This is a genomic window from Marivibrio sp. (assembly GCF_040218065.1).
GTDB lineage: Bacteria > Pseudomonadota > Alphaproteobacteria > UBA8366 > Aestuariispiraceae > Marivibrio.
In genome coordinates this window covers 55,922-167,290 of sequence record NZ_JAVJQE010000013.1, presented here as the reverse complement: position 1 = coordinate 167,290, position 111,369 = coordinate 55,922, and the positions used below count along the sequence as shown (strand labels likewise).

The window sequence follows — 111,369 nt, the reverse complement described above, 5'->3', positions numbered from 1 at the left end:
GGCGATTTTCGGCGCCCGCTTCGGACCTTCGGCCGCGGCGGGCTTTTCGTCCGCCCGCGGTTGCGGGCGCGACGGGATTTCCTTCAACAAGCCGCCGTCGCCCATCCGCATGACGTCCTCGCGGCAGACGCGGACGTCGGCGCACAGCCGCGTCAGCACCCAGTCGAAGCCGTTCGGCTTCGGGCTGCGCACGCAGCCCGGCGCGCCGATCACCGGCGTGTCATGGAGGCGACCCAGCAGCAGCAGATTGCCCGGATCGACCGGCATGCCGAAATGTTCGACCGAGCCGCCCGCCGCCTCGATCGCAGCCGGGATCACGTCACCGCGGTCGACGATGGCGGAGGCGCCGACGGCGATCACGATGTCGGCGCGCCGGGCGGCGGCGTCCAGTTCGCCGGCCAGCGCCTGAATGTCATGCGCGCAGCGCGTCTCGCTCTCCAACAGGCTGCCGAGCGAGTGCAGCCGTTGCGTCATGATGGGGACGGTCTTGTCCAGGACGCTCGCCTTGGTCTCGGGCAGGTGCGTCTGGATCAGGGCGGCGCGCTTCTCGACCAGCGGGGCCACGCGCATCAGCGGACCGCCGTCGGCGGCCAAGCGCTCCGCCTCCTCGACAGCCCAATCCGGGGCGGCGAAGGGGATGATCTTGACGGTGGCGGCCATCTGTTTCGCCTGCACCCGTTCGAAAGCGGGAAGCGCCGCGACCGTCACCGCCTCGTGGATCAGATTGACGGCGTCTAGGCGCGCCCGGTCGAAGACCAGCACGCCGCTCGACTTCACGATCAGATTGGCGCGGCCGGTGAAGGGTTCCGCCGCGCTCAGATTGGCGCCGCAGCCGGCGCGCGCGATACGCCCGGCGGCCTCGTCCTCGTGGACGTCGTCGGCGTCCAGTCGCGCGGCCGTCACCTCCGTGCGGCCGTCGGCCTGCAGCGCGGCCACATCGTCTGCCGAGAGGCGACGACCTTTCTTGAAGCGCTTCCCGCCGACTGTCTGGCTGTGCGCCAGGATCGCGCCTTCAGCCTGGTCGAGGGGGGTGGGACCGAACCGCATCGCCGTCTCAACGCCCTTTTGCGCCGCGCAGCGCCAACGTGATCTGCGCCATTACGGAGATCGCGATCTCGGCGGGGGAGACCGCCCCGATGTCGAGGCCTATCGGCGCGGCGATCCGCGCGATCTCGGCCTCGGTCAAGCCGGCTTCGGTCAACCGGTCGACCCGCTTGGCGTGGGTCTTCTTGCTGCCTAGCGCCCCGACGTAGAAGGCGTCCGAGCGCAGCGCGCGCACCAGCGCCGGATCGTCCAGCTTGGGGTCGTGCGTGAGCGCGCAGATCGCCGTCCGTCGGTCTGGGGCGAGCGCCTCCAGCGCCTCGTCCGGCCACCGGTCGTCGACGGCGACGCCGGGAAAACGCTCTTCGCTGCCCCAGGCGCCGCGCGGGTCGACGATCGTCACGTCATAGCCTGCGGCGTCGGCGATCGGGGCCAGCGCCTGGGCGATGTGCACCGCGCCGACGCACAAGAGCCGAAGCGGCGGGTTGAAGATTTGGACGAAGTAGGAGCGGCCGTCGCCGGCGTCGACCGTGCGGCCCTTGTCAACGCGGAGCGCGGCCTCGGCGGCGTCCAGCACGTCGGCGGGCGCGATCAGGCCGCCGTCGGCGATCTCGCCGTCGACCAGCAACGCCTGATCGCCGTCGTCCAGGCGGGTAATCAGGGCGGTGCTGCGCTTTTCGTCGCGCGCGCGGTTGAGGGCGTCCAGCAGCTGGCGCTTCATGGCTCAAGTCTCTCCACATAGACCTTCACCTCGCCGCCGCAGGCGAGGCCCACCTCCCACGCCATCGCGTCGGAGACGCCGAACTCCATCAACTTCGGGTCGCCCGTCTCCATGACGTCCAGCGCTTCGGTCACGACCGCGCCTTCGATGCAGCCGCCGGAGACGGAGCCTTCGAAGGCGGCGTCCTCGTTCACCACAAGCTGGCTGCCCACGGGCCGGGGCGAGGAGCCCCAGGTCTGCACCACGGTGGCGAGCGCCACTTTCTTGCCCGCATCGGCCCAGCGGGCGGCTTGGCGGAGAATGTCATCGTCGGTGATCATCGCCTCGCGTCCTCGTCTGAAGATGGCCCCGGTCTCTTCTGAAGGAGAGAGAAAACAGGGCTCACGCCGCTAGTTCCCGCCACCGCGCCATCTCGGCCTTGGCGGCCATGTCGCTGGCGCTCAGAGTCTCCGCCAGCTTGGCCAGACTGTCCAGATTGTGCACCGGGCGGAACTCGTCGACATGCGGAATCATCGCGCGGGCGCCGGCGGTCTTGGGCGCGTATCCGTCGTAGCGCAGCAGCGGATTGAGCCAGATAAGGCGGCGGCAGCTTTTGTGCAGCCGCTCAATCTCCTTCTCGAGGCCCACCGCCCCGTCACGGTCGAGCCCGTCGGTGATCAGCAGCACCACCGGCCCCTGGCTCAGCACCCGGCGCGACCAGTCGGCGTTGAAACGGTGCAGCGTCTCGCCGATGCGCGTGCCGCCGGCCCAATCTTCAACTGTGGCCGCGACCTTGTCGATCGCCTGATCCGGGTCGCGCGCGCGCAGATGGCGCGTGATGTTGGTGAGCCGCGTGCCGAACAGAAAGCTGTGAACCCGGTCGCGATCGTTCGTCAGCGCGTGCAGGAAATGCAGGATCATCCGCGCGTAGCGATCCATCGAGCCGGAGATGTCGCATAAGACCACCAGGGGCGGGTTCTCACGCTTTCGGCTGCGGCGCTTCAGGTGGATCATGTCGCCGCCCTGCCGGGCGGACGCGCGCAAGGTGGCGCGCAAATCGGCGCGCCGCCCGTTCGGGTCGGCGCGGAAGCGGCGGGTCTTCACCGGCTTGATCGGCAGGCGCATGCGCTTGATCGCTTGGCGGGCCTGATCGAGCTCCGCCGTCGTCATCTTTTCAAAATCCTTCTCCGCCAAGACCTCCTGAGCGGAGACGGAGAGCGCGGCGTCGAACTCGACCTCCTCCTCGTCCTCGTCCTGCGCCTGCGCGCCGTCCTGATCGTTCTGACCGGCAAGGGCCTCCGCAAGCCGCGCGGCCATTTCAGGCTTGTCCTCTTCCGCCTCCTCGCCGCGCATGGCGGGCAGCATCATGCCCATCATGCGCTCCAGAAGGTTGGGGTTGCGCCAGAAGAAGTGGAAGGCCTGGTCGAAGATCAGACGCTGGTCGCGCTTGTTCACGAAGACCGCATGAAGCGTCCAATAGAAATCCTTGCGGCTGTCGACGCCCACGGTCGCGACCGCGTCGATCGCATCCAACACCTTGCCCGGGCCGACCGGTAGGCCGGCGGCGCGCAGCACGCGGCCGAAATGCATGATGTTCTCGGCCAGCCGGCCGCCGTCGGCTTCGGCCAGGATCAGGTTGGGCGCGGGGGCCTCGGCTTTCTCGGCCATTGGAACAGGCTCTCGCTCGCTCAGGCGGCGCCGGCCAGGTCGCGCTTCACCTCGTCCAGGATTTTGGCGGCCTCCGAGCCTTGGAGTTTCTGAATGTCGTCCTGATACTTCAGCAACGCGCCCAACGTGTCGTTGATCGTGTCCGGGTCGAGCGCCAGACGGTCCAATTGCGTCAGCGCCTGCGCCCAATCGATGGTCTCCGCGACGCCCGGCAGCTTGAACAGGTCGAGCGTGCGGATCTTCTGCACGAAGGCGACGATTTGGCGGGAAAGCTCCTCCGGCGCGTTGGGCGCCTTCACCCGCAGGATTTCCAGCTCCCGTTCGGCGTTGGGATAGTCGACCCAATAGTAGAAGCAGCGCCGCTTGATGGCGTCGTGGATCTCACGCGTGCGGTTGGAGGTCAGGATGACGATCGGCGGCTCCTGCGCCTTGATCGTCCCCAATTCCGGCACCGTTACCTGGAAGTCGGAGAGCACCTCCAGCAAGAAGGCCTCGAACGGCTCGTCCGTGCGATCCAACTCGTCGATCAGCAGGATCGGCGCCGCGCCGCCGGTCGACTCCAGCGCCGTCAGGATCGGGCGCTTGATCAGGAAGCGCTCGGAGAAGAGGTCGCTTTCCAACTGCTCCCGGCCCCGGTCGCCAGCGGCTTCGGCCAGCCGGATCTCCACCATTTGGCGGGGATAGTTCCACTCATAGACGGCGGAGGAGACGTCGAGGCCCTCATAACACTGCAGACGGATCAGCGGGCGCTCCAGGGTAATCGAGAGGACCTTGGCGATTTCCGTTTTGCCGACGCCGGCCTCGCCTTCCAAAAACAAGGGCCGGCCCATGGCGAGCGCAAGGTGCAGCGCGGTCGCGAGCGATCGGTCGGCGACGTAGCGTCCGTCGCGCAACAGGGCTTCCGTCGCGTCGACGTCTTTCGGGATGGGGGGCATGGGGTTTCCTCGTGCGCGGTTTCTTGGATCTCGAGGGGGCGAACCGTCCGGCACGATATAGCCTACGGGGGCCGGCGCTCAACCAGGGCGACGCGCGGCGGACGAGGGCCTATTTTTGAACCCAGCGCCCGTCCTGGCGCAGAAACCACCAACCGGACGGCGCCTTTTCGAAGATCGTCTCGGCGTAGATCGCGGCGATCGCCGGGACGGGCGCGTTCTGGGCCGCCGCCTGTTCTTCGTAATAGGCGCGGCGCTGGCGGTTGATGTCGGCGACGAGGCCGCGGACCTGCGCGTCGGCCCGGCCTTCGTCGCGAACCACGGCCAGGCCGTCATAGCGTTCGCCCACGACGCCGGCGTCGCGCGGGCCGTCGAGGGGCGAGGCGGCCGCCGGCGCCGCCCCGATCAACGCCAGTACGGGCAGGGCGAGGACGGGCGCGGCGAGCAGCGCGGCGAGAAGGCCGCGTCGGGCGTTAAAGACCCGTCGGCTAGAAAATCGGCTTGGTTTCGACATCGTCCTCAGCCTGCTCCTCGACGCGCAGCCGCACGTCGGCGTCGAGCTTCACGTTGAGATTGATGGTGATCGGCTCCTTCGGCGCCTCCACGGCCACGGTGGGCGTGCAGGCGGCGGCGAGGGCCGCGAGCGCCCCGACGACGGCGAACCGCGCGAGCTGGAACGGAAAAAGGGCGTCGAGCGTCATGGCGTCAGACTATCCCCTGGACCGACCGCGTCAACGGGCGCGTTGCGCGAGCCGCTCCAAAAGCGTGTCCGTGGTCGAAAAAGCGTCCGCCAGCGTTTCGAAGAGTTTGGCGAAATCCGTCTCGACCGCGATGTTCAGGTCGAAAGGCTGGCCCTGCAATACGGCCGGATTGCGGCCGAAGATCGACAGTTTCAGTTCGCCCGCGCCGTCGGGCCGGATGTCGAGGTCGGCCGAGAGCCTGTCGTAGCGGAAGTCCTTCAGGGCCTCCACCATCATGTCGACCGCCTGGTTTCGCCCGCCGAGATAGTCGTTGACGGCTGCGTTGTCGATCCGCAACACGCCGGGGCCTTCGGCCGCCACGCGACCGCTTGCAACGGTGACGCGCGGCGGACCGCCGTCCTTGGCCGCCTCGACGGTCAACGGGAATGTCCCGGAGAGCGCGCCGTCCCCGTCGAGGCCTTCGACGTCCAAGGAGGCCAGCGCCTGATCCAGCGACAGGCCGCTCAGATCCACCCATCCGAAGAAGCTGTCGTCGAGCGGGTCGAAGCTGGCTTCGCGCACGACGATCTCGCCGCCCAACGTCTCCACCGCGAGCCGGTCGATCAGAAGCCGGGCCTGACTGTCGAGGGCGAAGGTGAGCGCGAAGCGGGCCGCCGGCAGCCCGGCGACCGCGATGCGCGCGGACAGGCGCTGGCCGTCTTCTGTCGCCGGCGCACGGGCGAGATCGAAGGCGACGACCCCGCTCAAGGCCTGCACGCGCGCGAGGCCTGAGCGAAAGCCGAGGGCGTCGAGACGCACCTCGGCGCGGCCGGCGAGGCCGTCTGGCGTCAGCCGCGCGTCGCCTGTCAGGGACAGCGCGCCCTCAGCCTCCTGGAACAGGCCTTCCACCAGCGGCGATAGCGCGCCGGGCTGCAGGCCGTCCGGCCGGTAGCGGATCGGCGCGGTCTCGAAGGCGAGGCGCGGCGCGCCGTCAGACAGCAAGGCGGCGGAAAGCGTCGTCTCGATCTGTCCGTCAGCCTTGGAAAGCGTCCCCTCGACGCGCCACCCGCCGGCGCCGTCGGGGCTGAGCGCGCCGTCGAACGCGCTCGCGCCTGAGAGGAGCGGCGCGCCCGCCTGAACGATTTCCGGCGCGTTAAGCGAAAGGGTGTAGGGTCCGCCCGCGCGTCCTTCGATCCACCCCTCCATCTGCGTGGCCGTCAGGTCGGCGTCGGCCCAGTGAAGCGCCGCCCCGGTGAAGGCGAGGGAGACGCCCGCGCCCGCGATCCGCGGGCGCAGGTCCGGCAGGAAGAGGTCGACCATCTCACCGTCCGGCAAGGTCAATGCGAGGTCGCGCAGAGCGAGCGCGAGATCGGCGGTGACCGCGCCGTCCGCCGGAAGCGTGATGCGCCCGTCGTCGCGCACCGTAAAGGCCGCCGGCCGGCGCAGGCGCGCGCCTTGCGCGAGGGCGGTCGGGTCGATCTCAAGCCGCGTCCCCGCGGCGATCGGCAGCGTCATCCCGCCGTCCGCGTCGATGACGGCGTGTGGTCGGATTGTCGCGGAAATCGGACCGTTCACGAGGTGAACATACTCGGTCGCCGCGATTTCCCATCCCCCGTCATGCGGGTGGAGGTTCAGTGTGAGGTCCGTGGGGGTCGCCGGCCTAAGGCGCAGCGGCGCGCGCGCCGCGGCGGGCGCGCCGGCGCGCAACGCCGCGTGAAGGGCGGGCGGCGGCGCGGCCAGCGCGGCCTCGAACGCGCCGGGCAGCGCCAGCGACAGGCCGCCGTCGCCGGCCCGGACGGTCACCGGCGCGTCGGAGAGGGTGACGGCGCCGATCGACGGCAGCGTCAGTCTGACCGCTTGCGGGGTCAGCTCGACCAAGCCCGCGACGCGGGCCAGCGCCTCCCGCAACGTGGCCGGGACCGCGTCCGCCGGCGGTCCGTTGAGGTCGAGCGTCGCGCTCAGACGGCCGGTCGCGTCCTGCAGTCCGGGGATCAGCGGCGCCCACGCGGCGAGCGCCAGGTCCGCGGCGCCGGTCGCCGCGATTCCGTCCGCGTCGACAGCGAGGGCGAGATCGACGCGCCCCCCGCCGGCGGCGTCCTGCAGGGCGATCTCCAGCGCCAGGGGGAAGAGGCCTTGGCCCTCGTCAGGGCGGGGGCCGCGCAAACTCGCACTCCCCTCGAGCCGGTGCGGACCGGCGGGCGTCTCCACCGTCACGATGAGGTCGGCGAGGGTGAGATCTGTGACGGGCAGGGACGGCGGGGTCTCGACATCCGCAGGCCCGGTCCCGCCCGCCTGGGGCAGGGTGAGGCCGCGCACGATCGGCGTCCCGTCGGATCCTTGGACGACGGCGGCCTGCAGGCCCTCGATCGTCAGCGTCTGGATCCGTTGCGCCAGCAGGTCGAAGGTCGCTTCGACCCGACGGGCGCGCGGGCCGTCGTCGCCGATCTCAAGGCCCTCCAGGACGGCGCCGTCGAGGCTGAGCGCGGCGACCTCGAACCGCAACTCCTGGCCGAGCGCGCGGGACGCGAGATCGGGGCCGTAGGCGTTGGCGAGCGGCAGGCGGGCCTGCCACGCCGCCAGCGCGACCGCGCCGATCCCGAGCAGCGGGACGACGGCCCCCCAAACGAGAACGGCGCCGATGCGGGATCGGCGCCGTCCTGTCTGCGGCGGTGCGTCGCTATCGCGCCGGTCGTCGATCGTCAGCCTCCCGCGGGCGTCGCCGGCGTCAGCCGTTGATCGCCGCGACTGCGCGGCGCGCCATCACCCCGATCAGGTGCTGGCGGTACTCCGCGCTGGCGTGGATGTCGCCGTTGAGGCTGTCGACCGGGATTGAGGAACTGTCGACCGCGTCCGGCGAGAAGTTGGAGGAGAGCGCCTGCTCGATGTCGTTCGCCCGGAAGACGCCGTCCTGGCCGGCGCCGGTGACAGCCACGCGCACGCCCTCCTTGGTCTTGGCCACGAAAACGCCGACCAGCGCGTAGCGCGAGGCCGGGTTCTCGAACTTCTGATAGTTCCCCGCCTCCGGCTTGGGGAACTTGACGGCGGTGATGATCTCGCCCTCCTCCAGCGCGGTCTCGAACATGCCGGTGAAGAAGTCGTCGGCCGGGATCTCGCGCTGGGTGGTGACGATCGTCGCCCCCAGCGCCAGGCAAGCGGACGGATAGCAGGCGGTCGGGTCGTTGTTCGCGACCGAGCCGCCGATCGTCCCGCGATTGCGCACCTGCGCGTCGCCGATATTCCCGGCCAGCGCGGCCAGCGACGGGGGGACGTCCGACGAAGCGGCGACGGCGGCGTGCGTCGTCATGGCCCCGATCTTCACGTGGTCGCCCTCGTCGGAAACGCCGACCAGCTCCGCCACGCCCGAGAGATCGACCAGATCGCTCGGCGCGGCCAGGCGCTGTTTCATGGTCGGGATCAGCGTCATGCCGCCCGCGACCAGGGTGGGGTCCTCGCCCGCGCCGAGGGCCTTCACGGCCTCATCGACGGAGGAGGGCTTGTGGTATTCGAAATTGTGCATGGGATCGTCCTCTCCTCGGATCGGGCTTATTCGGCTGCGGCGGGCATTTCGGCCGCGCGCAGGGCCTGCCAGACCTTCTGCGGGGTGGCCGGCATCGAGATGTCGGTGACGCCGCGATCGCGCAGCGCGTCCAGCACCGCGTTGATCACGGACGGCGGGCTGCCGATCGCCCCGACCTCGCCGCAGCCTTTGACGCCGAGCGAATTGTGCGCGCACAGCGTCTCGGTCGTGGCCGCCTTGAAGTCGGGCAGATTGTCGGCCCGCGGCATGCAGTAGTCCATGTAGGAGCCGGTGACGAGCTGGCCGTCCTCGTCGTAGACGCAGGTTTCAAGCAGCGCTTGCCCGATGCCCTGAGCGAGGCCGCCGTGAATCTGCCCCTCGACGATCATCGGGTTGATGACCCGGCCCACATCGTCGACCGCGGTCATGCCGACGACCTCGACGACCCCGGTGTCCGGGTCGATCTCGACCTCGCAAATGTGGCAGCCGCCCGGATAGGTGAAGTTCATCGGGTCGTAGAAGGCTTGCTCCTCCAGCCCGGGCTCCAGCTGATCGTGCGGGAAGTTGTGGGGCACGTAGGCGGCCAGCGCGATCTCGCCGAACGCCATCTCCTTGTCGGTGCCGGCGACGGTGAACTTGCCGTCCTTGAACTCGATGTCGGCCTCGGACGCCTCCAGGATGTGGGCGGCGATCTTCTTCGCCTTGTCGGTCACCTTGCCGAGCGCCTTCATGATCGCCTCGCCGCCGACGGCGAGCGAGCGCGAGCCGTAGGTGCCCATGCCGAACGCCACCTTGTTGGTGTCGCCGTGCACGATGTCCACGTTGTCGATCGGGATGCCCAACGTCTCGGAGACGAGCTGCGCGAAGGTGGTCTCGTGCCCCTGACCGTGGCTGTGGGAGCCGGTGAAGATCGAGACCGAGCCGGTCGGGTGCACCCGCACGTTGGCGCTTTCGAACAGCCCGGCGCGCGCGCCGAGCGAGCCGACGACCGCCGACGGCGCGATGCCGCAGGCCTCCACATAGGTGGAGAAGCCGATGCCGCGCAGCTTGCCCCGCTTGGCCGCCTCCTCCTTGCGGGCGGGGAAGCCGTCATAGTCGGCGAGCTTCAGCGCGGCGTCGAGCGAGGCTTCGTAGTCGCCCGAATCGTACTGCAGCGCGACCGGCGTCTGATAGGGGAAGGCGTCCTTGGGGATGAAGTTCTTGCGCCGGATTTCGACCTGATCGATGCCCAGCTCCCAAGCGGCCTTGCTGACGAGACGCTCCAGCAGATAGGTCGCCTCGGGACGGCCGGCCCCGCGATAGGCGTCGACCGGGACCGTGTTGGTGAAGATCGCCTTCACCTCCGAATAGATCTTCGGCGTGGTGTAGACGCCCGCCAGCAGGGTGGCGTGCAGATAGGTCGGCACGCAGGTGGAGAAGGTCGAGAGATAGGCGCCCATATTCGCCTTGGTGTAGACCTTGAGGCCGAGGAACTTGCCCTCCGCGTCGAGGGCGAGGTCCGCGTGGGTGATGTGGTCGCGTCCGTGGGCGTCGGACATGAAGGCTTCCGAGCGCTCCGCGACCCACTTGATCGGCCGGCCGACGCGCGGCGCCGCCCAGGTGACGATCGCCTCTTCGGCGTAATGGTAGATCTTTGAGCCGAAGCCGCCGCCCACGTCCGGCGCCACCACGCGCAGCTTGTGCTCCGGCAGGCTGAGCACGAAGGCGCCCATAAGAAGGCGGATGACGTGCGGGTTCTGGCTGGTGGTGTAGAGCGTGTATTCGCCGGTCGCCTTGTCGAATTCGCCGATCGCCGCGCGCGGCTCCATCGCGTTCGGGATCAGACGGTTGTTGGTGACGTCGATCGAGACGACGTGCGCGGCGTTCTTGAACTCCGCGTCGACTTCTGCCTCGTCGCCCAATTCCCAGTCGTAGCAGAGGTTGTCGGGCGCGTCGTCATGCACCAGCGCGCCGGATCCGGAGATCGCCTTCTCCATGTCGATCACGGCCGGCAATTCCTCAAGGTCGAGCTCGATCATCTCGGCCGCGTCCTTCGCCTGCTCGTAGGTCTCGGCGATGACGACGGCGATCGGGTCGCCGACGTGGCGAACCTTGCCCTCGGCCAGGACGGGATGCTTCGGCTCGTTCATCGGCGAGCCGTCCTTGTTGTTGACGCCCCACCCGCAGGGGATGCCGCCGATCTCCGCCATGTCGGCGCCGGTGAAGACCGCGACGACGCCCGGCGCGCCCTTGGCGGCGTCGACGCCGACCGATTTGATGGTCGCATGCGCCATCGGGCTGCGCAGAATGTAGGCGTAGGTCTGGTTCGGACGGTCGATGTCGTGGGTGTAATTGCCTTGGCCCGTCAGGAAGCGCTTGTCTTCCTTGCGCTTTACGGACGCCCCGATCCCGGTTGCACTCATGGCCTCATGCCTCCCTAGAAGTCCCGGTTCCACGATAGGAAATCCACGATTGGAATCGTGCGGGACGATCGTTTCTATCCCGGGCGGCGCGCACGGCCTCTTGGACGAGGCTCGCTGTGTTCTTGGACGGGGGCGCGGCGCCCGGCTCGGCGGCGGTTCGACGCGCGCGGATCACTCCGCCGCGGCCGCCTGACCCTTCATCGCGCCGGCGGCCTGCTTCACCGCCTTGACGATGTTGTGATAGCCGGTGCAGCGGCAGATGTTGCCCTCCAGCCATTCGCGGATCTCGTGATCAGTCGGGTCCGGATTGTGCTGCAACAGGTCCACCGCGCTCATCACCATGCCGGGCGTGCAGAAACCGCACTGCAGACCGTGGCAGTCGCGAAAGGCCTCCTGCATCGGATGCATCTGATCGCCGGCCGCGAGGCCTTCGATGGTGGTGACGTCGGCGCCGTCCGCTTGGAGCGCCAGCATGGAGCAGCTTTTGACCGACTGTCCGTTCACGTGGATCACGCAGGCGCCGCACTGGCTGGTGTCGCAGCCGATATGGGTGCCGGTAAGGTCCAGCGTCTCGCGGATGAAGGTGGAGAGCAGCGTGCGGCCCTCCACCTCTCCCGAGACCTGTTTGCCGTTCACCGTCATGGAGACGTTGGGCATCGCGGATGGTCCTCCCTGTCGCTCTGTGGGGCCGTCGTCCGCAGCGTCGGCGAACGGCGGTCTCTTTCCGTCGGCGGGCTCTCACGGCCGCCTTTCGCTGTGCAGTTTGAGACCGGGCTGAATGGCGGTCAACCCTAACCGGGAAAGGGGTGGGGCAGGCGCGCCCGCGATCTTCTAGCCCGCGTCGGCGACCGGGCTGCGATAGCCCGGCGGCTTCACGGTCAGAACCGCGCAGCGCACGCTGTTCAGAATGTCTTCGGCGGTGTTGCCGATGATGAATCCGGGCACGCCGGTGCGCGCGATCGTGCCCATCACCAGCAGGTCCGCGCCGATTTCCAGGGCGTGGGCCGGCACCACCCGCCGCGCGGGGCCGCGCAACAGGTCGTTGGTGATGCGGGCCAAGCCTTGATGGGCCTCCGCCGTGCGGCGCAGGGCGGTCAGGCTGCGCCGATGCTGGCGCTCCACGCCGTCGGAATAGGCGATCACGTCGACGTCCTTCGGCGCGAACCGGCGCACCAGCCCTTCCGCCGGGGCCTCCCAAGCGTGGATCAGATGCAACGTCGCGCCGTCGGCGGCGGCGACGGCGGCGGCGGTCTCCACGATGCGGCGGTTCAGGCCGTCCATCCGCTCGGCCGCGTCCTTGTCGCCGGCGGCCTCGACGTCGACCGCGGCGGCGACCACGCGCAGCGGCTCGCCCGCGCCGGCGGCGCCTTGCCCCGGGCCGGTCAGCCAAACGGGGCAGGGGCACTTGCGCAACAGATGCTGATCGGTGCTGGCGAACAGGCCGCCGATAAGCCCTGGCGAGCGTTCGGCCGCCTTGACGACCAGATCGGCGTCCCAGTCGATCGCCTCGCGGATGACCTCCAAGAAGATCTTGCCGGCGCGCACGGCGACGTCGTCGGCGCTCGGACCCTCGGCGCGCGCGGAAAGCGTCTTACGACGCGTGTCGATCAGCCGCGCCTCGGCTTCGGTCTCGCTGACGCCGGCCAATTGGGCCAAGGCGGCCAAATCGCGCGGCGGTTCCACGACGCTCAAAAGCCGGAGCGCGGCGCCCGTGCGCTGCGCCAGGCGGCGCGCGGCCGCGACGGTCGCGCGATCCTGCGCTTCCGCGCCCTCCTCGCCGTCCAAGACCGCAAGGATCCTGCGAAAGACATGCGGGGCGGCGGTCATGATGACAGCTCCTTCTGTCCGCTGGGATCGTCGACGAGGTCGACTGAGACGCTCTCCGACGGCTCTTGCGCGTCGCCGTGGGCCAGCACGCGCTCGGCGGCGCGTTCGGCGGCGTCATGGAAAGGGCGGAAGACGAGGTCCGCGCCGGCCGCCAGCAGCTCCTCGCTCGAGACGTCGGCGTGGGCGGCGACGCCGATCCGGCCGGCGAAACCTTGTCCGCGCAAAGAGCGTACGAAGGCGCGGCGCGGATCGTCATGCATCAGGCCGGTCGCGTGCTCCGGCAGGGCGGCGACGGCCCACTGCACGCCGTCTAACGGCAGATGGGCGAGGAATTCAGGGTCGGTGGCGTCGCCGAACAGCACCTCCAGTCCCCGCTCGCGCGCGGCGCGCGCGGCCATCGGGTTGAAGTCGACGCCCAGCACCGTGAAGCCCCGTTCGCGCAGCGCCTGCGCGATGGCGAAGCCGTACCGCCCGAGACCGAGCACCACCGCGTCGTGCCGACCGCTGCGTCCCGCTCCTTCACGCTCTTCGGCGCGAAGCGCCTCCTGGCCCCGTTCGAACGGGCGCAAGGCGGGCTCCATCAGGCGGTAGAGCGCGTGCGAATAGGTGATCATGTAGGTCGAGGCCGCGATCGTGATGAGGCCGACAAGCGTGATGAGCCCCAGGATTTCGTCGTCGAGATGGCCGAGCGAGACGCCCATCGCGGTGAAGATCAAGGAGAACTCGCTGATCTGCGCCACCGTCAGCCCGGCCAGAAAGCCGGTGCGTTTGCGATAGCCCATCCAGCCCATGATGGCGACCACGATCAGCGGGTTGCCGATCAGCACGAACAGCGCGAAGACCAATGCGGCCCCGACGCTCGCGCCCAGGATCGAGAGGTCGAGCGCGGAGCCGAGGGCGATGAAGAAGAACAGCAGCAAGAAGTCCCGCAGGCTGGCGAGCCGGGCCGCGATCGCCTCGCGGAAGGGAGTGGAGGCGAGCGAGACGCCGGCCAGCAATCCGCCCAATTCCTTGCCGAAACCGAGATAATGGCCGGCCGCCGCCAGCAGCGCCGCCCAGCCGATGGCGAAGGAGACGAGGAGTTCCGGCGCCTTGGCCAGCCGCTCCACCAGCGGCGTGGCGGCGTATCGGATGAACAGCAGCACGCCCGCCAGCATCAGCGCGCCGTAGCCGAAAACGGCCAATGCGTCGAACAGGCCGCCGCCGCCCTCTCCGCCGCCGCCTGCGCCCACGGCGGAGAGCACGATCATCGCGAAGACGACGACCAGATCCTGGACGATCAGGAAGCCCAGCGCGACGCGCCCGTGGAGACTGTCGATCTCCCGTTTGTCGGAGAGCAGCTTCACGATGATGATGGTGGAGGAGAAGGTCAGCGCAACCGCGACATAGAGGCTCTCGATCGGGCTGAATCCCAGGCCGAGGCCGATCAGGAAGCCGAAGAACGTGGTGAAGACCACCTGGCCCAGGCCGGTCAAAAGCGCGACTTTACCGAGCGATCGGACCAGATTGAGGTCGAGCTTAAGGCCGACCAGGAACAGCAGCACGGCGACGCCCAGCTCCGCCAGCAGGTCGATCTGCTCGTCCGAATGGGCGATGTCGAGGACGGAGGGACCCGCGATGACGCCGACGGCGATGAAGCTGACGATCAGCGGCTGGCGCAGCAGCAGGCCGACGAAGCCGATTCCGGCCGACAGCACCAGCAGCGCCGCGATCTCGTAGAAGATGTAGCCCTGGATGGTCTCGGCCATCACGCCCCCGACAAGTCCCCGAACCTCGGGCCGAACACTATGTTACATCGGGGCCGGGGGCGGCGTTTCAAGCGCCGGTGCGATTCTTTCGCAACGTTTTCGCCGTCCGCCTCACCCGCCTTCACCGCCCGACAGGCCGGAAAACAGCGCCAGCAGAATCAGCACCGCCACGATCACCAACATGACCCAACTCATGCCGCTGAGACCGCCCTTGCGGGATTGTTTCGCCCTCTCGACCGCATCGATCGCCGCGCGGGTCGGATCCCGCTCGGCCTCCTTCATGCCGTCGTCCACCTCCGCCGACGTCTTTTCGCTCGCAGCGGCGGGTTCAGACTGCTCGGGTTCTCGCTCCCGCGGGGTCGGCGCAGGTTCCGCACCGGGAGAGGGGGGCGGGGCGCCGGCCGCGGCCGACGGGGCGGCCGCCTCCGCGGCGTCTTGAATCTCCTCCGGGGCCGGCTTATCCGGCTGGGCGCTCTCTTCCTGCTGGGAGGGCGGCGTCTTTCCGGCGCGCTCGGCGGCGATTTCGGCGAAGTTGGAAAAGAAGTCGTTGGCGTATTTCTTGGCCGTCGAGTCGATCAGCCGCGCCCCCAATTGGGCCAATTTGCCGCCGACCTGCGCCTTGACCTGATAGCTCAGGATCGTCTCGTCGCCGTCTTCCGCAAGCTGCACGTCGGCCGAGCCTTTTGCGAACCCGGCTGCGCCGCCTTTGCCTTCGCCGGCGATGGTGTAGCTTTCGGGCGGGTTCACGTTTTCAAGCTTTACCGAGCCCGAGAAGGTCGCCTTAACCGGGCCGACTTTGGCCTTTACCTTCGCGTCGAAGCCGTCGCCCGCCTCGTTCTTGTCCAGGGATTCGCAGCCCGGGATGCAGGCCTTCAGGACGTCCGGCTCGTTCAGCGCCTCCCACACCGTCTGGCGCGGGGCGGGAATGCGGTGTTCACCGTGCATGTCCATGGGGCGGCTCTCCCTGCTGTCGCTCGCTGCGATCCGGCGGACCCGAGCGGGCGCTTCCACGCGGCGCGCGAGTCTGGCATTGATGCTGCATCCGGCCGACCGTGCGGTAGGATGGTCTTTCGGACTCAGACTAACCGCGCGCCGCGCGCCCCACAAGCGGGCGCCGGCGACGCCGACGAACGGATGCGATGACGACGCCTGCGATTCCTTCGACGCTCGACGTGGCGCTTTGGCTTTTCGATCAGAGCAGGCGCGACGACGTCTATTTGCCGGCTCAGAAGCTGCAGCGGCTGCTTTGGTTGCAGCAGGGCGGCTATGCGGCGATGAACCACGGCCGCATGTTGATGCCCGCCGTCTTCGTCGCGGACGAGACCGGTCCGATCGAGCCGACGGTCTTCCACCTGTTCGAGGATTCCCGCCCCCCGATTCCCGCCAGACCGATCGATCAGGTGGCGGAGAACCATCTGGTCCGCATGTGGCGGCGCTACAGTCATCATTCGCCGGACTATCTGACGAAGAAGATCACCCAACAGCGGTGCTATCGCGACGCTTGGCGGAAAGGGGCCGGAACGGTGATCCCATTCGAGGCGATCGTGCGAGATTTCACCGATCTGCCGACAGGGGATCAGATGGTGCGGGCCGGCGACGGGCGAGCGCTGAAGAAATGGACGCCGAGCGCCAAACCTGCGATGCGGCGCATCCGTTAAGCCTCAACGCGCGCCTCTCGGCGCCATGGCGCCGAGCCGTGCGCCCAGCCAATGCGGATCGATATCGAGCCATCGCGCCGCCTCGTCGAGGTCGAGGAAGGCGGCGGCCGCCGTCCCGACGGCGCCGTAGTCGCGCAACTCAAGCCAAAACTTCAGCAGCGGCGCATTGTGCGGCTCGTTCGAGACAAAGCAGATATGCGAGCGGACGAGCCGTCGGTCGACGCCGATCTCGTCGATTTGATCGAGGATAACCCTGATCGTCGGCGGATCGACCTCCGCAAACGAGGCGTCGAAGAAGACGATCTCCTTGTAGATCCGCTGCGGATCGGCGGCGTAGGCGGTCTGGCGGATGGAGTCCACCGCTTCGCTCGCCGTCAAGCGTTGACGCCAATAGCGCAGGATAAGGCCGCGCTCGTTGTCGATCTCCGTGCGGTGCATCGCGGCCGTCGTGCGTGAGGGGTGGGGCGATAGTCGTAGCCGGTACGCGAGGATGGGGCGGACCGGATCACCCGTTAGGGTTTCCGCCGCCGCACCGCGGCCAATGCGGGCGCCTCATCCTCGGGATCGACAGGCGGGGCGTCGAAGGTGGCCCAGCCGTGCTCGCCGCCCGGCGCGGGCAGGCGTTCGCGCTCCTCCGCCGACATGCGGCGATGCAGGAAACTCTTGGCGATGAAATTGGCGGTGATCGGCGCGGTCAGGAATAGGAAAAGCGTGATCAACAGCTCATGCCAGGAGAACTCGCCGCGCTCGCCGATGAAGTAGAGCATGGAGGCGATCAGCACGCCGCCGATCCCCAACGTGGTGGCCTTCGTCGGGCCGTGCAGCCGGGTCATAAGATCCGGCAGCTTGGCCAGGCCGAATGAGCCGACGATGCCGAAGAAGCCGGCGGCGATGATGAGAAAGGCGATGATCGCCTCGATCAAGAAATCCATGGCCGCGCCTTCATTCGATGATGTCGCCGCGCAAGATGAACTTGCAGTAGGCGACGGTTGAGAGGAAGCCGACCATGGCGAACAGCAGCGAGGCCTCGAAATAAACCGCCGTGCCCTCATACATGCCGTAGAGGATCAGGATGGCGATGCCGTTGATCACCATCGTGTCGAGCGCCAATACGCGGTCGGCGATGCTGGGGCCCTTCGCCAAGCGATAGAGGTTCAGGATCAGCGCGATCGCAAAGCAGAAGAAGCCGATAAGGAGCGCGATCTCGATCATTCGAAAATCTCCTTCAGCCGCGCTTCGTAGCGCTGTTTGATCTCGTCGACGACGGCTTGGTCGTCGGGCGCGTCCAGGCAATGGACAAGCAGCGCTCGACCGTCCGCCGAAACGTCCGCCGAGACCGTGCCGGGCGTCATGGTGATGGTTCCGGCGAGCACGGTGATGGCCTCCGGCGTGGTCAGCGAGAGCGGCACGGTCACGAAGCGCGAGCGCAGCTTCCCCGCCGGCACGAACAGCACCAACCACGCCACGTGAACGTTCGCTTTGACGATGTCGTAGAGCACGATCGACACGTAGGCGACGATGGTCGGAAACCGGCGGATTTTCGGCCGGGCGGGCCAGAAGGGCGCGGTCAGGAGCGGAATGACGGCCCCCAGAATAAGCCCGAGCACAAGGTGGCCCGCCGAAACCGTATTGACGAGCATCAGCCAGACGACGACGAGAGTGAGCGTCAGGAACGGGTGGGGGAAGAGGCGGTGGAACAGGCGCATCGGATGATCTTCCTCTCCCTCAGCGTCCGGCGAGAGCGTCCGGGCCCAGCACGGCCCGGATGTAGCCCGCGGGCTCGTAAAGCTGCGCCGCCGTCGCATCGAGATAGCCCGTGATCGGCCCAGCGAACAGCGTGAGAGCGGCCATGCCGACCACCATCGCCGAGACCGCGCCCACAGCCAGGCTCGGGGCGGGCTGCGATGGCGCGGCCGCGCGCTGATCCTGGTCGCTGGGCGGCGCCAGAGAATCCGCCTTCCAGAAGATCGTGCTGCCGGCGCGCGCGAAGCCGACGATGCAGATCAGCGACGTGATGAGAACCACCGCCCAGATCAGCCCCATCTGCGGGACCGCGGCGGCGGCGTCCAGGACCAGCAGCTTGCCGACGAAGCCGCTCAAGGGCGGCATGCCGGCCATGCCGATCGCGCCGGCGAAGAACAAGGCCGCGAACAGGCCGAGATGCAGGAAGCGCGGCGCCGTCTCGATGCGGTCGCCGGCCGCCCGTCGCCGGGCCACCACCTGATCGACCAACAGAAACAACGCCGCCGCCGCGAACGTCGAATGGAGCAGGTAGTAGAGGGCGGCCGTCGTCGCCTGCGGCGTGAACAGCGCAATCGCGATCATCAAGGTGCCCATCGACCCGATCACCGCAAAACAGACCAGCCGCACCAGCCCCTTCGCGCCCAGCACGCCCACCATTCCGACGGCGAGCGTGATCAGGGCCGCCGGCAGAAGCCAGTCGGCCGCCAGCCACGCCGCGTCGCCCGCCGCCGCTCCGAACACCAAGGTGTAGACGCGCAAAATCGCGTAGGCGCCGACCTTGGTCATGATCGCGAACAGCGCGGCGACGGGGCCCGGCGCGTTGGCGTACGCGCCCGGCAGCCAGAATTGCACCGGGACGGTCGCCGCCTTGATGGCGAAGACGATCAGCAGCAGCACGCCGGCGGTCTGAAAGATCGCCTGATCGGCCGCCGGAACCTGCGCGGCGCGCACCGCCATGTCCGCCATGTTCAAGGTGCCGGTTACGCCGTAAAGCGCGCCGACCGCGATCAGAAACAGCGTGGACCCTACGAGATTGACCGCCACGTACTGTACGCCCGCACGCGTACGCTTGGCGCCGCCGCCGTGCAGCATCAGCCCGTAGGAAGCGATCAGCAGCACTTCGAAGAAGACGAACAGGTTGAACAGGTCGCCGGTCAGAAACGCGCCGCAGACGCCCATCAGCTGGAACTGGAACAGCGCATGGAAATGGCGGCCGCGTCGATCCCACCCGCTGGCCGTCGCATAGGAGACCACGACCAAGGCCAACACGCCTGTGAGCAGCACCATCAGCGCCGACAACCGGTCGAGCACCATGACGATGCCGAAGGGCGCGTCCCAGTTGCCGAGCTCGTAGCTCTGCGGCGGGCCGCCGGCGGCCTGCACGGTCAAACCGATCGCGATCGCGAGCAGCGCGAGCGTTCCGGCGATCGAGAACACCCGTTGCAGAAACAGATCGTGACGCATCGCCAAAACGATGATCGGGGCCAGCAGCGCCGGCAGAATGATCGGCGCGACGATCCAATGATTGAGGGTGAGGTCGGTCATCGGCCCGCCCCTTCCTTCTCGCCGGGCGGATCGCCCGGGTCGTCAGGCGGCGGGTCGGCGCTTTCGCTGTCGGTCGCGCCGATGTCGACGGCGTCGTCGCCGCTTTCCAGATAGGCGCGAAGCGCCAGCACGACGATCACCGCCGTCATCCCGAACGAGATCACGATGGCGGTCAGCACCAAGGCCTGGGGCAGGGGATCGGTGTAGGCCTCGGCCGATTTGGAGATCACTGGCGGCAGGTCGAGCGCAAGCCGTCCGGTCGCGAACAGAAAGACGTTGACCGCGTAGGACAGCATGGCCAGCCCCACGATGACGGGGAAACTGCGCGCGCGCAGGATCAGGTAGACCCCGGCCGCCGTCATCGCGCCCACGCCGCTCGCCACGAGAGCCTCCATGATTCAGCCCTCCTCTTCGGCCGGGCGGCCGCGGCGCGTCGGGTCGACGTCCATCGGCGCATCGCTGACAGGCGCTTCGGTGGTCCGCGCAAGGCGTGAGAGATTGGCGAGCGCAACCATCACCGATCCCACCACCGTCAGGAAGACGCCGACGTCGAAGGCCAGCGCGGTCGCGATCTCGAACGTGCCGACGACCGGCAAGGTCACGTAGGTGAAGTCGCTGGTCAGGAACGGACGACCGGCGATCCAGGCTCCGACCCCGGTGAAGCCGGCGGCGAGCACGCCCCAGCCGATCATCAGGTGGTAATCGATCTTCACCCGACGTTCGGCCCAACCGTAGCCGGAAGCCATGTATTGCATCAGGAAGGCGATCGCCACCACCAGGCCGGCGATGAAGCCGCCGCCCGGGTCGTTATGGCCGCGCAGGAAGATGTAAACGCCGACCAGCAGCGACAGCGGCAGCATCACCCGCGTCGCCACGACCAGCATCATCGGATGGCGGTCGCGCGCGCGTTCCTGATCGGGCACCCAGCTTTGCAGGCGCTTGACGGCCGGGCCCTTAAGCGCGCCGTCCAGCAGCGCATAGATCGCCAACGCCGCGATGCCCAGCACAATGATCTCGCCGAAGGTGTCGAAGCCGCGGAAATCGACCAGAATGACGTTCACCACATTCGTGCCGCCCCCGCCGGGCTTCGAGTTCGCGAGGTGGAAGTCCGAGATCGTAGGGATCGCGAAGTCGCGGTTTAATATCGCGAAAATAAGGCCGCCCACTCCGAGTCCGGCCAGCGCGGCGATCGCCCCGTCCCGCGCGCGGCGCGGCGAGCTGCTTTCGCGCGGCGTCTCCTTCGGCAGGAAATTGAGTGCGAGCAGGAGGAGGATGACCGTCACCACTTCGACCGAAATCTGGGTCAGCGCGAGGTCCGGCGCCGACAGATAGACGAAGCCGAGCGAGACGATGACGCCCACCACGCCGACGATCACCAACGTCAACAACCGGTTGCGGTGGAAGGCGACCAGGGCGATGCAGGCGCCGATCAACACGGCCCAGGTGAGCACCGCGATCGGCGCCGCCGGCACGCCCTCGCGCGCGCCGGCCCCATGCTCGGCCCCCATGAAGGCGAGCGCGCCGCCGATCACCGCGGTCGACACGGTGACGGCCATGATCCGGCGCAGCGACCCGTCGTGCAGCGCGTCGGTCACGCGGTTGGCGAGCGTCGCGCAGCTCTCGACGACCGATTCAAAAATGCGTTTCGCTTCGGGGCGGGGAAATTTCTCGCGGAACGCCTTCGCCTGCGCATGGCGGTAGAGCAGGAAGGCGCCGCCCGCCAAGGCGACGAGGCTTGCGACCAGCGTCAGATTGAAGCCGTGCCAGATCGCCAGATAGTAGTCCGGCAGAGGCCCGCCCACCACCGCGCCGGAGGCGACGGCCACCATCGGGCCGGCGACTGCGGCGGGGAACAGGCCGATCAGCACGACCGGCACGATCAGCAGCGCCGGCGGCAGATACATGCCGGCGGGCGGGTCGTGCGGCGGATGGTCGAACTTCTCCGGGCGCTTGCCGAAGAAGACGTGGGCGATGTAGCGAAAACTGTAGCTGACCGAGAACAGCGCCCCGACCGCGGCCGCGAGCCCGACGACGCCGGGAATCCCCGCCCAATCGGTCGCCAGCGCCTCGTGCAGCATCATCTCCTTCGTCAGGAAGCCGTTAAGCAGCGGCACGCCGGCCATCGAGAGCGCGGCGAGACTGGCGATCGTCCCCGTGATCGGCATCAGCCCCATCAGTCCGCCCAACTTCTTGATGTCGCGGGTGCCGGTCTCGTGATCGACGATGCCGGCGGTCATGAAGAGCGCCGCCTTGAAACTGGCGTGGTTGATGATGTGAAAGATTCCGGCGATCGCGCCCATCGGCGTGCCGAGGCCGAAGAGGAACGTGACCAACGCCAGGTGGCTGACGGTCGAGAACGCCAGAAGCCCCTTCAGATCGTCCTTAAAAAGCGCGATCCACGCCGCCATGACCATGGTGAACAGGCCGGTCGTCGCCACCAGGTAGAACCAAAGGTCGGTCCCCGCCAGCGCCGGCCACAACCGCGCCAGGAGGAAGATGCCCGCCTTCACCATCGTCGCGGAGTGGAGATAGGCGCTGACCGGCGTCGGCGCGGCCATGGCGTGCGGCAGCCAGAAGTGGAACGGGAACTGCGCCGATTTGGTGAAGCAGCCCAGCAGGATCAGGATCAGGGCCGGGGCGTAGAGCGGCGAGTCCTGAATCTCCGGACCGTGCTTGATGATCTCGCTGATGTCGTAGGACCCGACGATCTGGCCCAAAAGCAGCATGCCCGCGATCATCGCAAGTCCGCCCAGGCCGGTGACCGCGAGCGCCATGCGCGCGCCCTGGCGCCCCTCCGGCAGATGCTTCCAATAGCCGATCAACAGGAAGGAGCTGAGGCTGGTCAGCTCCCAGAATATCAGCAGAAGCAGGACGTTGTCGGATAAGACCACGCCCACCATCGCTCCCTGGAAGAGCAATAGAAAGACGTAGAAACGCCCCATCGGATCCTTGCGCGACAGGTAGTAGCGCGCATAGCAGATGATCAGCAGTCCAATGCCCAGGATCAGCCCGGCGAACAGAAATCCCAGCCCGTCGAGGAAGAAAGTGACGTTGAGACCGAGCGCCGGCAGCCACTCCCACCGCGCCTGGATCACCTCTCCTGCGAAGACGGCCGGGGCGTGCGCCAACAGCAGGATCAGCGCCAGCAGCGTGACCGACCCGGTGGCGAGCGCGCACGCGTCCCGCCCGGCGCGGATCATAAGCCCCGGCAGCAAGGCGCCGAGGAAGGGCAACATCACGATCAGGGCGAGATCCATGCCCCACCTTTCTTTTTGACGCGCATCGGGCTAGGTGATTGGAGGCATCCAGAACGGGTATGTGGGTTGACCGTGAGCCTATTGACCTGCCCGTCAGGGTCAAGACAAACCGGCCCGGCTTCGGGCCCATATAGGGTGGTTGCGTGACCCGTTCCAGGCGAAATCGACCATGACCCCGCCGCTCGGCTCCGCCGGCGCGGCCGAGGAGGGCGCAGGCGCTGAAAATCGCCGCCGTCAGTGGCGCACCCTGCTGACGCTGTTGCCCTATCTGTGGCCGGCGGGGCGCGGCGACATCAAAACTCGGGTGGTGCTGGCGCTGATCGCGCTGGCGCTGGCCAAGGTCGCCACGGTCTACGTCCCGATTCTCTACAAGCAAGCGGTCGACGCGCTCGAGGTTTCGGGCGAGCAGGCGGCGCTCGCGGTCCCGATCGGGCTGATCGTGGCCTATGGCGCGGTGCGTCTAGGCTCCGTGCTGTTCCAGGAACTGCGCGAGGCGCTGTTCGCGAAGGTCGCCCAGAACGCGATCCGGAACGCGGCCCTCAACACCTTCCAGCATCTGCACACGCTCTCGCTGCGCTATCACCTGGAGCGCCAGACCGGCGGCCTCAGCCGGGTCATCGAGCGCGGGGTGAAGGGCATAGAGTTCCTGCTCGCCTTCACGCTTTTCAACATCCTGCCGACGCTGCTTGAGATCGCGATGGTCTGCGGCGTCTTGTGGGCGATGCTGGATTGGCGGTTCGCGGCCGCAACCTTCGTCACCATCGCCGGCTACATCGCCTACACGCTGGTCGTCACCGAATGGCGGCTCAAGTTCCGCCGAGCCATGAACACGAAGGACTCTGAGGCCAACACAAAGGCGATCGACAGCCTGCTCAATTACGAGACGGTGAAGTACTTCGGCGCCGAAGGACATGAGGCCCGTCGCTTCGACGTCTCAATGCGCGGCTATGAGGAGGCGGCCGTCCGCTCGATCACCAGCCTGGCCGTGGTCAATGTCGGGCAGGGGGGCATCATCGCTCTGGGCCTCGTGGTGATTATGCTGATGGCGGCGGACGGGGTCGTCAGCGGCGCCATGTCGATCGGCGATTTCGTGCTGGTGAACACCTATCTGATCCAGCTCTACCTGCCGCTTAATTTTCTCGGTTTCGTCTATCGGCAGATCCGCCAATCGCTCACGGATATGGAGGACATGTTCTCAATCCTCCGGATCGAGCGCGACGTCGAAGACAAGCCCGCCGCGCCGGCGTTGAAACTGAATGGCGCGTGCGTGCGCTTCGAGACCGTGCAGTTCGGCTACGATCCGCGGCGGCCGATCCTGAAGGGCGTTGATTTCGAGGCGCCTAGCGGGCGCACGCTGGCCATCGTGGGGCCGTCGGGCGCCGGCAAGTCGACGATCAGCCGGCTGCTGTTCCGGTTTTACGACGTGCAGGGCGGTCGGGTGACGATCGACGGTCAGGATCTGCGCGACGTGACCCAGGCCAGCCTGCGCGCCGCGATCGGGATCGTCCCGCAGGACACCGTGCTGTTCAACGACACGATCCGCTACAACATCGCCTACGGCCGTCCGGAGGCGACGCAGGCCGAGATCGAGGAGGCCGCCCGGCTGGCCCAGATCGAGCGCTTCATCGACGGTCTGCCGGACGGGTACGATACGATGGTCGGGGAGCGAGGCTTGAAGCTCTCGGGCGGCGAGAAACAGCGCGTCGCGATCGCCCGCACGATTTTGAAGAATCCGGCGGTTCTGCTGTTCGACGAGGCGACCTCGGCCCTCGATACGGCGACCGAACGCGAGATTCAGAAGAGCTTCCGGACGGTCAGCAAAGGCCGGACGACCTTGGTCATCGCGCATCGTCTGTCGACGGTCGTCGACGCCGACGAGATCATCGTGCTGGTCGACGGACAGGTGGTCGAGCGCGGCCGGCACGAGGCGCTGCTGGCGCGGGAGGGGGCCTACGCCCGGATGTGGCGCCGCCAGCAGGAGGGGGAGGGGGCGGACGGCGCGGCGCACGGCGCCGAGCGTCCCCAACGAGGGCCTGAGGGTCGAGACTGACCGCATCGATCGGTCGCGCGCCTTCGAAACAAATAGAATCCGAATGCATTGGGATGTGTTCGCGTCTAGGTAGCAAAACAACGAAAAGTAATGCTATCCAGACGATAGTCTGCTATCTATGCACGATACGGCAACTTAAGCGCGCCAAGCGCCCCAACGTATCGGAAAAATAGATGCAGCAGACACTTGCACTACCAGAGTACGAGCTGACCCTTTCGATCGTCGAGGATGCGTCCGTGCTTTTTCAGCAGCCGGACAGGCCGGCGACGTCGCTCGTTTTCGATCCCGCCCGCGGCGTGTTCGAAGACAGTTTCGCCGTTCTCGGCTACGACGCCGACGGGATTCTGATGCACACCCAGGCCGTCGGCTATTGCGACCCGAACACGTCGCTCAGGCGTTATCTGCGCGGGTCGTTTCTGGATTATCGGCCTGCCGATTATCCGCTGCACGCGCTGAATTGCGAAATGGCCCTGCCGGAAGCGTTCGCCTTTCTGCGCGGGCGGTTCGCCTATCAGGGCGAGTTGTGGATGCGCCCGGGACGCGGCGGTCGCCAAGGGCTGGGCCTTGCGAAGAAACTCACCAACTTCGCGATGATGCATGCGCTGAAGCGCTGGGACTACGACCTGATCTGGGCGGTCGTCTCGGAGAAGAAGATCCGCGCGCGCTTCCCGCAACGCTCCGGCTACCCGCATCACAACGGGCCGGCCTTCACATGGAAGGCTGGAGAACGCTCGCTCGAGGAGTTCGTCGTCTGGGCGTTGGCCGAGGAAGTGCCCGACTACTCGAACGATATCCGCTGCGAGGGCGTGGGGTCGGTGAATACCGCGAGCTTTCCAAGAGAGAGCAGCGGCACGGTGATGCGCTTGTAATGCAGCCATCGCCGTTCGCGCCCGCCGAGCCGGACCGGCGCGGTGACCAGATCGACGATCGGTTGATTGTACTCGATGGCGTCGCGGTAGGCCCGGGTGACCGCGTCGCCGAAGCCGTTGTCGGCGGGATCGATTAGATCGTCCTTGCCCACGGTCTCGCGCACTTCTTCGGGCGTGCAGACGTTTGCGAAAAGCGTGCGCCCGCCGATATGGGCGTAGCGCAACCGATTGGGTTCGACCACGTCGTAAAGGATGATGTCGTCGAGCACGTTGTCGCGCACGCGCATCTCGATCTCACGGGCTGTGCGCTCGACCTCCTCGGAGGGCTCCAACGGTCGGATGCGCGGCGTCATGTTCACCGGGCGCCGCGCGATCTCCTCAATGTAGTCGAGGCGCTCGAACAGTTCGGCCGTCTCAAGCGTCTCCTCGGCCCAGCCGGAAACGTAATAGCGAAGATGGACCCGTTGGCTCGCCAGCGCGCCGCGCACGGCGTTGGCGGCCGCGTTTAGCGCCGGCCAGGCCGTCGCGTCGGGGACCCATGTCATCAGCGGCGCGCGGTCCGACACCACGATGCACCCGCCCGCATAGCGCAGACAGGCCCCCAGCGCCGGATCCTCAATCAACCGGGGCGGCGGGCGCTCATGCGCGCGGCCCTCGTTGTCGTACCAGGCGCACCAGTCTCGCTCGGTCATCACCCCTCTCCTCGACGCCCAGCCGGTCTGAGGCTCCGCGCCGTGCGTCCTGGCCCGACGGCCGCAGGGCCGGTCGGGGCGCCCGTTATAGCGGCCGACGGAGGCGTCCCGCAGACCGTGCGCAGGCTCAAGCCTCCTTCCGGTTCCGACGCGCGTCGGCGTTGCGCGCCGCCGGGGCGGGGGCCGGCGTTCCAGCCCGCGGTTCAAGCGTCAGCCCGTCGAAGATCCGCTCAAGCGTAACATTCAACGCGTCCGCCAGCCGAAGTAAAGTGGTATGATCCGGCATCTGTTCGCCTTTTTCGATCGCTCTAAGCTTGTCTTCGCATCGGGTCGAGCGCGCCGCCACCTCGGCCAGTGAAAGCGCGCGCGTGCGGCGGAGGCGTGAAACGTTACGGCCGACGACGGCGACCACCTGCTTGTCGGGACGGGACATCTGCAAAGGTCCAGGCGGTTGATCATGCGCGCAATGAGTGTGACCACCCCCGCGCGAAAGCGCAAGAGGCGACGCCGCGGATTCGGATACCCTTATGGTTTAAGAGGGTTTAAACGCATACGGCCGCCGACCTTCGAGAGGGAGGTCGGCGGCCGTACGGTCGCGAGTGCGCCTATTTAAGCGCGCATCTTCAGGCGCTCGGATCCGGGACGTACCGCAGATAGGGCTTCTCCGCGCGCCAACCGTCCGGAAATTTGGCCTTGGCGTCTTCATCCTTCAGCGCCGGCACGATGATCACCTCGCCGCCGCGCGTCCAGTTGGCGGGAGTCGCGACCTGATGCCGGGCGGTCAGCTGCAAGCTGTCGACGACGCGCAGGATCTCGTCGAAATTTCGGCCGGTGCTCATCGGGTAGGTCAGGATCAGCTTGATCTTCTTGTCCGGCCCGATGACGAAGACGCTGCGCACCGTCATGTTGTCGGCGGCGGTGCGGCCTTCCGCGCTGTCGCCGGCAGCGGCCGGCAGCATATTGTACAGTTTGGAGACCGTCAGGTCCGTGTCGCCGATCATCGGATAGTTCGGCGCGACGCCTTGGGTCTCCTGAATGTCGTCGGACCAACTCTTATGATTTTCCACTGGGTCGACGCTGAGCCCGATGACCTTCACGTCGCGCTTGTCGAATTCCGGCTTCAGCTTCGCCATCGTCCCCAATTCGGTGGTGCAGACCGGCGTGAAGTCTTTCGGGTGCGAGAACAAGATGGCCCAGCTGTCGCCGATCCAGTCGTGAAAATCGATCGTTCCCTCTGTCGTCTCGGCGGTGAAGTTCGGGGCGTCCGATCCGATTTGCAGGCTCATGAGGTCGTCCTTTCGGTTGGAACTCGGTCTTGGCGGCGGGGTCTTGGATGCCGTCTTTGATCTAAGGGGCTGCGTGAATTTTACAATGCGAAAGTGGGTAAAACAATAAAAACATATAAGCAGTGTTAATTGTCGCGCGAAAGGACGCCAGACGCGGCTTGGCGGCTCGGGCGGACCGCGCTACCTCATCCGACATGCAGACCCTCGCCGCAGCGTCCAGGCCGCAGCTGATCGGCTCGGAGATCTATCGCAAGTCGCGCTACGGCGCGAAGCACCCGCTCTCAATTCCGCGGGTGTCGCTGGCGCTCGACATCATCCGGGCGCTCGGCTGGCTGGACGAGGCGGACTACCGCGACGGCCCCGTCGCGGCCCCCGACCAGCTTTACCGGTTCCATCTGCCGGCCTATGTCGACGCGCTGCAACGCGCCGAGCGCGACCAGGATCTAAGCGAGGCGGAGCGGCGGCGATGGAACATCGGGGCGGGCGGCAATCCGATCTACGCGGAAGTTTTTCGCCGCCCGGCGACGGCCGCCGGCTCGTCGCTGCTGGCGGCGGAGCTGTTGGCGGGCGGGGCGAATGTGGTGCATCACCCGGCTGGCGGCACCCACCATGGCCGGCCGGATCGGGCGAGCGGCTTCTGCTATCTGAACGATCCCGTGCTGGCGATCCTGCGGCTTTTGGAGCTTGGCGTGACGCCGATCGCCTATGTCGATCTCGACGCCCATCACGGCGACGGGGTGGAGGACGCCTTCGCCGACGACCCAAGGGTGCTGACCATCTCGGTGCATGAGGAAGGGCGGTGGCCGCGCACCGGCACGATCGAGCGGGCGGCGCGCCTCAGCGCCGCCGTGAATTTGCCCGTGCCCAAAGGCTTTCACGACGACGAATTCGCCTATGTGATGGAGACCGCGGTGCTGCCCCTCGTCGTCGATCATGCGCCGTCGGCGGTCGTCATGCAGTGCGGCGTCGACGGGCTGGCCGAAGACCCGATGAGCGGTCTCGCCCTGTCCAATGGGGCCTACTGGCGAGCGGCGGACTCGCTGCGCGCGCTGGCGCCGCGGCTGCTCGCGCTCGGCGGCGGGGGCTACAATCCTTACGCGGTGGCGCGCGCCTGGGCCGGGATCTGGGGCCGGCTTAACGAGCGCGCGCCGCCCGAGCGCCTCCCGCCCGAGGGGGAAGCGGTGCTGCGCGCGATCGACTGGCGCCACAGTCTCGGCCGCAACCCGCCCGAGGCTTGGATGACCACTCTGGCCGACCCGCCGCGCGGCGGTGCGATCCGCGAAGAAGTCCGCGAGACGGTGCGCCGCGCGCTCGCCGCGCGCTCCGCCGCCGGGTGAGCCCTCAGACCGTCGGCTGCAGCATTGACAGGCCGCCCGGCGCGGCCAAGGCTGCTGTGATGACGTCGATCTTCCGCCGCCTGCCGCTCATCGCCGCCGCCGCCGCGCTGGCGTTCGCCTCCGTCGCCTCCGTCCGGGCGCAGGACCCCGACGCGCGGCCCGATTTCGGGGTAAGCCCGCTGTCGATCGAGACGCAGGACGGACGGAGTCACGATTTCACGGTCGAAATCGCCGACGACGCGTCGAAGCGCGCCTACGGCTTGATGTTCGTCCGCGAACTGGCGGACGACCGCGGCATGCTGTTCGATTACGGACGCGAGCAACGCGTCTCGATGTGGATGAAGAACACGTACATACCCCTCGACATGCTATTCATCGAGGCGAACGGCGAGATCGAATCGATCATCGAACGCGCGACGCCCCACAGCCTGCAGCCGCGCGCCTCAAAGGGCCGCGTGCGCGGCGTGCTCGAGCTCAAGGGCGGCGCCGCGGCGCGGCTGGGAATTGAACCGGGCGATCGGGTGCGCCACCCGAGGTTCCAGTAAGGCGCGTTGCGGCGTCAACGCTTTCGACAGAGTGTCAGACCGTCCGCGATCGGAACGAGGGAAAGAGTGATTCGCGCGTCCGCGCGCAACTTCTCGTTCAGGGCGCGAATCGCCTCCGTCTCGGAATCGTCGACGGCCGGGTCCGCGACCTTGCCGTCCCACAGCACGTTGTCGATCAGGATCAGCCCGCCCGGGCGCATCAGTTGCAGGCAGGCCTCATAATAGTCCTCGTACCGCTCCTTGTCGGCGTCGATGAAGGCCAGGTCGAAGCGATCCGCCTCGCCGTCGGCCAGCAGGGCCTGGAGGGTCTGCAGCGCCGGCGCGAGACGCAGGTCGATCTTGTCGGCGACGCCGGCCTCGGCCCAGTAGGGTTTGCCGATCGCCGTCCACTGCTCGCTGACGTCGCAGGCGATCAGGCGGCCGGTCGCCGGCATCGCCTGGGCGACGGCGAGCGCGCTGTAGCCGGTGAAGACGCCGATCTCGATCGCGCGCTGGGCGCCGATCAGTTCCGTGAGCAGCGCCATGAATTGGCCCTGCTCGGGCGCGATCTGCATGTTGCGTTCGGCGAGGCGCCCGGTCTCCTCGCGCAGCCTGCGCTGCACGTCGTTTTCGCGCAGGCTGACCGAGAGCAGATAGTCATGCAGCGCCGGCGGCAAGCCTAGGCTGGTGGTCGACATCGGTGCGGGCCTCCAGGATCGATGAAGCGGACCCGGCAGAGTAGGGGGTGCGGGACGGACCCGAAAAGGCCCCATATCTGGCGCTCTCTTATGGCGGTCGCCCGCCATATGTGGTAATTCCTGCGCTGCTCCGGGGCGATCGCCCGGATCGGCGCGAAAGGGAGGATCATGCGCAGGCGGGGTGAAGCGAAGAGCGCGGCGCGACGGCTGGCTGCGGCGGCGGCGGGGGCCGCGATCGGTGCGGTTGCGCTTACGGGCTGCGTGCGCACCACCTTCGAGGACACGCTCGCGGTGCGCGAGACGCCGATGATCGCCGGCAACACCTACGATCGCCAGAACGCGTTGGCGATCATCTATCCCGCGGCCGAGCGCATCAACATCTCCTATGAGTTCTCGTTCGACCGTCAGACGCAGATCGATGCGGGCGGCCTTTATGAAGGACCCGCCTGGATTTTCGCGGAACGCCAGCCGGCGGCGCCGGAACGCTTTGTGGTGCTGCATCTGCGCCGCGCCGTGGGCGACTACGCGCCGCCGCCGGGCGAGACCCTTCGGCTTGGACAGCGGCGCTTCACCACGTTGGACTATTGCCTGACCGATTGGCGCGCCGGCGCCGATCCCGCGCTGCCCGACGCGGCCGAGCGCGACGCGCTCGCCGCCTATCTCGAGGCGCTGGCGCGCCGCGGCTACGCGCTGTCGCGCGACGTCTACGTACGCCGCTACGTGCCCCGCGATGCGGACAGCAGCGGGCGGCGCACCGATATCGTCACGATCCGCGACGTCATGCGCGCTGGCTACGACTGCGAGCGGTTGGGCGATCTCCGAAACCCCGGCACGGATTCGCAGGCCGAGACGATCGACAATCTGAAGTCGGACTCCTCGGGCAGCTTCGAGGTTATGGGCTGACCGCCGTGCGAAGAGCGCGGTCGTCCCGCAGGCGCGGCGGCGGGTGATTGTTTCATCTGAAATGATCTTGTGGTAGGCTCTCCCCCATGATGCGGAGAGGCTTTTCCCGACCTCACAAGGCTGAGCGCGCGCGTTCGCTCGCGGTCGGCGCCGGCGCGAGCGCGGCGGCGATCGGCTCGCCGTCGGTCCTGTTGACCGTAGGCCGCTGTCTTGCGAAGAGCGGGCGCGGGCGCTCCCGCGGGTCCCCGGTCGGTCCCGCGTAAGGCTTTGCGCCGCGCGATCGCGGCCCCCACATCCTTCTCACATAGCTTTAGCGGAAACCGCAATCCGACCGCGCGACGGCGCGCGGCGGACGGCGATCCGACGCTCGTCCAAGGAGGCGCCTATCATGAGTGCGACCGAAACCGACTTTTCCGCCGGCTTTCAGCCCGGCGTCATCTCTGACGCCAACCCCATGGGAACCGAGGGCTTCGAGTTCGTGGAGTACACGGCCCGCGACACCGAAGCGCTCGCCGGGCTGTTCGAGACCATGGGCTTCAAGAAGGTGGCGCAGCATCGCTCGAAGAACGCGGCGCTCTACCGTCAGGGCGGGATCAATTTCATCCTGAATGCGGACGAGAAGAGCTTCGCCCAGTCCTTCGCCAACGTGCACGGCCCCAGCGCCTGCGCAATCGCCTTTCGGGTGACGGACGCGAAGGCGGCCTACGAGCGCGCGCTGCAGCTGGGCGCCAAGCCGTTTCACGGTCAGGTCGGCCCGATGGAGCTCAACATCCCGGCCATCCACGGCATCGGCGACAGCCTGATCTATCTGGTCGACCGCTACGAGACGCCGACGATTTACGACATCGACTTCCAGTGGCTGGACGACGCCCCCAGCTTCCCGCAAGGGGCGGGCCTCACCTATATCGACCACTTGACGCACAACGTCTTCCGCGGCCGCATGGACGTGTGGGCGCACTTTTACGAGAAGCTCTTCAACTTCAAAGAGATTCGCTATTTCGACATCGAGGGCAAGCTGACCGGGCTGCACTCGAAGGCGATGACGAGTCCGTGCGGCAAGATTCGCATCCCGATTAACGAATCCGCCGACGACAAATCGCAGATCGAAGAGTATCTCCAGGCCTATAACGGCGAAGGCATTCAGCACATCGCGTTGGGAACGGACGACATCTACAAGACGGTCGATCGCCTGCGCGAGGCCGGCGTCAGCTTCATGACCCCGCCGCCGGAGACCTATTACGAAATGCTCGACGAGCGCGTGCCGAACCACGGCGAGCCGATCGAGGCTCTGAAGGCGCGCGGCCTGCTGCTGGACGGGGCGCCGACGGAAGACGGCGGCATCCTGTTGCAGATCTTCACCGAAACCGTGATCGGCCCGATCTTCTTCGAGATCATCCAGCGCAAGGGTGACGAGGGCTTCGGCGAGGGCAACTTCAAGGCGCTGTTCGAGAGCATGGAGCGCGATCAGGTGCGCCGCGGCGTGCTGCAGGACGCGGACGGCGAATGACCGGGGCTCGGGGGCGGCGCGAGGCTCGACCGCCCCCAAGACCTCGGTCACGCAGGTTTTCGGCGCCCGCCGCGAATCTCCAGCAGAGCCGCGCCTAAGACCAGCACGCCGCCGCCCCATTCCAGCGCGCTGAGCGCCTCGCCGGCGATGAACGCGCCGGACAGCGCCCCGACCACCACTTCGGACATTAGCAGGATCCCGACCTTCGCCGGCTCGAGCCGTGCGGTCGCCCAAAGCAGCATCGCCGTGTTCGCCCCCCACCAGCCCAAGCCGGCGACAAGGCTCCACGCGATCGCGGGCAGGGGCGCGAGGGCCGGCGCCGCCGTCGCCGCGTGCGTGGCGAGCGACGGCGCGGCGAGCGACGCCAGGCCTATCGCCACGATCAGCGCGCCTGCGCAACCGCCGAGCGCGAAGACGAAACTGGTGACGACGACGTCGAGATCGGATTTGAGCCGGATGCCGGTGGAGGCGATCGACCAGAGCAGGCCCGCCGCCAGCGCCAGCCATTCCCCGACGTTCCTCGGCAGAGGGGTCTGTCCGTCCGCCCCCAGCATGACGACGAGCCCGACCAGGCCTAGGCCGATCGCCGCCGTGCGCGCCGCCGTACTGCGCCAGCCCAGGACATAGCGGCCGATCAGCACGCTCCATACCGGCGTCAGATAGAACAGAAGGATGATGATCGCGACCCGTCCATAGATGAACCCGACGGAATAGAGCACGAAGGACGCCCCGCCTAGCGCGACGTAGAAAAGCCCCCATCGGTTCGTGCGCGCCAGCGCCCGCCGCCGCAGGATCGCGAAGGGGGCGAGCGCCGCCGCAGCAGCCGCCACGGCGGCGAGCGTCCCCCAGGCGCCAGGGAGCCCCGCCGCTTCGATCTCGCGGATCGGCAGCCAGTAGATCCCCCAAAGCACGCCGCTCGCGACCACGATCGCGCTGGCGATCGCCGTTGTCCGGTCTTCATCCTGCATGGATAGGGTCGTACGGCCTCCCGGCCCCCGCCGCAATTCGGATTCTCAGCGGCCGCCCCCGGCTGGGCGCCTTGCACCAAGGCGGCCAGGAAAAAAGGCGCGGGCGCGAGCGGTTTACGCGGCCTTCGGCTTGAGGCCGGCGAACAGGCGCCGACGGGTGCTGTCGGCGGCCTTGGGGCCGGAGATCATTTCCACGATGCGGCAGAAATAGAGCACGTATTCGCGCTTCCGCCCGTCGGGATCCTCGCCGGGATTCTGATCGAGCCAGCGTTTCAGCACGTCCTCGGCCGTCCGCATGGAGGTTTCGATGGCGGCGCGTTCGCGTTCATAGGCGGAACGCGCGCCGATCCGATCCACCACGCCGCGCGCGCGCCGGAAGGCGGCGGCGATATACTCCGCCTTCTTGATGGCGTGTTCGATCTCGGCGGTGGTTTCCTGGCCGGTCTTCACGACGCTGACGATGTCGCTCAGCGCCGCGTTGAGATTGCGGTCGGCGTTGGTGACGACGGAGCGTTCGACCACCTTGGAGAGCGCCCGGATGTGGCCGGTCGTCTTTTCCTTCGCGATCTGCTTGTTCTCCTTGGTGCAGGCGTCCTGCACGGCGTCGGCTTCGCCCAGAAACCGCTCCAACTCGTCGAACAGCGTGTCGGCGGACAGACGACCGCGCTTGATGGCGCTCACCAGTTCGCTTGCGGCGGCGTCGTTCTCGGCCAACAGCGTCGCCTCGATCTCGGAGCGCGCAGTCGCGAGGCATGTCGCCCAGATGGTTCGCTGCACGTCCATGGCGGCGAAAAGAACGGTGATCTCTCCCGGCGTGCGCAGGCGGCGGAACAACGTCCACAGCACCATATCGGCTGCTTGCGGCGTTTCGTTGCTCGCCCGGATCAGAACGTCGACCGCCTGATCGGCCAACGGTTTCTTGAACTTGCCGATCGGCTTGGTCGGATGCAGGGCGCGCACCGCGAGGACTCCGTCGGCGGCCGCTATGGCGCGGACCGCTTCGCGCACCTCCTCCAGCCGATCGGCGCCGCCGAGCGCCGTGCGTAGGGCGACCGCCTTCTTGTCGTTACGTTCCGCCTCCTCCAGCGCAGGGCGCCATAGCGCGCCGGCCTTAGCCCAGGTTTCCCGCTTCATGGCCTCGAGGGCCGCCCAGTCCGCGTCCTTGAAGGCGGTCAGCATCTCCGCCTCCAATCGGTCGAGCGCGCCGTCGGCAAGCGCGCGGCTGTGCGCCACGAAGGGTTGGATGAAGCTGCGATGGATCACGGCGGGGCGCTTCACGTCGGGTTTCGCGTTGACGAAGAAGTCTTCCGACGGCTCGCAAAGGGTGCGCGCAAGAGTGGGGATGTGGATGGGACGGAGCTCCTGCAGCGCAGGCCGGATCATCTCCATGATCTCGTCCAGCGGCAGGCCGTCCATATCCATCGTGCGGCCGAACTCCAGCGCGCGCGTCAGACTTTTCAGTTCGCTGTCGCCGAGCGCGATCAGGAACTTCTGAAGCTTTTTCTGCTGCGATTGTGTGAGCGCCATGGCGGGATCGCCGTCATTCCTCGATCGTCTTGAAGGATTGCAGCCGGCCGACCATCTCCTCGTCCAGCTCCTCGGTGCGCCAGTCGGTATTGGCCTTGACCCAACCCTTTTGCTGCTCGCGGATCACGCTCGCTTTCTCCAGCTGATTGCGTTGCAGAATGCTCTTCGGGAGCACCGGCAGGTTCTCGTAGATCATCTCGAGCACCTTTCGGCGCTGACTGCGGAAAGCTTCGGCCGAGTCGTCCCAGGCGTCCATCATCCGGCGCCATCCGTCCAGCACCCATGAGATCGTCTCGATCCGCTTGCGCAGATCGGCCATGGCGGGGCCTGCGTTTTCCAAGGTCTTTGCGATCGAGGCTTCGTAGGCCCAACAGGCCTCCACTTCTTCGTCCACGATCTCGGAGGCGAGGTCGGCCGCCTCGACGATCCCGCGCCCCATGGCTTGCGCCTCAGGCGGCTCTTTCGCGATGTAGGCGCGCAGATCGTCGGTCATCTCCTTAAGGCGTATCTGATCGCGGCGCAAATAGCCGACATGTTCGGCTTGGCGAACGCCGACGGTGCCGATCAGGCGCGCCCACTGCTCCAGCTTCCGCATGATTTCGTCCGAGCTGGTGCCGGCGTGTTGGGCGTAGCCGCGAAAATGCTCCTTCGCGAGCCTCTGGCCCTCCGGCGTGATCAAGACCTTCAAGTCCATGTCCAGCGAATCGTCGGCCAGCAGCTTCAGCGCGCGCACGATCAGCAGACATTGATTGAATATCGCGACCGTGTCCGCATAAGCGAGTTCCTGTTTGGCCGCCTTGGTGCGGTCGACGCCGCCGTAGCCCTGGGCGTCGACCTGGAGAACGATTTCGCGCATATCCATCGGGGCCAGTTCGTCGTCCTCCGCCTCGACGGCGTCGAACAGAGCGCGGTCGTAGAGCGTGAGCTCGACCAGCTCGGGCAGCGCCTTGAAGGGGACGACATAGGTGCCCTCGCCGCCGCTCAACCCGGGCAGCAAGGCTTCGCGACGCTTGGCGCTCTCGCCGCGCAGTCGCGCGTTTCGAACCGCGTCGGTCTCGAACGGGACGGCGACGCCGCGCTCCTGGAAACTGTTCGGCAAATGCGCGGCCATGGCCCCTCTCTCCTGTCTATCCGGTGCAGTGAATTGATACCGCGCTTGATCCTAGACGCAACTTCTTACCGGACGGTTAGTGACCGCCCGCGGCTTAGCGGACCAGGCGAACGCCTCGGGCATATTCCCCTGGCATTTTAATAAAATAGCTCCATAGTCTCGCTTCATGGCGACTCACGCGGAAGAGGACGGCGAACCAGCAGGGGTGCTGGCGTTGTTGGGCGAAGCGCCGGAAGGCCTGCGCCCTCCGGCGGGATGGCGGTTGATCGACAACCCGTCGGCGGATGCGCCTGCGCTGCGCTCGACGTCCGCCGGGCGGCGGGCGCTGCTGCTGGCGCCCGGGGCCTCGGCCGATGCGGCGGCGGCGCTGCTGGACGGACCGATCGGCTACGCCGCGCCGATGCTGGGCTCGCACGAGACGCTGCGCGCGCGTCTCGACGCCGAACTTGAAGCGCTGACCAGCGAAGCGCTGGCCGACGGCCTCGCCGAGGTCGCGCCGATTCTGCGCGCTCTTGCGCAATGGCCCGATGCGCGCGATTCGCTTGAGCCCCAGGCGATGGGCGCGCTGGCCTATGCGCAAGCGCGGGATCGCCGGATCGAACCGCATTGGGCGCCGGAGCGCCGCCAGGCCATGCGCTATCCCGGATTGTTCGGCGTCCCCAGCGCGCGGCGGCTGCTGGACGCGCTCGCCGCGGACGGATTGCTCGAGCGCGCCCATGCGCACCGCCTGCATCGCTGCAGTCAGTGCGGCGGCAGTCGATTGAATGCGGCCGAGCACTGCCCGCACTGTCACGCCGCCTACCTGCAGGACGAGCGGCTGATCCATCACTACGCCTGCGGGATGCAGGGGCCGCAAAGCGATTTTGGAGAGCGCGGCGCGATGCGCTGTCCGAAGTGCGGCAAGCGCCCCCGCCATTTCGGCGTCGATTACGATTCGCCGGGCGTCATTCCGGTTTGCGGCGTGTGCGGCGAACAGGCGGATCCGCCGAACGTCGTCTTCACCTGCATGGATTGCGCGCGCGAGACGCCGGGCGACGGCGCCCAGACGGTCGACTGGTTCGCCTATGCAGTGACCGAGGAGGGGCTGGCCGCCCTGCGCGCCGGCCGGCGCCCGCGTCTTAAGGTCGAGGACGCCTTCGAACCGATCGCCCAAAGCCGCAGCTTTAAGGAGTTCGGCCAGTTGCTCCTGCACGACCTGGACGTCGCGGGGCGGTACGACCGGCCGATCGCGATCGTGCGCGGCAAGTTGGACAGCGCCGACGCGCTGATCCGCGAGCACGGCCGCGAGCAGGTGGCGGAGGCGTTTCGGCTGTTGGCGGAACTGACCGGCGAGGCTTTGCGCGAAAGCGACCTCTTGGCGGTCAGCGAGGACGCCGTGCTGATCGCCATGCCGGAGACGACGTCGGAGAACGCCAGGCGCGTCCTCGATCGTTTGAACGATCAGGTGCTGGACAAGATCGCCATCGACCTCAGCTTCAGCACCACCGTGATGGACCGCGAGGGCGCGGAGGCGTTTCTCGCCGAGCGCGGGCTTCGCCCTGCACGCCACGCCGCGACGGGTCCCGACGTCGAGTCGGCGGGAGGCGACGGATGATCGCCGAGCCGCTCGACTTCCTGTTGGCCCTCGATCGCGCGGGCTTTCTGGCGATGTTCTGGCATGCGCTGTTCATCGAGATCCCGCGCTTTTTGCTGCCGGGTGTGCTGATCGCGTTGGCGACCCTGATCCGGCCCGCGGAGGCGACCGCATCCCCTGCCGCGGTGCAGGGCGTGACGGTGCTGTTGCCCGGTCACAACGAGGCCGATCGGCTGGAGGTCGCCGTCCGCTCGATGCGGCTTCAGTCGCGCCCGCCGGACCAGATCATCGTCGTCGACGACGGCTCCAGCGACGGAATGGGCGCGTTGGCGCGCCGTCTCAAGAAGGAAGGTCTAATCGATCTCGCGCTGTCGACCCGTCTGCGCGCGGGCAAGAGCGCCGCGGCCAATCTGGGCCTGCGTTACGCGACGGGCGAAGTCGTGGTGATCGCGGACGTGGACACCACCTATGACGACGACGCCTTCGCCCGGCTGTTGGAGCCCTTCGGCGATCCGCGCTGCGGGGCCGTCGCCGGCAATCTGGGCGTCCGCAATTGGGACGCGAGCATGATGACCCGGTGGCAGACGGTGCAATATCTGGAGAGCATTTCGCTCGGACGCCGCGTCACCGACATGCTGGGCGTCCTCTACATCGTCTCCGGCGCTTTCGGGGCCTTTCGACGCGCCGCGCTGACCCGGGTCGGCGGCTGGGACGTAGGCCCGGGCGAGGATGCGGACATCACGGTCAAGGTGCGCCAGGCCGGCTGGCGCGTGCGCTTCGCGCCGGAAGCTTGGGCGCTGACCGACGTTCCGGAAAGCTTGCCGGCGCTGGTGCGCCAGCGCCTGCGCTGGAATCGCAGCCTGGTGCGCATCCGGCTGCGGAAGTTCGGTCGGCTGCTCAATCCGGCGCGCGAGTCCTTCACGCTGCGCAACGCGCTGGGGGTCATCGACGTGCTGTTCTTTCAGCTGGTTCTGGCGGTCTCCTTCACCGTCTATCTGATCTGGCTGTTCCTGACCTACGGGTCGTTCGGCTGGGCGATCGTGGGCGCGGTGACGATCTTCTACATGGCGATGGGGCTGGTCAGCTATATCGCGGCCTGCGCGGTCTCCGGCGAATACGGCCGGCTTCGCCTCTGGCCGGAGGCGATCTGCTACGGCCTCTTCAACAGCTATTTTCTGCGCTTCGTGCGGCTGTATGCGGCGGTCGACGAGCTGATTTTCCGCACCTCTTACCGCGACGATTACGTGCCGCCCAAGGTGCGCGAGACGACGGAGGTGTTCTGAGATGCGCAGCCTGAAGCGCAGACCCTCCTCCGACGCGCTCAGAAGCCAGGTGCGCGGGCGCAGCGGCCGTCTCGGCCGCGTGCTCTATCTGAGCGCGCTGTTCGGGCTGATGCTGTGGTTGGCGGACGCCTTCGCCGGACACTTGGTGTATTTGCGCGCCCAGGGGCTGGTGGTCTCCGACGCCGCCGAACTGGCCTCGGAATACACCGCCACCGTGTCGGAGGTCGCGGTCGAGCGCGGCGATCGGGTCGAGCAGGGGGACCTGCTCGCGCGGCTGCGAAGCCAGGACGTCTCAGAGCGCATCGCGCGCATCGCCGCCGACGTGGCCGAGACGCAAGGGCGGCTGACCGAAGGCGTCGCCGATCTGGCCGCGCGTCGGCGTCTGCTGGGCGAAGCGGAACGGCGGTTGGAAAGCGCCCGGCAGGTGCGCGCGCAATTCGATCAGGCGCAGGCCCAAGGGCTCGTCAGCAAACGCGAGCAGCTGTCGGTCGCGAACGACTATTATCAGGCGCTCTCGGAGGTGGAGAGCCTGAAAAGCGCGATCGAGGGTCTGAGTGCGGAGAACGACGCGCTGCGCACCCGCGTCGCCCGGGCCGAGAACGCGCTGGCGGCGCTGCGCGAGCAGTTCGACGACGGGGCGCTTCGGGCGCCGTTCTCGGGGCTTGTCACCGACGTCATGGTGCTGAGCGGCGCCGTGGTCACGGCCGGCGAGCCGGTCGCGCGCATCGCTGATAAGGGGCGCTACGTGCTGGCCTATCGCGCGACGGGGACGCTCTACGACGTCGCCGTGGGCGAAACGGTGGAGGTCACGGACGGCGTCGCGCGCTACCCGGCGACGGTCAGCGCGGTCCTGCCGTTGACCGCGCAGTTGCCTGAAGAGTTCCGTCAGACCTTTCGTCCGGCCGAGCGCGAACAGGTTCTCCGCGTGGACTTCACAGGCGATCCCGACCGACGGCCGCCGCTGTTCGCCACGGTGGAGGTGCATCGGCCCGGATGGTGGATCGAGCATCGCCTCGACGACCTGCGCCGCACCGTCGAACAACGCTTCGGATGGCGGCAGGAGGCGGGGGGCTGAGCGGCGGGCGATTCTACGGGGGTTGCAGGCCCGAAAGTCGGCCCCACCTGCCAATCTGTCAGCCGCCCCAACGTCTCAAACCGACGGAGCTGTCTCGCATGCGCTCGAGCGTCCGCGCCGCCCTGTGCCTGATTCTAGCCCTCACGACCGCCGCCTGCACCGAGGTCCGCCGCACCGCCCCGGAGCGGGCCGCGACGGAGCAGTTGCTGATCTCGACCGCCGCCGACCAGGCGGTCGAGAAGCTTGAGATCGACGCGCCCGACGGCGCCTCCGTCTTCCTCGACGCCCAGTATCATGAGAGCTACGACGCGGCCTACGTGTTGGGCGCCGTGCGTGAACGGATCGCGCGGCAGGGCTTTCGGCTGCGCCCGACGCGCGCGGCGGCGGACTATGTGGTCGAGCTGCGCTCCGGCGCGTTGTCGGTGAACCGCCGTCGGGATTTCGTCGGTGTGGGCGGCTTCGAAGCCCCGGTTCCCTTGTCGGAAGCGGTTGAGATACCGGAGCTTGCGCTCTTCGAGTCGCTCGACCGCACGGGCGTGGCGAAATTGGCGGTCGCGGTCTATCGACGGGCCGACGGGGCCTTGGTTTCGCAGACCGGGCCGGTCTACGGACTGAGCTGGCTTGAGAAGAACCAATTGTTCGGCGTCGGGTGGCGCGACGAGAATCTGCTGCCGGAGCGGGTGGAGAAGCGTCGCCGCAAGGTGCTCGAAGGCTCGACGATCGAGCCCGATCGCTCGCTCTGGCGATCGCGACGTCCGAAGTGACGGACGCCTTCGCTCACCGCGCCGCGCGGGTCTCCAACTGCTTGATGTAGTCGAGCCCCGGCAAGATCTCGCTGAAGCAGAATTCGATGCGCTGTTGCGGCCCGCCGGCGTGGCGGTCCGGGAACCGCTCGCGCCAATGGTCGAGTTTCAGGTTGAGTCCGCAGAGCACGCCGCCGACCGTCATGTGATGCGCGGTGACGAGATCGCGCACTTCCTTGAAGCGTTCGGCGGAGACGTCCTCCCAGAAATCCTTCGTCTTGCGGTCGAAGCTCTCGAACCGGCCGGTGATGGAGCCGGATATGTCCGAAAGGTCCGCGATGATTTGCTTCAGGATGCGATCCTGCGCGCGGTCGTTCTTGATTTGCCAGGAGGCGCGAAGGTCCTCTGTCCAGCCAAGGAACAGATCCAATCCCGGCACCATCTTGTCCAAGGTTTCCTGAAAAAACGCCAGCGAGAGGAAGACGTCGCCGTAGTCCTCGACGAAGCGGGGGATGTCCTCGAGGTTCACATTCAGCTTCTCGGCCAAGGTGGTCAGCCGGCGCAGCGCCTCCTCCTTGTCGGGGTTGCGCAGCATGGCGGATAGATCGCCCGCGTCCTCCACCCCGTCGACCTCTTGTCCGTAAACGTTGCGGATCAAGGGGGCGGTGAAGCTCTTCATCCGCTCGGTCAGCTCAAGCTTCTTATCGTCGGAAAGCTGCAGATGCTCCTGTCGGTCGACCTGGATGTCGAGATTGCGCAGCGTGATTCGCGTCGAATAGACGTCGAAACTGGGCGCCCGCGCCAACCGCTCGACGATCGCCAGATCTTTTTTGAACGTCTCCGGATCGGCGCCGGGGAAAAACCCCGGGAGATCGGGCAGGGCGATTTGCCCGCTGCCGGCTTGCTGGTCCTTGAACAGCTCGACCATCGTCTCGATGCGGTTGTTCTTGACCAGTCGCGCGCGACGCAGTCCCGGCGTCTGAAGGGGAACGATGCACAGCGGCAGAATATGCAGGCTGTCGCGCTCGCGCCCTGTCGGCGCCGGCGGTGCGGTTTCGGTGGTCATGAAGCCTTCGATCCCAGTTCAGTCTCGCGTCCGTCGCACCCCCACAAGACCCAGAGTGAAGTTTGCCTGAGACGCGTTAACGCGAGCTTAAGACGGCGCCGAAGGGCGCGGCGTTAACCGGCCGGAAAGGAACGGCGGCGCATAGTCCCGATCGCGCCGGATGGGAGCGGAAGGGCGGACGTCCATTGGCGATCCGCCGCCGCGCCGCGCACCGAGGAACCGCCAACGACGGACGCCGCCGGCCGAGACGCCGGCCGGCGCCGCAAGAGCCAAGCGAGCGCCAAACGATGACCAATCTCACCGCTTCCTCCTCCGCCGGCCGCTCGCAGGCCCGGCGGCCGTTCCGCGCCGAGAGGGCCGGATTGGACGTCGGCGCCGCCGGTCCTCTGGCGCCCGAGCCGCCGCTGCCCCGACCGCCCCAGGCGGCGGATCGCGACGGCGCGGAGGCCGCATCGGGGGCGCCCTCGTCAGGGGCGTCTTTCGCCGCTGGCGACGAGCTGGCGGCCATTCACGCGGAATTGGCTGAGATGAAGACCATGCTGGCCGCCTTGCAGCCCGCCGGGGCGCCCGCCGGAGAGCCGGCCGGGCTTGGGGCGCAGGACGTCGACTCCGATCTCGCCGTTCGGGTGGAGATCGCGCGCATGGTCAAGATGATCGGCCGCGCCAAGACAGAACTGTCGCTCATCAAGCACCCCAACGCCGACAACAACCGGATTGAGGAAGCGCGCAACGAGCTGGACGCCATCGTGACGGACACCGGCGCGGCGACGGAGGAGATCCTGGCCCGCGCCGAAGAGCAGATGGATCTGGTCACCAAACTCGCCGGCCTGCTCGACGGAGACGCGGAGCAGGAGGCGCTCGCCGCGCAGATCGAGGAGGCCGCGATCAAGATCATGGAGGCCTGCAACTTTCAGGATCTGACCGGTCAGCGCACCTCCAAGGTCATCACCACGCTTCGCCACATCGAGGAGCGAATCGTCGCGATGATCGGAATCTGGGGCATCGAAGCCTTCGAAGACCTGCCGGTTCCTGAGGAGGAGGCCGAGGGCGACGCCGCCCTGCTGAACGGTCCGGCGCGCAGCGGCGAGGGCATCAGCCAAGCGGATATCGACGCGCTGTTCGACTGACCGGCGGCCCGTCGCGCCTTTTGCCAGCGGCGGACGAAACGGCTAGTCTCGCCGCCATGCTCGCCTTCGCCGCCGCGGTCTTCCTTTTGATCATCACGCCTGGACCAGGGGTTCTCTCCGTGGCCGGGGTCGGGTCAGGCTATGGCTTCGCGGCCGGCAACCGCTATTTGATCGGCCTCTGGCTCGGCAACAATGCGGTTGCGCTCCTGGTGGCGACAGGGGTGGCGGCGGCGGTCGTCGCCGATCCGCTGATCCGATCCATCCTGCTCTACGCCTCGGTCGCTTATCTCTTTTATCTCGCGGCCAAGATCGCGTTGGCCGGCTCGAAGATCGCCTTCATCGAGAAGTCGAAGCCGCCCGGCGCGGTCAACGGCCTGACCCTGCAGCTGATCAATCCCAAGGCTTACGCGGTCCACACGACGCTTTTCGGCGGCTTCGGCTTCATGCCGGACGCGCTGCTGACGGAGACGATCGTCAAGTTCGTCGTCATGAACGTCATCTGGATCCCGCTGCACTATCTTTGGCTGTGGGCGGGGGTGACGTTGCACCGGCTGGACTTGGCGCCGCGCACGCATCGGATCATCAACGTCGCGATGGCCGTCTCTATGCTGGGCGTCGTGGGGCTGGCGCTTTGGGCCCCGCGTTAGCCGGGTCCGGACGACGGCGCCGAGACTAATCGGCCGCGCGGCTGGCGACGGGCGCGGGCGGGGGATAGAGATCCCGGCGCAGATCCGCCAGATACGGGGCTTCACGCCGATAGGCTTCATAGCCGCCGGGATCGACGTCGGCGATCAACAGCGCCTCCTCGTCCGCGCCGGCGCGCGCCAGCTCCGAGCCGTCGGGCGCGATCAGGCAACTCTTGCCGACATAGGTCAGCGCCGCCTCGCGCCCGCAGCGGTTGACGTAAGCGACGAACACGCCGCTCTCATAGGCGCGGGCGACGACAAGCGTTTCGGCGACGATGTCCATCGGGCGCATCAACGCCGTGGGGACGGCGATCAGATCCGCGCCGGCGTCGGCGGCGGCGCGCACCATCTCGGGGAACTCCACATCGTAACAGATCAGCGGGGCGACCTTGAGCCCGCGGACCGACAAGATCGGCGGGCGAGCCGTTCCCGGTGCGAAAAGTCGTTTCTCCTCAGGGCCGTAGAGGTGCGCTTTCCGGTAGACGGCCCGCGCGCCCGACGGATCCGTGAAGAGGGCCGCGTTGTAGACGGCCCCGTCCGACCCGCGCTCGGGCGCGCCGATCAGAATCGCGACGCCGGTCTCCGCTGCAACCGCAGAGAGGCGCTCCGCCGCCGGGCCGTCGGCGGGCTCGGCCAATCGGCGCGCGGCGTCGCCGATGTTGTAGCCGCTGAGCGCGAGCTCCGGCGCTATGAGTAAAACGGCGCCGGCCTCTGCGGCCTCGCGCGCCCGCACCGCCACGGCGTCCAAGGCGCGCTCGACGGCGTCGGCCTCGAGCGTCGTCAGATCGGGATCGTCTCCGGTCGGCGTCGCGGTTTGCCACAAGGCGATTTTCATCCAGCATTCTCCGCGGTTGGGCGCGCCGCGCGCCGGGTCACTCGATCCAAAAGGGCCGCCGGCCGTCCACAGGGCCGCCGGCCGCCTGGGCCGCCGCACGCTCGTGCGCGTCGTCAAAGCGCCGAAAACAGCCCAGAAAAGCGGGGCGGAAGCGACCGCTGTCGTCAAGATAGCCGAATCGCATCAAGGGCGCGCCCCCGGCGTCGACGCCGCAGTCGGCGGGGTGGCTTACGATCAGATGATAGAGGCCGCTCTTGCGGCAGCCGCGACCGGCCGGGTTTGGCGCGGTCGCGGCCAGGCGGCGGCCTTCCGGCTCGTAAACCGGGTCGCAAGAAAGCGCCGGGCGCTCGATCCCAGGGGGCTCGCTCGACGTCGGATCCGCAGCGCGCGCCGCCGCCGCGACGAGACCGAAAGACGCCATGGCGAGCGCCAGCGCAACCCGCGCGACAGTCATGCACCGCCCCTCCTCAGGTGATGACGATATTCAGCAATGAGTCGTTCGAAAACTCCACCCCCCGGGTGAAGATCCAGTTAACGGGGGGCGTGGCGTTAGGAAGTATGAGTCAGGAAAACAGCGATATAGTGACAAATCACGCCGGAAAGAACGAAGCCGTGCCACACGGCGTTGTGGAAGGGCAGGGTTCGCCAAAGATGAAAACCTACCCCGGCGGAGTAGGCGACTCCGCCTCCGCCGATGAGCGCCAGCACAGCCGGGGAAAGGCTTTCCAGCATCGGATTCAGCAGCATCAGCCCGCACCATCCTAACAGCAGGGCGAGGGCCAGCGTCGTTCGTTCGAATCGACGCGGATGGCGAATCTCCAGATAGCTCGCGGCGCCCGCCGCGGCCCATATAAAGCCGAGCGCGAGCGCGCGCCACGTCGGGCCGAGCGCGTCCCCCAGGGAGCCGGTCAGCAAGGCTGTGTAGGTTCCGGCGATCAAGGCGAAGAGCGCGGCCCGATCCGCCCGGCGGCAGAGCGCTTTGCGGCTGGGATCTTGGACCCAATGGTAGAGCGCCGAACAGGCCGTCATCGCCGTCAGGCTGAGTCCGTAGATCACGGAGCCGAGCGTCGCCGTCGTCCCGTCCGCGACCAGCCCTAGGATCACCGCCGCCGGCGGCGCCGCGGCGAAACCGAGGGCTTGGACCGCACCGTCGACACGGGCTTCGGCGCGGCTGTAGTCCGGCGTCCCGGGCGGCGGGGATCGAAGGTCGAAGGGTCGCATAGCGCGCTAGAGATGGGCGCCGCCGCGTCATGAAAAAGGGGTCGATCCGTCGATCGACCCCTTTCTCCAACTGGCTCCGGCGGTAGGACTCGAACCTACGACCCAGCGGTTAACAGCCGCTTGCTCTACCAACTGAGCTACACCGGATCGGTATCGCCCGGCGGGCGGCGCGCGGACCGTCCCGTTCGAACGGCGCGGTGTATAGCAACCCGCCCCGGCCTTGCCAAGAGGGCGCGCGCCGCGAAACGCCGCGGGCCGTCGAAAAAAATTCACACCGCGGCGTCCGGCGGCTCGCTCGGCAGGGTGCGCGGCGGCGGCCAAGGCGGGGTCCACTCTTCGCCCAGGCGGTGCAGCACGCATTGCGCCACCGGCAGATAGGAGGAGTTGGGCATATGAAACCAGCGCAGGAACTGCTCGACGTTCCAGGTGCCGTCGAGGAAGTAGCGCAGATACTGCGCGCTCATCGGATGCAGTCGATCGGGAAGACAGTCGGCCACATCGGACCATACGCCCCGGCGGATCTTGACCGGAGCGGGCTTGCGCGGGGGTGCGCCGGAAGGGCGGGGCGGCGTCGGCGTGACGGCTCGTCTCCTGTCCTCGCGTGAGCGGTGTGCACGCTAGTATAGAGCGAAATCAGCGCGCGTCGACGGCAAGCCGCGCCACGCGCCGCCGCACGGGATGCGCCGGACGGACCGCGGTCGAACAGGAAAAGAGGGAAATGGAGGCGCGGGCCGGAATCGAACCGGCGTACACGGCTTTGCAGGCCGCTGCGTAACCACTCCGCCACCGCGCCTCGGGGGAAGCCGGGGGTCGGCCCCGCCCGCTTCCGGCGCGGATATACGCGCGCACCTCAGCCCGGTCAAGCCAGCCCGGTCAAGCCAGCCTAGTCGCGACAGCCCCGTCGGGCGCGGGCGAGCGGGATCGAGCGTCTCGCCGTGCGCTGCGATTGCCATCGCCGCGCGGGCCGCCTATAACGGCGGCGTCTGTGCGGCGGTCGGCGTCGAGACGCGCCGCAACCGCTTTCACCGAGGCCCGACGGGCGCCTAATGCGTCGGACGGGCGTCCTCTTCAGGAGGCGCATGCTCCATGGATTTCTCCGTCGCGCGTCGCAACATGGTCGCTTGCCAGCTGCGCCCGAACGAGGTGTCCGACCCGCGTCTGCTCGCCGCGATGGGCGAGCTTCAGCGGGAGCGATTCACGCCCAAGAACCGCCAAGCGATCTCCTACATCGACGAGGACGTCGAGATCGCCCCCGGGCGGTATTTGATGGAGCCGGTTACGGCGGGACGGCTGTTTGAGGCTGCGGCGGTCGGTCCGGAGGACAACGTGCTGGTGGTCGGCCCCGGCACGGGCTATCTGGCCGCTGTCGCCGGCCGGCTGGCCGGCTCGGTCTTCGCACTGGAGCAGGACGGCGAGCTTCGCCAGCGAATGAGCCAGCTGATCACGGACATGGCGCTCGACAACGTCGTCATCGTCGGCGGACCGCACCGCGATGGATGGGCGAAAGAATCGCCCTATGATGTCATCTTGGTTGACGGAAGCGTGCCGGAGGCGCCGCCGGTACTGCTCGATCAGCTGGCCGAAGGCGGCCGGCTGACGGCGGTGATCGGCGCGCCGGGCGAGGTGGGGCGCTTGACCTTGTGCGGCAAGCGCAACGGCGTCGTCTCGAGCCGGGCGCTCTACGACGCCATGGTGAAGCCGGCCGCGGGATTCGAGCGCGCGGCGGGTTTCGTATTCTGACAGCCGTCGGCCCCGCGCCGACGCGAAGGCAACTAGGACGCCCGCATGCCGCACGCATCCGCGTATCTCCCGATCGCCGGCTTGGGCCGGCGCATTAGCCGCGCCGTTCTGGCCGGCGCGGCGGTCTGTGCCGTGATCGGTCTGAGCGCGCCGGCGGCCTCGGCCCAGTCGTTGGACGAGGCGATGGCGAAAGCCTATCGCGACAACCCGACGCTGCAGGCGCGACGCGCCCAGTTGCGCGCCGTCGACGAAGGCGTGCCGCAGGCGCTGTCCGGTTGGCGGCCCTCGGTGGAGATGACCGGTACGGTCGGCGGCGTGCGCACGCGCCAGAACATCAACCCGCGCAAAGACACGCGCACGACCCGCTCCCTGCAGTTGGAGATTCGGCAAAATCTCTATAACGGCGGGTCGACGGCGGCGAATGTCGCCGCCGCCGAGGCGGACGTGCTAGCGGAGCGCGCGCGGCTGCTTTCGACGGAGCAGAGCGTCCTGTTCGACGCGGTTTCCGCCTATATGGACGTGGTGCGCGATCAGGCCGTGCTCTCGCTCAATCAGCAAAACGAGCGGCGTCTGCGCCGACAGCTGGAGGCGACGCGCGACCGCTTTGAAGTGGGCGAGGTGACGCGCACCGACGTGGCCCAGGCCGAGTCGCGGCTGAGCCGCGCCAGCTCCGACCGCATTCGCGCAGCCGGCAATCTTGAGGTGAGCCGGGCCACGTACGAGCGCGTCGTCGGCGCGCCCCCGGGCGAACTGGAACAGCCCACGGGGCTGGTCGAATTGCCGTCCAGCCGCGGCGAGGCGGTCGAGTTGGCCGGCGCCCGGAATCCGGACGTGAGCGCGACGATCTACGACCGCCGCTCGGCGTTGAGCGCGATCGACAGTCAGGTCGGCGATTTGTTGCCCGATGTCGACGTCGTCGGCACGGCGAGCCACAATCGAAAGACCTTCAGCACCGATTCGGAGCAAAACGAGCTGCGCCTGACGGCCGAGCTGACGGTGCCGATCTACCAGCAAGGCTTTCAGACCAGCGAAGTTCGTGAAGCCAAGCAGCGCGCCCGCCAAGCCCTGGACGCCATCGAAGAGGCGCGGCGCGCCGCGACGGAGGACGCCACCAGCGCCTGGGAGACCTATCGCACCAGCCTCGCGGAGATCGAGGCGATTCGCGAGGAGGTTCGCGCGGCCGAGATCGCGCTCGAGGGCGTGCAGCAGGAGGCCACGGTCGGCCAGCGCACGGTGCTGGACGTGCTCGACGCGGAGCAGGAACTGCTCGACGCGCGCGTCTCGCTGGTCGAAGCGGAGCGCGATCTGCTGGTCGCGCGCTACGACCTGTTGGGCGCGGTAGGCGGTTTGACGGCGCGGGACCTGGGGCTGGACGTCGATTACTACGACCCCTACAGCCATTATAGCGGCGTGCGCAATCAGGTCTGGGGGCTGGGCGAGCCCGCCGAGGCCAGCGACTTCGATGCAGACGCGCCGCCGTCGGCCGCCGCGCCAGAGTGATCCGCGGGCTAAACGCGATTGCAATAAAACCCCGACTCGGTGCAGTTTTGCGGCGACAGTGGGGGAATCGGACTATCCTCCTTGGCGGAGTATGCGATCGGACGCCCTCAGCGGGGCCCGTTCTTTGCGGCCCCTAGACTGGGCGCAGGGACGAGGCGTAAAGAGGGGCGGGGCGTCCGCACCGGGGTCGGAAGGACAGGTCTGAACAATGAGCGACTCGTCCAGTAAAGAACCGTCGATGGAGGAGATCCTCGCGTCGATCCGCCGGATCATTTCCGAAGACGGAGAGGACGAGGAGGGCAAAAAGGCCGAAGAGCCTGAGGCGTCCGAGCCGGAACAAGAGCCCGAGCCCGAGCCCGAGCCCGAGCCGGAACCCGAGCCCGAGCCCGAGCCCGAGCCCGAGCCCGAGCCCGAACCGGCTTCAGAAGAAGAGGAAGAGCCTCTCGCTCTCGAAGAGGAGTTCGAGGAGGAGGAGCCTGAGGAAGAAGACGAGGAGCCGCTTGAACTCGTCGACGAACTCGAGGAGGAGCCGGAGCCGCCCGAGCTCGAACTCGTCGACATGGAAGACGACGACGACGATTTCGAGCCGCCCCCGCCCCCTCCGCCGCCCCCGCCGCCGCGGCCTGATACCCAGGCCGCCGCGCCGCGCAACCCGCTGGCCGCTGCCGCCGATCAGCTCGAAGAGCGGTTGGTCTCGGAGACGACCGAACAGTTCGGCACGGCTTCCTTCGCGAAGTTGGAACGCTCGATCCGCATGGGGCAGGCCGGCGAGACGCTGGAAGATGTCGTGAAGGGGCTGTTGCGGCCGATGCTTCGCTCGTGGCTCGACGACAATCTGCCGACAATGGTGGAGCGTCTTGTCGAGGAAGAGATTCAGAAAATGGCCTCCGGCGCGAAACGCCGATGGGAGGACGACGGCTACTGACGCCGCCGCGCGGCGCGCGCTCCGGCGGAGGTTCACGGGCGGATGAGCGCGGTCCCTGACATAGCCCTGCTAGGCGGCGATGACGGCTGGAGCGATCCGGCCGCGCGACGCCTGTTGCTGCGCGCCGTCTTCGCCGCCGATCCCGACCTCGGTGATCTGGTGGCGGAAGAGATCCGCCGCAGCGGCAGGTCGACGCCTGATCTCGGGGCCGTGCTGACCCTGGCGCACCAGGCGGTGCAGGCGGGACGGCGGGTCGAGGATGCGTCCCTGGCCGCGCGCTTCGCCGCGCAGGCCGACGCGCCGCAGCGTTTCATGGCCGAGGGGCGGACGACCGCCAAGACCTACGAGCCTGCGCCGGGGAAGCCGGCCGAGGCGATCTTCTGGCCCAATCCGAAGCGCGATCCCGCGCAGTCGCTGGCCGCGCTCAAACCTTTCGTCACGCGCACGCCGTTGGTCGACGCCGCGACGCCGATCGGCAGCGCCGGCAGTTGCTTCGCCTTCGAGATCAGCCACGCCTTTCAGCGTCGCGGCTTCAACTACGTCGTCACGGAAAATCAGCCCGACGGCGCGAACGGCGTTCATTCCGAAGGCGGCCGCCCGGACAAGAGCGTCACGGATTTCTGCGCCGCCTGGGGATTGCTGTTCAACAGCCCAGGGTTCCGCCAACTGGCCGAGCGCGCCTTCGACGAACGGCCGTTCGAGCGCATGCTGGTCAAGATGACCGCCGGCGGCCAAAGCTATTGGTGCGACCCGTATCGCGAGGGCGTGGCCTTCTACTCGCCGGGGGCCTTCGCCGCCGATTATGAGCGGCATCTGTCGGCCGTGCGCGACGCCTTGAGCGCAACCAAGGTGTTCATCGTCACCCTCGGCCTCAACGAGTGCTGGCGCCTGCTGCATGACGGGACGGTTCTGTCGCGCAATCCGCGCGGTTTCTCGAGTTATCTGACGGCGCGTCCGGACGTGCTGACGGTACAGCAGAACGTCGAGGACATCCGCCGGTTCGCCGAGATCGTGCGCGCGCACAATCCGGACTTCACCCTGATCGTCTCGGTCTCGCCTATTCCGTTTCTGGCGACGACCCGCGCCGCCGAGCGCCATGTGGTGGAGGCGAACACGCACTCCAAGGCGGTGCTCCGCGTCGCCGCCGAGGAGATCGTCGCAGCCGACCCGCAGGCCTATTACTTCCCGTCCTACGAACTGGTCACCGGTTGTCTCGACGCGCCGTGGGACGTTGATTTGCGCCATGTGAAGCCGGAGACGGTCGCCCAGGTGATGGAGCTGTTCGACGCGATGTTTGTGGCGGAGTAGGGGGCGTTAGTCGCTTTCACCTCTCCCTCGGGAAAGGCCAGGCGCCGCAGCGTTCGTCGCTCACGTCTCCGCCGCCGATCCTTCCGTCGAGACTCGTCGGGCCGGACCTGTTCCGACCCGACAGCGCTGCGCTCTGACGGCGCAGACGGCTGTTTCCCGGGCACAGGGCCGGGGTGACGGAACAGAAGCGAATCACGCAAGGGATCGCCGATCCGCCTCGAAGCCTTCGCGCCCGTCAGGCCTCCGCCGTCTCCGCCGCCATCTGCGCCCGGAAATCCTCCGGCAAATCGTCGGCGAAGCGCACGCGGCCTTTCGCCAGCAATTCCCGGCGAAGCGGCAGGGCGTTGCCGCCTTTGGCGCTCATCGCCTCGGGGGGCGTGCGCCGCGCGGGCGGGGGCCAATGACCGGGTTGAGGCTCCGGTCCTTCTGCGGCGGCCGGGACCGGCTCGTCGTCGACGATCGCCGGGGCCTCCGCCACCTCCATGAAGTTCCAGGTCGCCTCCAAGGGGATGTTGTTCGGATCGTAAAAATAGACCGACCAGAACAGCCCGTGATCGACCGCGCCGTGGACGGGGAAGCCCGCCGCCTCCAGGCGGTCTTTCAGATCGAAAAGGGCCTCCCGGCTCTCCACGCGCATCGAGACATGATCGTAGCCGAGCGGCTCGGACGTTCGATCGCCGGGGAATTTTCGCACCATCGGCGCGGCCCCGTCATATTCGAAGAAGGCGATCTGCGTGCGCCCGTCGCCGAGTTTGAAGAAATAGTGGCGGAAGCCGTCGTGACCGACACCCGCCTCTAGGCGCAAACCCAGCAGGTCGCGATAGAATCGGATCGTGCCGGTGATGTCCGGCGTGATGAAGGCCAAATGGTCGATGCCGGTGAGCGTCGTCATGGCGCTGCTCCCACAATCAGGCGGACGGGCGGGCGATCAATCTAGCCCGTCTCGCCCCCGAAGAGCCAGAGGAGCCGACGATTTTCCGGCGACAGCCCGGCCGCCGTCTCAGCCGAGACCGCACGGCGCGGCGCAACCCCGGCAGGGCTTACGCCGTAGGTCGCCTGTAAGAGCAGGCGCGGACGGCTCGCCGGCGGGACGCCCTTATGCAGTCCCCGCGTCATGGCGAGGAATCGCGTGCCGGCCGCGCCCTCGATCAACGTGGGACGCTTGCCGGTCACAGCCTCCACATCGGCGTCGGATTTGCGCAGCGTCTGGAACAGCCAATCATATATGCGCTGCTGGCCGGCCCGGTCTCCTGCGCGTTTGATCATCAAGGCGTAGTCTTCCGGCCGATGCGTGCCCTCGACATAGGCGTGGGGGCCGCTTTCGCCGTCGACGTCCGTGAGATAGACGAAATGCTTCACGAACCGATGGTCGTCGACATCGAGATGGAAGAGCTGCGCGTCGCGCGCTTGATGGCCGGGAAAGCTCCACCACGCCACCAGCGCCAACAGCATGGGCGGGCCGGCCAAATAACGCTCCGCCGCCGCCAGCGCGGTCGGCTCGCACACGAAATCCAACACGTCGGGAATCGCGAGCGCGTCCTCCGCCCGGTATTCGGCGACGTTGTAGGCCTGCGCCGCCTGATAGTCGAGCGCCGCCGAGCGCGCCGCCCCCGCCTTTGCGTAGAGCGGCAGCGCCTCGAGACGACCGCGCAGACGCTCGACCGCCTCGCGGGGCGTGTCGGGCAGGACGGTCCAGCCCCGCTGTTCGATCTCGGCCGCCGCCGCTTGGCTGTCGGCCGTCTGCGGGCGCGGCGGCGCGCCTAAGGCGTCGCGCGCAAAGGCGCCGATCGCACGCGGGATGGCGGCCTCAAGGGACGGATTGAGGACGGCTTGGCTCAACAGATGTCGATGGCGCTGCAGGCCGTCCGCGGCGCCCTCGGGCATGGGAAAGAGGCGCCCGAGCTGCGCCCAGGCCGGCGTCTCATGCAGATAGGCGGCGAAGGCTCTGTACCAGTCGTCCGGCGTCGCGACGGCGCGGGCGGCTGCGACGGCGGGGCGGGACGGGGTGGCGCTCGGCGCGGTCATGACGGCTCCCGGAGGCGTCGCTATCGGTTTTCCTTGGCGCGGCCGGTCGCGCGCGACAAACTACCGGCCTCAAAACAGTAACCGCCTGTCTCTAGGGAGGGAAGCGCCATGGCCGAATCGGATCCCCAGTCCGGCCGCAAAGAATGGGACAAATCCAAGCTGCCGAGCCGATACGTGTCGATCGGTCCGCAGAGCGCGCCGCATCGCGCCTTTTATTACGCGATGGGCATGACGGACGAGGAGATCAAGCAGCCCTTCGTCGGCGTCGCCACATGCTGGAACGAGGCCGCGCCGTGCAACATCTCGCTGGCCCGCCAGGCGCAGGCGGTGAAGAAGGGCGTGAAGGCCGCCGCCGGCACCCCGCGCGAATTCACGACGATCACCGTGACCGACGGCATCGCGATGGGCCATGCAGGCATGTACGCGTCGCTTCCCAGCCGCGATCTGATCGCCGATTCGGTCGAGCTGACGGTGCGCGGCCATTGCTATGACGCGATCGTCGGCGTCGCCGGCTGCGACAAGTCGCTGCCCGGCATGATGATGGCGATGGTGCGCATGGACGTCCCCTCCATCTTCATCTACGGCGGCTCCATCCTGCCGGGCCGCTACAAAGGCAAGGACGTCACCGTCCAGGACGTCTTCGAGGCGGTCGGCCGGCATTCCGGCGGCCAGATCGACGAGGACGAGCTGCACGAGATCGAGTGCGTGGCCTGTCCCACCGCCGGCTCCTGCGGCGGCATGTTCACGGCCAACACCATGGCCTGCGTCTCGGAGGCGATCGGCCTCGCCATGCCCGGCTCCGCCGGCGCGCCGGCGCCCTATGAGAGCCGTGACGCGGTCTGCGAAGCCTCCGGCGTCCAGATCATGAATTTGATCGAAAAGCAGATCCGTCCCCGTCAGATCGTCACCCGCAAAGCGTTAGAGAACGCCGCGCGCGTCGTCGCCGCCGCGGGCGGGTCGACCAACGCCGGCCTGCACCTGCCGGCGATCGCGAACGAGGCGGGAATCGATTTCGACCTGAACGACGTCTGCGACATCTTTCGCGAGACCCCTTACATCGCCGATCTGAAGCCGGGCGGCCGCTACGTCGCGAAGGACCTGTTCGAGGTCGGCGGCGTGCAGATCATGCTGAAGACGCTGTTTGAGGCGGGGCTGCTGCACGGCGACTGCCTGACGGTCACCGGCAAGACGCTGGCGGAAAATCTCGAGGCGGTGAAGTTCCCCGAGGACCAGGATGTTGTGCGCCCGGTTTCCAACCCGCTGTCCAGCTGGGGCGGCGTCGTCGGCCTGAAGGGAAATCTGGCGCCGGAAGGCGCGATCGTGAAAGTCGCGGGCCTGAAGGAGCTGACGTTCAAAGGCCCCGCACGCTGCTTCGAGAACGAGGAGGAGGCGTACAAGGCCGTCGCCGAGCGCGCCTACAACGAGGGCGACGTGCTGGTTATCCGCAACGAAGGCCCGAAGGGCGGCCCGGGCATGCGTGAGATGCTGGCCACCACGGCCGCGATTTACGGCCAGGGGATGGGCGACAAGGTGGCGCTGATCACCGACGGGCGCTTCTCAGGCGCGACGCGCGGCTTCTGCATCGGCCATGTCGGCCCGGAGGCTGCGGTCGGCGGGCCCATCGGCCTGCTGCGCGACGGCGACATGATCACGATCGACGCGCACAAGGGAACGCTCGAGGTCGACCTGTCGGCCGAGGAGCTGGAGAAGCGCCGCGAAGACTGGACGCCCCCGGCCGACAAGGGCGGCTCAGGTGCGCTGTGGCGCTACGCCCAGACCGTCGGCCCGGCGGTCACCGGCGCGACCACCAATCCCGGCAAAAAGGGCGAGGCCAAGCCTTACGCCGAGATCTGAGCGCTTTTGGGGCGGCCCGCGCGCCGCCCCTTCAAGGCGGGGTCGACGTCGCGCAAGCGGTTTCGACCCCGTTCCGATTCGACAGAGCGCCAAAGGGAGACTCTCGATGCGCATCGCCGTCGGCGGCTTTCAGCACGAAACCAACACCTTCGCGCCCATAAAGGCGGACTTCGAGAAGTTCGCCCGCACGGACGGCTGGCCCGGCTTGACCCACGGACCGCAGATGCTGGCGGCGATCGACGGCGTGCACATCCCGATCACCGGCGCGGTGACGGAGCTGACCGGCGCGGGCGCGGAACTGGTCCCGCTCAGCTGGTGCTCCGCCCCGCCGTCGGCCCACGTCACCGAAGACGCCTATGAGCGCATCGCCGGCGGACTGATCGACGGCCTCAAGCGGGCGATCGAGGAGGAGGGTCCGGTCGACGGGGTCTATCTCGACCTCCACGGCGCGATGGTGACGGAGCATCTGGAGGACGGCGAGGGCGAATTGCTGCGCCGCCTGCGCGACCTCATCGGGCCGGACGTCCCCGTCGCGGTCAGCCTCGATCTTCACGCCAACGTGACGCAGGCGATGGTCGACTGCGCGGATCTCCTCGACATCTACCGCACCTATCCGCATGTCGACATGGGCGAGACCGGCGCGCGCGCCGCCCGATCGTTGCTGGAACTGGTCGCGACCCATCGCAAACCGGCCAAGGCGCTGCGTAAGCTCGATTTTCTGATCCCGCTCAACTGGGGCTGCACCGAGTTGGCGCCGATGGACCGGCTCTACGGGGCCACGCTGCCGGAAATGTTGGAGCGCACGCCTGACCTCGCCGCGCTGGCGGTCGCCTGCGGCTTTCCTCAGGCCGACATTCGCGAGGTCGGGCCGGCGGTCGTCGCCTACGGGGCCGATCAGCGCACCGCCGCCGGCGCCGCCGACGCGATGGCCCAGGCGATCCGCGACGCCCAGGCCGAGTTCGGCGAGCCGATCTACGCGCCCGACGGCGCGGTCGCCGAGGCGATGCGCCGGGTCCAGGCCGGCGCCGCCAAGCCGGTCGTCATCGCCGACACGCAGGACAATCCCGGCGGCGGCGGCCCGGGCGACACGACCGGCATGCTGCGCGCCCTGCTGGCGGCGGAAGCCCGGGGCGCCGTGCTGGCGATGCTGATCGACCCCGAGAGCGCCGAACAGGCGCACGCCGCGGGCGAGGGGGCGACGACGTCCTTCGCGCTGGGCGGCCGGCGCTATCCCGGCGACGCGCCGGTGGAGACGCAAGCGCGGGTCGAGCGGTTGGGGAACGGCCGCTTCACCGCGACGGGGCCGATGTGGGGCGGCGCGCGCATGCAACTGGGGCCGATGGCGCTGCTGGACGTCGACGGGGTGCGGATCATTCTGGCTTCGCGCGAGATGCAGGCGGGCGACCAGTCGATGTTCCGTCATCTGGGCCTGGAGCCGGCGGAGCAGCCGATCCTGGTCCTGAAAAGCTCCGTCCATTTCCGCGCGGACTTTCAGCCGATCGCGGAGATCGTGCTCACCGCGGCCGCGCCAGGGCCGGTGATCGCCGATCCGGCGACGCTCGACTACCGCCGCATCCGCGAGGGCGTGCGCCGGCGCCCGGATCTTTGAGCCGTGACGGATCTCTCAGGGACGCGCGCGCTGGTCACCGCCGCCGGCGCCGGCATCGGCCGCCGGGTGGCGGAGCGCCTCAGGGAGGCGGGCGCCGCGGTCTACGCCTGCGATGTGGACGAGACGGGACTCGACGGCTTGGCCCCGGAGATCGGGCGCACGGTCTGCGACGTCTCGGACGAGGCGCAGGTGGAGGCGCTTTTCACAAGCGCTGACGCGGCGCTCGGCGGCCTCGACCTGGTCGTCTGCTGCGCCGGTACGGCCGGCCCGATCGCGCCGCTGGCCGACACCGAACCGGCCGCCTGGCGCGCCTGCGTCGACGTCAATCTGATCGGCGGCTATCTGTGCGCGCGCGAGGCCGTCCCGCGTCTCACGGCGGCGGGCGGCGGCGGGATCATCTTCTTCTCTTCGACATCCGGCCTCGCGGGGTATCCGACGCGCACGGCCTATTGCGCGGCGAAGCACGGGCTCATCGGCCTTGTGCGCGCGCTGGCGACGGAGGTCGGGCCCGGCGGGATCACCGTCAACGCGATCTGCCCCGGGATCGTCGAGGGCGAGCGCATGGAGCGCGTGATCGACGCGGAGGCGGCGGCCCGCGGCGTCGCCCCCGCGGCGGTGCGCGACGGCTACGCCTCGGGCAATTCGCTGAAGACCTGGATCACGGCCGACGATCTGGCGGAGACGGTGCTGTTCCTCGCCGGCCCGGGCGGCGCCAAGATCACCGGCCAGGCGCTGGTCGTCGACGGGCATACGGAATCGAAGTGAGGGCGGGAGCCTCAACCCCCTACAGAAGCGGGTCGGCGTCGTCCTCCCGCTCCGGCAGATGCACGTCCAGGTGCAGCCAGGACAGGCGGCTCGTCGTCCAGATATGCAAGCTCGCCGGCATGTCCTCCGGCCGGTCCAGCGTGCCGACCGTGACGTCGAGCTCGTCCGGATGGTCGGCGTGGAGGAAGGTGACCGGCGACCCGCAGGTCCCGCAGAAGCCGCGCGCGCCCTTCGCGGAGCTGGCGTAGCGGGTGAGCGCGCCGCGGGTCAGCCGAAACTGATCCGGCGCGACGGTGAGCCAGGTCACCGCGACCGACCCGGCCGCGCGCCGGCACATGCTGCAATGGCAGTGCGCGACGGAGCCCTTGGGGCGGCCGTCGATCTCATACCGCACAGCGCCGCACAGGCAGCCGCCGGAAAGGGGCTTCATGCAAGTCTCCATCAAACTTGGTCCGCCCTCCGGGCTGATCGAACAGGTTGACCGGGCGATTAAATGAACATCTCGGGACCGTTCCTAACGACGACGGGCTACAATACAACCTGTTCTTTAGTCGCCGGAGCGGGTTAATACGAGTGCTGTTAGGGCTTTGCGTTCATAGGTTGACAAAGAATAAAATTCGATTTATGTTCTCTTAAAAAGGCTTGCGTAGGAATAGAAGGCAACGTATGGCGTACAATTTCACTAGACCGATTGAGGAGAGCTATCTCAAATTCTTGATGCGCGACCGACGCTATTGGCGCTCGGAGGATCCTGAGTTTTCCGCGTACCGGGACTTTGTTGACGACGGGTGGCGCATCCTTGCCGATGAACAACCCCGACGTTATCGAGGCGTGAAGCTTAAGAGCGACGCGCCGAAGCGGCCGAATGATACCGGTGACACCCCTAATCCCGGGAATCAGCCAAGCGACCCTAAACCGTTTATCCTTGGCCCGGACGGCAAACCGCGTAGATGGAATCCGTCTCGCGGTCGATACGAACCAATTCAAGACCCGGATCCAGATTTCGACCCGCCCCTGGGCTTGCAGCCGATGCCCGGCGGGCCTCGAGGTTGATGCGATGATGGCCGCTCTTCGGCGCCTCGCCGCCTGCGCTTTCGGGGCGATGCTTGCCGCGGCTGCTCTCGACGCGGCCCCCGTCAAGGCGGAGCCGGCGGCGCGAATGCTCGACCTTTGGGCCGAAGAACGCTACGAGGAGGCGCTGATGATCGCGCGGCGGCTTGTCGATGAGCCGGGCTATTGGTGTGCGGCGGCGGCGCTTGCAACGGCGCATAGTCAAGGACTTGGCGGAACGGAGCGAGACCTCGGGCAAGCGGAGCGGCTGCATCGCCGCGCCGCCGCCTCAGGGGCGCTCACGGCGCGGTATGATCTAGCGCGCTTTCTGCTGAACCAACGCCAGGGCGAAGCGGCGGCGCGGCGAGAGGCCGTCACCCTTCTGGCCGATCTCGCACAGGCGCGTTACGCCGCCGCAATGCTTCTTTTGGCGCGGTTCGATCCCTCGGAACTTCCGCCCAATGCGCGGCGCGACCGGCCGGTTCTCTGGATCGAAGAGGCCGCGCGGATCGGACATCCGACGGCCCTTTTCATGGTCGGCTCCTTTCAGTACGCGCCGGGGTATCGCGGGTCGGCTCCAGGCCCCCGCGCGGCGTTCGAACGCGCGGCTCGCGGCGGGCAGCCGATGGCGGCCCTTGAGCTTGCGCATGGGATCCGCGATGGGCGGCTCGCGGGCGAAGGATCGGAGAGCTTGGCTTGGGCGGCGCGAACTGAGGCGATGATTGTCCGAGGCGGGGTTCTCTACGGTGAGGACCTCCTGGACCGAGAACGCCTCGCCGCTCGCGCCGCGGCGTTCCTAGACGAGGCGCCCCCGGAAAGCGCGGCCGCCGCCCGCGCTGACGCCCGCCGGTGGGTCGAGGACGAGATGTCCGTCTGGCCCACCGAGGAGACGCTGCCTTGTCCTGCGCGGTAACTGCGCCCTCCTGGACGTTTGGCGCACAGTGAATTCCCGCTCACGAGAGAAATACCTTCATCGTCTCCATTGCGCGGATCATCGCCGCTTCGGCCCGATCGGCCGTCAGCGACCAGCACAGATTGACCCCGGCGGGGAGCGGGCGGCTGTCGCGGCGGAAGCGCTCCCAGGCGGGCGCGGGGGCGGGGGCGGAAATCGGGCCGTCGCCGGCGGCGAGGTCCGCCAGCACCGGCGGGCTGAGCGCGCCGGCCTCCGGCAGCAGGGTCCAGTCGGCGAAGGGCTGCAGCGCCTTCAGCAGCTTCGGCCCCACCATCTGCGGGGCGATGCCTGCGGGATCGGCCTTGGCGATCAGGGTTTCCGTCGCGTGGATCAGGAAGGGCAGACGGGGATCGCCCCTGCGCACCATCAGGCAGGCGTTATGCGGCCCGCGCCAGGTCTTGAGGCGCCCGGGGCGCTTTGGATCAACGTCGACCCACACCTCCCGGCCGACGGCGAAGCCGCCCGGCGCGTCGACGGGACGAAACCGATCCGGCGCCGCGACGAAAAAGTCGGCGTCCAGCCACAGCGCGACGTCATAAGCCTCGGCCAGCGCCTCCTCGATCAACAGCAGGCGGACGAGATCGGTCACAACCGGGATCTTTTCACCGGCCTTGTCGCGATACCAATCGGGCGCTTTCGCCAGCGCGGCGTCGCCGTGGAAGGCGTAGTCGGCGCCGCACGCCTGCGCCCACGCCTCGACCGAGGCGAGGCATCGCGCCAGCCACGGCGTCGCCGCCTGTGCGTCCGAGGCGCTTTGCAGAACCAGACAGCGGCTCATCTCGACCCATCCCAAGCGGGTTTGACCATCCGCGCGCAAGCCGTATAAACGCCCGATATCCGCGCCCCAACGAAACGCCGACCGCCGGGACGAAAGCGAGTGTGATGCTGGACAAGACCTACGCGCCGCAAGCGATCGAGGACAAGCACTATCGCCAGTGGGAGGAGGGCGGCTATTTCAAGCCCGGCGCCCGCCCCGACGCGAAGCCCTTCACCATCGTCATTCCGCCGCCGAACGTCACCGGCTCGCTGCATATGGGCCACGCGCTGAACAACACGCTGCAGGACGTGCTGTGCCGCTACAAGCGCATGGCCGGCTACGACGTGCTGTGGCAGCCCGGCATGGACCACGCCGGCATCGCAACCCAGATGGTGGTGGAGCGCAAGCTGGCCGAGCGCGGGGAGCCCGATCGCCGCCAGATGGGCCGCGAGAAATTCATCGAGCGAATCTGGGACTGGAAGGCCGAGAGCGGCGGCGCGATTCTGAACCAGCTGCGCCGCCTCGGCGCCAGTTGCGATTGGAGCCGCGAGCGCTTCACCATGGATGACGGCCTGTCCGAGGCCGTGCGCCACGTCTTCGTCGAGCTGCACCGCCAGGGGCTGATCTACAAGGACCAGCGTCTGGTGAATTGGGACCCGGCGTTGGAGACGGCGATCTCCGACCTGGAGGTCCAGCAGACCGAGCAGGACGGCTCCCTCTGGTCGATCCGCTATCCGATCGAAGGCGCCGAGGGCGCGTATCTGACCGTCGCCACCACGCGGCCCGAGACCATGCTGGGCGACAGCGGCGTCGCGGTCCATCCGGAGGACGAGCGGCACCGCCACCTGATCGGCAAGCATTGCATCCTGCCGCTGGTCGGCCGACGCCTGCCCATCGTGGCGGACGAGTACGCCGACCCGGAGCAGGGCACCGGCGCGGTCAAGATGACGCCCGCGCACGATTTCAACGATTTCGAGGTCGGCCGGCGCCACGATCTGGAGATGATCAACATCCTGACGGTCGACGCCAAGATCAACGAGAACGCGCCCGAGGCCTATCGCAGCCTGGACCGGTTCGAGGCGCGCAAACGTATTCTGGCCGATCTTGAGGCCGAGGGGCTGCTGGCCGGGGAGGAGAAGATCCGCCATTCCGTGCCCTACGGCGATCGCGGCGGCGTGCCGATCGAGCCCTATCTGACCGAGCAGTGGTACGTCGACGCCAAGACGCTGGCGAAGGAGGCGATCGCCTCGGTCGAGCAGGGGCGCACCAAGTTCGTGCCCGAGAACTGGACCAAGACCTATTACGAGTGGATGTACAACATCCAGCCCTGGTGCATCTCGCGTCAGCTCTGGTGGGGGCACCGCATTCCGGCCTGGTGCGGTCCGGACGGTCACATCTTCGTCGAGATGACGGAAGAGGCCGCGCAGGCCGCGGCCGACGCGCATTACGGGAAGAGCGTCGAGCTCACCCAGGACGAGGACGTGCTCGACACGTGGTTCTCCTCGGCCCTGTGGCCGTTCTCCACCCTCGGCTGGCCGGAGGAGACGCCGACGCTGGCGCGGCATTATCCGACCGACGTGCTGGTCACCGGCTTCGACATCATCTTCTTCTGGGTCGCGCGGATGATGATGATGGGCGATCATTTCATGAAGGAGGAGCCCTTCCACACCGTCTACGTCCACGCCCTGGTGCGCGACGAGAAGGGCCAGAAGATGTCGAAGTCCAAGGGGAACGTAATCGACCCCCTGGATTTGATGGAGAAATTCGGGGCCGACAGCGTGCGCTTCACGCTGACTGCGCTCGCCGCCGCGGGCCGGGATATCAAGCTTTCCGAGGATCGGGTGGAAGGCTACCGCAACTTCATGACGAAGCTGTGGAACGCCGCGCGCTTCTGCGAGATGAACGAATGCGCGCTCGACCCATCTTTCGATCCCGCCAAGGCCGAGCAGACGGTCAATCGCTGGATCCTGGGCGAACTCGGACGGACCCGCGACGCGGTCACCGCGGCGCTCGACGCCTACCGCTTCAACGATGCGGCGGGCGCCGTCTATCAGTTCCTGTGGCACACCTTCTGCGACTGGTATCTGGAGTTCGCCAAGCCGCTCTTCTCCGGGGCGGACGAGGCCGCGAAGGCCGAAACTCGCGCCACCGCCGCCTTCGTGCTGGAGCGCACGCTGCGGCTCATGCACCCCGTCGCGCCCTTCATCACGGCCGAGCTTTGGGAGTTCCTGAAGGGCGCGGACGGCGCCAAGGGCGATCCGCTGATCCTCGCCGCCTGGCCGGAGGAGGGGGCGGAGGCCCTCGCCGACGCCGACGCCGCGCGCGAGATGGAGTGGGTGGTGCGCCTGATCTCCGCCGTCCGCTCCGTCCGTGCCGAGATGAACGTGCCGGCCGGCGCCAAGGTCGCGCTCGCCGCCGTCGACATGCGCGCGGAGGCGAAAGGCTGGCTGTCGCGGCATGAGGCGCTGATCGCGCGCCTCGCCCGGATCGAGGCGATCGACCATGCGGCCGAGCCGCCCAAGGGCGCGGCGCAGCTGGTGCTCGACGAAGCGACGCTGGCGATCCCGCTCGCCGACGTGATCGACCTGTCGGCCGAGCGCGCGCGCCTGGAGAAGGAGATCGCCAAGGCCGAGGGCGAAATCGCCAAGATCGAGAAGAAGCTCTCCAACGAAGGCTTCCTCGCCAAGGCGCCCGAGGCCGTCGTCGCCGAGAACAAGGAGCGCCTGGCCGACGAACAGGCCCAGCGCGACAAGCTCGCCCGCGCGCTGGACCGCCTCGCCCAGGCGGGGTAGGGGCGCGCCGGCGGGCGCTCGGTCCCGCGGCCTCAGGCACGCCCCCCGCGCTTAAGAAAATGCGGCGGTTGCCGCCGCGTCGTCAGGCGGTCTCCCGCCGCCCCAAGAGCGCCCGGTAGGCGTGCCAGCTGGCGTGGCCGACGAGCGGCAGGATGACGAGGAAGCCGAGGAAGCCGGTGGCGAAGCCGGCCGCCGTCAGCCCCACGATCACCGCCGCCCAGACCATCATGGTGCGGAAATTCCCCGCGACGCAGACGAGCGAGGCCATCGCGCCCTGGAACACGTCGACCCGCCGGTCGAGCATTATCTGCAGCGACACGCACGAGAAGACGAAGGCGACGAAGGCGAAGGCGGCGCCGACGGGGACGCCGACCGCCAGGAAGAGCCAGCCTTCCGGCGTGAACAGGGTCGCGTTGACCAGGCCTTGGATCGTGCCGCCCTTGTAGGGGAACAGCACCGCGAAGATCAGCGCCGCGCCGCGCATCCAGATGATGAAATAGAGCGTCAGCAGCACGCCGCCGCCGAAGATGTTCAAGGGATTGCGCCGCCAGCTGAAGACGACGTCGAAGAAACCCGGCGTGCGGCCGGCCTCCAGCTCGCGCGAGAGGGCGTACATGCCGACCGACAGGATCGGCCCGACGATCAGGAAACCGCCCAGCGCCGGCGCGATCGCCCAGGTCTGATCCAACAAATAGAGGCCGACGGTGAGGAAGGCGCTCAAGCCCGCCAGCAGCAGCCCGAAGAACAGGCTGATCGCGGGCGCCGCCTTCATGTCGCGCCACCCGGCGGCGAGCCATAGCCAGGGCTCGTGCCCCTCCAGCCGACGCACCTCGTCGACATAGGGAAAGCCCTTCCAGAACGGGCCTTTGAAGACGGCCTTGTCGTCGTTCGCCACGGTCGCGGCTCCCCCCGAAGCCGGCGCGGCCTCGTCCGTCCTAGCCCAGCACGGAGAAGCTGCTTTCCGGATTGATGGTGCGCCGCCGGCTGTAGAAGCCGACGTCGATGCTTTTGCCCGTATAGTCCATCGCCCATTGCAGCGGCTCGGAATCGTGATCGAGGCCGGCTTCGACCTTTTCGATCAGCTCCGCCATCATCCGGCCGGCGGGCGGGGCGTTCTTGAACTGATTGCCGCTTGAGCCGCAGGCCATGTAGAAGCCGGGCACGCAGCTTTTGTCGTAGATCGGAATCCAGTCGTCCGAGGCGTCGTAGAGCGAGACCACGCCCTTCATCTGGCTGGGGATGCCGAGCTCGGGGATGCGCTGGGCGGTGCGCATCGCCTGGATCTTCCACTGCTCGGTGAAGTTCTCGTCGAAATCGTCAGGGTCGACGAACTCGCGCGGATCGCACTCCGGATCCTCGCTGCCGATCAGCAGGAAGTTGCCCTTCTCCGGCCGGGTGTAGCAGGCGATGTCGCTGTCAGAGGTGACGATCCCGCTCTCGTCCCAACCCTCGACCGGCATGGGGACGTGAGTCACCTCCTGCTTCAGCGCGTGGGTCTTGATGTTCATGTCCTCGGTCGCGCCGGCCATCTCGTTGATCTTCTGGGAGTGCGGGCCGGCGACGTTGACGACGACGGGCGCGTCGATCTGCGTTCCGTCCTTGCATGTCACCCCGGCGATCCGGCCGTCGGCGTCTTTGCGGATCTCGGCGACTTGGGCGTTGAAGCGGAAGGTCCCGCCGGCCGCTTCCGCCGCGCGCTGGATGTTGTGGGTGGCGAGTTGCGGGTCGGAGATGTAGCCCGCGCAGGGGAAGAAGACGCCGCCGCGCAAGGAGCCGCCCGTCGGCTCGCCGAATCCCGGATCGTCCGGGCGCTTCGGCGGAGCGTAGGTGTTGAGATCCAGGTGCGGCAGCTTCGCCTTGATGGTCGCGCCGTCCCACTCTTCGAACGGGATGCCGACGGCGCGCTGATGCTCCAGCAGCTTCTCCAGATAGCCGTTGGCCTCTGTCTTCATCACCAGACAGCCGCGATCGTGAAAGTCGGCGAGGCCGCGCTCGTCCTCGACCTCCAGATAGTCGGCCCAGTTCTTCCAGTAGAAATAGCCCTCATAGGCGAAGGCGGTGCCGTCGAAAGTGGAGTAGTGGGTGCGGATGATCGCGCAACTGGCCGAGGTGGAGCCGTAGCCCGCGGCGGGCAGCTTATCCAGATTGAGCGTCTTCCAGCCTTTGCGGCTCAGCTCCAACCCGAGCGCGGCGCCGATGATACCGGCCCCGATGATGACGGCGTCAAACCGTTCCGACATGGATCGTCCTCATAATGTTCGCCGGGATGAGCCGGCGGCGGATGCGGGCTGTACGTCAGGCGACGGTAATTCCGCCGCTCAGGCTTGACCAGATCGATTTTCATCCGCGGGGGCGCGCGTCAGCGCGGCGTGAAAAACGTGCCGCCGAAGAGCCAGACGTCGTGCTCGTCCCGGCCCAGGATCGGCAGCGACATGGTTTCGATCGGCACCTGATGATCGCCCGAGACGAAACGCGCCTTCAGAAAGATCGGAGTCAGCGTGTCGCGCACGTGATTGCTGAGGGCGATCGCGAGATCGGCCTCTTCCGGCGTCATATGCTCTCGCAAGGGGATGCTCGTGACCTCGCTGCCGTACATCTGCACGATCCGGGTGCCGAGCAGACGATACCGCCAGTCGCTCCCATCCTGCGTCGGCTCCAGGATGAAGACGCTGTCCAAGCAGCCCAGCGCGCTCAAATCCTCCATCGTGATCTGCCGGCGCTGGGGAAGCGCGGGCGGATCCGCGAGCCCTCGCCAATAGGCGTACAGCGCGCGGGCGTCCGCAGAATTCGGCGCCTCGATCTTCTCGAAGTAGGGCGCGAGAAAGAAAGGTTCGTCCTTGGACATCGGGCATCCGGCGGCTGAGCGAAAAGACGCGGTCTAAACGCCATAGTGATTCTCGCCAAGACCGACTTGCAAGCCCTCAGACGCAGTTGTATCAGCGGGCCGCCCCGCCGCAACAAATCCCGAGAGAGCCAATGTCAGCTCAGCACGCCCTCCCGACGCCTGAGGACGTCGCCGACGCCCATATTCGGATCGCCGATAGCGTCCGGCGCACGCCGACGATCTTGTGCGAGCCGAGCGATCTTCTCTCCGTCGCGGACGGCCCGGCGTCGGTGACCTTGAAGCTGGAGCAGATGCAGCACACCGGCTCCTTCAAGGCCCGCGGCGCCTTCAATGCGCTGCTCGCTCAGCCGGTCACGGAGGCCGGCGTGATCGCGGCCTCCGGCGGCAATCACGGTGCGGCGGTCGCCTACGCGGCCCGCTCGTTGGGCGTGCGGGCGGAGATTTTCGTGCCGGAAATCTCCCATCCCGCCAAGCAAGCCAGGCTGCGCGGCTACGGCGCAGAAGTGCATGTCGTCGGACGCGACTTCGCAGAAGCCTTGGAGGCCTGCGAAGCGCGACGCGCCCAGACCGGCGCGCGTTTGCTGCACGCCTACGACCAGCCGGAGATTCTGGCCGGGCAGGGCACGTGCGCGCTTGAGTGGGTGGAGCAGGCCCCCGATCTCGACACGCTCTTGATCGCCGTCGGCGGCGGCGGGCTTGTCGGCGGATGCGCCGCGGCGTTGGCCGGCGCAAAGCGCATCGTCGCCGTCGAGACGCAGGGGACGCCCGCGCTGAACCGCGCGCTCGCCGCCGGCGAGCCTACGACGGTCGAGGTCTCGGGTCTCGCCGCCGACTCCCTGGGCGCGCGCACCGTCGGCGCGCTGGCGTTCGAGGCGGCGGCGCGGTTCGGCGTGGAGAGCCTGTTGGTGGGGGACGAGGCGGTGCGCGACGCGCAGCGCTGGCTGTGGGATCGGATGCGCCAGGCCGCGGAGCCGGGCGGCGCGACGGCCCTGGCGGCCCTGCTCAGCGGGGCGTATCAGCCCGCCCCGGGCGAACGCGTCGGCGTGCTGGTCTGCGGAGCCAATATGGACCCGACGAGTCTGGCGTAAGGCTGCGCACCATATATGGCGTGTCGCGCGTCGATATGGGCAAAATCTGCCCGGCAATGGGGACGGTTTTGCCGAGCAAGTGCTTGAAAATATTGCCGATTGACGGCCGAACCGCTTCGTGATTCTCTGCCGGCATGGCCGTCTTGCAGGAATTCCGTCGGCGCTCGCGCCAAGTGGTGGTCCCCGTCCTCGGGGCCTGCGTCATCGGTTATTTCGCCTATCACACGGTTCAGGGCGACCGCGGCCTGCTGTCCTTCATGCGATTGTCGAGCGAGGTCCAGCGCGCCGAGACGATGCTGGAGGAAGTTCGCGCCGAGCGTGTGACGCTTGAGCGCAAGGTGAGCCTGCTTCGCCGGGAAAGCCTTGACCTCGACATGTTGGAGGAGCGCTCTCGGGCTGTCTTGAATCGGGTGCGCGATGACGAGGTCGTCGTCTTCACGCCTGTGACCGACGGCTAAGGCGGCGCTGCGATCGCCTCCGCATGGCGCTTATGGGCGCTGCAACAGCCTTATCAACCGAGTTTTAGTTAAAGTAAGAAACTCTCATTAAAATCAAGAATTTAATCGCCTCTTGCGTCCGCATCGAACAGCGGATACTCCTGTTGTTTAAGGAAAAGGGCCTGCGGCGCGACCGTAAGGCCCGGGCGATGCAGGGCAGGGGGCGCCGGACTCTTCGGACCGAAGCCGCGCGATATTGCGCCCGCTCGGCCGCGCGATTGCGCGGGACGGCGGGCGAGCGTCTGTGCGGCCGACCGCCTGCCGTCTATCGCCCGCCCGTCCGCAAGGCAGCGAAGGGGAGCCGACATGGCCGCAGAGTCCGCCAAGAAGAGTTCCGGTAAGAAGACGTCCGCCAAGAAATCGGCCGCCAAGAAATCGGCCGCGAAGAAAGGCGGGGCGAAGAAGGCCGCGGCCAAGAAGCCGCAGGCGAGCGCGGACGACCTCAAGCGCTATTACAGCGACATGTTGCTGATCCGCCGCTTTGAGGAGAAGGCGGGCCAGCTCTACGGCATGGGCCTGATCGGCGGGTTCTGTCACCTCTATATCGGCCAGGAAGCGGTCGTGGTGGGCATGCAGGCCTGCACCAAGCAGGGGGACTGCGTCATCACCAGCTATCGCGACCACGGCCACATGCTGGCGACCGGCATGGACCCGAAGGGCGTGATGGCGGAGCTGACCGGCCGCGAGGGGGGATACTCCAAGGGCAAGGGCGGCTCCATGCACATGTTCTCGAAAGAGAAGAACTTCTACGGCGGTCACGGCATCGTCGGCGCGCAGGTGCCGCTCGGCACCGGGATCGGTTTCGCCCTGCAGTATAACGAGACCGACAACGTCTGCCTGACCTACACCGGCGACGGGGCTATGAACCAGGGTCAGGTCTATGAGAGCTTCAATATGGCCGCGTTGTGGAAGCTGCCGGTCATCTATGTCGTCGAGAACAACAAGTACGGCATGGGCACCTCGGTGGAGCGCAGTTCCGCCTCCGGCGCCAATCTCCACGACCGCGGCAAGAGCTACGGCATCCCCGGCTTCGAGGTCGACGGCATGGACGTGCTGGCGGTGAAGGAGGCGGGCGACGAGGCGACGGCCCACTGCCGCGCCGGCAAAGGCCCGATCATCCTGGAGATGAAGACCTATCGCTATCGCGGCCACTCCATGTCCGATCCGGCGAAATACCGCTCGAAGGAGGAGGTCAACAAGATGCGCTCGCAGCACGATCCGATCGATCATGTCAAACAGATGCTGATCGAGGCGAACCAGGCGAGCGAGGACGACCTGAAGGCCATCGACAAGGAGGTGAAGCGGATCGTCTCCGAGGCCGCCGACTTCGCCCAGGAAAGCCCCGAGCCCGATCCGTCCGAGCTTTGGACGGACGTGCTGTTGGACGCGTGACGCGCCGGATCCGAGCAGGAGGACATTAGACGATGACCGTTCAGGTGCTGATGCCGGCGCTCTCGCCCACCATGACCGAGGGCACGCTGGCCAAGTGGACCGTAAAGGAAGGCGACGAGGTCGCCGCCGGCGACGTCATCGCCGAGATCGAGACCGACAAGGCCACGATGGAGTTCGAGGCCGTCGACGAGGGTCGGGTCGGCAAGATCCTGGTTCCCGAAGGAACCGAAGGCGTCGCCGTCAACACGCCGATCGCAATCATGCTGGAAGAGGGCGAGGACGAAAGCGCCTTGGAGGGCGCCGCGACGGACGGCGGCGACGGCGCCTCGTCTGAGGATGCGCCCCAGCCGGAGCGGAGCGAGGAGAAGAGCGAGCCGGCCCCGGCCGCCGCCGCCTCCACCGCCGCGCCGGTCGCCGCCTCGCCGGAGCCGGAGCCGGAATGGACCGGCGCGACCAAGACCCAGACCGTGCGCGAGGCGCTGCGCGACGCGATGTGGGAGGAGATGGAGCGCGACGGCAAGGTCTTCCTGATGGGCGAGGAGGTCGCCGAGTACGAGGGCGCTTACAAGGTGACGCAGGGACTGCTCGACAAGTTCGGGGCCAAGCGGGTCATCGACACGCCGATCACCGAGCACGGGTTCGCCGGCCTCGGCGTCGGCGCCGCCTTCATGGGGCTCAGGCCCATCGTCGAGTTCATGACCTTCAACTTCGCCATGCAGGCGATCGACCAGATCATCAACTCCGCCGCCAAGACGCTCTACATGTCGGGCGGCCAAATGGGCGCGCCGATCGTCTTCCGCGGGCCGAACGGCGCCGCCAGCCGCGTCGGCGCGCAGCACAGCCAGTGCTACGCCAGCTGGTACGCCCACTGCCCGGGCCTGAAGGTGGTGAGCCCGTGGAATTCCGCCGACGCCAAGGGCCTGCTTAAGTCGGCGATCCGCGATCCCAACCCGGTCGTCTTCCTCGAGAACGAGATGCTCTACGGCCAGAGCTTCGAGGTGCCGGACACGGATGATTGGACCGTGCCGCTCGGCAAGGCGCGGGTCGTCCGCCAGGGCGCGGACGTCACCATCACCGCCTTCTCGATCATGGTCGGCCGCGCCCTCGAGGCGGCGGACAAGCTGGCGGAGGAGGGGATCGAGGCCGAGGTCATCGATCTGCGCACCATCCGCCCGCTCGACGTCGAGACCGTCGTGGCCTCGGTGAAGAAGACCAACCGCCTCGTGTCCTGCGAGGAAGGCTGGCCTTTCGCCGGCGTCGGGTCCGAGCTGGCCGCCTTGATGATGGAGCACGCCTTTGACTGGCTCGACGCGCCGGTGACGCGGGTGCACGGCTCGGACGTGCCGCTGCCCTACGCCGCCAATCTGGAGAAGCTGGCGCTGCCGCAGGCGCCGTTGATCGTCGATGCGGCGAAATCCGTCTGCTATCGCTGAGCCGGGCCGGAGAGGAGAGAACAAGCCATGCCGACCAAGGTGCTGATGCCGGCCCTCTCGCCCACCATGACGGAGGGCACGCTGGCGAAATGGTGCGTCAAGGAAGGGGACGAGGTCTCCTCCGGCGACGTTCTGGCCGAGATCGAAACCGACAAGGCGACGATGGAGTTCGAAGCCGTCGACGAAGGCGTGATCGCTAAGATCCTGATCCCCGAGGGGACCGAGGGCGTGGCGGTGAACGAGCCGATCGCCATCCTGGCCGAAGAGGGCGAGGACCCGGCCGAGGCCGCCAAGTCCGCCGGCGGCGAGAGCGGCGGAAAGAAAGCCGACGAGCCGGAGCCGCAACCGGAAAAGGCTGCGCAGCCCTCAGCCGATGAGGCCGCGCCCGCCGCCGCGAAACAGAGCGCGGGGCCGAGCGAGGGCCCGAAGCCGTCGCCGTCCGGCGGGCCGCCCGCGCCCTCGACTCCTGCGGGCGAGGGGACGGCGGCCCCGGCCGCCCCCAAGACCGGCTCGGGCGAGCGGGTGTTCGCGAGCCCGTTGGCGCGTCGCATCGCCGCCGCCGAAGGGATGGACCTGACCCAGGTCAAGGGTTCCGGTCCGCACGGGCGCATCGTGAAGGCCGACGTGGAAAAGACGGCGGCCGAGGGCGGGGCCAAGGCGGCCGCGCCGACCTCGCAGCCGACGGCCGCGACCGCCCAGGCTTCAGCCCCGTCGGCGGCTGCGCCCAGCCCCGCCCCGGCGAGCGCGCAGGACCCGATTTTCCAGATGCTGCCGCCGTTCGAGGAGGTTCCGAACAGCGGCATGCGCAAGACGATCGCCAAGCGTCTGACCGAAAGCGCGCGCGATACGCCCCACTTCAACATCCAGGCGGACGTTGAAATCGATCAGCTGATGGCCATGCGCAAGCAGCTAAACGAGCGGGAGGGCGCGGACTACAAGATATCGGTCAACGACTTCATCATCAAGGCGACGGCGTTGGCGCTCAAACGCGTGCCCGACTGCAACGTCGCCTATACCGAGAAGGCGACCCTCAAGTTCTCCCGCGTCGACATGGCCATGGCGGTCGCGATCGACGGCGGCCTCATCACGCCGATCATCAAGGATTGCGCGTCGAAGGGGCTGGCGACGATCTCGCGCGAGTCGAAGGAACTCGCCGCCAAGGCGCGCGAGGGCAAGTTGAAGCCGGAAGAGTACCAGGGCGGCACCTTCTCAATCTCCAATCTCGGCATGTTCGGGGTGAAGAGCTTCAGCTCGATCATCAACCCGCCGCAGGGCGGCATCCTGTCGGTCGGCGCGGGCGAACAGCGTCCCGTGGTCAAGAACGGGGCCTTGGAGATCGCGACCGTCATGACGCTGAGCCTGGCGGTTGACCATCGCTGCATCGACGGCGCCACGGGCGCGCAATTCATGAAGGAGCTGAAGGCGCTGATCGAAGATCCGATCGCGTTGATGCTCTGATTTCGGCGCCGGACGAAGGACGGAAAAGACAATGGCTGAAAGCACCTATGACGTCGTCATCGTCGGCGCGGGGCCGGGCGGCTACGTCACCGCGATCCGCGCGGCCCAGTTGGGCTTCAAGACCGCAGTGGTCGAGGCCAACCATCTCGGCGGCATCTGCCTCAACTGGGGCTGCATCCCGACCAAGGCGCTGCTGCGCACCTCCGAGGTCTATCGCACGATCCAGCACGCCGAGGAGTACGGCCTGAAGGTCGAGAAGGCGAGCTTCGACATCGAGAAGGTCGTCAAGCGCTCCCGCGCCGTCGCCGGTCAGCTGACCAAGGGCGTCGGCCATCTGATGAAGAAGAACAAGATCGACGTGATCGACGGGTGGGGCAAACTCGCCGGCGGCAAGGAGGGCGCGCGCAAGGTGGCGGTCGAGAAGGACGGCAAGCCCGTCGCCGATCTGACCGCCAAGCATGTCGTTCTGGCGACCGGCGCCCGGGCGCGCCAGCTCCCCGGTCTGGAGGTCGACGGCAAGCTGGTCTGGTCGTATCGCGAGGCGATGGTGCCCGACATGATGCCGAAGTCGATGATCGTCGTCGGCTCCGGCGCGATCGGGATCGAGTTCGCAAGCTTCTACCGCACGATGGGCGCGGAGGTGACCGTCGTCGAGGTGATGGACCGCATCCTGCCGGTCGAGGACGCCGAGATCTCGAAGATGGCTCAGAAGAGCTTCGAGAAACAGGGTATGAAAATCCTGACCAAGGCGACGGTAAAGTCGCTGAAGAAGGGCTCGAACGAGGTGACGGCCGTCATCGAGAAGGACGGCAAGACGCAGGAGATCACCGCGGACCGCCTCGTCTCCGCCGTCGGCATCGTCGGCAATGTCGAGGGGATCGGGCTGGAGGAGGCCGGCGTCACGGTCGAGAAGACCCACGTCACGGTCGACGAGTATTCGCGCACCGGCGTTCCCGGCGTGTACGCGATCGGCGATCTGACCGGCCCGCCCTGGCTCGCCCACAAGGCGGAGCATGAGGGCGTCGTCTGCATCGAGAAGATCGCCGGCGTGGACGGGGTCCACCCGCTCGACGTCAGCCGCATCCCGGGCTGCACCTACTGTCATCCGCAGGTGGCCTCCATCGGCCTCACCGAAGCGCAGGCGAAGGATCAGGGCCATAAGGTCAAGGTCGGTCGCTTCAGCTTCATCGGCAACGGCAAGGCCATCGCGCTGGGCGAGCCCGAGGGGCTGGTGAAAACGGTGTTTGACGAGAAGACCGGAGAGCTCTTGGGCGCGCACATGATCGGCGCCGAGGTGACGGAGTTGATTCAGGGGTACTCTATCGCCAAGACGCTTGAGACCACCGAGGAAGAGCTGATGCACACCGTCTTCCCGCATCCGACGTTGAGCGAGATGATGCATGAGGCGGTTCTGGACGCCTATGGACGCGTCATCCATATGTGAGGGGCCGCGCGAAGCCGGGAGCATGGAGAGGGCGAAACGGTCAACCTGCTGTTTCGCCTTTTCTTTTTAATGATGCCCGTGATTTTATACATATTTTATGAGACTTTTGTTCACACTCTTGGTTTTTCCTGTATGGTGCAGGGCGTTGATACCCGCTAGGGTTTCACCGTGGAGGGGCGCTCGGGGGGCCGACGCCTCGCGATTGTGACTGCGTAAGACCGCGACCGCCCGAACGCCGACCGTCCTCGCGCTCGACGCGTCCGGGGGCTGAGGCGGAAAGAGACGGCCGGCATGCGCGCCGCTGAAGGGCAAGGCATCGATCCGATGAGCGATCAGGCGACGGACGACCCCGTTGACGCCGCGCCCCGCTTTGCGGTGGAGCATCCGAACGTCATGGGGATGCGGCGCGAACTTGCGCTCGATCAGAATCGCTGGCGCTATATTTTGGTCGTTCTGACGGACCTGTCGCTCGATCCGGGCGACCCGGCGCACAGCGCAAAGGATCTCGACCAGATGGTCCGCGCCGTCAACGCCGCCGCGACCAAGGCGGGCGTTGGCTACGACGTGCTGAGCATCCGCAATCCCTAACAGTGCCCCGCGACCCCTCCTCGCTTGACCTGACAGGCGCTGGCGACCACTTTCTAGGCTGGTTCCGACGCCCGGTTTTCCGGGCTCTTGTGGTCAGGTCCAGAAGGTCGACGGTCAGGTATGAGCGATCCCATCGACGAGAAGCCGCCGGCGCAGACCGGCGTGGTCAAGCGGGTGCGGGAGTTCCGCCACCCGGAGAAGCGCAATCGTCCGGACAATCCCATCCAACGCAAACCCAGTTGGATTCGGGTCAAGGCGCCGGTCAGCAAGGACTATCAGGCCACCCGGAAGATCGTGGAGGACAACGGACTCGTCACGGTCTGCCAGGAGGCCGGTTGCCCGAATATCGGCGAATGCTGGGCCAAGAAGCACGCCACGTTCATGATCATGGGCGAGATCTGCACGCGCGCCTGCGCCTTCTGCAACGTCTCGACCGGCAAGCCTGACAGCCTCGACGCGGACGAGCCCGCGCGGGTCGCCGACGCCGTCGCGAAACTGGGGTTGGAGCACGTGGTCATCACCTCGGTCGACCGCGACGATCTGGCGGACGGCGGGGCGCAGCATTTCGTCGACGTGATCGAAGCGATTCGTGCGCACGCGCCGGGCGCGACGATCGAGATCCTCACGCCCGATTTCAAAGGAAAGGCGGAGGCGATCGAGAAGGTGGTCGCGGCCAAGCCGGACGTCTTCAACCACAATTTGGAGACCGTGCCGCGCCTCTATCCCGGCATCCGACCGGGCGCGCGCTACTTCACGTCGCTTGAACTGCTGCATCGTGTGAAGCGCCTGGACCCGACGATGTTCACCAAGACCGGCCTGATGGCGGGACTGGGCGAAAGCGCGGAGGAGATCGGCCAGGTGATGGATGACGCCCGCGCCGCCGGCGTCGACTTCCTGACCGTCGGCCAGTACCTGCAGCCGACCGTAAAACACGCCGCCATCGACCGCTTCGTCACGCCGGAAGAGTTCGAGAGCTACGCGCGCCTCGCCCGCTCGAAGGGCTTCCTGATGGTCTCCTCCTCGCCGCTGACGCGCTCCAGCTATCACGCGGGCGAGGATTTTGAGAAGCTTCGCGCCGCCCGGGAAGCGGCGGTCGCCGCCGGTGCGGCGGCGGGCGAGCGGGCGCAGGCCGAACAGGCCGCGCTCGACGCGGCCGAGTAGCGCCGCGCGCCGCCGGTCGAGCCCAGTCGCGTCCGAGGGGAAGGGTCCCGTGCCAAAACACGCCGAGAAGAAGCGTCTGCCCTACAGCGCGGAGCAGATGTTCGACCTTGTGGCCGACGTCGGCCGCTATCCGGAATTTCTGCCCTGGTGCCGCGGCGCGCGGGTGCGCCGGCGGGAGGGAGAGTTGATCGTCGCCGATTTGGTGATCGGTTTCAAAGGGATCACAGAGCGTTTCACCAGCCGAGTTGAACTGGATCGGGACAACCATATTATTGATGTGAGTTATGAAGACGGCCCCTTTAAATATTTGGAAAACCATTGGAAATTTATCCCCGACGATGAGGGGTGCGTGGTTGATTTTTATGTCGATTTCGAATTCCGCTCGCGTTTCCTGCAGCACATGATCGGCATGGTCTTCACCGAAGCGGTGCGCCGTATGGTGAACGCATTCGAGACCCGGGCGCGCGATCTGTACGGCTGATCGGAAAACTTCAGATGCAGTTTGGCGTCTCAAATTGTTTTGGACCCGTAACGGACGCTTGCGGCTGATCCGTACGGGAGCGCAACAGCTTGTAGGCGCCGGTTGACGGGAAAGACTCCCACCCGCGGTGAATCCTATTATGCTAGGCGTTATCCCTAGTTTTCGCTCCATGGACCCGCGCCCCTCCATGATAACCGCCGCCCAGATCCGCGCCGGCCGCGCGCTCATCAACGCCAAGCAGAGCGAGTTGGCGAAGGCCGCGGGCGTCTCGCTCGCCACCCTCAACAATATCGAACGCGGCGTCGGCGACCCGCGCGTCAGCACCCTTGAGGCGATCGAGCGCGCGCTCGCCGGGGCGGGCGTCGAGGTCGAGCAGGACGGGCAAACCCAGACGGTGCGTTTGCTCAGCCTGTCGCGTCCGAGCGCGTACGAGACCTATTTCGCAAGTCAGCGCATCCTGGAGCTGATCGGCCCTGGAAGCCTGTTGAAGGTGGAGCGCCTCTTGTTCTTTGCGCGATGGGACCACGGCGCGGGCGAGGCGGGGGACAAGCATCGCCTGTGCCTGCTGGTCGAGGGGGCGAATCGCGCGGTGCTGTTCGATCAGGTGAAGTTCACGCTCAACGGCGGGGCGCGCGCGGCCGAGGTGGCGGGCGTGATGCTCGCCGCCTACGCCCTCCACGCGGAGCGGCTCTATTATCTCGCCGACGTGATGGAGGACACGACGCTCGCGCCGCTCGACGAGGCGGCGCAGCGTCTGCGGGCGATGGCGTGGCGCAAGATGATCCACCCGAAGCCCTTCATCGACGTGTTCGACGATTGGGACGCGCGCGCCGCCAGTTTCGGCGTGCGGGACGGTCATCCCTTCGCCGCCCTCGTCCAACGGCTGGACCGCGGGCCGGACGGCTCGGACGACGTCGCCTGGATCGACGCCCCGGCCCAGATTCAAGAGGACGGTTCGCCGAACGGCCGAGAGGCTCGTCAGGTCGGCCCGCAGCGAGGGGAGTGAGCCCGTGATGGAGACCGCCCTCTTCTTCGTTACGCTGGGGGCCATGCTGTTGGTGGGGCTGGCGCTCGACGCGCTCGGTCGGGCTGTGCGCCTGCCGCGGATCACGCTGCTCGTGTTGTTCGGGGCGGCGATCGGGCCGGCCGGGTTCGCGCTCTTGCCGCAAGGCGGCGACGGATGGCGAGAGCCGATCTCGATCTTCGCGCTCGCCATGATCGCCTTTCTGCTTGGGGGCGAATTGTCGCGCAGCGCCTTGCGGGCGCACGGCCGGGCGATTCTGGCGGTGTCTCTTTCGGTGACGGCGGTCTCCTTCGCCGTCGTGGCGGGGGGGCTGCTCGCGCTCGGCGCGCCGCTGGCGTTGGCCTTGCTGCTGGCGGGCGTCGGGCTGGCGACCGATCCGGCCGCGACGCGCGACGTCGTGCGCGAGGCCCGCGCCGACGGACCGGTTTCCAAGACGCTGCTCGGTGTCGTCGCGATCGACGACGCGTGGGGCGTCGTGGCCTTCAGCCTGCTGCTCGGCCTCGTCACGGCGGGCGCGAGCGAGGCGGCCGGAACCGCCGGTCTCGCCGCGGGGGTGAGCGCCGGCCTTTGGGAGGTCGGGGTTTCGATCGCGCTCGGCCTGGCGATCGGCCTGCCGGCGGCGGCGCTGACGGGTCGAATCCGACGGGGCGAACCGACCTTGGTGGAGGCGCTGGGCGTCGTGCTGCTGATCGCCGGGGTCAGCCTGTGGGCCGACGCCTCGCCGCTTTTGGCCGGCATGACGGCGGGGGTGGTCGTGGTCAATCTGGCCCGCCACCACGACTATCCTTTCCATGAGATCGAGCACCTGAGTTGGCCGTTTCTGATCGTCTTCTTCGTGCTGGCCGGCGCGACGGTGGATCCCGGTGCGGCCGCGGCCGCGGGCGCTTTGGGAGCCGGCTACGTCGTCTTCCGCGTGATGGGCCGTGTGGCGGGCGGGTGGATCGGCGGACGGTTGGGCGGCATGCGCCCGCGCGAGGCCCGGTATATGGGGCTGACGCTGTTCCCCCAGGCGGGCGTCGCGCTGGGCATGGCGTTGGCCGCCGGGGCGGCGGCCCCTCTCTACGCGGAGACGCTGATCGCGATCGCAGTCGCCACGACGGTTCTGTTCGAACTCCTGGGGCCCATCGCGACCCGTCTGGCGCTGTTGCGCCTGGGGGAGACCGGCGGGGAAGGCGATGCGCCCGCCGAAGAGTGGGAGGAACGCGGCGGCGGCATTTGAGCGCCGCGCGTCACCCGAGGCGTTGCAACGCCATATCCAGCGCCGCCGCGACAGAGGCGAGGCGCACGGCCTGCCGATCGCCCTCGAAATGATGCTCGCGAACCTCGGTCTGGGCGCCGGCGAGCGCACAGCCGATATAGACGAGACCGGCGGGTTTGCTCTCCGACGCGCCCGGGCCGGCGACCCCGGTGACGGAAAGGGCGAGGTGCACCGGCGCGACCTTCATCGCGCCGTCGGCCATGGCCCGCGCCACCTCTTCACTGACCGCGCCGACGCTCTCGAACAGTCCGGCGGGCGCCCCGACCATCTGCTGTTTCGCCTCGTTCGTGTAGGTCACGAACCCCCGCTCCATCACCGAAGAGGAGCCTGCGACGGAGGTGAGGCACCCGGCGATCAGGCCGCCGGTGCAGCTCTCGACGGTCGCCAGCATCATGTCCCGCGCTTCGCAGGCGCGGATCAACCGCGCCGCCTGATCGAGCAACTCATCCGGAAACATGCGCCTCCAGCCCTCCATAGACAGTCAACGCCCACAAGATTGCGCCCGTCAGCAGTCCCGCGAGAACGTCGTCGGCCATCACGCCGAGCCCGCCGGACAGGCGCCGGTCCGCCCAGCCTATGGGTCCCGGCTTCCAGATGTCGAACAGCCGGAACAGAACGAAGGCCGCGGCGACGCCCTGCGGCGAGAGCGCCGCCCCGGCGAGCGGCAGCGCCGCCAAGGCCAGCCATTGTCCGGCGAATTCGTCGACCACGACCTCGGGGGCGTCGTGTCGACCGGTCAAGTGTTCGTAGCGCGCGGCCGCCCAGACGCCGATTAGACTGGCCGCGAGGGCCGCGGTGTAGAGCGCGACCGGCCCGCCCCAGCTCCACAATCCCGCGCCAAGGCCGAGCGCCGCCAACGACCCCCAGGTCCCCGGTCCCGGCCGCAACAGGCCCGAGCCGAAGCCGATCGCGACCCAAACCGCGAGCGCCGGCGGCGGGCGCGGAGGCGGGCGCGGTTCTTTTCCGCGCGGCGGAGGGCCGGCCTTCGCCTGCGGATCAAAAGGCTCCAGGCTCATGCGTCACCGCCGGCCCGGGCGTCTGCGTCCGCGCGTGCGGCCAGCGTCGCGAGCGCCTGGGCGGCGATCCCTTCGCCCCGGCCGGTGAAGCCAAGACCTTCCGTCGTCGTCGCCTTGACCGAGACGCGGCTCTCCGCGATCCCCGCGATGTCGGCGATCCGGGCGCGCATGGCGGCGCGATGCGGCCCCAGTTTCGGGCGCTCGCAGATCAGCGTCACGTCCAGATGCACGATCCGGGCGCCGGCGTCGAGCGCCAGATCCACGGCGCGGCGCAGGAAGGCCGCCGAATCGGCGCCGCGCCATTGCGGGTCGCTCGGCGGGAAATGCTCTCCGATGTCGCCCAGCGCCAGCGCGCCCAGGATGGCGTCGGTCAACGCGTGCAGCCCGACATCCGCGTCGGAATGGCCTTTCAGGCCGCGGTCATGCGGCACGCGGACGCCGCACAGGGTCACGAAATCGCGCCCCTCCTCGAAGCGGTGGACGTCGAACCCGCTGCCGACCCGCGTTTCCTCGGGCCCGGCGAGCGATCGTTCGGCCCGCGCGAAATCCTCTTCCGTCGTCAATTTCTGCGCCTCCCACGCCCCGTCGACCAATACGACGCGTTTGCCCATCGCCTCGAACAGCGCCGCGTCGTCCGTCGCTTGCGCCGATCGCCCGATCCGGTGCGCGGCCAGAATATCGGCGAAGCGAAACCCCTGAGGCGTCTGCGCGCCGAACAGCGTGTCCCGCGGGACCGTCTCCTCGACGACCAGCGCGCCGTCGGCGTCGCGCCGCCCGCGCTTGATCGTGTCGGGAATGGCCAAGGCGGGAAGGGCGGCCCCGTGGCGCTGGGCGTTCGCGATCACGCGCTCGATCAGGGCGGCGGGCGGATTCGGGCGGGCGGCGTCGTGGATAAGGACGAGATCCGGCGGCCCCGGTTCGGTTTCTTCCAACGCCGTCAATCCGTTGAAGACCGACTCTTGACGCGACGCGCCGCCGACGGCCGTCGCCGGCGGCGCCGCAAGATCGCGCGTCGCGGCGGCGTAGTCGGGTCCGTCCTCCGGTCCGATCACCACCAGGATCCGGCCGATCGCCGGATGCGTCCGGAAAGCCTCGATCGTACGGCGCAGGACGGGGACGCCGGCCAGCGGGCGATACTGTTTGGGAACGCCGCCGCCGGCGCGCACGCCGCGGCCGGCGGCGACGATCAGGACGGCGACGGTGGAGCGAGACGAGTCCGACATAGGGTTTGCGGCGACCTCCGCGGAAAAAAGGACCACTCAGCACGTGTAAGCGCGGCGACGCCGGTGTTATATAACCCGGCATGAGCGCCTTGTCCCTCCCTCTTCATCTGATCGCGGCGGCCGCCCTGTTGCCCGCCGCCGCCGCCGTCTGGCTCCGTCCTGCGGAGCGGGAGGCGGCCGGAGACGCGCTTTTCTGGGTCTTGGCGGTGCTGGGCGCCGCCGGTCCGGCGCTGTTGGCGGGCGCCTTGCTCGACGAGGGCTGGCGACCGGGATTCGGCCTGACCCTTTGGGTCACGGCGGGCGGCGCCGCCGCACTGTACCTGATCATCGCGGCGCTGGAGCCGGCGGCGCGGCGGCTCATTCTGCTGCTCGGCCCCTATCTGACGGCTTTGGGATTGATCGCGACGATCTGGTCGGACACCGAACGCGACGGCGCCCTGCTGCGCGGCGGCGCCCTCGATCCCTGGCTGACCTTGCACATCGTGTTGTCGGTCGCGGCCTATGCGGTGATTACGCTCGCCGCCATTTCGGCCGCCGCCATGATGCTGCAGGAGCGCGCGCTGAAAAACCGACGGCCCACGCGCCTGACGCGTCGGCTGCCGGCGGCCGCCGAAGCGGAGGCGCTGGAGCATCGCCTGCTGGTCGCAGCCGAAGGGCTGCTCGGCCTCGGTCTGGTGACGGGGATGGGGGCGCTGATGGTGCAGACCGGCCGGCTTTTGGCGCTTGACCACAAGACCATGTTGACGCTGGCCGCTTTCGCAGGCATCGCGCTGCTGTTGTGGGCGCGGGCCCGCTGGGGGTTGCGCGGACGCAAGGCGGCGCGCGCGGTGCTGGTGGCCTATCTTCTGGTGACGTTGGGCTTTCCCGGGGTCAAGTTCGTGACCGACGTCCTGGCCGGCTGAGCCGTCCGCCGCCGCCGATTTCCTTTTACAACCGACTGCGTTCCGGCGTATAGCTCGCGCCGAAATGCCTAATCTTTAGGCGTATTAAACGGATTTGCCATGGGCGCCCAAATCAAGAGCAATCCGAGCGCGTCGTCAGGCGGCAAACCGCTTGCGCCGTTGCGTCTGTCGGACGCGATCGCGATCGATCCGCCCGTTCTTCTGGCCCCGATGTCCGGGGTGACCGATCCGCCGTTTCGGGCGCTGGCGCGGCGCTTGGGCGCGCCGGCCGTGGTCTCCGAGATGATCGCCAGCCATGAAGCGGTGCGCGAGAGCCGCGTCACGCTGAACCGCCTGAAGGCGGAGGGCGAGGAGCGTCCGCGCATCGTCCAGCTGGCCGGACACGATCCGCAGGCGGTGGGGGAGGCGGCGCGGCTGTGCCTGGATCTGGGCGCGGACGTGATCGATCTGAATTTCGGCTGTCCGGCCAAGAAGGTCACCAACAAGTTTTGCGGCTCCGCCTTGATGCGCGCGCCGGAGGAGGCCGCGCGCATCATGGAGGCCGCCGTCGCGGCGGCCGGGCCGGCGGGCGTGCCCGTCACCGCGAAGATGCGCACCGGCTGGGCCGCGGACGCCCGCAACGCGCCCGAATTCGCCCGGCTGGCCCAAGCCGCAGGGATCGCGGCGGTCACCGTCCACGGCCGCACGCGCGAGCAGAAATACGCCGGCGCCGCCGATTGGGCCTTCATCGGACGGGTGAAGGCGGCGATCGACCTGCCGTTGATCGCCAACGGCGACGTGGTCGACGCGCCCACTCTGGACGCCTGCCTTGAGCGAACCGGCGCGGACGCGGCGATGATCGGACGCGGCGCCTACGGCCGGCCTTGGATCGTGGGACAGGCGGCGGCTTACCTGCGCACCGGCCTTTGGCCCGCCGATCCGTCGCCGGCGGAGATCGCCGATGTGGCGTCAGAACATTACGAGGCGATGCTGGCGCATTACGGCCGCCATCGGGGATTGCGTCACGCGCGCAAACATTTGAGCTGGTACCTAAAGGCCGCGCGCGGACCGGATGGGGGCGGCGTCCCCGGCGCAGCCGCCATCCGGGACGAGTTGATGCGTCTGGAGGAGCCGACGGTCGTGCTCCGTACGTTGCGCGCCGCCTTCGCGCGCCTCGAGGACGGGGGCCGCCAGGCGGCCCCGCCGGATCGGGAGGCCGCATGATGCTGCGCATCGCCGAAAACGATCCCGCCGTGGTCGGGCCGGCGCGCCCGGCCGCGGAAGCGATCCTCGAGGCGCTGCCGGAGCCGGTTCTGGTCGTGGATCAGAAGGACGACGTCGTCTTCGTCAACGGCGCGGCCGAGAGTTTCTTCGCGGGCAGCCGGGTTTCGTTGTTCGGCCAGAACCTCCAGGCGCTGATCCCGCACGACAGCCCGCTCTTGGCGCTGGTCGCGAAGGTCCGCCGCTCGCAGAGCAGCATGACGGAATACGGCGTCCAATTGCAGACGCCGCGGATCGGCCGTCACCTGCTGTCGATCGACGCGGCGCCGTTGGGCGACGTCGAGGGCGGCGTGGTCATCACGCTGAAAGAGCACACCATCGCCGGCAAGATCGATGACGCGCTGACCCAGCGCGGCGCCGCCCGCTCGGTGAGCGCCCTCTCGGCGATGTTGGCGCATGAAGTGAAGAATCCGCTGTCCGGCATCCGCGGGGCGGCGCAGTTGCTGGAGACGCTGGTGCCGGGCGAGGACCGCGCGCTGTGTCAGCTGATCAAGGAGGAGACTGACCGCATCGTGAAGCTGGTCGGCCGGATGGAGGTCTTCTCGGACCGGCCGAGCCTGGAGCGCGAAGCCGTCAACATCCACATCGTCCTCGATCGGGTGCTGGAGCTCGCGCGCAACGGGTTCGGCAAGGGCGTCCGCTTCACGGCCGATTACGATCCGTCCCTTCCGCCGGTCTACGGCGATAAGGACCAGCTGGTGCAGGTTTTCTTGAACTTGGTCAAGAATGCGGCCGAGGCGGTGCAGGGCGCGGGGGTTCATGATGCGGAGATCGTGGTCAAGACCGCCTTCCGGCACGGCGTTCGTCTGGCGGTCCCCGGGCTCGACAGCCGAATGCATCTGCCGCTGGTGGTCACCGTGCGCGACAACGGACCGGGCATCCCCGAGGACATTCGCCGGAATCTTTTCGATCCCTTCATCACCACGAAGCAAGGCGGGACCGGATTGGGCCTTGCGCTGGCGGCGAAGCTGATCGGCGACCACGGCGGCGTCATCGACGTCGACAGCCGACCGCGACGCACCGTCTTTTCGGTCATGCTGCCGATGCTCCGCGCGAGCGAGCCGATCGACGCGCCGAGCGATGACGACGCGGCCGGTTGAGCGGGGAGGGGTCGGCGATGGCGGACGAGACGATCCTGGTCGCGGACGACGACAAGGCGATCCGCACCGTCGTCATGCAGGCCCTCGGTCGACTCGGCTACGACGTGCGCGCGACCGGCAACGCCGCCACCTTGTGGCACTGGGTGAGCGAGGGGGAGGGCGACCTCGTCATCACCGACGTCATCATGCCGGACGGCAACGGCCTGGACCTGATCCCGCAGATCCGCAAACAGCGCCCGGAGCTTCGCGTCATCGCGATGAGCGCGCAGAACACCCTGCTCACCGCCGTGAAGGCGACCGAGCGCGGGGCGTTCGAATATCTGCCGAAGCCGTTCGACCTCGGAGACCTCATCGAAGCGGTGCGCCGGGCGTTGGCCGCGCCGACTGTGGGCGAGCGCAGCGAAAGCCCGGAGGAGGGCGGCGAGAAGCTGCCGTTGATCGGCCGCAGTCAGGCCATGCAGGAAGTCTATCGCGTCATCGCGCGATTGACCGGAACGGACCTCTCGGCGCTGATCACGGGCGAAAGCGGCACCGGCAAGGAACTGGTGGCCCGCGCGCTGCACGATTTTTCGCGTCGACGCGGCGGGCCGTTCGTCGCCATCAACATGGCGGCGATCCCGCGCGAATTGATCGAAAGCGAGCTGTTCGGTCATGAGAAGGGCGCCTTCACCGGCGCCACCCAGCGCTACGCGGGGCGCTTCGAGCAGGCGCAAAGCGGCTCGCTCTTCCTCGACGAGATCGGCGACATGCCGTTTGAGGCGCAGACGCGCCTGCTTCGCGTACTGCAGGAAGGCGAGTACACGACGGTCGGCGGGCGCCAGCCGATCAAGACCGACGTACGGATCATCGCCGCTACGCACCGCGATCTGCGCCAACTCGTCGCGCAAGGCCGGTTCCGCGAGGACTTGTACTATCGCCTGAACGTGGTCCCGATCCGCTTGCCGCCGCTTCGCGAGCGACGCGAGGACGTGCCGGATCTGGTGCGCCATTTCCTGACCCAGGCGATGGAGGAGGGGCTGCCGCCGAAGACGTTGACGACGGCGGCTATGGATCGGCTGCGCCAGCATCGCTGGCCAGGCAACGTGCGCGAGCTGGAGAACCTCGTTCGGCGCCTCGCGGCGCTCTACGCCGAGGACACGATCGACGTCGACGTGATCGAGGCCGAGTTGGCCGAAGCCCCGGCGGACGAGGCCGCGCCCGGCGGGGCCGAAGTCGTCGGCGGCGACGGGGGCGACGGCGAGAGCTTAAGCGGGGCGGTCGAGCGTACGCTGAAGCGCTTTTTCACAGCGCATGGCGACGGGCTGCCGCCGAACGGGCTCTACGATCGGGTGTTGGCGGAGGTGGAGCGACCGTTGATCGAGCTATGCCTCGAGGCCACCAAGGGCAATCAGATAAAAGCCGCCGAGCTGCTGGGCCTCAATCGGAACACCTTGCGCAAGAAGATCCGCGAATTGGATATTCAGGTGGTCCGCGGCGGTCGCACGGGGTAGACGAACGCGCTAAGCTCTCCACGCGGTTCTTGAAACCCGGTTCAGAAAGCCCGGTTTAGAAAGGCCGGTTTAGAAAGGCCGGTTTAGAAAGCTTTGTCCTGATGAGCAGCAACGCCGAAAGTCCCGGCACGGCCAAAGCCGCCGGCTCCGCCGACACCGGGGCGCGGCGGGCGCGGTTAAGCCGGCTGGCTGCGTGGGCCGCCTCTCCGCGCGTGTCACGCGTCGCGACCCTTTTGCTGCTGGGCCTCTCTCTCGCGGCGGGGGCGGGGACCTACGCCGCCTTCACCGGCGTGCCGCCCTTCGGCGACGACCCGAACATGCTGGTGGCGCTGATCAATCTCGATCTGGTGCTGCTGCTGCTGGTCGGGGTCGTCGTGACGCGCCGGATCGTCGCGATCTGGGCCGAGCGGCGGCGCGGCTCGGCCGGCTCGAAGCTTTACGTCAAGCTCGTGATGTTGTTCGGGCTTCTCTCGGTGACGCCGGCGATCATCGTAGCTATTTTCTCCTGGCTGTTTTTCGATCTGGGATTGGAGAGCTGGTTCAGCGACCGGGTGCGCACCGCCGTCTCCGAAAGTCGGGAGGTGGCCCAGGCCTATCTGGACGAGCACCAGAAGAACATCCGAACCGACGCGCTGCGCATCGCCCGCGACCTCAACAACGACGCTCGTTTCCTGCAGCCGAACCCGACGCTCCTCAATCGCATGCTCGACATCCAACTTCGTCTGCGCGATCTGAGCGAGGCGATCGTTTTCGAAGGGTCGACGCGCAACGTGCTCGCCCGGGCGGGACTGACGGTGGTGCTCGAGTTCGAGCCGATCAAGGAATCCGCGGTCGCCGAGGCCGCCCAGGGCGAGGTGGTGCTGCTGACCAGCGACGCGGACGATCGGGTGCGCGCTCTGATCAAGCTCGACAACTTCGTCGACCTGTATCTCTATATCGGCCGCTTGGTGGACCCCAAGGTGCTTCAGCGAATCGAGCAGACGTTGGGCGCGGTGCGCCAGTTCGAACGGCTTGAGGGCCAGCGCTCCGACATCAAGGTTTCTTTCGCGCTGGCGTTCATGGTGGTCTCGCTGCTGCTCTTGCTGACCGCGGTGTGGATCGGCCTCAATCTCGCGACCCAGCTCTCTCAGCCGATCAGCACCTTGATCGGGGCGACCGAGAAGGTGCGCAGCGGCGATCTTGAGGCGCAGGTGCCGGAATCCGGAAACCGGGATGACGAACTTGGTCTGCTCAGCCGCGCCTTCAACCGGATGACGGCGCAGCTGCGCTCGCAACGCAGCGAACTGCTGGAAGCCAACAAGCAGATCGACGAGCGACGACGCTTCACCGAGGCGGTGCTCTCCGGCGTGTCCGCGGGCGTGATCGGCCTCGATGCGGACGGACGGATCGATCTGCCCAATCGATCGGCCTCCGACCTTTTGGGTTTGGAGTTGGAGGAGCGCCTGGGCGAGCCGCTATGGGACGTTGCGCCGGAGATGGGAGAACTGGTCGCCGAGGCGCGCAAGAAGCGCCAGGGCCGGTTCGCAGAATCGCAGATCCGCATTCTGCGCGACGGTTACGCTCGCACCCTTCTGGTGCGCGTCGGCGCCGAACGCGAGGAGGATGCGCGCGGGGCGCCGACCGGGTCGGTTCAGGGCTTCGTGGTCACGTTCGACGACGTCTCGTTGCTGCTGGCCGCCCAACGCAAAGCGGCCTGGGCCGACGTCGCCCGCCGCATCGCTCATGAGATCAAGAATCCGCTGACCCCGATCCAGCTGTCGGCCGAGCGCCTTAAAAGGAAATATCTCAAAGAGATAAAGAGCGATCCTGAGACGTTCGCCACGTGCACGGACACGATCGTCCGCCATGTCGGAGACATCGGTCGGATGGTCGACGAATTCTCCAGTTTCGCGCGCATGCCCGCGCCCAGGATGGCGAATCAGGATTTGTGCGACATCGTTCGCCAGGCGGTCTTCCTGCAGCGCAACGCCCATGCGGCGGTGACCTACGACGTCTCGCTGCCGGCGGGGCCGATCGAGCTTCGGTGCGACGGGCGCCAGTTGAGCCAAGTCGTCACCAACCTCCTGCAGAACGCCTACGACGCGATCGAGGGGCGCGAGGATGCCGACGCGCCGCCGGGCCGAATCGCCGTGCGCCTGATCGAGGAGCGCGCCGAGGGGGCGGGCGAACAAGTGCGCGTCGAGATTGAGGATAACGGTCGCGGCCTGCCTAAGGAGGATCGCGATCGGCTGACGGAGCCGTACGTCACCACCCGGGCGAAAGGCACCGGCCTGGGGCTGGCCATCGTCAAGAAGATCATGGAGGATCACGGCGGGTCGGTGACGCTCGCCGACGCGCCTGCGGGCGTCGGCGCGCTCGTGGTCTTGACCCTGCCGCGCGCCGGCGCGCCGGCCGCGCCCGCGCCTGAGGCGGCGGTCGGAGAAGGCGGGCCGCCCGACGCGCAGTCTGTTGGAGAAAGTCGGACGCATGGCGCATGACATCCTGATCGTCGACGACGAAGCCGATATCCGGATGCAGATCGCCGGCATCCTGGAGGATGAGGGCTACGAGCCGCGCGAGGCCGCCACCAGCGCGCAAGCGCTGGAAGCGGTCGCGCGCCGCCAGCCGGCGCTGGTCATCCTGGACGTCTGGTTGTCGGGCAGCGATCTCGACGGTCTGCAGATCCTGGAGCAGGTGAAGCGCAACCACCCGGCTCTGCCGGTCATCATGATCAGCGGCCACGGCACCTTCGATATGGCGGTGAGCGCCACGAAGATGGGCGCTTACGATTTCATTTCTAAGCCGTTCAAGACCGATGTGCTGCTGCACACGGTTGCGCGGGCGATCGAAGAGTCTCGGCTGCGGCGCGAGAACGAATCGTTGAAGCGCCTGTCCGGCGCCGCGACGGTCGAGGATCTCGTCGGATCGTCTCCCGCGCTGCAGGAGGTCCGGCGCGCGGTCGAAAAGGTGGCGGGGGCCGACAGCCGGGTGCTGATCACCGGACCCGCCGGGGCCGGCAAGGGCGCGATCGCGCGCGTCATCCATGCGAAATCCCATCGCCGGGGCGGCCCGTTCGTTCAACTCAACTGCGCCGGCCTGCAGGCGGAGACGCTGGAGGCCGCGCTGTTCGGCCTCGAGGCGTCGGAGGATCGGCCGCGGGAGGTCGGCGTGTTGGAGCAGGCGCACGGCGGCACCTTGCTGCTGGATGAAGTGGCCGACATGCCGCTGGACACCCAAGCCAAGATCGTCCGCGTGCTCCACAGCCAGCGCTTTCAGCGCCTCGGCGGCGCCCAGACGGTCGAGGTCAACGTGCGGGTGCTCGCCACCACGGCGAAGGATCTGAAGGCGCTGATGGAGCAGGGGGCCTTCCGGGAGGATCTGTTCTACCGCCTGGCGGTCGTGCCGATGTCCGTCCCGCCGCTGTCTGAGCGCCGGCAAGACATCCCAGCCTTGGCCGAGCATTTCATGAAACAGGCGGCGGCCGCGAAGGGCCGGGCGCCGCGGCGGCTCGGCGACGGGGCCGTCACGGCGCTGCAGGGCCACAGTTGGCCGGGCAACGTGTGGGAGGTGATGAACGTGATCGAGCGCCTGCTGCTCGACGCCGGCGGCGGCGAGGAAATCGGCGCCGAGGCGGTCATGCAGGCGATCGGCGAGGGCGGGCGCGACGGCGACGGCTGGGACGCGGCCGAGGTGATGAACCGCCCGCTGCGCGAGGCGCGGGAGGCGTTCGAGCGCGAGTATCTGCTCTTTCACCTGACGCGCTTCGGGGGCAACATCAGCCGCACGGCTGAGTTCGTCGGCATGGATCGCGCGGCGTTGCATCGCAAGCTGAAGGGGCTTGGCGTCAATCCGCCGGGCCGCGGCGGCGAGCGTGCAGGCGACGAGCGCGCCGACGACGACGCCGACCAAGCCGCCGGCGCGGGCTGAGCCGCCGGAGGAGTCTGTCGATGAAAGTGGTGATCTGCGGCGCCGGCCAGGTCGGCTTCCACATCGCGCGCTATCTGGCGGGCGAGAACAACGACGTCACCGTCGTCGATCAATCGCCAGAACTGATCGGCAAGATCAACGACCAGTTGGACGTGCAGGCCTTCGTCGGCCACGCCTCGCATCCGGACGTTCTGGAGCGCGCCGGAGCCGGCGACGCCGATATGCTGATCGCGGTCACCTTCACCGACGAGGTGAACATGATCGCCTGTCAGGTGGCGCACTCGCTGTTCAATGTGCCGACTAAAATCGCGCGGATTCGTCAGCAGAACTACCTGGAGCCGATGTGGTCGAACCTGTTCGCGCGCGATCAATTGCCGATCGACGTGATCATCTCGCCCGAGATTGAGGTCGCGCGCGCCATCGCGCGCCGGATTCGGGTGCCCGGCGCCTTCGACATGATCCCGATGGCCGAAGATCGCGTTCGGGTGATCGGCGTGCGGTGCACCGATGAGTGTCCGGTGATCCACACGCCGTTGCGTCAACTGACCTCGTTGTTCCCTGACCTAAACATCACGGTGATCGCAATCATCCGGGACGAGGTGATGCAGGTGCCGTCGGCCGACGACCAGATGTTGCCGGGCGACGAGGTCTATTTCGTCGCCGAGACCGGGCACGTCGCCCGTGCGATGGCGGTCTTCGGCCATGAGGAGAAGGAGACGCGCCGCCTGATCATCGTCGGCGGCGGCAATATCGGCACGACGCTGGCCGAAGACATCGCCAACGCGGAGGACGGCTACACGGCCAAGATCATCGAGCTCGACAAGAGCCGCGCGCGCAAAGTGGCGGAAACCCTGCCGACGACCACGATCATTCAAGGCGATGCGCTGGATCATGAGATCTTGGAAGAGGCGGGGGTTCGGACCGCCGACGCGATCGTCGCGGTCACCGACCACGATGAGAGCAACGTGCTCTGCTCGCTGCTCTCCAAGCGCTACGGGGTGGAGCGCGCCGTCACCTTGATCAACAAGACCAATTACGGCCCGCTGATCACCGCGCTCGGAGTCGACGTGGTGGTCAGCCCGCGCGAGATCACCGCCTCGACCATTTTGCAGCATGTGCGGCGCGGGCGGATTCGCTCGGTCCATTCGTTGCGCGACGGCTATGCGGAGATCATCGAGGCCGAAGCGCTCGAGACCTCGACCCTCGTCGGGCAGCCGCTAAAAGAGGCGCGTTTGCCCAACGGCGTCATCGTCGGCGCGGTCGTGCGCGGCGATCAAGTGATCATCCCCCGACCCGACACCGCCGTGGAGGCGAAGGACCGCGTGATCCTCATGGCGGCCGCCAAGGCGGTTAAGAAGGTGGAGAAGATGTTCGCCGTGCGGCTGGAGTATTTTTGACCCCGCCGCGGCCTCGGTCTAAATCTGTCGGCGAGATCGAAGTCAGTTCCGCCCCGAGGAGAGGGAGTTCCATGCGCTACGCCTACGTCAACGGCCGCTATCTGCCCCACAAGGACGCCGCCGTGCATATCGAGGATCGCGGCTATCAATTCGCCGACGGCGTCTATGAGGTGGTCACGGTCAAGGACGGGAAGCTGGTGGACAAGCAGGCGCATATGGACCGCCTGGACCGCTCGCTGAAAGAGCTGGAGATCGCCTGGCCCGTCGCGCGTCCCGTGATGGAGATGATCATGGGCGAGATGATCCGGCGCAACGGGCTGCGCGACGGCCTGGTCTACATGCAGGTGACCCGCGGCGTCGCGCCGCGCAACCACGCCTTCCCGACGGGCGCCGTGCGCCCGGCGCTGGTGATGACGACGAAGAAGATGAATTTCGCGAAGATGACGAAATTCACTGACGGGGTCTCCGTCATCACCGCGCCGGACATGCGCTGGACGCGCCGCGACATCAAGACCATCAGCCTGCTGCCCAATTGCCTGAACAAGCAGAAGGCGACGGAGGCCGGCTGTTACGAGGCCTGGCAGGTCGACCCGAAGGACGGGACGATCACCGAAGGCACCGCGTCCAACGCCTGGATCATCAATGACAAGGGCGAGTTGATGACCCGGCCGGCGACCCACCGGATCTTGAACGGCGTCACGCGACTTACGATCCTGAAGATCGCCGAACAGGAAGGCGTTCCGTTCGTCGAGCGCGCGTTTTCCGTCGAGGAGGCGAAACGGGCGAAGGAGGCGTTCGTCTCCTCGGCGACCAGCTTCGTGACGCCGGTGGTCGAGATCGACGGCCAACCGATCGGGGACGGCAAGGTCGGACCTGTGTGCAAGAAACTGCTGGCCGGCTACAACGAATACGCCGCCGGCCTGCGCACTGAGGGCGCGGTCTGGTCCGACGACATTCCGGCCGACGAGGCGGAGGCCGACCGGGCGGCGTAGGCGCGCGCCGCCCCAGGACGAGGAGCGATCGCACCGATATGGGCCTGATGGATTGGCTCTTCGTCTGGCTTAACGGGCCGAAGCCGGCGGCGCGGCGCAAACGGGCTAAGTCGTCCGAGGCCGCCGTCGGGGCCGAGCGCCGCCGCGTCGCCCGATTCGCGGGCCTCGGCGCCCGCGTCATCATCGATCGGATCGAATACGACGTCGTCGATTGGACCGAGAACAGCTTCCGCATCGCAGGTTATGACGGGGGGCTGATCGAACGCCAGATCGTCCATTTCCGGTTTCTGCTGGTTTATCGGCAGGAAACCTGGGAATGGCCCGGCGTGGGTCGTGTGGTCCGCGTCGATCCCGACGCGCGGGAGCTGGCGGTGCTGTTCCGCGCGCCGCAGGAGCCGTTCCGCACTCGCTTGCGCCATGTCGTCGAGGCCCTGAAAGCGGGTGAAGCGATGAAAGACGGGAAAGGCGAGGGGCGATGAGCGACGCCGAGGCGTTTCGACCCTTGGTTCCGCCGGTCGAGAATCCGCCCGCGCCCGCGATCCTGCTATTTGATTGGGACAACACGCTGGTCGACACGTGGCCGGTCATCCATGCGAGTTTGGCCGACGTCTTCATCCATATGGGTCGGAAGCCGTGGTCGCTGTCCGAGGTGCGGACGCGGGTCCGGCACAGTCTGCGCGACAGCTTTCCCATCCTGTTCGCAGACCGATGGGAGGAGGCGCGCGACGTCTTCTACGCCGCTTTCGAGCGCCGTCATCTCGAGGCCCTAACCCCGGCGGTCGGTGCGGCCGACCTGCTCGCCGCTGCGCGTGACGCGGGCCTCACGCTCGGCGTCGTCAGCAACAAGACCGGCGGCTATCTGCGCACGGAGGCCGCGCATCTGGGCTGGGACGGTTATTTCAAGGCGCTTGTGGGGGCGGGCGACGCCGCACGCGACAAGCCCGATCTCGCCGCCGTGCGGCACGCCCTCGACGCCATGGGGGTTGGGGCCGATCACGATCCTGCACGGATTTGGTTTGTCGGCGATTCCAACGTCGACATGGAGATCGCGCACGCGGCCGGCTGCCTGGCCGTGCTGATCCGGCCCGACCACGGCCCGGCGGGCGAATTCGACGCCCATCCGCCGGCGCTGCATTTGCCCGACTGCGCAGCGCTGCAGCATCTTGTAACGGCGCTGTAAAGGGTTATCTGGTATGGCGAGACGCGCGGTCTCGGTCCGCTTGCGCAGTTGCGCGCCGCGCGCCTGATCCTTTAGAAGGGGAAGGCCTGTCAATCGAAGCGGACAGCGGAAAGAACAGGACCCGGCCGGCGCGAACCGGCGGGCGATAGGTCGAAGAAGAGATGCGCGAGCCGTTTCCAGCGCAGACGAGCCGGGGCGAAGAGAACCCCACACAGCAACCCCAAAGACTATAAAAAGGGGGGCGAAAGCATGTCGTCGGATAAGAACCAGAACCTTCAAGACACCTTTCTGAACCACCTGCGCAAGCAGAAGATGCCGGTCACGGTCTTCCTCGTGAACGGGGTCAAGCTGCAAGGGATCATCACGTGGTTCGATAATTTCTGCGTGCTGCTGCGGCGCGACGCGCACAGCCAGCTCGTCTACAAGCACGCGATCTCGACCGTAATGCCGTCCGCGCCGATTCAGCTGTTCGACGGAAACGGCGGCAAGGACGAGGACGGCGAAAGCTGAGGGCCGATTGAGCGGACCGAACGATTCCGGCCAACCCGGATTTTCCAACCAGCGTCGTTATCGCGCGGAAGGCCAGGGCTGGGACGAGGCCGCGCCGCGGCGGGCGGCGGTCGTCCACCCGGAACTTCGCAGCCGCGACGGCGCGTCCGCGCGCGACCCGGCGCGTCGGCTTGAAGAGGCCGTCGGGCTCGCCGGCGCGATCAATCTGGACGTCCTGCACCAGGAGGCGGTGACGCTCTCCAAGCCGGCGCCTGCGACGCTGCTGGGCGGCGGCGTGGTGGAGCGGCTGCATGACGTCGTCGCGGCCCAGACGCTCGATCTCGTCATCATCGACCACACGCTGACCCCGGTTCAGCAGCGCAATCTGGAGCGCGCGCTGGAAGCCAAGGTGATCGACCGCACCGGCCTCATCCTGGAGATCTTCGGGGCGCGGGCGCGCACCCATGAGGGGCGCCTGCAGGTCGAGTTGGCGGCGCTGACCTATCAGCGCTCGCGCCTGGTTCGCAGTTGGACCCACTTGGAGCGTCAACGCGGCGGCCTCGGCTTCATCGGCGGTCCAGGCGAAAGCCAGCTCGAGATCGACCGCCGCCTGATCGACGAGCGCATCGCCAAGCTGAAACGCGAGCTGGAGCAGGTGCGCCGAACGCGGGGCCTGCACCGCAAGGCGCGCGAGAAGGTTCCCTATCCGGTGGTCGCGCTTGTCGGCTACACGAACGCCGGCAAGTCCACCTTGTTCAACCGGCTGACGGGGTCCGACGTGTTCGCAAAGGATCTGCTGTTCGCCACGCTCGACCCGACCATGCGGCGGGTCGAGCTGCCGTCCGGCCGCGAGGTGATCCTGTCGGACACGGTGGGCTTCATCACCGATCTGCCGACCGATCTCGTCGCGGCCTTTCGCGCGACGCTGGAGGAGGTGACCGGCGCCGACGTCATCGTCCATGTGCGCGACGCCGCCGCCGCCGAAAGCGCCTTTGAGAAGCAGGATGTCGAGGCGGTGCTGGAAAGTCTCAACATCGATCCGGACGTGCCTGTGGTCGAGGCGCTGAACAAGATCGACGCGCTCGACGCCGACGAACGCGCCGCGGCGGCGTCGGAAGCCGCCCGGTTGGACCGCGCGGCCTGCCTTTCCGCATTGACCGGGGAAGGGGTCGACCGGCTGCTGAGCGTCGTCGACGAGGCGCTGTCGCGCCGACGTGCGATCAAACGCTATGACGTCTCGCTCGCGGACGGTCGGGCGCTTTCCTGGCTTTACGAGCACGCTCAGGTCGTCGAGCGCGACGACGAGGGCGCGGTGGCGCACCTTGCCGTGGCCATTGATCCGGAAGACGCCGCGCGCTTCGAGCGACGCTATCGACGGGCGGCGGAATAACGCCTGATCGCCGTTTTTCTCCCCCAAACGGACCGAATTGGCCCGAAATCCGGCTCTGTCGGGTTGACAGCGCATAGCCGCCCCCTTAGCTAGTCAGCACTCACCGCGGGGGAGTGCTAACAGCGTTCATGCGCTGGTGGGGACATCTGGCGAATCAGCAGGCTTCAAGAGACGAGCTGAAAAGGGGAAACACCATGAAATTCCGGCCTCTGCACGACCGCATCCTGGTCGAGCGCGTTGAGAGCGACACGAAGACCGCCAGCGGCATCATCATTCCCGACACCGCTCAGGAGAAGCCCATGCAGGGCAAGGTCCTGGCTGTCGGCAAGGGCGTCACGCTGGAGGACGGCTCCGTGCGCGCGCTCGATGTTAAGCAGGGCGATACGGTCCTGTTCGGCAAATGGTCCGGCACCGAAGTCAAGATGGACGGCAAAGAGCTGCTCATCATGAAGGAAAGCGACGTCATGGGCGTGGTCGAGGGCTGAGGCTCTCCCGCGCTTTTTCTTTGACGGCGCCTATCCGCACGCAATTTCGAGATTCAGAGGGAGAAGAGACATGGCTGCGAAGGACGTGAAGTTTTCGCAGAACGCCCGCGACAAGATGTTGAAGGGCGTCGACATCCTGGCCGATGCGGTCAAGGTCACGCTGGGTCCCAAGGGCCGCAACGTCGTGATCGACAAGAGCTTCGGCGCGCCGCGCATCACCAAGGACGGCGTCACCGTCGCCAAGGAGATCGAGCTTTCCGACAAGTTCGAGAACATGGGCGCGCAGATGCTGCGCGAGGTCGCCTCCAAGACGAACGACCTGGCCGGCGACGGCACCACGACGGCGACCGTGCTGGCCCAGGCCATCGTCCGTGAGGGCGCCAAGGCCGTGGCCGCCGGCATGAACCCCATGGACCTGAAACGCGGCATCGACACCGCGGTCGAGGTCGTCGTGGCCGATCTCGCCAAGCGCGCCAAGAAGCTGAAGACCTCCGACGAGGTCGCCCAGGTCGGCACGATCTCGGCCAACGGCGACAAGGAAGTCGGCCGCATGATCGCCGACGCGATGGAGAAGGTCGGCAACGAGGGCGTCATCACGGTCGAGGAGGCCAAGGGCCTTGAGACCGAGCTGGACGTCGTCGAGGGCATGCAGTTCGACCGCGGCTACCTGTCGCCGTACTTCGTGACCGACAGCGAGAAGATGACCTGCGAGATGGAGAACGCCGCCATTCTGCTGTTCGACAAGAAGCTGTCGAACCTGCAGGCGCTGCTGCCGGTGCTCGAGCAGGTGGTTCAGTCGAACCGCCCGCTGCTCATCATCGCCGAGGACGTCGAGGGCGAGGCGCTGGCCACGCTGGTGGTCAATAAGCTGCGCGGCGGCCTGAAGGTCGCGGCGGTGAAGGCCCCCGGCTTCGGCGATCGCCGCAAGGCCATGCTGGAGGACATCGCGGTCCTGACCGGCGGCACCGTGGTCTCCGAGGAGACCGGCATCAAGCTCGAGAACGTCGACATGTCGATGCTCGGCAAGGCGAAGAACGTCACCATCACCAAGGATGAGACGACCATCGTCGACGGCGCCGGCAAGAAGAAGGAGATCGAGGCGCGCTGCAATCAGATCCGTCAGCAGGTCGAGAACACGACCAGCGACTACGATCGTGAGAAGCTGCAAGAGCGCCTGGCGAAGCTCGCGGGCGGCGTCGCGGTGATCCGCGTCGGCGGCGCGACCGAGGTCGAGGTGAAGGAGAAGAAGGACCGCGTCGACGACGCCATGCACGCCACGCGCGCGGCTGTCGAGGAGGGCGTGGTCGCCGGCGGCGGCGCGTCGCTGCTCTACTCCGTGCGCGCGCTCAAGAAGACCGAGGGCGTCAACCACGACCAAGACGTCGGCATCGACATCGTTCGCCGCGCGCTGACGGCCCCGACCCGTCAGATCGCCAACAATGCGGGCGAAGACGGCGCCGTCATCGTCGGCAAGATGATGGAGTCGAAGGACGTCGCCTGGGGCTTCGACGCGCAGACCGGTCAGTACGTGGACCTGGTCAAGAGCGGCATCATCGACCCGGCCAAGGTCGTGCGCTGCGCGCTGCAGGACGCCAGCTCGGTCGCCGGCCTGCTCATCACCACCGAGGCCATGATCGCCGACAAGCCCGAGGAAAAGGGTGCCGGCGGCGGCGGCGCCCCGGACATGGGCGGCATGGGCGGCATGGGCATGGGGATGTAATCTCCCCCTGCAGCCTGCTATACCGGCGGGGCCGGGTCTCGAAAGAGGCCCGGCCCCGTTGCTTTTCGGCCGGGTCTTCCCATGAACCACGGAGTGTCGCCGTCGATGCGGGCCGCCCTTTATCGCGCCTTTCAGGAACCCCTCACGATCGAGAGCGTCGACGACCCCGATTGCCCGTCTGACGGCGTGGTGCTGGAGGTGAAGGCGAACGGCGTCTGCCGCAGCGACTGGCACGGCTGGATGGGCCACGATCCCGACATCCGCCTGCCGCACGTGCCCGGCCACGAGCTGACCGGCGTGGTCGCCGCAGTGGGTCGCGACTGCGAGGGGTGGGCCGCGGGCGACCGGGCGGCCGCGCCCTTCATCCTGGGCTGCGGACGCTGCCCCAGTTGCGCGGCCGGCCAGCCTCAGGTGTGCGACGATCAGGCCCAGCCCGGCTTCACCTACTGGGGCGGATTCGCCGAATATGTCGCGATCCCGCGCGCTCGGCTCAATCTGGTGCGGTTGCCCGAGAGCCTCGGTTTCGTCGAGGCCGCCAGCCTCGGCTGCCGCTTCACCACCGCCTTCCGCGCCGCGGTCGAACAGGGTCGCCTGCGGGCGGGCGAATGGCTGGCCGTGCACGGCTGCGGCGGGGTCGGTCTCTCGGCCGTGATGATCGCAAAGGCCGCGGGCGCGCAGGTCGCAGCCGTCGACGTCGATCCGCAGGCGCTCGCCGCCGCGCAAACGCTGGGCGCCGGCGTCCTGATCAACGCCCGATCGGTCGACGACGTGCCGGCCGCGGTGCGCGAGGCGACGGGCGGCGGCGCGCACGTCTCGCTCGACGCGCTCGGCCATCGCGAGACCTGCCGGAACTCGATCCTGTGTCTGCGCACCCAGGGCCGGCACGTGCAGGTCGGGCTGCTGGCCGGCGGGCACAAGGACCCGCCGCTGCCGATGGGCCGCGTCATCGCGCGCGAGCTGGAGCTGATCGGCAGCCACGGCATGGCGGCGCACCGTTTCCCGCAGCTGTTCGAGATGATCGCCGCCGGCGCGCTCGACCCCGCTCGACTGGTCACGCAGCGCCTCAGCCTGGAGGACGGCGCGGCGCTTCTGATGCGCATGGGCGAGCCCGGCGGCGCGCCGCACGGCGTCGCCGTGATCGACCGATTCTGACGGGTCCGGCCGCAATGTCCCAGCCTCAGATGGAAGACGTGGGGGCGCTGATGCGCGCCGTGGCGGCCGAGGTCATCTGGCCGCGCTTCCGCGCCCTCAAGGATCACGAGGTGATGGAGAAGGGGGCCGGCGACGTGGTCACCGCCGCCGACATCGAATCCGAAGCGCGGCTCACCGAGGCGCTGCGTCGGATGGCGCCCGGCTCCGTCGTCGTCGGCGAGGAGGCGCATCACGAGGATCCCGCCATCCTGGCGCGCTTCGACGCCGACGCGCCGGTCTGGGTTATCGACCCGCTGGACGGAACGCGCAATTTCTCCCGCGGGCGGGAGACCTTCTGCATGCTGGTCGCTTATGTGGTGGGTCACGAGGCGCGTCGCGGCTGGCTCTACGATCCGGCGACCGACCGGCTGGCGATGGCGGAACTCGGCGCGGGCGCGACGATGGACGGCCGTCCGCTCAAAAGCGCCGCAGCGCCGGCGGAGGCGGCGATGATCGGCCAGATCAACCTGAACTGGTTCCCGGCCGATCGGCGCGGGCGCATCGAACGCGACGCCACGCGGCGGTTCGGGACCTTCGATCGACTTTATTGCGCCGGGCACGACTTCCTGGGCCAAGCGCTGGATCAACGCCATTTCTCCTTCTACCGGCGGCTTTGGCCGTGGGATCACGCCGCCGGCGTGCTGATCCGCCGCGAGGCGGGCGGCGTCGTCGACCGGCTTGACGGCGCGCCCTATCGGGCGGGCGAGCGCGTCGAAGGCCTGCTGTCCGCCCCGGACCGGGACAGCTGGGCGCGGCTGGCGGAGTTCCTGCGCGCCGGGTGACGGCCGCGCCCCTTGCATTCCGGCCCGCAGCCGGCTTGACTCGCGCCAGCCTATTTCACGCGGACAGGGAGACGGAACGCAATGGCGAAAGCGGCCTTCATCGGATTGGGCGTCATGGGCTATCCCATGGCCGGCTATCTCAAGACCAAGGGCGGGCACGACGTCACCGTCTACAACCGGACGACCGCGAAGGCGGAGAAGTGGGCCGGGGAGTACGGCGGCTCCCACGCCCCGACCCCGCGCGAAGCGGCGGACGGCGCGGATTTCGTCTTCGCCTGCGTCGGCAATGACGACGATCTGCGCAGCGTCACGATCGGCGAGGACGGCGCCTTCCACGGCATGAAGGAGGGAGCGGTCTTCGTCGACCACACGACCGCGTCGGCCGATGTCGCCCGCGAGCTCTACGCAGCCGCCGAAGAGCGCGGCCTCGGGTTCGTCGACGCCCCGGTCTCCGGCGGTCAGGCCGGGGCCGAGAACGGCGCGCTGACGGTCATGTGCGGCGGCGACGAGGCCGTCTTCGCCAAGGCGGAGCCGTTGATCGGCTGTTTCGCCAAGTCTTGCCTGCTGATGGGCGAGGCGGGCGCCGGCCAGATCACCAAAATGGTCAATCAGATCTGCATCGCCGGTCTGCTGCAGGGCCTGGCCGAGGGGTTGAGCTTCGGTCAGAAGGCCGGGCTCGACATGGACAAGGTGATCGACGTGATCTCCAAGGGCGCGGCCGGCTCCTGGCAGATGGAAAACCGCGGCAAGACGATGGTCCGCGGGGAGTTCGATTTCGGCTTCGCCGTCGACTGGATGAAGAAGGACATGGGCATCTGCCTGCAGGAGGCGCGCAACAACGGCGCGCGCGTGCCCGTCACCGCGCTCGTCGATCAGTTCTACACCCAGATCCAGGCGCGCGGCGGCAATCGCTGGGACACGTCCAGCCTGATCCACCTGCTGCAGAACGACTGAGGCGCCCGGGCCATGACAGCCTCCCCCGCCGACGCGGACGGATCCATAAGGCCGCCCCCGGCGGAGGAGGCGGTGCGCGAGCTCGGCGCCTGGCTGGTCGATCAGACGATCCACGGCGCGGCGATCGACCGGCTTCTGGAAGGCTTCTGCGAACGGCTGAACGCCCTGGGCGTGCCGCTTCTGCGCGGGCATTTATCGTTCGGCTGGCTGCATCCGATGGTCGGCTCCATCTCGATCACCTGGTCGCGGGACGCCGGCCTGACCCGCGACCGCCACCCGCGCGGCGAGGTGACGGAGGAGTGGCTGGCGAGCCCGCCGAAGGCGTTGATGGATTCCGGCGGCGACTTCGCGCGCTATCGGCTGGAGGAGGGCGAGGGCGTCGAGCGCTTCGAGCATCTGGCCGACTTGGAGGCGCAAGGCGCCAGCGACTACGTCCTCACGCTGACAGCCTTCCGCGACCGCAAGGCGGCGCTGGAGACGCGAGACGGGTTGATCGCCAGCTGGTCCTGCGACGCCCCCGGCGGCTTCACCGATGCCGAGATCGCGGTGCTTAAACGCTTGATGCCCCGCTTGGCGCTTGGCGTGAAGGCGGCGGTGCGCGAGGAGGCGGCGCGCAACGTCCTCTCCGCCTATCTCGGGGCGTCGGCCGGGCAGCGGGTTCTCGACGGCAAGATCAGGCTCGGCGATGGGGACGAGATCTCGGCCGTCCTGTGGTTCTCCGACATGCGGGGCTCCACCGCCCTCGCCGACGCCATGGCGCCGAGTGATTTCCTGGCGCTGCTCAATCGTTATTTCGACTGCACGGCCGGCGCGGTGCTGGATCATGGCGGCGAGGTGCTGCGTTTCGTCGGCGACGCCGTGCTGGCGATCTTCCCGACCGACGGCCCCGGCGGCGGGGAGCGCGCGGGGCGCCTCGCCATGGCGGCGGCCGAGGAGGCGTTCGCGCGCGCGCGGCGCCTCAACGAGGCCCGGGAGCCGGACGCGCCCGAAATCGCCTTCGGCCTGGCGCTGCATGTCGGCGACGTGCTCTACGGCAACATCGGCGTGCCGGAGCGGGTCGAATTCTCGGTCATCGGCGCCGCCGCCAACGAGGTGGCGCGCCTCGAACAGCTGACCAAGGAAGAAGGGCGGCCCGTCATCGCCTCGGACGCCTTCCACGCGTTGGCCCCGCCGCGCGAAGGCTGGGAGAATTTGGGACCCCGCCACTTCCGCGGCGTGCGCCGCCCGCAGACGGTGTGGGGCCGGGGGGCGTAACCCCTTTCTCTCACCTCTCCTTTGGGAGAGGGAGAAGCTTCTTTGCTCGGACGGCGGCGCGCGAAAGCGAAAACGCGTCTTAGCTCTCGCCGGATGGCGACTTCTCCACCCCCTTCACCGCATCCCAGCGCGCGTCCATCTCCTCGAGCGTGCAGTCCGGCATTGCGCGACCTTCTTCCGCGAAGCTTTTCTCCATCGCCTGGAAGCGCTTGGTGAATTTCTCGTTGGTGCGGCGGAGCGCCGCTTCCGGATCGACGCCCAGCAGGCGCGCGAGGTTGGCGACGGTGAAGAGGACGTCGCCCAGCTCGTCCTCCAGCCGATCATGCGGCGCGCCGGACCGGATTTCGGCGCGCAGCTCGTCCAGCTCCTCCTCGACGTCGGCGAAGACGGTTTCGGCGTCCGGCCAGGTGAAGCCGACGCGCGCCGCGCGTTTGGAGAGCTTCTCCGAGCGCTGCAGGGCGGGCAGGGCGAGCGCGACTCCCGACAGCGCGCTGTCATCCTCGCCCTTCGCCGCGCGCTCCGCCGCCTTGGTCTCCTCCCAGCTGCGCTTCACCGCTTCGGGCGTGTCGGCGCCGTCGGTCGTCTCAGGGGCGAAGACGTGCGGGTGGCGGCGTATCATCTTCTCGGCGACGGCCCGGGCCACGGCGTCGAAGTCGAACTGGCCGTCCTCTTCCGCCATGCGGGAATGGAAGACCACCTGCAGCAGCAGGTCGCCGAGCTCGTCCTTCAGATCGGGCAGGTTCCCGCGCTGGATCGCGTCAGCGACCTCGTAGGCCTCCTCGATCGTGTAGGGGGCGATGCTGGCGTAGTCCTGCTTCAGATCCCATGGACAACCGTCGTCCGGATCGCGCAGCGCCGCCATCACCGCGCGCAGGCGCGTGACGCCGTCGAGTTCGGCGGCGGGAGGCTGTTTCGGCATGGGGCCAGGTCCTTCAGAGATACCAATCGTATTCGCGCGGGCTGGGCGCGGACATGAAATCCGCGAACTCCGCCGATTTCACCGCGTGATAGGCCTTAAGGTAATCCGCGCCGATGAGCGACGGCAGGATCTCCGCCCGCTCCAGCGCCTCCAGCGCACGCCATAGGGTGAGCGGCAGACTCTCGTCCATCGCGGCCCCGGCGTTCCCCGTCGCGGGCTCGCTGGGCGACAGCTCCCGCTCGATCCCGTGGCGGACGCCTGCGATCACCGCCGCCATGACGAGATAGGGATTCGCCTCCGCCCCGGCCACGCGATGCTCGATCCGCCGCGCCGGGCCGCGGCCCGACGGGATGCGAAAGGCGACGGAGCGGTTGTCGTAGCCCCAATCCTTGGTGACCGGCGTGAACTGGTCCGGCTCGAACCGCCGATAGGCGTTCAGATTGGGGGCGAAGAGCGCGACGGCCTCGCCCATCGTCGCCTGCAGACCGGCGACGGCCCGGCGCAGGACGGTCTCGTCCGGATCGCGCGTCTCGTCGAAGACGTTGGCGCCGCTCTCGTCCTCAAGGCTCAGGTGGACATGCAGCCCGCTGCCGCTTTGATCGGGATAAGGCTTCGACATGAATGTCGCGTCGTAACCCTCAGATCGGGCGACGCTTTTTACGATTCGTCGAAGCAAGCAGGCGTGATCGGCGGCGAGCACGGCGTCGCTTACATGGCGCAGGTTCAACTCGAACTGTCCCGGCGCGTACTCGGCCGAGGCGGCGGTCGCGGGGACGCCCTGCGCGGCGCAGGCCTCCTCGATCGCGGCCAGAACGGAATCAAACTCCTCCAGCTTGCCCATGCCGTAGACCTGGTTCGCCGTATGCGGCTTGCCGGTGACAGGGGACAGCGGCGGTTGCGGCGACCCGTCTTCGGTGCGTCGCGGATCGATCAGGAAGAATTCAAGCTCCACCGCGGCGACGGGCTTCAGCGACAGGTCCGTCTCGAAGCGCTGCACCAGACGGCTCAGGATCTCCCGCGGCTCGAACCAGACGGGCGTCCGCGCGACTTCGGGGCGGACCAGGCGCAGCATGACTTGGCCGGTCGGCCGCCGCGCCCACGGGACCGGCTTCAGCGTTCCCGGAATGGCGATCGCATCGGCGTCGGGATCGCCGTCGGAAAAACCGTGGCCCAACGGATCGGCGCTGTTCCCCGTCACGTCCAGCAGGCAGGCGGCGGCGCACATCTGCAGTCCGTCGCTGTAGAGCGCGGCCAGATCCTCCACCGGATAGCGCTTGCCCATTGCAACGCCGCACAAATCGAAGATGAAGGCTTCGATCGTCTTGGTGTCGGGGTGAGCGGCGAGGAAGGCGCGGATTTCCTCATCGGGCGAAGGGGGCGGGGCGGATGCTTCCGGCATGGGTCGGGAACCTCGCTTGGGCGGTCTGCGTCCCGCAGAGGGTCGCCCGAAGCCGGGCGGCGCGTCAACTAACCCGCGCGGCGCCCCGCGAGCCAGCGGCGCAACAGATCAAGGTTGCGCCGGTTCGCCTTGAAGCCGAAATCGAACAGATCGCCGACCAGCGGAATAGCGCCGACGAGCCAATCCAGCAGCAGGTTCCAGGCGAACGACGCTTGCAGTCTCAGCGGCGCCTTATGCTTGCGCGCGATCAGGATCATATAGGCCGTCATCGCCGCCGTCGCGGTGTCGCCGACGCCGGGCAACAATCCGAAGATGGGGTCCAACCCGAAACGGAATCCGGTTCCGGGAATTACGAAGGCGTCATCGAGCCATCGGGTCAGCCGCTCCAGGCGCTGCAGATCGGCGCCCAACTCGGAGTCGGGCGCGTCCTGCATACGGTACGGCCCTTCGCCGCGCGGCGCGTCTGGGCCGGTCTCGGAGCGATGATCGTGCGTCATGCACGGCTAAATGGCGACGCCGCCCCCGCTTGCCAAGCGCGTCGTGTCGCTTGCCAATGATGCCTTAGCCTGCGTACGCTTTTTCCTCGGCGTTCGCCGTCTTCGCCGAGGAGACGGCCGGCGTCGCGCGCCTTAAGAAGGAGCCGTAGGCGTTGGCCCCCGGTCCCGATGCGCCGATTGCGGGACGCCGCCCGACCCCGGTCGGTCTAGCGGCGCTTCTGCTGTGCGCGGCCGCAGGCGCGGCGGCAAATTGGGTCGCGCCGGAGATTTTCTACGGGCTTGAGCTTCTGATCGGGCCGATCTTCGCGGTATTGGCGGCCGTTATCGGCGGGCCGATCGCCGGCGCGCTCGTCGGCGCGGCGGCGGCCGCGACGGCGGAAGAGGGCAGGGCCAGCTTCCTGGTCTTCGCCCTTTTCGTGTTGGAGCCTGCCGCTGTGGGCTACGCCGCCAGGCGCTGGCGGGCCAACCCGGTCCTTTCGGACGTGGTCTTCTGGCTCGCGTTCGGCGCGCCCGCGTTGGTCGCGGCCTATTGGCTGCATTTCGCGCTGGATTGGTGGAGCATCCTGTTGATCGCGGCCAAGACCGCGCTGAACGGGGCGCTCGCAGCCTTGGCGGCGAGCCTGCTTTTGCAGGCGCGCGCGCTCATCCCTGCGCTGTCGCGGCTCGGCGGCCCCAGCGCGCCGCCGTCGTTGCGCGACGTGGTCTTCACTGCGGTTTTGGGCGCCGCCCTTATCGCCGGCGCGACCCCGATCGCCGAAATGACGCGGCTGGAGCAGGCGCAGGCCGAACGGGCGACGGCGCGGCAATTGTCGCTGGAGACGGCCGCGCTGGTCGCGGCCTTGCGCGCCGCCGACGAGGTCCAGGACCCGGCCGAGCGGGCGCGCGCGGCGCTTGCGAGCGCGCCGGGTGGCGTCGGCGCCGCCGCGGCGGTGATTTCCGTACGCGGCGATATCCTGGCGCAGCGCGGATCGTTGATTTCGTTGGAGAATGTCGGCGCAGCCGCCCCCGAAAGCCTGGCCCGCAACGGCCTGACCGTGCTTTTCGCCGCGCCCCCGGAGGCCCCTGGGCTGGTGCGTTGGCGCAGCGCGCGCGGGCAACAGTCGCGCTTGGTCGGCGGCGTGCCCGACATCGCGCTTGTGGTGGTGGAGCGGCCGCTCGCCCCGATGGTCGCCCGGGTCCAGGCGGCCCAGGAGCCGGTGCTGTTCCTGACCTTGGACTTGTTCGTCGCCGCCTTGGTTTTGGCGTTGTTGGCGAGCCTGTGGCTCGCGCGGCCGATCCGGCGTCTGCGACTGGCGGCGGCGGAAGCGGGACCGCGCATCGCGGCGGGCGAGGGGGTCTCGCTGCCCAAGGAGGGGGTGCGCGAGGTCGCGGAACTCGCCCAATCGCTGGAGGACAGCGCCAACGCCTTGAGCCGGGCCGTCCAAGCCTTGGAGCAGGCCCGGGCGGAGGCCGCCGACGCCAAGAGCGAGGCGATGCATGCGAGCCGCGCCAAGACGACGTTTCTCAGCAGCGTCAGTCACGAATTGCGCACGCCGCTCAACGCCATCCTCGGCTTTTCGGAAATGCTGCAGCAGGCGCCGGACGGGCCGCTCGGTTCTCCGCGCTACGAAGAGTATGTCGCAATCATTCGACGCTCTGGCGAACATCTGCTGCGGGTCGTGAACGACATGCTGGACGTGGCCGCAATCGAACGCGGCACGCTGTCGCTGGCGCGTGCGCCCGTGCGGCTGGACCGAGTGCTCGGCGATGTCGCGCGGGACAAGGCCGCGGCGGCGGCGGAGCGCCGGTTGACCGTCGAGACCAACATCGACCCTGAAACGCCCGTGATCACCGGCGATCCGGAGCGGCTGCGTCAGATCGCGGAGAACCTTTTGGCCGACGCGTTGGCGTCCGCAGGGGAAGGCGGCCGGGTCGAAGCGGAGATCGGACCGAGCCGCCGCGGCGCGCCGGGCGGCGTGCGGCTGGCGATTTCGACCGAAAGCGGACGGGGTCGGGGCGACGGATTCCCGGCGACGGCCTTTGCCGGCGTCGCGGTTCTAGCGGGCGAAGCCGCGTATGACGAGCACGGGTTCGGCGTCGGCGTGAGCGTCGCCCGCGCGCTTGTGACGTTGCACGGCGGCACGTTGCGGATCGAGAGCGCGCCGGCGCTTGGCGCACGCATCATCGTCGATTTTCCCGCACAGCCGCCGAGCGATCCGTCGCTGGAGGGGATGGCCGCCGAGTGAGCCGGAGGGACGGCCTAACGGTAACGTAATGCCGATAATGTATATTATGGAAAATAATGACGATGTCTGGTCAGCAGGCGCCGCGAGACGGTTAGCCCGCTGACCTCACGACTTAGCCATCTCTCTCGGGTCATGCATGCCCTCTTTGACGCCGAACGCGATGAGCAGCGCATTGACGGGATAGGCTGCGGCAAGCCCAAGCGTAAGCGACACCGCAAGGGCCGACCAGAAGAGCGGCTCAGCCATTCCGGCGTCGCCCGCGAGCCACAAGTCGACGGAAATCGCCACCGCCTCCATCACGGCGATGCTCGCCGTCTCGCTCCAGAATGCGTCGATCAGCGCTTGGGGCAGCCCGACGCCCTCTTGCATCAACGGTCCCACGGTCAGCGCCATGCCGAAAAGATAGGCGAACGAAAAGGTCACGGCGGCCGCCCAGCCCGCCCCCAACGCAAGAACGCCCACCGCAAGGATGAGCCCGACGATCTCGCCCGCCCCGCAGCCTGAATAGCAATGCGCCACCGAGCGTCCGGCGCGCCGCCATAGACTGTCTCGGGCGATCTGCTTGCGCCCGGTCGCCCAATAGAGACCGACGCCGATCGGCCCGGAGTAAAGCGCGGTCAGCGCCCAAACGGCGCGCATTAGGCTCGGAATCTCCGGATTTCGGCGGCGCATGTCGTCCATGACGACCGCAGCGCTGATCACGGCCGACACCGCCCAAACTGAGAGAATCCAGACACTTGAAAGGATTCGTTGCGCGTCGCTAAGAAGCGTATCCATCATGGACCCCGATTTGGGAAGCCGTTTTGCATCGCGCAACCGGCGCGCTTGCGCATATTGTGGCGACCTATCGAGCCGATGGAGAGCGAGCGCGACCATGTCCGAAACCATGATCGGCCGCCTGCGCCTCGCGTCCGGTCTGACCCTCTTCGCCTTCGTGCTGTGTCATTTTCTGAACCACGCGGTCGGGCTGATCTCGCTCGACGCGATGCAGGCGGCGAACCCGATCTTTCTGGGCGCCTGGTTCAATCCAGCCGGAAACGCCCTGCTGATCGCGGCCTTCACGGTGCATTTCGCCATCGGCCTGCGCGCGATCTACCGCAAGCGCAGCCTGACGCTGGCGCACTGGGAGTGGGCCCAGATCGCCGCCGGCCTCGCGATCCCGCCCTTGCTCTTCGCGCACGTTCTGGCGACGCGCGGCGGCTATAGCGTCGGCGCGCTGCAACCGACCTATCCGATGACCGTCGCGGCGCTTTGGGTCGCCGCTCCCTTTGAAGGACTCAAACAGGGCGTCGCGTTGCTGGTCGTGTGGGCCCACGCCATGATCGGCCTCGGCTTCTGGCTGCGCCTGAAGTCCTGGTGGCCCCGTTGGCGGCGCGGCTTGATCGGGGCGGCTTTGGTGATCCCGACCCTGGCGCTCGCCGGCTACGTATCCGCGGGGGCGGAGTTGCTGACGGAGTTGGAGCGCGACCATACGCTGGACGAAGTCCAGGCCGCCGCCCGCTTCGACGCCGCTGCGTTCGAGGCGCTCATGGCCTGGCAACCGATCGGCTACGCCGTGATCGCGGCCCTCCTCGCCCTGCCCTTCGCCGCGCGCGGCCTCCGGGCGGCAAGGGATTCGCTTGCGCCGCGCCCCAGCCTCCGCTTGGCGGACGGTCGGCGGATTCGACTGCCGGTCGCCGGGGCCAGCGTGCTGGACGGGCTGCGTGCGGCGCGCATTCCCCACGCCGCCGTATGCGGCGGGCGCGGACGCTGTACGACCTGCCGGGTGCGGGTGCTCGACGGGCGCGACGCCCTGCCCCCGCCGCAGGATGTCGAGGCGGCCGCGCTTCATCGGATCGCGGCCCCAGAGGGCGTCCGCCTCGCCTGCCAGCTGCGCCCCGCCGCCGATCTGGCGATCACCCCGCTGTTGCCCGCGACCGCGAACGCCGAGGACGGGCGTCGTCCCGGCGGTCTGGCCGGCGAGGAACGGCGCATCACCGCCCTGTTCGTGGATCTGCGACGCTCGACGAAACTGGGCGAGGAGCGCCTGCCCTACGACGTTCTGTTCATCCTGAATCAGTTTTTCGCCGAAATGGCCGACGCCGTCGCCGTCACCGGGGGTCATTACGCCCAATTCAACGGCGACGGGCTGTTGGCGCTCTACGGGCTCGATCAGCCGCCCGCCTCGGACGCCGGCGCGGCGGCGGCGCTGGCCGGCGCGCGTGAAATGCTGCGGCGTCTCGACCGGTTGAATGCGGGCCTGGCGAGCGAACTGCCCTTTCCGCTCGAGGTGGGGATCGGTTTACACAGCGGAGAGGCGATCGTGGGCGCCATGGGGCCGCCGCAGGCCCAAATGACGACCGCCATCGGCGACACCATCAATATCGCCGCCCGGCTGGAGGGGCTGACCAAGGAGTACGCCGCGCCGACGATCCTGTCGCTGGACACCGCGCGTCTCGCCGGGCTTGCGCTGGAAGGCCTCCAGCGCGACGCCGTGGCGTTGCGCGGTCGGGACGAGCCGCTCGCGTTCGTCATCCTGCCCCGCGCGGCGGCGGTCGACGCGCCTAGAGGCTGACGCGCATTCCGTCGAAGGCGGGCTCGATTCCGTCGGGGAGATCGGCCTTGAGGGTTTGATAATCGAGATCGAGGTGCATGTTGGTCAGCACCGCGCGGCGCGGACCGAGGCGCGCGATCCAGTCCAGCGCGTCCTGCAGGCAGAAATGGCTCGGATGCGGCGTCGGTCGCAACGCGTCGATGACCAGGAGATCCAAGCCCTCGAGACGGGCCGCCGTCTCGTCCGGCAGCCCGTTGGCGTCGGGGATATACCCGGCGCTGCGTCCGTCGGGTCCTTCGATGCGGTATCCGGCGGTTCCCGGCATTTCGCCATGCTCAACCGTCAGCGCCTCGAGGGTCAACGCCCCGACCGTCCTCGGACCGTCCAGCGCTTCGATCGACAAAATCGGGGGATAGCCCATCGTGCTCTCGAAGCAGTAGTCGAAGCGCTCCGTAAGGCTCTGCACCGTGGCCGGCAAGCCGAAGACCGGCAGCCGCTCGCGTTGTTTCAGCACGAAGGCCCGAAGATCGTCGATCCCGTGGGCTTGGTCGGCGTGGGTGTGTGTGAAAAAGACGGCGTCGATCCGCGCCGGCGGGCCGACTTCGAGCATCTGATCGCGAAAGTCGGGCGCCGTGTCGATCAGAACGGTCGTCCCCTCCGCCTGCGCGAGCAACGAACAGCGCCGACGTCGGTTCTTGGGCTCTGACGGGTCGCAGGCGCCCCAGTCGCCCGTCGCCCGCGGCACCCCGCCGGACGAGCCGCAGCCGAGGATGGTGAGGAGCGCGCCTTGGCTCATGGCGCCTTCGCGAAAAGCGCGCGGAAATTCTGCGTCGTGATCGCCGCGATTTCGGCTTCGCTGACGCCCTTCAACTCGGCCAGCGCGGCGGCCGTATGGACCACGTAGCACGGCTCGTTCTGCTTGCCGCGCTTCGGCACGGGCGCAAGATAGGGCGCGTCGGTTTCGACCAAGAGACGCTCCAACGGCAGGTCCCGCACCGCGTCGCGCAGAGCCTCGGCCTTCTTGAAGGTCAAAATGCCGGAGATCGAAATGTAGAGGCCGAGCTTCACCGCCTCCTCCCCCAGCCACTTGGAGGAACTGAAACAATGGATCACCCCGGGGAACGGGCCGCCCGCCTCGCGTTCTTCGCGCAGGATCGCGATCGTATCCTCATCGGCGTCGCGGGTGTGGACGATCAAGGGCAGTCCGGTCTCGCGCGCCGCGCGGATGTGCGCGCGGAAGCTTTTCTGCTGCGCCGCGCGCGGGCTGTGCTCGTAGAAATAGTCGAGGCCCGTCTCGCCGATCCCGACGACCTTAGGATGCGCGGCCCAGGCGATCAGTTGATCCGCGTCGGTCTCGGGTTCGGCGCCCGCCTCGTGCGGGTGGATCCCGACCGAGCAGGTCACCGGCTCGAACCGTTCGGCGATCGCGCGCACGCGCTCGAACTCGGTCACTTTGGTGCAAATTGTCACCAATCGCTCGACGCCCGCGCGCTGGGCGCTGGCCACGACTTCGCCGAGATCGCGCCCGTCGCGCTCCAGGTAGTCGAGGTGGCAATGGCTGTCGATCAGCATGAGGCGCCTCGGGCCGGCGGAGTGAGCGGTGTCGGGAGCGAGTGACTTAAGGCGTTCCGAGCGGCTTGTCCACCGCTCGCGGCGCCCTCAAAGCGCCCGGGCCCGGCGTTGGATGTCTCCGAACAGGGCGAAGATCAACTGGCGCCGGTCCAGGTTCGCCGGCGGGTCGGCCTGTCCCAGGCGATGGAGCGCTTCGTCGCGCATCGCCATCACCGCCTCCAGATCGCCGAGCTTCTGAAAGGCCGCCAGCGCGGCGGCGTCGAGTTCGTCGAGCGGGCTCGGCGGCGCGCCGAGGGCCAGCCCCCGGATCAGGCGCTTAAACCACCAATCGCTCAGATCGACCAGCGCGCCGTAGGCCGCTTCCTTGCCTTTCATCGCGGTTCGATCGGCCAGCGCCGAGACCCGCTCCATATCGGGGTCCTTCGGCCGGGCCAGTACGCCGGCCATCTCCCGGAACAGCGCGAGCCCGCCGGCCGCATGATAGTCAAGCGCCCGGCCGACGGATCCTTCGGCGAGCCGGGCGAGGCCGCCCGCCTCTTCCGCCCCGACCTCTGGGCGATAGCGCCGTATCAGCATCGCCACCGTCTCATCCGGCAGCGCCGCCATCTGCAGCTTGCGGCAGCGCGACCGGATTGTCGGAAGCAACCCGCCGGGAGAGTGACTGAGCAGCAAAAACAGCGCCTTGGAGGGCGGCTCTTCAAGCGCCTTGAGAATCGCGTTGGCCGAAGCCGTGTTGAAGTCGTCGGCCGGATCGACGATCACCACCCGCCAGTCGCTGATCGCCGATGTCTGGTACGTGAAATCAACGACGCGGCGCGTCTGATAGACGTTGATGATGGTCGGGGTCGGCTTGTTGTCCTCGTTCGGCATGCCCCGCGTCAAAACCCGCAAATCCGGATGGCCGCCCGAAGAGACGAGGTGGTAGGTTCGGCTCTCCGGTGAAATGGCGAGGCCGTCGGCCGCGAGCGGCTCCGCGCCGAACAGGCCGGCCCCTCCCCGACCGGCGCCGCCGCTTTCCATCACGAACCGCGCGAGCCGAAAGGCGAAGGTCGCCTTGCCGATTCCCCGCGGACCGCAAATCAGCCAGGCGTGCGGAAACCGGCCGCTGTTCCACGCCTCCAACACCGTACGCTCCGCCGCCTCATGGCCTTCGAGGTGCGGATTGCGGCGCGGATCGAAAGGATCGAGCTCCTCGCTCTCGTCGCTTTTCTTGGCGGCGCGGGCCATCCGGATCAGGCTCCCAGCCCGCTGTCGGGCAATCGGGCGGCGACCGTTTGGCGCACGGACGCCGCAACCGCCGTCTCGGAGCGACCGGCGTCGATCACCGCGCAGCGCTCAGGCTCCTCCGCCGCGATCGCCAGGAAGCCGTCGCGCAAGCGCTGGTGGAATCCCGTCGCCATGCGCTCGAAGCGATCCTCGCCGCCGCGTCGGCCGGCGCGCTTCAAGCCGTCCTCGACCGGCAGATCGAAGATCAGCGTCAAATCCGGCGAGAAGTCGCCCAACACCTCTTGCGCCAGCCGGCGCACCCAATCCCGGCCGAGTCCGTGCGCCTCGCCCTGATAGGCCGAGGTGGAATCGGTAAAGCGATCGCACAGGACCCAGTCGCCGCGCGCGAGCGCCGGCTTTATCAACCGCTCCACATGGTCGCGTCGGGCGGCGAACATCAAGAGCGCCTCGGTCGGCGGATCCCAGCGATCCGGCGCGCCGGAGACGACGAGGGCGCGGATCTCTTCGGCGCCGGGCGAGCC

104 protein-coding genes and 2 tRNA genes (2 of these 106 only partly in view) are annotated in these 111,369 nt (G+C 67.8%); 53 read left to right on the top strand and 53 right to left on the bottom strand.

Annotated features, from left to right (window positions below; all coding sequences use genetic code 11):
* From RIB45_RS12785 to RIB45_RS12720, 14 genes are all read right to left on the bottom strand, one after another.
* Positions 1-1,047, bottom strand: partial view of an NTP transferase domain-containing protein gene (locus tag RIB45_RS12785; RefSeq protein ID WP_350050704.1) — the 5' portion only. Its footprint begins 582 nt before the window's first position; only the first 1,047 of its 1,629 coding nucleotides appear in the window; its start codon is at positions 1,045-1,047; the stop codon falls past the left edge of the window.
* 7 nt (positions 1,048-1,054) lie between these two features.
* A complete protein-coding gene (locus RIB45_RS12780; RefSeq protein ID WP_350050703.1) occupies positions 1,055-1,762 on the bottom strand; it encodes an XdhC family protein in 708 nt (235 codons plus the stop codon).
* Complete coding sequence (locus tag RIB45_RS12775) at positions 1,759-2,082, bottom strand: XdhC family protein (RefSeq protein ID WP_350050702.1); 324 nt, start codon at positions 2,080-2,082, stop codon at positions 1,759-1,761. The genes RIB45_RS12780 and RIB45_RS12775 overlap by 4 nt, the downstream gene beginning before the upstream one ends.
* Before the next feature lie 61 nt (positions 2,083-2,143).
* Positions 2,144-3,409, bottom strand: a complete 1,266-nt coding sequence (locus tag RIB45_RS12770) for a vWA domain-containing protein (RefSeq protein WP_350050701.1) — start codon at positions 3,407-3,409, stop codon at positions 2,144-2,146.
* Positions 3,410-3,429: 20 nt separating this feature from the next.
* Positions 3,430-4,344: an AAA family ATPase gene (locus tag RIB45_RS12765; RefSeq protein WP_350050700.1), complete on the bottom strand. Its 915-nt coding sequence runs from the start codon at positions 4,342-4,344 to the stop codon at positions 3,430-3,432.
* Between the two features lie 109 nt (positions 4,345-4,453).
* Entirely contained in the window at positions 4,454-4,855 is a 402-nt protein-coding gene (locus RIB45_RS12760) for a YdbL family probable chaperone protein (RefSeq protein WP_350050699.1), read from the bottom strand.
* A complete protein-coding gene (locus tag RIB45_RS12755) occupies positions 4,830-5,042 on the bottom strand; it encodes a YnbE family lipoprotein (RefSeq protein WP_350050698.1) in 213 nt (70 codons plus the stop codon). The genes RIB45_RS12760 and RIB45_RS12755 overlap by 26 nt, the downstream gene beginning before the upstream one ends.
* Positions 5,043-5,072: 30 nt before the next feature.
* Entirely contained in the window at positions 5,073-7,601 is a 2,529-nt protein-coding gene (locus tag RIB45_RS12750; RefSeq protein ID WP_502882576.1) for an intermembrane phospholipid transport protein YdbH family protein, read from the bottom strand.
* A 145-nt stretch (positions 7,602-7,746) separates the two neighbouring features.
* Complete coding sequence (locus RIB45_RS12745; RefSeq protein WP_350050695.1) at positions 7,747-8,538, bottom strand: FAD binding domain-containing protein; 792 nt, start codon at positions 8,536-8,538, stop codon at positions 7,747-7,749.
* A gap of 26 nt (positions 8,539-8,564) precedes the next feature.
* A complete protein-coding gene (locus RIB45_RS12740; RefSeq protein ID WP_350050694.1) occupies positions 8,565-10,940 on the bottom strand; it encodes a xanthine dehydrogenase family protein molybdopterin-binding subunit in 2,376 nt (791 codons plus the stop codon).
* Positions 10,941-11,111: 171 nt separating this feature from the next.
* Positions 11,112-11,597 carry a (2Fe-2S)-binding protein gene (locus RIB45_RS12735; protein WP_350050693.1) on the bottom strand — a complete coding sequence of 162 codons (486 nt, stop codon included), beginning with the start codon at positions 11,595-11,597 and terminating at the stop codon, positions 11,112-11,114.
* A gap of 174 nt (positions 11,598-11,771) precedes the next feature.
* A complete protein-coding gene (locus tag RIB45_RS12730) occupies positions 11,772-12,767 on the bottom strand; it encodes a universal stress protein (protein ID WP_350050692.1) in 996 nt (331 codons plus the stop codon).
* The gene (locus RIB45_RS12725) at positions 12,764-14,515 is read right to left on the bottom strand and encodes a cation:proton antiporter (protein WP_350050690.1); all 1,752 of its coding nucleotides are present in this window, start codon (positions 14,513-14,515) and stop codon (positions 12,764-12,766) included. Before RIB45_RS12725 ends, RIB45_RS12730 begins: the two co-directional genes overlap by 4 nt.
* Before the next feature lie 111 nt (positions 14,516-14,626).
* Positions 14,627-15,466 (bottom strand): SRPBCC family protein, encoded by an 840-nt coding sequence (locus RIB45_RS12720; protein ID WP_350050689.1) that lies wholly within the window; start codon positions 15,464-15,466, stop codon positions 14,627-14,629.
* Between the two features lie 188 nt (positions 15,467-15,654).
* Between RIB45_RS12720 and RIB45_RS12715 the strand changes: the two genes are divergently transcribed.
* Positions 15,655-16,173 (top strand): Panacea domain-containing protein, encoded by a 519-nt coding sequence (locus tag RIB45_RS12715; protein WP_350050688.1) that lies wholly within the window; start codon positions 15,655-15,657, stop codon positions 16,171-16,173.
* Positions 16,174-16,176: 3 nt separating this feature from the next.
* On the opposite strand, the gene RIB45_RS12710 is transcribed toward RIB45_RS12715, so the two are convergent.
* From RIB45_RS12710 to RIB45_RS12680, 7 genes are all read right to left on the bottom strand, one after another.
* Positions 16,177-16,611 (bottom strand): hypothetical protein, encoded by a 435-nt coding sequence (locus RIB45_RS12710; protein ID WP_350050687.1) that lies wholly within the window; start codon positions 16,609-16,611, stop codon positions 16,177-16,179.
* Positions 16,612-16,685: 74 nt separating this feature from the next.
* Positions 16,686-17,105, bottom strand: coding sequence for a Na+/H+ antiporter subunit G (locus RIB45_RS12705; RefSeq protein WP_350050686.1), 420 nt, complete (start codon positions 17,103-17,105; stop codon positions 16,686-16,688).
* Between the two features lie 10 nt (positions 17,106-17,115).
* On the bottom strand, positions 17,116-17,385 hold the full coding sequence (locus RIB45_RS12700) for a K+/H+ antiporter subunit F (protein ID WP_350050685.1): 270 nt from the start codon (positions 17,383-17,385) through the stop codon (positions 17,116-17,118).
* The gene (locus RIB45_RS12695) at positions 17,382-17,879 is read right to left on the bottom strand and encodes a Na+/H+ antiporter subunit E (RefSeq protein ID WP_350050683.1); all 498 of its coding nucleotides are present in this window, start codon (positions 17,877-17,879) and stop codon (positions 17,382-17,384) included. Before RIB45_RS12695 ends, RIB45_RS12700 begins: the two co-directional genes overlap by 4 nt.
* Before the next feature lie 19 nt (positions 17,880-17,898).
* Positions 17,899-19,461: a monovalent cation/H+ antiporter subunit D gene (locus tag RIB45_RS12690; RefSeq protein WP_350050682.1), complete on the bottom strand. Its 1,563-nt coding sequence runs from the start codon at positions 19,459-19,461 to the stop codon at positions 17,899-17,901.
* Complete coding sequence (locus RIB45_RS12685) at positions 19,458-19,856, bottom strand: Na+/H+ antiporter subunit C (RefSeq protein ID WP_350050681.1); 399 nt, start codon at positions 19,854-19,856, stop codon at positions 19,458-19,460. Before RIB45_RS12685 ends, RIB45_RS12690 begins: the two co-directional genes overlap by 4 nt.
* Before the next feature lie 3 nt (positions 19,857-19,859).
* Complete coding sequence (locus RIB45_RS12680) at positions 19,860-22,718, bottom strand: monovalent cation/H+ antiporter subunit A (RefSeq protein WP_350050680.1); 2,859 nt, start codon at positions 22,716-22,718, stop codon at positions 19,860-19,862.
* A gap of 169 nt (positions 22,719-22,887) precedes the next feature.
* Here RIB45_RS12680 and RIB45_RS12675 point away from each other — a divergent pair, with 169 nt between their 5' ends.
* Together RIB45_RS12675 and RIB45_RS12670 are read left to right on the top strand one after the other, a co-directional pair.
* Positions 22,888-24,768: an ABCB family ABC transporter ATP-binding protein/permease gene (locus tag RIB45_RS12675; RefSeq protein ID WP_350050679.1), complete on the top strand. Its 1,881-nt coding sequence runs from the start codon at positions 22,888-22,890 to the stop codon at positions 24,766-24,768.
* A gap of 173 nt (positions 24,769-24,941) precedes the next feature.
* Entirely contained in the window at positions 24,942-25,637 is a 696-nt protein-coding gene (locus tag RIB45_RS12670) for a hypothetical protein (RefSeq protein ID WP_350050678.1), read from the top strand.
* On the opposite strand, the gene RIB45_RS12665 is transcribed toward RIB45_RS12670, so the two are convergent.
* The 3 genes from RIB45_RS12665 to RIB45_RS12655 all read right to left on the bottom strand — a co-directional run bounded on the left by RIB45_RS12665 (position 25,547) and on the right by RIB45_RS12655 (position 27,615).
* Positions 25,547-26,329 (bottom strand): hypothetical protein, encoded by a 783-nt coding sequence (locus RIB45_RS12665; RefSeq protein ID WP_350050677.1) that lies wholly within the window; start codon positions 26,327-26,329, stop codon positions 25,547-25,549. The genes RIB45_RS12670 and RIB45_RS12665 overlap by 91 nt on opposite strands.
* 127 nt (positions 26,330-26,456) lie before the next feature.
* A complete protein-coding gene (locus RIB45_RS12660) occupies positions 26,457-26,762 on the bottom strand; it encodes a helix-turn-helix domain-containing protein (RefSeq protein WP_350050676.1) in 306 nt (101 codons plus the stop codon).
* A 190-nt stretch (positions 26,763-26,952) separates the two neighbouring features.
* Complete coding sequence (locus tag RIB45_RS12655) at positions 26,953-27,615, bottom strand: peroxiredoxin (RefSeq protein WP_350050674.1); 663 nt, start codon at positions 27,613-27,615, stop codon at positions 26,953-26,955.
* A 194-nt stretch (positions 27,616-27,809) separates the two neighbouring features.
* Between RIB45_RS12655 and RIB45_RS12650 the strand changes: the two genes are divergently transcribed.
* Together RIB45_RS12650 and RIB45_RS12645 are read left to right on the top strand one after the other, a co-directional pair.
* On the top strand, positions 27,810-28,952 hold the full coding sequence (locus tag RIB45_RS12650; protein ID WP_350050673.1) for an acetoin utilization protein AcuC: 1,143 nt from the start codon (positions 27,810-27,812) through the stop codon (positions 28,950-28,952).
* 59 nt (positions 28,953-29,011) lie between these two features.
* Entirely contained in the window at positions 29,012-29,497 is a 486-nt protein-coding gene (locus RIB45_RS12645; protein WP_350050672.1) for a DUF192 domain-containing protein, read from the top strand.
* Between the two features lie 14 nt (positions 29,498-29,511).
* Here RIB45_RS12645 and RIB45_RS12640 read toward each other — a convergent pair whose 3' ends face one another.
* Entirely contained in the window at positions 29,512-30,174 is a 663-nt protein-coding gene (locus RIB45_RS12640; RefSeq protein ID WP_350050671.1) for a class I SAM-dependent methyltransferase, read from the bottom strand.
* A gap of 168 nt (positions 30,175-30,342) precedes the next feature.
* Here RIB45_RS12640 and RIB45_RS12635 point away from each other — a divergent pair, with 168 nt between their 5' ends.
* Together RIB45_RS12635 and hppD are read left to right on the top strand one after the other, a co-directional pair.
* The gene (locus RIB45_RS12635; RefSeq protein WP_350050670.1) at positions 30,343-31,077 is read left to right on the top strand and encodes a hypothetical protein; all 735 of its coding nucleotides are present in this window, start codon (positions 30,343-30,345) and stop codon (positions 31,075-31,077) included.
* A 388-nt stretch (positions 31,078-31,465) separates the two neighbouring features.
* Positions 31,466-32,584: a 4-hydroxyphenylpyruvate dioxygenase gene (gene hppD / locus RIB45_RS12630; protein ID WP_350050669.1), complete on the top strand. Its 1,119-nt coding sequence runs from the start codon at positions 31,466-31,468 to the stop codon at positions 32,582-32,584.
* 47 nt (positions 32,585-32,631) lie between these two features.
* Here hppD and RIB45_RS12625 read toward each other — a convergent pair whose 3' ends face one another.
* The 3 genes from RIB45_RS12625 to RIB45_RS12615 form a co-directional block, all read right to left on the bottom strand.
* Positions 32,632-33,552, bottom strand: a complete 921-nt coding sequence (locus tag RIB45_RS12625; protein WP_350050668.1) for a DMT family transporter — start codon at positions 33,550-33,552, stop codon at positions 32,632-32,634.
* A gap of 114 nt (positions 33,553-33,666) precedes the next feature.
* Positions 33,667-35,079: a hypothetical protein gene (locus RIB45_RS12620; protein WP_350050667.1), complete on the bottom strand. Its 1,413-nt coding sequence runs from the start codon at positions 35,077-35,079 to the stop codon at positions 33,667-33,669.
* Positions 35,080-35,092: 13 nt separating this feature from the next.
* Entirely contained in the window at positions 35,093-36,190 is a 1,098-nt protein-coding gene (locus RIB45_RS12615) for a hypothetical protein (protein ID WP_350050666.1), read from the bottom strand.
* Between the two features lie 166 nt (positions 36,191-36,356).
* On the opposite strand from RIB45_RS12615, the gene RIB45_RS12610 reads away from it, so the two are divergent.
* The 4 genes from RIB45_RS12610 to RIB45_RS12595 all read left to right on the top strand — a co-directional run bounded on the left by RIB45_RS12610 (position 36,357) and on the right by RIB45_RS12595 (position 40,885).
* Positions 36,357-37,784, top strand: a complete 1,428-nt coding sequence (locus RIB45_RS12610) for a TackOD1 domain-containing metal-binding protein (protein ID WP_350050664.1) — start codon at positions 36,357-36,359, stop codon at positions 37,782-37,784.
* A complete protein-coding gene (locus tag RIB45_RS12605) occupies positions 37,781-39,046 on the top strand; it encodes a glycosyltransferase family 2 protein (protein WP_350050663.1) in 1,266 nt (421 codons plus the stop codon). The genes RIB45_RS12610 and RIB45_RS12605 overlap by 4 nt, the downstream gene beginning before the upstream one ends.
* A gap of 1 nt (position 39,047) precedes the next feature.
* On the top strand, positions 39,048-40,121 hold the full coding sequence (locus RIB45_RS12600; protein ID WP_350050661.1) for an HlyD family secretion protein: 1,074 nt from the start codon (positions 39,048-39,050) through the stop codon (positions 40,119-40,121).
* Positions 40,122-40,219: 98 nt separating this feature from the next.
* Entirely contained in the window at positions 40,220-40,885 is a 666-nt protein-coding gene (locus RIB45_RS12595; protein ID WP_350050660.1) for a DUF6655 family protein, read from the top strand.
* Between the two features lie 13 nt (positions 40,886-40,898).
* Here RIB45_RS12595 and RIB45_RS12590 read toward each other — a convergent pair whose 3' ends face one another.
* Positions 40,899-41,930 (bottom strand): hypothetical protein, encoded by a 1,032-nt coding sequence (locus tag RIB45_RS12590; RefSeq protein WP_350050658.1) that lies wholly within the window; start codon positions 41,928-41,930, stop codon positions 40,899-40,901.
* Between the two features lie 287 nt (positions 41,931-42,217).
* On the opposite strand from RIB45_RS12590, the gene RIB45_RS12585 reads away from it, so the two are divergent.
* Together RIB45_RS12585 and RIB45_RS12580 are read left to right on the top strand one after the other, a co-directional pair.
* Positions 42,218-43,057 (top strand): protein phosphatase CheZ, encoded by an 840-nt coding sequence (locus RIB45_RS12585; protein WP_350050657.1) that lies wholly within the window; start codon positions 42,218-42,220, stop codon positions 43,055-43,057.
* Between the two features lie 56 nt (positions 43,058-43,113).
* The gene (locus RIB45_RS12580) at positions 43,114-43,704 is read left to right on the top strand and encodes a LysE family translocator (protein ID WP_350050655.1); all 591 of its coding nucleotides are present in this window, start codon (positions 43,114-43,116) and stop codon (positions 43,702-43,704) included.
* 25 nt (positions 43,705-43,729) lie between these two features.
* On the opposite strand, the gene RIB45_RS12575 is transcribed toward RIB45_RS12580, so the two are convergent.
* From RIB45_RS12575 to RIB45_RS12550, 6 genes are all read right to left on the bottom strand, one after another.
* Positions 43,730-44,578: a carbon-nitrogen hydrolase family protein gene (locus tag RIB45_RS12575; protein WP_350050653.1), complete on the bottom strand. Its 849-nt coding sequence runs from the start codon at positions 44,576-44,578 to the stop codon at positions 43,730-43,732.
* Positions 44,579-44,615: 37 nt separating this feature from the next.
* A complete protein-coding gene (locus RIB45_RS12570) occupies positions 44,616-45,032 on the bottom strand; it encodes a hypothetical protein (RefSeq protein ID WP_350050652.1) in 417 nt (138 codons plus the stop codon).
* 95 nt (positions 45,033-45,127) lie between these two features.
* Positions 45,128-45,799 carry a PAQR family membrane homeostasis protein TrhA gene (trhA, locus tag RIB45_RS12565; protein WP_350050651.1) on the bottom strand — a complete coding sequence of 224 codons (672 nt, stop codon included), beginning with the start codon at positions 45,797-45,799 and terminating at the stop codon, positions 45,128-45,130.
* A 71-nt stretch (positions 45,800-45,870) separates the two neighbouring features.
* Positions 45,871-45,946: transfer RNA gene (locus tag RIB45_RS12560), tRNA-Asn, on the bottom strand.
* Positions 45,947-46,068: 122 nt separating this feature from the next.
* Complete coding sequence (locus RIB45_RS12555; RefSeq protein WP_350050650.1) at positions 46,069-46,296, bottom strand: hypothetical protein; 228 nt, start codon at positions 46,294-46,296, stop codon at positions 46,069-46,071.
* Between the two features lie 222 nt (positions 46,297-46,518).
* Positions 46,519-46,592, bottom strand: a tRNA-Cys gene (locus RIB45_RS12550).
* Between the two features lie 293 nt (positions 46,593-46,885).
* Between RIB45_RS12550 and RIB45_RS12545 the strand changes: the two genes are divergently transcribed.
* The 4 genes from RIB45_RS12545 to RIB45_RS12530 all read left to right on the top strand — a co-directional run bounded on the left by RIB45_RS12545 (position 46,886) and on the right by RIB45_RS12530 (position 51,272).
* Complete coding sequence (locus RIB45_RS12545; RefSeq protein ID WP_350050649.1) at positions 46,886-47,539, top strand: protein-L-isoaspartate O-methyltransferase family protein; 654 nt, start codon at positions 46,886-46,888, stop codon at positions 47,537-47,539.
* Between the two features lie 45 nt (positions 47,540-47,584).
* The gene (locus RIB45_RS12540; RefSeq protein ID WP_350050648.1) at positions 47,585-49,039 is read left to right on the top strand and encodes a TolC family outer membrane protein; all 1,455 of its coding nucleotides are present in this window, start codon (positions 47,585-47,587) and stop codon (positions 49,037-49,039) included.
* 208 nt (positions 49,040-49,247) lie between these two features.
* A complete protein-coding gene (locus RIB45_RS12535; RefSeq protein WP_350050646.1) occupies positions 49,248-49,964 on the top strand; it encodes a PopZ family protein in 717 nt (238 codons plus the stop codon).
* Positions 49,965-50,006: 42 nt separating this feature from the next.
* Positions 50,007-51,272 carry a GSCFA domain-containing protein gene (locus tag RIB45_RS12530; RefSeq protein WP_350050645.1) on the top strand — a complete coding sequence of 422 codons (1,266 nt, stop codon included), beginning with the start codon at positions 50,007-50,009 and terminating at the stop codon, positions 51,270-51,272.
* A gap of 235 nt (positions 51,273-51,507) precedes the next feature.
* Here RIB45_RS12530 and RIB45_RS12525 read toward each other — a convergent pair whose 3' ends face one another.
* Positions 51,508-52,164, bottom strand: a complete 657-nt coding sequence (locus tag RIB45_RS12525) for a VOC family protein (RefSeq protein WP_350050644.1) — start codon at positions 52,162-52,164, stop codon at positions 51,508-51,510.
* 41 nt (positions 52,165-52,205) lie between these two features.
* Positions 52,206-53,297: a phytanoyl-CoA dioxygenase family protein gene (locus RIB45_RS12520; RefSeq protein WP_350050643.1), complete on the bottom strand. Its 1,092-nt coding sequence runs from the start codon at positions 53,295-53,297 to the stop codon at positions 52,206-52,208.
* A 108-nt stretch (positions 53,298-53,405) separates the two neighbouring features.
* Between RIB45_RS12520 and ilvD the strand changes: the two genes are divergently transcribed.
* The 3 genes from ilvD to RIB45_RS12505 all read left to right on the top strand — a co-directional run bounded on the left by ilvD (position 53,406) and on the right by RIB45_RS12505 (position 57,525).
* Positions 53,406-55,151, top strand: coding sequence for a dihydroxy-acid dehydratase (gene ilvD, locus RIB45_RS12515; RefSeq protein ID WP_350050642.1), 1,746 nt, complete (start codon positions 53,406-53,408; stop codon positions 55,149-55,151).
* Positions 55,152-55,257: 106 nt separating this feature from the next.
* Positions 55,258-56,760: a M81 family metallopeptidase gene (locus RIB45_RS12510; RefSeq protein WP_350050641.1), complete on the top strand. Its 1,503-nt coding sequence runs from the start codon at positions 55,258-55,260 to the stop codon at positions 56,758-56,760.
* Positions 56,761-56,763: 3 nt separating this feature from the next.
* Positions 56,764-57,525, top strand: a complete 762-nt coding sequence (locus RIB45_RS12505) for an SDR family oxidoreductase (protein ID WP_350050639.1) — start codon at positions 56,764-56,766, stop codon at positions 57,523-57,525.
* Positions 57,526-57,544: 19 nt separating this feature from the next.
* On the opposite strand, the gene RIB45_RS12500 is transcribed toward RIB45_RS12505, so the two are convergent.
* Positions 57,545-57,955, bottom strand: a complete 411-nt coding sequence (locus RIB45_RS12500) for a GFA family protein (RefSeq protein ID WP_350050637.1) — start codon at positions 57,953-57,955, stop codon at positions 57,545-57,547.
* Between the two features lie 729 nt (positions 57,956-58,684).
* Between RIB45_RS12500 and RIB45_RS12495 the strand changes: the two genes are divergently transcribed.
* Positions 58,685-59,488: an SEL1-like repeat protein gene (locus RIB45_RS12495; RefSeq protein WP_350050636.1), complete on the top strand. Its 804-nt coding sequence runs from the start codon at positions 58,685-58,687 to the stop codon at positions 59,486-59,488.
* 40 nt (positions 59,489-59,528) lie between these two features.
* On the opposite strand, the gene RIB45_RS12490 is transcribed toward RIB45_RS12495, so the two are convergent.
* A complete protein-coding gene (locus RIB45_RS12490) occupies positions 59,529-60,305 on the bottom strand; it encodes a hypothetical protein (protein WP_350050635.1) in 777 nt (258 codons plus the stop codon).
* 104 nt (positions 60,306-60,409) lie between these two features.
* On the opposite strand from RIB45_RS12490, the gene RIB45_RS12485 reads away from it, so the two are divergent.
* Entirely contained in the window at positions 60,410-63,076 is a 2,667-nt protein-coding gene (locus RIB45_RS12485) for a valine--tRNA ligase (protein WP_350050634.1), read from the top strand.
* A gap of 82 nt (positions 63,077-63,158) precedes the next feature.
* Here the strand turns inward: RIB45_RS12485 and RIB45_RS12480 are convergent, their stop codons facing one another.
* The 3 genes from RIB45_RS12480 to RIB45_RS12470 all read right to left on the bottom strand — a co-directional run bounded on the left by RIB45_RS12480 (position 63,159) and on the right by RIB45_RS12470 (position 65,921).
* Positions 63,159-63,971 carry a DUF2189 domain-containing protein gene (locus RIB45_RS12480; RefSeq protein WP_350050633.1) on the bottom strand — a complete coding sequence of 271 codons (813 nt, stop codon included), beginning with the start codon at positions 63,969-63,971 and terminating at the stop codon, positions 63,159-63,161.
* A gap of 40 nt (positions 63,972-64,011) precedes the next feature.
* A complete protein-coding gene (locus RIB45_RS12475) occupies positions 64,012-65,316 on the bottom strand; it encodes an NAD(P)/FAD-dependent oxidoreductase (RefSeq protein WP_350050632.1) in 1,305 nt (434 codons plus the stop codon).
* Between the two features lie 119 nt (positions 65,317-65,435).
* Positions 65,436-65,921, bottom strand: coding sequence for a PAS domain-containing protein (locus tag RIB45_RS12470; RefSeq protein WP_350050631.1), 486 nt, complete (start codon positions 65,919-65,921; stop codon positions 65,436-65,438).
* A gap of 131 nt (positions 65,922-66,052) precedes the next feature.
* Here RIB45_RS12470 and RIB45_RS12465 point away from each other — a divergent pair, with 131 nt between their 5' ends.
* The 11 genes from RIB45_RS12465 to RIB45_RS12415 all read left to right on the top strand — a co-directional run bounded on the left by RIB45_RS12465 (position 66,053) and on the right by RIB45_RS12415 (position 77,706).
* Complete coding sequence (locus tag RIB45_RS12465; RefSeq protein ID WP_350050629.1) at positions 66,053-67,009, top strand: threonine/serine dehydratase; 957 nt, start codon at positions 66,053-66,055, stop codon at positions 67,007-67,009.
* Between the two features lie 134 nt (positions 67,010-67,143).
* Positions 67,144-67,467 carry an FtsB family cell division protein gene (locus RIB45_RS12460; protein WP_350050628.1) on the top strand — a complete coding sequence of 108 codons (324 nt, stop codon included), beginning with the start codon at positions 67,144-67,146 and terminating at the stop codon, positions 67,465-67,467.
* A 345-nt stretch (positions 67,468-67,812) separates the two neighbouring features.
* Positions 67,813-68,898, top strand: a complete 1,086-nt coding sequence (pdhA, locus tag RIB45_RS12455; protein ID WP_350050626.1) for a pyruvate dehydrogenase (acetyl-transferring) E1 component subunit alpha — start codon at positions 67,813-67,815, stop codon at positions 68,896-68,898.
* A 32-nt stretch (positions 68,899-68,930) separates the two neighbouring features.
* Positions 68,931-70,331, top strand: a complete 1,401-nt coding sequence (locus RIB45_RS12450) for a pyruvate dehydrogenase complex E1 component subunit beta (RefSeq protein ID WP_350050624.1) — start codon at positions 68,931-68,933, stop codon at positions 70,329-70,331.
* Positions 70,332-70,358: 27 nt separating this feature from the next.
* The gene (locus RIB45_RS12445; protein WP_350050622.1) at positions 70,359-71,789 is read left to right on the top strand and encodes a pyruvate dehydrogenase complex dihydrolipoamide acetyltransferase; all 1,431 of its coding nucleotides are present in this window, start codon (positions 70,359-70,361) and stop codon (positions 71,787-71,789) included.
* A gap of 31 nt (positions 71,790-71,820) precedes the next feature.
* Positions 71,821-73,233, top strand: a complete 1,413-nt coding sequence (lpdA, locus tag RIB45_RS12440) for a dihydrolipoyl dehydrogenase (protein ID WP_350050620.1) — start codon at positions 71,821-71,823, stop codon at positions 73,231-73,233.
* Between the two features lie 291 nt (positions 73,234-73,524).
* The gene (locus tag RIB45_RS12435) at positions 73,525-73,821 is read left to right on the top strand and encodes a hypothetical protein (RefSeq protein WP_350050618.1); all 297 of its coding nucleotides are present in this window, start codon (positions 73,525-73,527) and stop codon (positions 73,819-73,821) included.
* 120 nt (positions 73,822-73,941) lie between these two features.
* The gene (gene lipA, locus RIB45_RS12430; protein ID WP_350050616.1) at positions 73,942-74,982 is read left to right on the top strand and encodes a lipoyl synthase; all 1,041 of its coding nucleotides are present in this window, start codon (positions 73,942-73,944) and stop codon (positions 74,980-74,982) included.
* A gap of 49 nt (positions 74,983-75,031) precedes the next feature.
* A complete protein-coding gene (locus RIB45_RS12425) occupies positions 75,032-75,463 on the top strand; it encodes a type II toxin-antitoxin system RatA family toxin (protein WP_350050615.1) in 432 nt (143 codons plus the stop codon).
* Between the two features lie 187 nt (positions 75,464-75,650).
* Entirely contained in the window at positions 75,651-76,469 is an 819-nt protein-coding gene (locus RIB45_RS12420; RefSeq protein ID WP_350050614.1) for a helix-turn-helix transcriptional regulator, read from the top strand.
* Between the two features lie 7 nt (positions 76,470-76,476).
* Positions 76,477-77,706, top strand: a complete 1,230-nt coding sequence (locus RIB45_RS12415) for a cation:proton antiporter (RefSeq protein ID WP_350050613.1) — start codon at positions 76,477-76,479, stop codon at positions 77,704-77,706.
* A 10-nt stretch (positions 77,707-77,716) separates the two neighbouring features.
* Here the strand turns inward: RIB45_RS12415 and RIB45_RS12410 are convergent, their stop codons facing one another.
* Genes RIB45_RS12410 through RIB45_RS12400 form a run of 3 tightly spaced genes read right to left on the bottom strand, consistent with a single transcriptional unit; the run spans position 77,717 to position 79,984 of the window.
* Entirely contained in the window at positions 77,717-78,202 is a 486-nt protein-coding gene (locus RIB45_RS12410) for a CinA family protein (protein ID WP_350050611.1), read from the bottom strand.
* A complete protein-coding gene (locus tag RIB45_RS12405) occupies positions 78,189-78,761 on the bottom strand; it encodes a phosphatidylglycerophosphatase A family protein (RefSeq protein ID WP_350050610.1) in 573 nt (190 codons plus the stop codon). Before RIB45_RS12405 ends, RIB45_RS12410 begins: the two co-directional genes overlap by 14 nt.
* Entirely contained in the window at positions 78,758-79,984 is a 1,227-nt protein-coding gene (locus tag RIB45_RS12400) for a bifunctional 2-C-methyl-D-erythritol 4-phosphate cytidylyltransferase/2-C-methyl-D-erythritol 2,4-cyclodiphosphate synthase (protein WP_350050609.1), read from the bottom strand. The genes RIB45_RS12405 and RIB45_RS12400 overlap by 4 nt, the downstream gene beginning before the upstream one ends.
* Positions 79,985-80,064: 80 nt before the next feature.
* Here RIB45_RS12400 and ccsA point away from each other — a divergent pair, with 80 nt between their 5' ends.
* The 18 genes from ccsA (at position 80,065) to RIB45_RS12310 (ending at position 100,476) form a co-directional block, all read left to right on the top strand.
* Positions 80,065-80,886 carry a cytochrome c biogenesis protein CcsA gene (ccsA, locus tag RIB45_RS12395; RefSeq protein ID WP_350050608.1) on the top strand — a complete coding sequence of 274 codons (822 nt, stop codon included), beginning with the start codon at positions 80,065-80,067 and terminating at the stop codon, positions 80,884-80,886.
* A gap of 99 nt (positions 80,887-80,985) precedes the next feature.
* Entirely contained in the window at positions 80,986-82,089 is a 1,104-nt protein-coding gene (gene dusB / locus RIB45_RS12390) for a tRNA dihydrouridine synthase DusB (protein ID WP_350050607.1), read from the top strand.
* Positions 82,086-83,246, top strand: coding sequence for a two-component system sensor histidine kinase NtrB (locus RIB45_RS12385; protein ID WP_350050606.1), 1,161 nt, complete (start codon positions 82,086-82,088; stop codon positions 83,244-83,246). The genes dusB and RIB45_RS12385 overlap by 4 nt, the downstream gene beginning before the upstream one ends.
* Before the next feature lie 17 nt (positions 83,247-83,263).
* Positions 83,264-84,736: a nitrogen regulation protein NR(I) gene (gene ntrC, locus RIB45_RS12380; protein ID WP_350050605.1), complete on the top strand. Its 1,473-nt coding sequence runs from the start codon at positions 83,264-83,266 to the stop codon at positions 84,734-84,736.
* A 101-nt stretch (positions 84,737-84,837) separates the two neighbouring features.
* Entirely contained in the window at positions 84,838-87,213 is a 2,376-nt protein-coding gene (locus RIB45_RS12375; protein WP_350050604.1) for a sensor histidine kinase NtrY-like, read from the top strand.
* On the top strand, positions 87,203-88,642 hold the full coding sequence (gene ntrX / locus RIB45_RS12370; RefSeq protein ID WP_350050603.1) for a nitrogen assimilation response regulator NtrX: 1,440 nt from the start codon (positions 87,203-87,205) through the stop codon (positions 88,640-88,642). Before RIB45_RS12375 ends, ntrX begins: the two co-directional genes overlap by 11 nt.
* A 20-nt stretch (positions 88,643-88,662) precedes the next feature.
* Complete coding sequence (gene trkA, locus RIB45_RS12365) at positions 88,663-90,039, top strand: Trk system potassium transporter TrkA (RefSeq protein ID WP_350050602.1); 1,377 nt, start codon at positions 88,663-88,665, stop codon at positions 90,037-90,039.
* 71 nt (positions 90,040-90,110) lie between these two features.
* Complete coding sequence (dat, locus tag RIB45_RS12360) at positions 90,111-91,031, top strand: D-amino-acid transaminase (protein WP_350050600.1); 921 nt, start codon at positions 90,111-90,113, stop codon at positions 91,029-91,031.
* A gap of 38 nt (positions 91,032-91,069) precedes the next feature.
* Positions 91,070-91,510 (top strand): hypothetical protein, encoded by a 441-nt coding sequence (locus tag RIB45_RS12355; protein WP_350050599.1) that lies wholly within the window; start codon positions 91,070-91,072, stop codon positions 91,508-91,510.
* Positions 91,507-92,211 carry an HAD family hydrolase gene (locus tag RIB45_RS12350; RefSeq protein ID WP_350050597.1) on the top strand — a complete coding sequence of 235 codons (705 nt, stop codon included), beginning with the start codon at positions 91,507-91,509 and terminating at the stop codon, positions 92,209-92,211. The genes RIB45_RS12355 and RIB45_RS12350 overlap by 4 nt, the downstream gene beginning before the upstream one ends.
* 249 nt (positions 92,212-92,460) lie before the next feature.
* The gene (gene hfq, locus RIB45_RS12345; RefSeq protein WP_350050596.1) at positions 92,461-92,721 is read left to right on the top strand and encodes an RNA chaperone Hfq; all 261 of its coding nucleotides are present in this window, start codon (positions 92,461-92,463) and stop codon (positions 92,719-92,721) included.
* Between the two features lie 7 nt (positions 92,722-92,728).
* A complete protein-coding gene (gene hflX, locus RIB45_RS12340; RefSeq protein WP_350050595.1) occupies positions 92,729-94,090 on the top strand; it encodes a GTPase HflX in 1,362 nt (453 codons plus the stop codon).
* Positions 94,091-94,284: 194 nt separating this feature from the next.
* Positions 94,285-94,575, top strand: coding sequence for a co-chaperone GroES (groES, locus tag RIB45_RS12335; RefSeq protein ID WP_350050594.1), 291 nt, complete (start codon positions 94,285-94,287; stop codon positions 94,573-94,575).
* A gap of 70 nt (positions 94,576-94,645) precedes the next feature.
* Positions 94,646-96,295 (top strand): chaperonin GroEL, encoded by a 1,650-nt coding sequence (groL, locus tag RIB45_RS12330; RefSeq protein WP_350050593.1) that lies wholly within the window; start codon positions 94,646-94,648, stop codon positions 96,293-96,295.
* Positions 96,296-96,400: 105 nt separating this feature from the next.
* Complete coding sequence (locus RIB45_RS12325; protein ID WP_350050592.1) at positions 96,401-97,447, top strand: zinc-dependent alcohol dehydrogenase family protein; 1,047 nt, start codon at positions 96,401-96,403, stop codon at positions 97,445-97,447.
* A gap of 14 nt (positions 97,448-97,461) precedes the next feature.
* The gene (locus RIB45_RS12320) at positions 97,462-98,268 is read left to right on the top strand and encodes an inositol monophosphatase family protein (protein ID WP_350050591.1); all 807 of its coding nucleotides are present in this window, start codon (positions 97,462-97,464) and stop codon (positions 98,266-98,268) included.
* 81 nt (positions 98,269-98,349) lie between these two features.
* Positions 98,350-99,222 (top strand): NAD(P)-dependent oxidoreductase, encoded by an 873-nt coding sequence (locus RIB45_RS12315; RefSeq protein WP_350050590.1) that lies wholly within the window; start codon positions 98,350-98,352, stop codon positions 99,220-99,222.
* A gap of 12 nt (positions 99,223-99,234) precedes the next feature.
* A complete protein-coding gene (locus RIB45_RS12310) occupies positions 99,235-100,476 on the top strand; it encodes an adenylate/guanylate cyclase domain-containing protein (protein WP_350050589.1) in 1,242 nt (413 codons plus the stop codon).
* A 79-nt stretch (positions 100,477-100,555) separates the two neighbouring features.
* On the opposite strand, the gene mazG is transcribed toward RIB45_RS12310, so the two are convergent.
* The 3 genes from mazG to RIB45_RS12295 form a co-directional block, all read right to left on the bottom strand.
* Complete coding sequence (gene mazG / locus RIB45_RS12305) at positions 100,556-101,395, bottom strand: nucleoside triphosphate pyrophosphohydrolase (RefSeq protein WP_350050588.1); 840 nt, start codon at positions 101,393-101,395, stop codon at positions 100,556-100,558.
* A 13-nt stretch (positions 101,396-101,408) separates the two neighbouring features.
* On the bottom strand, positions 101,409-102,794 hold the full coding sequence (locus RIB45_RS12300; protein ID WP_350050587.1) for a glutamine synthetase family protein: 1,386 nt from the start codon (positions 102,792-102,794) through the stop codon (positions 101,409-101,411).
* A gap of 68 nt (positions 102,795-102,862) precedes the next feature.
* On the bottom strand, positions 102,863-103,228 hold the full coding sequence (locus tag RIB45_RS12295) for a DUF4112 domain-containing protein (protein WP_350050585.1): 366 nt from the start codon (positions 103,226-103,228) through the stop codon (positions 102,863-102,865).
* A 215-nt stretch (positions 103,229-103,443) separates the two neighbouring features.
* Here RIB45_RS12295 and RIB45_RS12290 point away from each other — a divergent pair, with 215 nt between their 5' ends.
* Positions 103,444-105,516, top strand: a complete 2,073-nt coding sequence (locus RIB45_RS12290; protein WP_350050584.1) for a sensor histidine kinase — start codon at positions 103,444-103,446, stop codon at positions 105,514-105,516.
* A gap of 105 nt (positions 105,517-105,621) precedes the next feature.
* Here the strand turns inward: RIB45_RS12290 and RIB45_RS12285 are convergent, their stop codons facing one another.
* Positions 105,622-106,218 carry a DUF4396 domain-containing protein gene (locus tag RIB45_RS12285; protein WP_350050583.1) on the bottom strand — a complete coding sequence of 199 codons (597 nt, stop codon included), beginning with the start codon at positions 106,216-106,218 and terminating at the stop codon, positions 105,622-105,624.
* Positions 106,219-106,390: 172 nt separating this feature from the next.
* On the opposite strand from RIB45_RS12285, the gene RIB45_RS12280 reads away from it, so the two are divergent.
* Complete coding sequence (locus RIB45_RS12280; protein ID WP_350050582.1) at positions 106,391-108,070, top strand: adenylate/guanylate cyclase domain-containing protein; 1,680 nt, start codon at positions 106,391-106,393, stop codon at positions 108,068-108,070.
* Here the strand turns inward: RIB45_RS12280 and RIB45_RS12275 are convergent.
* The 4 genes from RIB45_RS12275 to tmk all read right to left on the bottom strand — a co-directional run.
* Positions 108,060-108,845: an MBL fold metallo-hydrolase gene (locus tag RIB45_RS12275; RefSeq protein ID WP_350050581.1), complete on the bottom strand. Its 786-nt coding sequence runs from the start codon at positions 108,843-108,845 to the stop codon at positions 108,060-108,062. The two genes, RIB45_RS12280 and RIB45_RS12275, sit on opposite strands and share 11 nt — an antisense overlap.
* Positions 108,842-109,621 carry a TatD family hydrolase gene (locus RIB45_RS12270; protein ID WP_350050580.1) on the bottom strand — a complete coding sequence of 260 codons (780 nt, stop codon included), beginning with the start codon at positions 109,619-109,621 and terminating at the stop codon, positions 108,842-108,844. The genes RIB45_RS12275 and RIB45_RS12270 overlap by 4 nt, the downstream gene beginning before the upstream one ends.
* An 87-nt stretch (positions 109,622-109,708) precedes the next feature.
* Positions 109,709-110,848 (bottom strand): DNA polymerase III subunit delta', encoded by a 1,140-nt coding sequence (locus RIB45_RS12265; protein ID WP_350050579.1) that lies wholly within the window; start codon positions 110,846-110,848, stop codon positions 109,709-109,711.
* A gap of 5 nt (positions 110,849-110,853) precedes the next feature.
* Positions 110,854-111,369: the 3' portion of a dTMP kinase gene (gene tmk, locus RIB45_RS12260; RefSeq protein ID WP_350050578.1), read on the bottom strand. It continues 123 nt past the right edge of the window; only the last 516 of its 639 coding nucleotides appear in the window; its start codon lies off the right edge, out of view — the gene reads right to left on this strand; its stop codon occupies positions 110,854-110,856.

Bases quoted from the DNA above. Each gene is read 5' to 3' on its own strand.
- groL (WP_350050593.1), top strand. From the start codon at position 94,646: ATGGCTGCGAAGGACGTGAAGTTTTCGCAGAACGCCCGCGACAAGATG.
- RIB45_RS12680 (WP_350050680.1), bottom strand. From the start codon at position 22,718: ATGGATCTCGCCCTGATCGTGATGTTGCCCTTCCTCGGCGCCTTGCTG.
- RIB45_RS12265 (WP_350050579.1), bottom strand. From the start codon at position 110,848: ATGGCCCGCGCCGCCAAGAAAAGCGACGAGAGCGAGGAGCTCGATCCT.
- ilvD (WP_350050642.1), top strand. From the start codon at position 53,406: ATGGCCGAATCGGATCCCCAGTCCGGCCGCAAAGAATGGGACAAATCC.
- ntrC (WP_350050605.1), top strand. From the start codon at position 83,264: ATGGCGGACGAGACGATCCTGGTCGCGGACGACGACAAGGCGATCCGC.
- RIB45_RS12530 (WP_350050645.1), top strand. From the start codon at position 50,007: ATGAGCGCGGTCCCTGACATAGCCCTGCTAGGCGGCGATGACGGCTGG.
- RIB45_RS12545 (WP_350050649.1), top strand. From the start codon at position 46,886: ATGGATTTCTCCGTCGCGCGTCGCAACATGGTCGCTTGCCAGCTGCGC.
- RIB45_RS12510 (WP_350050641.1), top strand. From the start codon at position 55,258: ATGCGCATCGCCGTCGGCGGCTTTCAGCACGAAACCAACACCTTCGCG.
- RIB45_RS12350 (WP_350050597.1), top strand. From the start codon at position 91,507: ATGAGCGACGCCGAGGCGTTTCGACCCTTGGTTCCGCCGGTCGAGAAT.
- RIB45_RS12700 (WP_350050685.1), bottom strand. From the start codon at position 17,385: ATGATCGAGATCGCGCTCCTTATCGGCTTCTTCTGCTTTGCGATCGCG.
- RIB45_RS12385 (WP_350050606.1), top strand. From the start codon at position 82,086: ATGATGCTGCGCATCGCCGAAAACGATCCCGCCGTGGTCGGGCCGGCG.
- RIB45_RS12320 (WP_350050591.1), top strand. From the start codon at position 97,462: ATGTCCCAGCCTCAGATGGAAGACGTGGGGGCGCTGATGCGCGCCGTG.
- RIB45_RS12420 (WP_350050614.1), top strand. From the start codon at position 75,651: ATGATAACCGCCGCCCAGATCCGCGCCGGCCGCGCGCTCATCAACGCC.
- RIB45_RS12705 (WP_350050686.1), bottom strand. From the start codon at position 17,105: ATGGATTTCTTGATCGAGGCGATCATCGCCTTTCTCATCATCGCCGCC.
- lipA (WP_350050616.1), top strand. From the start codon at position 73,942: ATGAGCGATCCCATCGACGAGAAGCCGCCGGCGCAGACCGGCGTGGTC.
- trhA (WP_350050651.1), bottom strand. From the start codon at position 45,799: ATGCGACCCTTCGACCTTCGATCCCCGCCGCCCGGGACGCCGGACTAC.
- RIB45_RS12615 (WP_350050666.1), bottom strand. From the start codon at position 36,190: ATGGCCGCGCATTTGCCGAACAGTTTCCAGGAGCGCGGCGTCGCCGTC.
- mazG (WP_350050588.1), bottom strand. From the start codon at position 101,395: ATGCCGAAACAGCCTCCCGCCGCCGAACTCGACGGCGTCACGCGCCTG.
- RIB45_RS12715 (WP_350050688.1), top strand. From the start codon at position 15,655: ATGACGACGCCTGCGATTCCTTCGACGCTCGACGTGGCGCTTTGGCTT.
- RIB45_RS12760 (WP_350050699.1), bottom strand. From the start codon at position 4,855: ATGTCGAAACCAAGCCGATTTTCTAGCCGACGGGTCTTTAACGCCCGA.
- RIB45_RS12460 (WP_350050628.1), top strand. From the start codon at position 67,144: ATGGCCGTCTTGCAGGAATTCCGTCGGCGCTCGCGCCAAGTGGTGGTC.
- RIB45_RS12720 (WP_350050689.1), bottom strand. From the start codon at position 15,466: ATGGACATGCACGGTGAACACCGCATTCCCGCCCCGCGCCAGACGGTG.
- RIB45_RS12475 (WP_350050632.1), bottom strand. From the start codon at position 65,316: ATGTCGGAACGGTTTGACGCCGTCATCATCGGGGCCGGTATCATCGGC.
- RIB45_RS12295 (WP_350050585.1), bottom strand. From the start codon at position 103,228: ATGCAGGACGCGCCCGACTCCGAGTTGGGCGCCGATCTGCAGCGCCTG.
- RIB45_RS12570 (WP_350050652.1), bottom strand. From the start codon at position 45,032: ATGACTGTCGCGCGGGTTGCGCTGGCGCTCGCCATGGCGTCTTTCGGT.
- RIB45_RS12325 (WP_350050592.1), top strand. From the start codon at position 96,401: ATGCGGGCCGCCCTTTATCGCGCCTTTCAGGAACCCCTCACGATCGAG.
- RIB45_RS12645 (WP_350050672.1), top strand. From the start codon at position 29,012: ATGACGTCGATCTTCCGCCGCCTGCCGCTCATCGCCGCCGCCGCCGCG.
- trkA (WP_350050602.1), top strand. From the start codon at position 88,663: ATGAAAGTGGTGATCTGCGGCGCCGGCCAGGTCGGCTTCCACATCGCG.
- RIB45_RS12375 (WP_350050604.1), top strand. From the start codon at position 84,838: ATGAGCAGCAACGCCGAAAGTCCCGGCACGGCCAAAGCCGCCGGCTCC.
- RIB45_RS12620 (WP_350050667.1), bottom strand. From the start codon at position 35,079: ATGGCGCTCACACAATCGCAGCAGAAAAAGCTTCAGAAGTTCCTGATC.
- RIB45_RS12520 (WP_350050643.1), bottom strand. From the start codon at position 53,297: ATGACCGCGCCGAGCGCCACCCCGTCCCGCCCCGCCGTCGCAGCCGCC.
- RIB45_RS12445 (WP_350050622.1), top strand. From the start codon at position 70,359: ATGCCGACCAAGGTGCTGATGCCGGCCCTCTCGCCCACCATGACGGAG.
- RIB45_RS12610 (WP_350050664.1), top strand. From the start codon at position 36,357: ATGGCGACTCACGCGGAAGAGGACGGCGAACCAGCAGGGGTGCTGGCG.
- RIB45_RS12755 (WP_350050698.1), bottom strand. From the start codon at position 5,042: ATGACGCTCGACGCCCTTTTTCCGTTCCAGCTCGCGCGGTTCGCCGTC.
- RIB45_RS12685 (WP_350050681.1), bottom strand. From the start codon at position 19,856: ATGGAGGCTCTCGTGGCGAGCGGCGTGGGCGCGATGACGGCGGCCGGG.
- RIB45_RS12280 (WP_350050582.1), top strand. From the start codon at position 106,391: ATGTCCGAAACCATGATCGGCCGCCTGCGCCTCGCGTCCGGTCTGACC.
- RIB45_RS12470 (WP_350050631.1), bottom strand. From the start codon at position 65,921: ATGTCCAAGGACGAACCTTTCTTTCTCGCGCCCTACTTCGAGAAGATC.
- groES (WP_350050594.1), top strand. From the start codon at position 94,285: ATGAAATTCCGGCCTCTGCACGACCGCATCCTGGTCGAGCGCGTTGAG.
- RIB45_RS12535 (WP_350050646.1), top strand. From the start codon at position 49,248: ATGAGCGACTCGTCCAGTAAAGAACCGTCGATGGAGGAGATCCTCGCG.
- RIB45_RS12780 (WP_350050703.1), bottom strand. From the start codon at position 1,762: ATGAAGCGCCAGCTGCTGGACGCCCTCAACCGCGCGCGCGACGAAAAG.
- hfq (WP_350050596.1), top strand. From the start codon at position 92,461: ATGTCGTCGGATAAGAACCAGAACCTTCAAGACACCTTTCTGAACCAC.
- RIB45_RS12405 (WP_350050610.1), bottom strand. From the start codon at position 78,761: ATGAGCCTGGAGCCTTTTGATCCGCAGGCGAAGGCCGGCCCTCCGCCG.
- RIB45_RS12635 (WP_350050670.1), top strand. From the start codon at position 30,343: ATGCGCAGGCGGGGTGAAGCGAAGAGCGCGGCGCGACGGCTGGCTGCG.
- RIB45_RS12485 (WP_350050634.1), top strand. From the start codon at position 60,410: ATGCTGGACAAGACCTACGCGCCGCAAGCGATCGAGGACAAGCACTAT.
- RIB45_RS12695 (WP_350050683.1), bottom strand. From the start codon at position 17,879: ATGCGCCTGTTCCACCGCCTCTTCCCCCACCCGTTCCTGACGCTCACT.
- RIB45_RS12770 (WP_350050701.1), bottom strand. From the start codon at position 3,409: ATGGCCGAGAAAGCCGAGGCCCCCGCGCCCAACCTGATCCTGGCCGAA.
- RIB45_RS12655 (WP_350050674.1), bottom strand. From the start codon at position 27,615: ATGAGCCTGCAAATCGGATCGGACGCCCCGAACTTCACCGCCGAGACG.
- RIB45_RS12710 (WP_350050687.1), bottom strand. From the start codon at position 16,611: ATGCACCGCACGGAGATCGACAACGAGCGCGGCCTTATCCTGCGCTAT.
- RIB45_RS12640 (WP_350050671.1), bottom strand. From the start codon at position 30,174: ATGTCGACCACCAGCCTAGGCTTGCCGCCGGCGCTGCATGACTATCTG.
- RIB45_RS12450 (WP_350050624.1), top strand. From the start codon at position 68,931: ATGACCGTTCAGGTGCTGATGCCGGCGCTCTCGCCCACCATGACCGAG.
- dusB (WP_350050607.1), top strand. From the start codon at position 80,986: ATGGGCGCCCAAATCAAGAGCAATCCGAGCGCGTCGTCAGGCGGCAAA.
- RIB45_RS12275 (WP_350050581.1), bottom strand. From the start codon at position 108,845: ATGAGCCAAGGCGCGCTCCTCACCATCCTCGGCTGCGGCTCGTCCGGC.
- RIB45_RS12730 (WP_350050692.1), bottom strand. From the start codon at position 12,767: ATGACCGCCGCCCCGCATGTCTTTCGCAGGATCCTTGCGGTCTTGGAC.
- RIB45_RS12575 (WP_350050653.1), bottom strand. From the start codon at position 44,578: ATGAAAATCGCCTTGTGGCAAACCGCGACGCCGACCGGAGACGATCCC.
- RIB45_RS12625 (WP_350050668.1), bottom strand. From the start codon at position 33,552: ATGCAGGATGAAGACCGGACAACGGCGATCGCCAGCGCGATCGTGGTC.
- RIB45_RS12500 (WP_350050637.1), bottom strand. From the start codon at position 57,955: ATGAAGCCCCTTTCCGGCGGCTGCCTGTGCGGCGCTGTGCGGTATGAG.
- RIB45_RS12540 (WP_350050648.1), top strand. From the start codon at position 47,585: ATGCCGCACGCATCCGCGTATCTCCCGATCGCCGGCTTGGGCCGGCGC.
- RIB45_RS12410 (WP_350050611.1), bottom strand. From the start codon at position 78,202: ATGTTTCCGGATGAGTTGCTCGATCAGGCGGCGCGGTTGATCCGCGCC.
- RIB45_RS12585 (WP_350050657.1), top strand. From the start codon at position 42,218: ATGACCAATCTCACCGCTTCCTCCTCCGCCGGCCGCTCGCAGGCCCGG.
- RIB45_RS12525 (WP_350050644.1), bottom strand. From the start codon at position 52,164: ATGACGACGCTCACCGGCATCGACCATTTGGCCTTCATCACGCCGGAC.
- RIB45_RS12315 (WP_350050590.1), top strand. From the start codon at position 98,350: ATGGCGAAAGCGGCCTTCATCGGATTGGGCGTCATGGGCTATCCCATG.
- RIB45_RS12650 (WP_350050673.1), top strand. From the start codon at position 27,810: ATGCAGACCCTCGCCGCAGCGTCCAGGCCGCAGCTGATCGGCTCGGAG.
- RIB45_RS12745 (WP_350050695.1), bottom strand. From the start codon at position 8,538: ATGCACAATTTCGAATACCACAAGCCCTCCTCCGTCGATGAGGCCGTG.
- lpdA (WP_350050620.1), top strand. From the start codon at position 71,821: ATGGCTGAAAGCACCTATGACGTCGTCATCGTCGGCGCGGGGCCGGGC.
- RIB45_RS12355 (WP_350050599.1), top strand. From the start codon at position 91,070: ATGGGCCTGATGGATTGGCTCTTCGTCTGGCTTAACGGGCCGAAGCCG.
- dat (WP_350050600.1), top strand. From the start codon at position 90,111: ATGCGCTACGCCTACGTCAACGGCCGCTATCTGCCCCACAAGGACGCC.
- RIB45_RS12690 (WP_350050682.1), bottom strand. From the start codon at position 19,461: ATGACCGACCTCACCCTCAATCATTGGATCGTCGCGCCGATCATTCTG.
- RIB45_RS12300 (WP_350050587.1), bottom strand. From the start codon at position 102,794: ATGCCGGAAGCATCCGCCCCGCCCCCTTCGCCCGATGAGGAAATCCGC.
- RIB45_RS12400 (WP_350050609.1), bottom strand. From the start codon at position 79,984: ATGTCGGACTCGTCTCGCTCCACCGTCGCCGTCCTGATCGTCGCCGCC.
- RIB45_RS12670 (WP_350050678.1), top strand. From the start codon at position 24,942: ATGCAGCAGACACTTGCACTACCAGAGTACGAGCTGACCCTTTCGATC.
- RIB45_RS12415 (WP_350050613.1), top strand. From the start codon at position 76,477: ATGGAGACCGCCCTCTTCTTCGTTACGCTGGGGGCCATGCTGTTGGTG.
- RIB45_RS12740 (WP_350050694.1), bottom strand. From the start codon at position 10,940: ATGAGTGCAACCGGGATCGGGGCGTCCGTAAAGCGCAAGGAAGACAAG.
- ccsA (WP_350050608.1), top strand. From the start codon at position 80,065: ATGAGCGCCTTGTCCCTCCCTCTTCATCTGATCGCGGCGGCCGCCCTG.
- RIB45_RS12590 (WP_350050658.1), bottom strand. From the start codon at position 41,930: ATGACCACCGAAACCGCACCGCCGGCGCCGACAGGGCGCGAGCGCGAC.
- pdhA (WP_350050626.1), top strand. From the start codon at position 67,813: ATGGCCGCAGAGTCCGCCAAGAAGAGTTCCGGTAAGAAGACGTCCGCC.
- RIB45_RS12725 (WP_350050690.1), bottom strand. From the start codon at position 14,515: ATGGCCGAGACCATCCAGGGCTACATCTTCTACGAGATCGCGGCGCTG.
- RIB45_RS12435 (WP_350050618.1), top strand. From the start codon at position 73,525: ATGCGCGCCGCTGAAGGGCAAGGCATCGATCCGATGAGCGATCAGGCG.
- RIB45_RS12465 (WP_350050629.1), top strand. From the start codon at position 66,053: ATGTCAGCTCAGCACGCCCTCCCGACGCCTGAGGACGTCGCCGACGCC.
- RIB45_RS12605 (WP_350050663.1), top strand. From the start codon at position 37,781: ATGATCGCCGAGCCGCTCGACTTCCTGTTGGCCCTCGATCGCGCGGGC.
- RIB45_RS12270 (WP_350050580.1), bottom strand. From the start codon at position 109,621: ATGCTGATCGACAGCCATTGCCACCTCGACTACCTGGAGCGCGACGGG.
- RIB45_RS12660 (WP_350050676.1), bottom strand. From the start codon at position 26,762: ATGTCCCGTCCCGACAAGCAGGTGGTCGCCGTCGTCGGCCGTAACGTT.
- ntrX (WP_350050603.1), top strand. From the start codon at position 87,203: ATGGCGCATGACATCCTGATCGTCGACGACGAAGCCGATATCCGGATG.
- RIB45_RS12580 (WP_350050655.1), top strand. From the start codon at position 43,114: ATGCTCGCCTTCGCCGCCGCGGTCTTCCTTTTGATCATCACGCCTGGA.
- RIB45_RS12675 (WP_350050679.1), top strand. From the start codon at position 22,888: ATGACCCCGCCGCTCGGCTCCGCCGGCGCGGCCGAGGAGGGCGCAGGC.
- RIB45_RS12765 (WP_350050700.1), bottom strand. From the start codon at position 4,344: ATGCCCCCCATCCCGAAAGACGTCGACGCGACGGAAGCCCTGTTGCGC.
- RIB45_RS12735 (WP_350050693.1), bottom strand. From the start codon at position 11,597: ATGCCCAACGTCTCCATGACGGTGAACGGCAAACAGGTCTCGGGAGAG.
- RIB45_RS12495 (WP_350050636.1), top strand. From the start codon at position 58,685: ATGCTCGACCTTTGGGCCGAAGAACGCTACGAGGAGGCGCTGATGATC.
- RIB45_RS12490 (WP_350050635.1), bottom strand. From the start codon at position 60,305: ATGAGCCGCTGTCTGGTTCTGCAAAGCGCCTCGGACGCACAGGCGGCG.
- RIB45_RS12665 (WP_350050677.1), bottom strand. From the start codon at position 26,329: ATGACCGAGCGAGACTGGTGCGCCTGGTACGACAACGAGGGCCGCGCG.
- hppD (WP_350050669.1), top strand. From the start codon at position 31,466: ATGAGTGCGACCGAAACCGACTTTTCCGCCGGCTTTCAGCCCGGCGTC.
- RIB45_RS12600 (WP_350050661.1), top strand. From the start codon at position 39,048: ATGCGCAGCCTGAAGCGCAGACCCTCCTCCGACGCGCTCAGAAGCCAG.
- RIB45_RS12310 (WP_350050589.1), top strand. From the start codon at position 99,235: ATGACAGCCTCCCCCGCCGACGCGGACGGATCCATAAGGCCGCCCCCG.
- RIB45_RS12775 (WP_350050702.1), bottom strand. From the start codon at position 2,082: ATGATCACCGACGATGACATTCTCCGCCAAGCCGCCCGCTGGGCCGAT.
- RIB45_RS12595 (WP_350050660.1), top strand. From the start codon at position 40,220: ATGCGCTCGAGCGTCCGCGCCGCCCTGTGCCTGATTCTAGCCCTCACG.